Raw genomic sequence first — 114,688 nt, forward strand, 5'->3', positions numbered from 1 at the left:
GCAGGCGCGCAGCACTCCCATGACGAATCGGTCCGTGGGTTCGCGCCCGCTGATGGCCGAGCCGGAGGAGGGGTATTCGGGCCCGAGAGCGACCACTCCGTCGATGGAGGTGACGAAGTTCGCGTACACACATGGCAGGGCGAAACCCAGATCGCCGCCGTAGGCAGTGGCGAGCGCCGGGGGCAGATCGAAACGGGGCTGCCCGGCCTCCTCGTACAGCAGCTCCAGCGGCTCCAGGAAGGCTGTCTGTGTGCCTCCTACGGAGTGCCCGGTGCTGTCCTCAGCCATGGCCGGCCAGGCCCCGCTGGCCGCACAGCGTGAAGAATTCGCCTCGCAGTTGCGGGTCCTCGTCGTAGGTGCCCCGCCAGTGGGTGGTGCGGGTGCTGGACTCGATCTCCCGAACGCCGCGCATCTGCGTACACAGGTGCACCGCTTCCAAGTGGACCGCAACACCGTGGGGCTGCAGGATCTGCTGCAACGATTCGGCGAGCTGGCGGCCGATGCGCTCCTGCATCGAGAACCGGCGGGCGAACAGCCGCACCAGCCTCGTCAGCTTGGACAGGCCGAGGATGTGCTCGTGTGCGATGTAGCCGATGTACGCCTTTCCGGAGAACGGCAGAGCGTGGTGCTCGCAGAGGGCGAAGAACGGGATGGGTCCTTCGACGATCTGGCTGATCCGGCAGTCCGATCCTCCGTGGCATTCGGTCTCGAAGGCGGTGACCAGCTTCTCGTCGCCTTCGTACCCGCTGGTGGCGTCGAAGAGGGCACGCAGGAAGCGGCGGGGGGTGTCCGCGGTGGCCTCTGACCCAACGGCCAGGCCCAGCGCCCCGAAGATCTCACTCATGTAGCCCTCGAACCGCTGCCACTCTTCGGGGGCGATCTGCCGCGGAGACACGGCTGCCCACTCCGCCTCGTCGGTGAGGGGTACGAGCCGTTCGCCCACCATCCCCACGACGGGCGGGGGAGCATGCATCTGCGTGAATTGCTCGTTCATATGCGGCCTTAAGACGCGACGAACATGCCGTGGAGTGGGTTTGTTCCATTATCGCTCTGTATGTGCCGGAGCGCTGAGCGAGTTCAGGTAGGCGTCCTGTGTGCGGCACACCGAGTTGCCGGTCAGGGCCTGGGCCCACTGCCGGCTGGCCCGTACAGATCCAGCAGGCGTGTCCGGGTGGATTGGAGTCGGTTCCCGACCACGGTAGCTACACAGCGTGTGATCGCCAGCCCCAGCTCCGGATCCTCCTCGATCAGTGTGCGCACCGCCGCCGCGTCGAATTCCAGTGCATGGACCGGGCCATGTGCCTCTGCGCCCAGCTGCCAGGTGTGCGGTGGGACCAGCCACGACCAGCCGAGCAGTTCACCCTGGCCGATGGCGTCGACGGTGGCCGCCCGGCGGCCGGGGACACGCACGTCGAGAGCAACCAATCCGGTGAGGACGATCCAGAACCGGTCGGCTTTGCTGCCCTCCTCGAAGATGCGGGCGCCTGCGGGGAAGGACCGGTCGGCAGCGAACTTCAGCAAGCGGTCGCGGTCTGCGGGCGAGAGCAAGCTCAGCAAGTTCGTCGTGGTGGCCATTATTAGTCTCCAGTCCTCAGAGGCACTGTCTACGCGGAATTTCCTGCCGAGGAGCGGCGACAGGACCCCGCTGGGACTGGCCTGCCCTACGGGCCGATCCCGCCAGGGGCCCTCGGGTCCGTGGCGCTGTCCCGCCAACAGGTGCAGCTGTCGGCGCTGCGGCTGTGCGCGTGTCGTGTTGTTTCGCAGAGCCCCGTTCGGGGGCCTGCCGCGGGAGTGGAGCTCGCTTCCCGTGCTGTCAGCTCCGGAGCAGCTCGGCAAGCACCTCGGCTTTGCTGACCTCGGGATGCCTGGTTGCGGTGAGTAGTGTCAGGGTTCGGTCTTCGGCGAGGTCACGCAGGTGCGCCAGAGCGTCTGCGCGTTCGGGGTCTTGGAGCTCGGCCTGGTAACGGTGCCTGAATTCCGCGAAACGATCGGGGTTGCGGATGTACCACTTCCGCAGCTCCGCGGAGGGTGCGACCTGCTTGCACCACTCGTCGAGGTGGGCCTTCTCCTTGGTCATGCCCCGGGGCCAGATGCGGTCGACCAGCACTCTGGTGCCGTCGGTCTGCGCAGGTGTGTCGTAGACGCGGCGGACGTGCACCGTTCGCGTGTGTGCCATGGAGGGACCTCCTGGCGAGTACTGCGCGGCATCACACGTAGTAACGAGAGATGATCTCGAGCCGCGCTACTTCGTCCGGTCCCGGATACGCCACCAGGACCGGCAGGCCGCTGGGATCCCGGCCCTCGATGAGGGTGAAGCCCTCAGCTTCTCTGGTGTCGACGCGGTCGGAGCGGGCTCTGAGTACGCGCTCGCACCGCTGGAAGTCGTCGGGGCCGTCCGCCGTCCAGATCACGTAGTGCGCGCCGACGTGGCCCGTGGGGTGGATGGCGTGCGGGCCCACGGCCCGTAGGTATACCTGGAAGCCGTTGTGGCTCACGAGCAGCGCGGCAGTGGCGGTGCGTACGGTGACCTCCATGTTCAGCAGCTCCCCGTAGAAGTCCGCCGAGGCGTCGTGGTCGTGGACGAACACCACAACCGAGGCCAGCCGGGGGCCGCGCGCCTCCGGTCCGCTACCGGTCGGCTCCGAATCCGGTGAAAGCTGCGCAGGGTGCTGGCCAGGGGACGCCGTTTCATGTGGGAAGGCCATGCGGCCCCCTTCCGCCTTCGACCGCGATACGAGGGCTTCTTTGGGCGGTTTCCTGGTCCGGTTTCCACGCTACCCGGACCGTGTCCTGCCCGCTGGAAACGTGCAGCAGGCCCTGAAGCGTGCGGCCACGGGTTCTCAGCCTGGCCATGCAAGGAACCCGCCGACGATGGTGCCGTAGGCGAGGTGTGCGGTGAGCGTGACGGCGGGTGTGCCGGGCCCGTAGTTGAGCATGAGGAATCCGGGTGGTTCGAGCAGCGCGACATGGGGGGCACTGGTTTCGGGTTGGCCCATGCGCGGGTGGACGAGCGGCAGCAGGATGTTGACGAGCGCGGTGGTGGCGAACAGGCCGTGGACGAGGCCGAAGACGCATCCCAGCCACCAGCTGCTGTAGCCGATGGCGACGAAGACCGCGTAGTAGAGCAGGGCGAAGATCAGGCCGTTGATGAAGTGTGCGCCGTAGCCGAGGGCCTTGGCGCGGGTCCGGTTGCTGGTGAAGGCGGTCCCGAGCAGGAAGGGCAGATCGATGCGGGTGAGGCTGAGGGCATTGGCCGCGCGCAGGCCGGTGGTCAGGATCAGGGTGCCGACAAGCCCGCCCGCCAGTGCGGCCCAGATGCTCATCGTGTGGCCTGGCCGATTGCGCAGGCGGCGCTGATCAGGGCGAGGTGGGACAGGCCCTGGGGCAGGTTGCCGAGGAAGTCGCCGGTGGCGGGGTCGATCTCCTCGCTGTAGAGGCCGACGTCGTTGGCGAGAGGCACGAGCTGGTCCATGAGACGGGCGGCTTCGTCCGCGCGGCCAGTCCGGGCGAGGGCTTCGGCCAGCCAGAAGGAGCAGGCGAGGAAGGCGCCCTCGCCGCCGGGAACTCCGTCGGCGCCGAGGTAGCGGCTGACGTAGGGACCGTCCTGCAATGCCTGCTGGATGGCGGCGACGGTGCCGCGCATGCGCGGGTCGTCGGGCGACCGATAGCCGTGGAGTAGCCCGAGCAGGAGGCCGGCGTCCAGGTCGTCGCTGCTTGCGGAGCGCACATAGGTGTTCAGCCGCGGGCTGAAGCAGTGCTCGTCGACGAAGTCGGCGATGGCCTGCCGTTCGCGCCGCCAGCGAGGCGCGTGCCGGCCGGGGATCAGCCGCCGCTGTGCAAGGTCCAGGGCGCGCTCAAGGGCGACCCAGCACATCATCTTGGACTGGGTGAAGTGCTCGGGAGCGCTGCGGACCTCCCAGATGCCCGTGTCAGGCTGCCGCCAGACGGTGCAGACGAAGTCGGCGATCTGCGCGAGCCGGCGGGCGATGTCGGCGTCGAGCCGGTGGCCGGCCGCGGTGTACAGCCACGCGGTCTGCACCAGCTCCCCGTAGGTGTCCAGTTGGAGCTGGTCGGCGGCGGCGTTGCCGATGCGTACGGGCGTCGAACCGCGGTAGCCCGACAGGGGAAGAGTCTTCTCGGGCGTGCGGGCGCCGCCGTCGAGGCGGTACAGGACGTGCAGGCGGGGGTGAGTGAGCTGGGAGGCGTGCATCAGCCACCAGAAGTAGCCGGTCGCTTCCGGTGCGCAGCCCAGCTTGAGGAAGGCGTTCAGGGTGAAGGCGGAGTCGCGGATCCAGCTGAAGCGGTAGTCCCAGTTGCGTTCCCCGCCGAGGTCCTCGGGCAAGGAGCAGGTTGCCGCGGCGGCGACCGCGCCGGAGGGGGCGAAGACCAGCAGCTTGAGAGCGAGGGCGCTGCGCAGCACCGCCTCGTACCAGGGCCCCGTGTAGGTGCGGCCGTCTGTCCACTTCCTCCAGGTGGCGGACGTGTGGTCCAGCCGGGCCTCGCACTCGGCGCGCGTGGGGAGCACCAGCGGCTCCCGGTGGGCGTATGGCAGCGCGAGCATGGCCCGTGTACCCGCATCCGCACGGAAGCAGGATGCGACGGCATCGGAGGCGGGCTGCGGCTCTCCCGCGTCCCAGGCACAGATCGCAACCGCCTCGGGACCCGAGGTGACGACCGGGACGCCTGCACGATATGTCAGGTGCGGTGCGCTTGCGCCGTAGCCGAAGCGCGGCTGGACACTCCAGCGCATGGGGACGCTGCCCGCCAGGCCCTCGATCCGCCGGACCAGCTCCCGGCCAGGCGCCAGGGACCGGGCGTCAGGAATGGTCAGCGCGTCGGTCACCCGAACCGTGCCGCCTGTGGTGGTGAACGTCGTCTCCAGCACGTTGGTGCCAGGCAGGTAACGGCGGGAGGCGGTGTAGGGAGCCTCTGGCCGGAGGACGAACCGTCCTCCCTTGAGGTGGTCGAGCACGGCGGCGAACACGGTCGGCGAGTCAAGGTCCGGCCAGGCCAGCCAGTCCACCGAGCCGTCCCGGGCGACGAGCGCGACGCTGCGGCCGTCCCCGATCACCGCGTAGTTCCGCAGTTCCGTGTACCCGTCCATACGTGCCGGTGGGCCGGCCGGGACGTCTGACAGATCAGGCAGGTCCGTCTGCCGGCTCCAGGGCATGTCCGGCGTCGGCGAGGCAGAACCCGAACTGGACGGTGTAGGTGTCACCTGAAGGCACCCTTTCCGGTAATCCGCGTCCTCCTGGTCGAGGAGGAGGTCGGCCACGGGTGCGTCAGTGGCGGTGGAACGGCCGGTCGGCGGCTCCGGCCGCTGAGTGGCCTGGCTACGCCGTTCAAGCCACGTGGGAGCCGCGGTGCAGGTGGATCAGCTGGGCGTCCTGCACCGCCTGTTCATCGCTTTCCTGGAGGGGTGTGAGCCGGATGCCGACGTGGTAGTCCTGGACCAGCGTCCAGCCCAGGAAGCCGGCGCCGAGCGTGCAGGCGAGTCCTGCCGCGGACAGTGCCAGTCCGGGAGTGACGCCAGTCGCCGGGCCATCCCAATGGGTGGCGTAGATGGCAAGGCTCGCTCCGAAGAGGCCCAGCGCCGCGACATTGAGACCGCCGTGGGCAATGCCGACGGTCTTGGCCGCCGAACGGCGGGGAATGCCGAACGCCAGATCGGCGATGCCGGGCAGGGCTGCCAGCAGTGCCGTGCCAACCCCCGCGATGTTGAGGGCGATGGCCAGGTTGAGCCAGAACTGCTGCCCGTTGGCCGCGTAGACGGCGAAACCCACCAGCGTGCCGGTGTAGCAGGCGATGGGGAACCCGACGAGCATCGGGTGAATGGGATGGCCGGCGATGGTGATCTTGCTGTACATGGCACCTCCAGGCCGGTTGGTCCGTGCTGAGCCTTTCCAGCCTCTCCCTCGATGTACAGGAGCGCCAACGGGGCCGACCAGCGGTTCGGATCCTGGGCCTGACGAAGGGGCCCTGGCCTCACTTCGGCGGATTCGAAGGTGTCTCACCCGGAGTGTCAGAGCGGCACCGACAAAAGCCCGGTGGCCCCCGTCGCTGGCGCGGTACGGGGTGTCAGACGCCGACGGGGCACTGAGGGGGTTCGTTTCGTGCCTCTGGAGCCGGTCGGCGGGCGCACCGCCAGTGGTCTGCGCGGATGCCGCATGGGCAGGGGGAGCCCTCACTGGCAGGGGGATTTGCCAGCGAGCCGTCGTAGCCGCAACGTCGTCCTCCAGGCATTGACCGGCAAGAGGTCCGCGGTTCCCCGCGGCCGACCTCTGAACCTCTTGCAGTCCCCGGACACAGGCTCCTCGGCTCGCAGGTACCCGCTGAAGTGAGGCGCAGGTAGCACACGAGCGTCGTCGTTGTTGGCCACATGTCGGCGACGCGTGAATGTGACCCACTTCCGACGCTTGGATTGCTACCGGTCCACTTTTCAGCCGTCGCCGACAGCCGCATGGGTTCTGGAGGGCACCTCGCTACTGAGGTCGCCTACAGGCCGTGGTGTGGTCCCTCTACTGGAAGCGCCTGTTCAGAAGGCTCTGCGAACCACGAGCGCCGTGATGTCGTCCCGCTGTTCACCTGCGGTGTGTTGGCTCAAGTCTTTGGCCACATTGTCGGCGACTTCCCAGGGGGAGACGTCCGCCCAGGCCCGCAGACGCTCTTCGAGGGGATAGAAGTCGCCGGTGATGCTGCGTGCCTCGGTGACGCCGTCGCTGCAGGCAAGAAGTGTGGCCCCGGTCGGAAACGGGAACCACGCGACGGTCCGGGGTTTCGGAGCGAGGTCCGCAAGACCGAGGGGCACGCCGGGGTCGCCGAGCTGTACGGGGGCGACCGCTCCCGCGTTCAACAGGTAAGGCGGAGGGTGTCCGCAGTTGACCGCTTGCGCGTCCGCCGAGGCGTCTATGCCCAGGATGAGCGCGGTGACGAACCGTTCAGGTTCGCCGGTCTGCTGCGCGAAGACGTTGTGGCGGACGACGGCCCTCTCCAGGTCATCCACGAGCGCGGTGAGCGTCGGCTCGCGCAACGCGGCCTCGCGGAACGCTCCGAGCGCGGCGAAGGCGGCTCCGATCGCAGGCAGTCCCTTGCCCTGGACATCGCCGAAGAGCAGACGCGTGCCGTACGGCGAGGCCACCGCCTCGTAGATGTCTCCTCCTACCAGGCGGTCCTGTTCCACCGGCAGGTACAGGCCGTCAACGATCACCCGGTCGGTCAGGACGGGCAGCGGGCGCAGCACCTGCCGTTGCAGGGCGACAGCCGTGGACCGGACCCGGCGGAGATCGTGCTCGCGCCGGATCCGCAAGTGGCAGGTCAGGACGCACAGCACGCCGAGTGCTGCGGCCAGCACCATGACGATCACGTAGTCGTACCACGACGGGAGTGGCCGGTAGATCAGTACTCCGGTGATGACGATCAACACCCAGCCGACCGCGTAGACGGTCTGCCGCACCGTGCCGATCGCCGCCGGGAAGGCCGGCAGCAGGATCAAGAGGGGGGTGAGCCGCACGGTGCGGTCATCGATAGCCAGCTCCAGCGCCACGATCGGGATCGTCAGCGCGACCACATAGGCCATTGGAGCCCTGACCGCGCTTGTGGGAATTGCCGCGCTCTCGGCGCGTGACGTCAGTGGCTCGTCGGCTGCGCGAGATGGCAAACGCCTGCGGAACACACCACCAGCCTCCTTCAGTTGTTCCGACCCGGCAATGGCGGACGTCGCACCCGGTTGGTGTGATCACTCACCTGCGTTCTCGAGCCGTTCGTGTCTGCACCCGCAGGGTTACGGGTGCGGAGATGGGAGGGCTTGCTCGGTCCAGACGGTCTTGCCGTCCGGTGTATAGCGGGTGCCCCAGTTTCGGGAAAGTTGGGAGACGATGAAGAGGCCGCGGCCCCCTTCGTCGACTGTGCGTGCATGGCGCAAGCGCGGTGCGTTGGCACCGTCGTCCTGGACCTCGCAGGTGAGGGCGCGCTCCTTGATGATGCGCAGTTGCAGGGGTGGTGTGCCGTGGAGGAGGGCATTGGTGACCAGTTCGCTGACGATCAATTCTGTCGCGTAGGCGGTTTCGTCATCCACGCCCCACTCCGTGAGCTGGCGTCGGGCGTGGGCGCGCGCCGTACCGGCTGCCGTGGGGGCGTCGACCAGTCGCCAAGTCGCCACGTGATCGGAGGGGAAGGTGTGGGTGCGCCCGAGGAGGAGAACGGCGTCGCCAGGGCGGGTATCCCGGTACAGCCGGTACAGGGCGTCATCACACAGGTCCTGTAGCGGGCGGTCGGGATCGGTCAGCACCTGGCGCAGGGGGGACGGGTCGCCTGGGGGACGTGCCGCAGAGACGGGCAGGAGGGAGGTGGTGTAGAAGGCAAGGATGCTGCCGTCGGTGAGAGTGACCGTGGCCGTGTCGAAGGGCGGGCCCTCGGAGCTGCCCAGCAGGGGCCCGGCGGGAGAGTCGGGGATCTCGGTGGTGCCGTCGGGGCGGGCGATGACGGGCGCGGGGTGGCCGGCCCGGGCAAACGTGCACGTGCGGGTGAGGGGGTCGTAAACGGCATACACGCAGCTCGCATTGAGCGCCTGCCCGTGCATGGGGTCCCCGGGCGGGAGCGCCGCCCTCTCTTGGGCCAGGAGAATCGCGGTGTCGTTGAGGCGTGCGAGGAGCTCGTCGGCGTCCAGGTCCAGTGAGGCCAGGGAATGGATGACCGTTCGCAGCTGTCCCATGGTGGTGGCGGCGTGAATGCCCTGTCCGGTGACTTCACCGACCACCAGGGCGGTGCGGGCGCTGGACAGGGCGAAGGTGTCGAACCAGCCCCCTCCGCCCTCGTCGCCGGGCACGAGCAGGTGGGCGGATTCCACGGTGCTCTGCGAGGAAGGGCACGGAGGCAGCAGCCGACGTTGCAGGGTTGCGGCGATGGTGTGCTCGCGGGTGTAACGGCGGGCGTTGTCGATACACAAGGCTGTGTGGGCAGCCATTTCGAGGGTGAGAGCCACTTCTCTCTCGTCGAAGGTGCCGGCTTGTTCGGTCCGGTAGAGGCTTACCAGCCCCAGCACGGTGCCGCGCAGGGTCAAAGGTGCGGCGAGGAGAGTGCGGAGGCCGGAGGCGCGGATGGCTTCGGCGCGCGCGGGGTCGGCCGCCAGCCAGGGCGTGTCGGAATCCAGGAGGACGAGGCGGGGTTTGAGATCGGCCAGGGCCCGGGCGTAGGGGGTCGAGAACGGCAGGCTGCGCACGTCGCCTACCGGATGTGCCTGGGTCTGATGCTCGTTGCCGCTGTGGCGGAAGGCGGCACGGCGCAGCGGCACGTCCCGCCCGAGGGGGCCGAGCGGGGGTTCCTCGCCGCGCAGCACGGCATCCACCACTTCGACCACCGCGACGTCCGCGAAGCCAGGCACCACGGCCGCCACCAATTCCTGACAGCTGGCCACCACATTGAGGGTTCGGCCCACACCCTCCCGCACTCCGGCGAGGATCCGGAGCCGGGTGCGCGTCTTTTCGTATTCGGTGACATCGGCCACAGCCGCCGCAACCCCGAGGGTCGCCCCCAGCGAGTCCTGCAGACGGAAAGCCGAGACCAAGGCCGTGCAGCCTCGTCCCGGCGCGTCCTTGGGTTGCATGCTCACCACAAGCCCAGGCGCGGGGACTCCGCTCTGCAGCACCCCACGCAGCATGGCCTCCACCTCGTCAGGGGTGGACAGACCGTAAGCGTCAGTAAGGCGGCGCTGCGCGAGTCGTTCGCCGGGCGCGCCGCACATGACCTGCGCCGCATTGTTGGCCGACACGATCCGCAGCCTCTTGTCCAGGACGTGCATCCCTACCGGTGCATGGGCGAACAGCGCCTCCAGTGCCGCCGACCCCACACCTGCCGGTCCGGTGGCTTCCTTCGCCGGCGCTTGGAAGACGGCCCAAGCCACTGAGCCGTCACGGCGCAGCAGGGGCCGCACGCGCAGGTCGGCGTCGACCGCGTGACCGTCTCGGTGCTGCAATACCGCCTCACCAGGGCCTGTCTCCGTCCCGGGCTGAGAGCTTGCCGGCGTTCGGCTGACCAGGTGTGTCGCCGACCTCCCGATCGCTTCATCCGCCGCCCGCCCCAGCAATTCCTCCGCTTCGTGGCTCCAGCGCACCACCACCCCCTCGGCGTCCACGACCATGAGCGGAGCATCGCGTGCCACAGCAACCACCTCCACCACCTCCAGCCTGACCTGCCGGGGGTGCAGATGCGACCGCTCTCGCGACGGTGCGGCTTTCGGCGGTGGCCCAACTGGTCGGTGCCACGGCCCCGCCCTGGATTCGGTCATGGCCCGCGGGCCAGGGAGCAGCCGACGCCGGTACTCCTCTCAGCACGTGCCGTCTCGGCACGCCGTGCCAGGGTGCACGGTGCGGCAGCCGTGCCCGCCGCACTACAGTCCGCCCGTTCGATACCTGCCCGCTGCGTGGGTGACCCGCCTGGGGAGCACTCACGGTGTCGGACCGATGCGCAACGTTCGGTGGCGGCCGCCGCACGGAAAGTGCCTGCGCGCAGGCGGTGCTCAATGCAACCTCCAGGTGAACTTCCCGCCGCCCACCCACCGAACCACGCTTGGGTCATCGAGATCGTGGACCGTGATGCCTGTGGCATGAGCGGCGACGAGCACGTCCGTCATCGACGTTGCCTCACCGACCACTTCCCCGTCGATCTCCACAATGCGAAAGGGAGGATCACCGGGCTGTACTCCCAGCACGGTGATCCGCGGTGTCGAGATATAAGGGCTCGCACTCTCGGTCATGCAAAGACGGGTTCCACTTGGCGGCCGTCAATATGCCCGGCGGAAGGGTCTGTAAATCGGTGCCTGTCACCAGCACCCGCCCGGCTGCGCAAACATCCGCCACCCGTGGCTTCGGTCTTGACCGAAGCCACGGGTGGCGGGCGGGGTGCCCTGCTTACTGGAACGCGGCGTGGATTTCCTCCTCCGTCGCCGTGTGGGAGACCAGGAGGATTTCGTCGCCGGGCATCAGTTGTGTCTGTTCGGTGGGGACAGTGGGTTGACCGGCTCGGATGACGGTGGCGATGACGGTGCCTGTGGGGAGGCGGATGTCGGCGAGGGTGCGGCCGACGACGTGGGACTGCGCAGTGATCGCGGTTTCGATCACATTCACGCCTGCCTTGCTCAGCCGGAGAAGCGCCACGGTGTCGGTGGCGCCGGTTGCCTCCTCGATCAGGGAGATCAGGGGGCCCGTAGCGGGAACGGCCACGTCGACGCCCCAGCGGCGATCGAACAGCCAGGTGTTCTCCTCGTCGTTGACGCGGGCTGCTACACGGGGGACGGCGAATCTACGTTTCGCGAGCAGGCTGATGACGAGGTTGTCCTCGTCGCCTCCGGTGGCTGCGATGACGAGGTCGGTGGTGTGCGCCCCAGCGTGCTCGAGGAGGGGCGCCTCGCAGGCGTCTCCCGCGACGAGCCGCACGGGGAGATGGCCTTCGAGCTCGGCGATGCGGTCCTCGTCCAGGTCGACGAGGGTGACGTCGTTATGGGCTGCGGCGAGGACCTGGGCGATCTGGGCGCCGAGGCGGCCTGCACCGGCCACGAGCACTTTCATGTCCCGAGCTCCTTGTCCAGAAAGCCCCGTAGGCGGCCCAGAGCGGTGGCGGCAACAGCGAACGTGACCAGGTCGCCTGGAACCGCCAGTGTGCTGTGGGCGGGGACGAACGAATGGCCGGCGCGGGTGGCTTCCACGACGCGGATCTCGCCGTCCACATCCAGTTCGGCCAGCCGCCGCCCGGTGAAGTAGGCGGGCAGTTCGGAGCGGATCAGCAGGGTCTCACCGTTGCCGAAGCTGATCTCGGGGGTGAGATGTCGGTGCAGGAGCATCTGGTGGATCTGATGTACGGCCCAGCTCACGCTGGCGATGGTGGGGATGCCGAGATCGCGGTAGATGTCGGCGCGGCGGGGGTCGAAGATATGGGCGAGGACGATCGGTACTCGGTAGACCTCCTTCGCCGTCCGGGCGCTGACGACGTTGCTGCTGTCGCCCGAGGTGACGGCGACGAACGCGTCCGCGTGCTCGATTCCCACGGAGTCCAGCAGAGGGCGGCTGAACCCGTTGCCCTGGTGGAACTGGCCGCTGAAACCGGCGGACAGGCGTCTGCGGGCCTGGGGTCTGCGGTCGATGATGTGCACGTCATGGCCCTCGGTGGCGAGCCGGTCGGCAAGTGAGGAGCCCACCCGCCCACAGCCCACGATGATCACCCTCATCGCTGTCATCCCTTCCTGCCCAGTGGGCGGGAGCGTCGGCGCAGCCACCACTTGCGGGCTTCCTCCGCACCCAGCAGCACTGCGCCGAATCCGGCCAGAACCGCCCAGTCGGCTACGGCCAGCGGCGCGGTGTTGAACACGTCCTGCAGCGTGGGCACGTAACTGATCGCGGCCATCAGGGCCACCCCGACGAGTCCCGCGGCGAGCAGTCTCGGATTGGACAGCACTCCGATCCGGAAGACACTCTGCCGGTCCGTACGCACGGCCAGGGCCACGAAGAACTGACTGAGCACGATGCCCGCGTGGACCATCGTGACCGCCTCCCGGTACACGGGATTGTCTTCGGTGAAGTCGGCGTACGGAATCCCCGAGGCGCCGATGTGCCAGAAGAACACCACGCACACACCGAGCGCCTGGATGCCGCCCAGGAAGAGAATCCGTCGCACCACGGCCGCCGAGAACAAGGGCTCGCGCCGGGAACGGGGCGGGCGGTCCATGACATCGGGCTCGGGCGGCTCCGCGCCCAGTGCCAGTGCGGGCAGGACGTCCGAGCCGAGATCGATCGCAAGAATCTGCACCGCGCTGATCGGAACCAGCGGGAACCCTGTGAACGTCGCGGCCAGGACCGGCACGAGCTCGCCGATGTTGCTGGTGAAGACGTAGACGAGGAACTTGCGGATGTTCTGGTAGACGGATCGGCCCAGCTTCACTGCTGCGGCGATGGAGGCGAACGAGTCGTCCAGCAGCACCATCGCCGCGGCCTCGCGCGCGACGTCCGTGCCCGACGCGCCCATCGCAACGCCGATGTCCGCGTGTTTCAGCGCGGGGGCGTCATTCGCGCCGTCGCCCGTCACAGCGACCACCTCACCCCGGCGCTGCAGGGCAGCGACCACCCGCATCTTGTGCTCGGGGCTCACCCTGCACAGCAGCAGTTCCGTCGGCTCCCCGAGCAGCGCGTCAAGCGCGCCGTCGTCCAGCGCGTCGAGCCCGCTGCCGGTGACGACGGTGGGGGCGGGCTGCCGCACGATCCCCACACGGCGCGCCACGGCCTCCGCGGTCAGCGGGTGGTCTCCGGTGACCATCACGATGCGGATACCGGCGCGCCGTACCGCGCGGACCGACTCGCTGACCTCCGGCCGCGGCGGGTCGAGCATGCCGACCAGCCCCAAGAGCGTCAGCCCGGCCTCGGCTTCCTCCCGTGCGGGACGGGGATCGGGAAGTGTCCGGGAGGCGACCGCCAGTACGCGCAGCCCTTGGGAGGCCAGGTCGTCGTGCGCCGTGGTGACCGCAGCCCGCAACCGGGCTGTCAGGGCCTGTGGTCCGCCCTGCCAGTAGATGCCGGTGCAGCGGGTGAGCAGTTCCTGGGGAGCGCCCTTGACGTAGGCGAGCCACTCGCCGTCCGCACCGCGGTGGACGGTGCTCATCAGCTTGCGGGTGGAATCGAAGGGGAACTCGGTCACCCGCGGTGTGGCGGCCTCCTGCGCGGTCACGTCCAGGCCGGCCTTGGCCGCGACCACCAGCAGCGCTCCCTCGGTGGTGTCACCGAGCACCCGCCATCCCGCACGATCCGGCTGGCGGGACCTCGCCGCGTCAGCCAAGGGTGGTACCAGCCTGGCGTTGCAGCACAGGGCCGCCACCCGCAGCATTTCGTGTACCGGTCCCGGGTCCGCCACCTGGCCCGTCGGTTCGTATCCCACCCCGGAGACGGAGTGCGCGGTGCCGTCGGCCCACATCTGCACGACCGTCATTTCCGCCTGTGTCAGCGTCCCCGTCTTGTCCGTGCACACGACGGTGGTGGACCCGAGCGTCTCCACGGCCAGCAGCTTCTTGATCAGCGCATGCCGACGTGCCATGCGCCGTACGCCGATCGCCAGCGATACGGACAGCGTCGCGGGAAGGCCCTCCGGCACCAGCGCGACCATCACCCCGAGCGCGAACACGAAGGTTTCGACGAGGGGGTCCCCGGCGGGCAGTCGGACGGCGAACAGCACGGCCCCGATCGCCAACGCGGCCCCCGCCACGCGCCGGGCCATGGTGGCGACCTGGTGCTGAAGAGGGGTCTTCTGCCGCGGGGCGGCAGCGGTGAGCCGGAAGATGCGCCCGAACTCGGTCGCCGCGCCGGTGGCGAACACCACGGCTTTCCCGGAGCCGGTCACCACGTCGGTCCCCATGAACACGCAGTTGCGCGCCTGCAGCAGCGGACCGGATGCCACGGCTTCGTCGGTACGGCCCACTGCATCGCTCTCCCCCGTCAGAGCAGCATTGTTCACCGAGACGGCGTGTGCCTCGGTCAGGCGGCAATCGGCCGGCACGGCATCCCCCGCCTCAAGCACCACCACATCGCCGGGCACCAAGTCCTGCACGGGCAGTTCCCGCCGTTCACCCTGGCGCAGCACCCTGCAGGTGTGCGGCACCATCGCCTGGAGGGACTCGGCCGTGCGCTCGGCGGAGTACTCCTGTGCGAACCCGATCGCAGCGTTCAGCACCACCACGCCGAGGATCGCCACTGCCAGCTGCAGCGTGCCGGCGTCCCGGGGCTGTTGCAGTTCGTAGGCCAAAAGCGTGATCCCGGCGGCGACGAGCAGTACGACCGCGAAAAGATCGGTGAACTGCGCCGCGAACTGACGCCACAGCCCCTGTCGCCGCGGGCGCGGCAGTTCGTTGGCCCCGTACCGCTCGCGCCGTTCTGCCGCATCCGTCGGAGACAGCCCACGGGGCGAGGTGTCCAGCGCCGCGAAGACCTCCGTCGGCCCCATGTTCTGCACGGACCGGCCAGTCTGCTTCCGACCACCGCCGTCAGGTGTCAGTACGTCCGTGTCCGTACTCATCACTTCGGCCGGCGTCTCATATCGCGCTGCGATTCTGGGGGACGGCTGTCTGGCATCCAACCGGCAGCCGCCCGTCGTCCGTCCCCCACCTGAAGGGGGCTGCGGGCAAAGCGACGTCGGCGCGGCGGACGGCCTCGGTCAGGAAGAGTTCCCTGGGGGAACAACCGCGATGGGGCAGGCCGCATGGTGCACGGCCGCACGGAGCACGAGCCTGGCTTGCGACGCCGGGGCGCCCCGATGGCTGGGTCTGCCAACGACCAGCAGTCCCACTTTCTCCGCGTCGAGTGGGGCGGCGCTGAGCCGATCGTCTTGTGGTGGGAGGTGGTCAGCCATGCCACCACTATCCTGCCGCCCCGCGGGCGCCCGGCATGGCGGCGGGCGCCGGATACGGCCGTTCCGGTCCTGCCCGTCGTTGTCACTGGGACCTCCTGCGGTTACGCGAGCACCTGGCGACCAGCATGGCGTCACCTCCGGTGGAATTGCGGCATTCCTCCACTCGGGGGGTGTTATGTGTCCACGGATGTCTCCGGACACGCGGTGCTGACGCTCTCCGGGGTGCCCGTATGTCTTTGGTCAAGCTGGTCGGGTATTGCTTCGGAGCGTCTGGAACGATGTGTCCGTGCATGCCGGTGATCAGCTTGGCGAGGGTGTCCCCGCGCCGTGGTCCCTGGAACGACGATCGTCGTGCGCCTGGTCGCCGAGGATCCCGAAGGCGAGCAGCACCATGTCGACGTCGCCTTCCGTGGTGAAGATGTCCTTGATGAGCCGCTCGGCCATCCGTGGTGCCTTCGGCCGCTGCAGGGGTGACCAGCCTGTGTCGGCCTGCCTTGCGGATTTGGGCCGGTGACCCGAACTGTTCCAGGACCGTGAGGACGGTCGGTTGCTGAAACCGCAGCTCCAGGACCCGTTCCAGCGAGGGATGGATCTGGGTCAGCAGGCCGTGAAGCCGGCTTGCAATCCGTGCGTGCCTCGCCGTCGGCCCCGTAGGCACCGGCAGAGGTCGCTGGGGCCTCGGCCTCGAGCTTTAGTGCGGGAGCAGCAGTTGGCACGTTTCCCCCGGCTGGACGCACACCGCGCGGTCTGGCAGCCGGATATCGATGGGGGAACGGTTGGAGAGGGGCACCGTAATCTTGAGCTTTCCGTGCTCAAAACGCAGCCGCACGCCCCAATGGCCCTGGTAGCGGAGGGCGAATTCGTACGACGACAGCTCTGGCAGCGGCACGGGGTCGAGCCAGAGTGCTCGCTGGCGGGTCTCGAGCCCGGGCAGTCCGCGCTGTACGAAGTCGAGGGTGCCCGCCATGGCGCCGAGGTGGATGCCCTCCCCGGTGGTGCCGCCCTGTACATCGGCGATGTCGCTCCGCAGTGCCTCCTGGCAGAACATCCACGCTTCGGAGCGCCGGGCACGGGCGAGGACCCAGCCGTGGACCACGCTGCTGAGGGTGGACCCGTGGCTGGTGCGGGCCAGGTAGTAGTCGACGGTGCGCCGCCAGATGTCCTCATCGAGCCGGTGGCCCAGACGGTCGAAGAGGCCCTGGAGCTCGGACGGTGGGAAGAGGTACCCCAGCATCAGCACGTCGGCCTGCTTGGACGCCCGGTAGCGGTTGACGCTGTCGCCTTCCGCCTCCAGGATCCGGTCGAGACGCCGAATGTCGCCGTACCGCTTCCGGTAGCCGTCCCAGTCGAGTTCCGCGAGGTCGCCGTAGCCGGCGAACTGGCTGATGACATCGTCGTGGAAGGGCACATGAAGCGTGCGGGACACGTCCTCCCAGTGTTCGAGTTCACCGCCGTCCAGACCGGTGCGCTCGACGAGTTCCTGCCGGCGGGGTTCAGGAAGCGCGCGCAGTACCTCCAAGGTGCGAGTGAGCACCCACGCAGCGGTGACGTTCGTGTACGCGTTGTCATCGAGGCCGGGCTCGGGAGCGCCGGGATAGGCGTCGTGGTATTCGTCGGGGCCGACCACGCCGCGGATGTGGTGCCGCCCGAGGCTGTCGTCGAAGGTGGCCGAGTCCGCCCAGAAGCGGGCGACCTGCAGCAGCATCTCGGCGCCCTTGGTGTGCAGGAACTCGGTGTCGCCGCTCGCCTCGCAGTACTGCCACACGTTGTACGCCACGGCCGAGCCGACGTGCCGCTGGAGCCGGGAGTGGTCGGGCAGCCAGCGTCCGGAGTGCGGGTTGAGGTGCAGTTCTTGGGTCTCCTCGCGCCCGTCGCTGCCGCTCTGCCATGGGTACACGGCCCCCCGCCTGCCGATCGCGCGGGCTGCGGCTCGGGCGCGGTCCAGGCGTCGGTGGCGGTAGTGGAGCAGGGCTCGGGACACCTCGGGAAAGTGCAGGTTGAGGTACGGCAGGATGAACAGCTCGTCCCAGAAGACGTGTCCGCGGTATGCCTCGCCGTGCAGCCCGCGGGCGGGCACTCCCACGTCGAGGTCGGCGGTGTGCGGCGAGAGTGTCTGCAGGACGTGGAAGAGGTGCAGCCGCAGCACATGGCCGGCCTCCCCGGGGACGTCGAGTGCGGCCCGGCGCCAGAGCTGGTTCCAGGCCGTGCGGTGAGAGGTGAGTAGCTCGTCGAAGCCGGATGCGGCCTCGACTCGGTCGAGCGCGGCGTCCAGCGGATCGCTGATCGCGGGGTCGCGGGAGGTGTGCAGAGCGATGGTCTTGTCGACGGTGACGGTCCGGCCGGACGTCACGTGCAGGTGCACTCGCTGGACGGCACGGGGTGGCGTGTGCTGGGTGGCGACGGGTTCCCCGGCGGTCAGCCGGGCCGCCAGACCGATCCGGATGTCGGAGGTGCGGGTGCGGCAGCGCAGCCACACAGTGTCCGCGGCGGCGGTGCCGGTATGCACGTGGACCAGGTGGCCGCCGTCCAGGTCGCGGTAGCGGGGCACGCCTGCGTTGGTGACAGAGCCGTCGATTGCGGCCTCGACCTCCAACTCGCCGGCGAAGCCCTCGGCCGTGAGCTCGGTACGCAGGGCGGCGAGATGGGGGTCGGCCATGTGCACGATACGAAACTGGTGCACGGACAAGGCGCGTCCGTCGCCGAGCCCGTACCGGGTCCGGCGCTCGAGCAGGCCCGAGGACAGGTGCAGGACCTGGTCGTGGTCGAGCACGGTCGCCGTGTCCGGGGTGAGCCATTGCTGCCCGGCCAGGCGGAAACGCAGGGGAAGCCAGTTCGGGAGGTTGACCATGTCCTCGTTCTCGACCCGGCGCCCGGCCACTTCCGAGGTGAGCCGGTTGTAGCAGCCCGCCACATAGGTGCCCGGGTAGTGCACGTCATCCGCGACGCATTCGGATAGCGCCCCACGGGTGGCGAAGTAGCCGTTGCCCAGCGTGCACAGTGACTCCCGAAGACGCTCGTCCGCCGGGTCATAGCCCTCGTACCGCCAGGTCCAGCCGGTCACTGCGGCGTTCCTGCCACAAGCAGTTCTCCGAGGTCACGTACGACCATGTCCGCACCGTGCTGCACCAGTCTCGCCCCGGTATCCGGGCTGGCCGTGCGGTCCACGCCGACGACGAGGGCGAATCCACCGCGGCGGCCCGCCTCGACACCTGCCAGCGCGTCCTCGACGACGGCGGCGCGGTCGGCCGGGACGCCCAGTCGACGAGCCGCCTCGAGGAACAGATCGGGGTGCGGCTTGCCCTGCAGCCCCAACCGGGCCGCCTCACCACCATCGACGAGCACGTGGAACAAATCCAGCACCCCGGCCCGGATGAGGAGCTCACGAGCGTGGCGGGACGCGGAGGCAGCGGCAACGGACTTCCCCGCCCAGCGCAGGGCACGCACGAGCCGCACCGTGCCCGGATACACGTCGACGCCCTGCTCACGCAGCCGCGCTGTGAACAGCCGCTCCTTGTCCGCGGCGACAGCCCGCACCGTCTCGGCCGAGGGATCAAGGCCCCGTGAAGCGAGGAAAGCGGCCGCTCCGTCGAGCCGGGACCTCCCGTCCACGTAAAGGAGATAATCGGCGCGGACGTCGAAGGGGCGCCGCTGCGTGGGGTCCTCCGGCGGGTGCTCACCGAGAAAGGCGTCAAAGGCAACCTTCCAGGCGGCAGCGTGCACCCGAGCCGAGTCGGTGATCACTCCGTCGGTGTCGAAGACGACGGCACCGACGTCCCAAAGCACGGGTGCGAGCGTACTCCCGGACCGGACGGCCATGAGAACTCCTCTCGTCGGTGCGTGGGATCTTGTCTACCGGCGACGGCCCTCCGGCGGCACGTACGGCGGGACCTCGCGGCCCGGCTGCCAGCGCGAGCCCTGGTGCATACGCCGAAGGATCACGGCCATGCTGACGGTGACGACAAGCCACAGCACGCCGCACGCCACCGCCCAGCCGGGCCGCCCGACCACGGCGAACACGACCGTTCCGAAGGTCGCCCAGACCAGACCCCAGACACTCAGCCAGAAGCGCGCTCGCAGGGGACTCCGGGCTGTCATCGGTTCACTGCCCGTACGCATCAAAACCACTACTCCTCGACCCGTCCTGCGGGAGACGGGCTCAGCCGTGGGGCACAACGGCGATGGGACAGGCCGCATGGTGCACGGCCGCTTGGGCCACGGGCCCGAGCCGCGGCGCCAGGGCGCCCCGGTGCCTGCGTCTGCCAACGACCAGCAGTCCCGCCGTCTGCGTGTCGTGGACGACTACCTTGGCCGGGCTGTCAAGGGTAAGGACTTTGACCACCCGCACACCGCGGAACTTCTTGCGCCATGGACGGAGTTGCTTGCGGAGCTTCTTCTGCGCCTTGTCCGTGATCTCTGCGGCAACTTCAGGGTCCACGCCCCAGGGCATATGCGCCTGCACCGGTACCTCGTGGCCGTGGACAGCCCGCAGGGGCACTCCGCGTGCGGCGGCGGCAGAGAAGGCGAACTCGAACAGCTCATCGCATGGGTCCCGCAGGCTCAGGCCGACCACCACACAGTTGCCCACGGGAGAAGGCGCCATCTCCTCCAGGCTTGCACGTACGAGGACCACCGGCTGCTCGGCCCGTGACACGACGTCCATGCTGATGTTGCCAAGGAAGTAACTGCCAGCCGCCGCCAGTCCACGCGAGCCCAGCACGATCATCCGGGATTTCGCTGCCGCTGTCAGCAGGGCGGACCTGCCGTCGTCGGCTACAAGATCCGCAACGATGGACAGCACGGGGTAACGCTTGTGGAGCTCGACATGCGCGTCGTGAAGAATGCGCTGTGCCCAATGGTGCTGGTCACTCTCCGCGGAGCCTGTGCGGGGCCCCGGCGCCAGCGGGAGCCACGCGTGCAAAAGCCTCAAGGTAAGCCCTTGCCGGTCGGCTGTCGCCGCGCCCCAGCGGGCAGCGGCCAGGCTCTCGGGGGAGCCGTCCAGACCCACAGTGAGCACTGGCTTCATAACGACTGCCTTCGTCTCGATAGACGCTGGGTACCGAGAAGCGGGAAGCGTTCGTCCCTGTCCGTGGCCGTGAGGCCCCAGGCCGCCCGGCCAACGGGCTCCTGTACCAAATACACCCCAAACGAACTCCTACCGCACTGCGAGCGCCGCAGAGTGTTTTCGGTGACATTCATCCCGCTCCTCGGTTGCGCAGCCCAGCGACGGGCCAACGGCCGGGGCAGCTCACCCGACGACGGCCTCCTCGTCTCCGACCAGTCTCCGATGGCGCCCTGGTGGGCAACGGTTCTCGTGATACTGCGGGGCGGCTGATCAGTTCACAAGGATCATCAGCACAACGACGAACACGGCGAGGGCTGAGAGGAAGAGCCCCAGCAGCCGGACCTGCAGCGCGTGGTAGCGGCTGGAGTACTGGCACTGCAGCTCCAGTACCCGGTCGGTGACGCGCTGGAGGGCGGCGCGTGAGATCTGAAGCCGGTCGGTGGCATAGAGACGGACGACCTCCTCCCGTTGAGCGGTCGTCAGCCAGGGCATCTGCGCGGCGAACGCCTCGCCGCGACTGAGAGCGTCGGTCGCCTCGGCCTGAGCCAGTAGATAGCCCTCCAGCTCGTTCAGGCCGCGCGCGTACTCCTGGCTGTGCCGCTCGGCACGAACTCCGAGGCCGGAACGCTTCACCGTTCATCGCCCCCGCCCCGCCCCAGGGGTGCTTGTCCCCGAGAGCGGCTCTGCAGTTCTTCCATCGCGGCGATGTCGGGATGGTGCAGGTCGAACGCCGGTGACTCACTGCGGACGCGGGGAAGGGTGAGGAAGTTGTGCCGCGGGGGCGGGCACGACGTCGCCCATTCAAGAGAACGGCCGTATCCCCACGGATCGTCGACCTCGACCTTCTTGCCGTATTTGGCTGTCTTCCACACGTTGTAGAAGAACGGCAGCATCGACATGCCGAGGAGGAATGAGCTGATGGTGGAGATGGTGTTCAGCGCGGTGAACCCGTCCGTTGCCAGGTAATCCGCGTACCGGCGCGGCATGCCTTCCGCGCCCAGCCAGTGCTGGACGAGGAAGGTGCCGTGAAAGCCGGTGAACAGCGTCCAGAACGTGATCTTGCCCAGGCGTTCGTCGAGGATCTTGCCCGTCATCTTCGGCCACCAAAAGTGGAAGCCGGAGAACATGGCGAAGACGACCGTACCGAAGACGACGTAGTGGAAGTGAGCGACGACGAAGTAGGAGTCCGTGACGTGGAAATCCATCGGCGGCGAGGCCAGCAGGACACCGGTCAGACCACCGAAGAGAAAGGTGACCATGAAGCCCGTCGCCCACAGCATCGGGGTTTCGAAACTCAGCGACCCCTTCCACATGGTGCCGATCCAGTTGAAGAACTTCACGCCGGTCGGGACGGCGATGAGGTAGGACATGAAGGAGAAGAACGGCAGAAGGACGCCGCCGGTGGCGAACATGTGGTGTGCCCACACCGTCGCCGAGAGGCCGGCGATCGAGATGGTGGCGGCGATCAGGCCCATGTAACCGAAGATCGGTTTGCGGCTGAAGACCGGGATGACCTCGCTCACGATGCCGAAGAACGGCAGCGCGATGATGTAGACCTCCGGGTGCCCGAAGAACCAGAACAAGTGCTGCCACAGCAATGGTCCGCCGTTGGCGGCGTCGAAGACATGGGCACCGAATTTCCGGTCTGCCTCCAGACACAGCAGGGCGGCGGCCAGCACGGGGAACGCCAGGAGTACCAATACCGCGGTGAGCAGGACGTTCCAGGTGAAGATCGGCACACGGAACATCGTCATGCCCGGCGCGCGCATGCAGATGATCGTGGTGATGAAATTGACCGAGCCGAGGATCGTACCGAAGCCGGAGAAGGCCAGCCCCATGATCCACATGTCGCCGCCGATGCCCGGCGAGTGGACTGCGTCGTTCAGCGGTGCGTAGGCGAACCAGCCGAAGTCGGCCGCACCCTGCGGGGTAAGGAAGCCGCCGACCGCGATGAGCGACCCGAACAGGTACAGCCAGTACGCCAACATGTTCAGCCGTGGGAACGCCACGTCGGGGGCGCCGATCTGCAGCGGCATGATCCAGTTCGTGAAGCCGGCGAACAGCGGTGTCGCGAACATCAGCAGCATGATCGTGCCGTGCATCGTGAACGCCTGGTTGAACTGCTCGTTCGACAGGATCTGCATGCCGGGGCGGGCCAGTTCGGCACGCATGAGCAGCGCCATGACGCCGCCGATGATGAAGAACGCGAACGACGTGATCAGGTACAGCGAGCCGATCGTCTTGTGGTCGGTGGTGGTCAGCCACGCCACCACTATCTTGCCGCCCCGCATCCGCCGAGGATGAGCCTGGGCGCTGGGTACGGCTGTTCCGGCATTGTCCGTCGTGGTCACTGCGGCACACTACGGTCAACGGTCACACGTATGCCTGACAGCCACCGTGGCGTTGATCCATCGGGGCTGCGGGATTCCTCCAATCAGGTGTGTCGTGCGTCGTGTCCCGTGAGGACGAGGTCGGAGCCGATTCAGGCGGGGCAAACGGCGCTGGGTCGACCTGGCGGGTGATCGTGCCGTACCGGTGCGATGAACCAGCAGTATTTGGGGTGGTGCAAGCGATAGGGCAGCGGCCGCAGACCCTTGCCTGGGGCCCCGCGTAACGAACGCCGACACGTCGTTTGCGATCGCTGCGGGCACACTGGCGGGAGGGGTGGTCTCCGGTCGTGCGAGAGCCATGACGCGTTGGCGAAACGGTAGTGCGAATGTAGGAGGCGGGGCGCGTGGAGGAGGCCATTCCCCTCAGGCTGCTGGCGGATGTCACAAACGCGCTCAAAGCGGGTCGAGGCTGGGAGGGAAGCCTCCAGAGGCTTGCGGAACTCCTGGTCGAACGACTGGCTGACTGGTGTGTGATCGACCTGCTAGACGAAAGGGGCCGGGCTCGCCGGGCTGTGGTGACGGGGCGTGAGACAAGCCGCCCGAACAGCCCCCGTCCAGGAGAATCGTCTCAACTACTCCCGTCATGGCCGCAGGGCTCTGCCGCACCGCTGGCCCAAGCCCTGCGCCGAGGCACCGCCGTACTGATCCCCGACGTGCCGACGCCTGATCAAGCAGCGGATGCTTTGGAACGTGCACAACTGGAGTTGTTGACCCGGTTGGGCGCGACCACCGCGATCGCGTGCCCCCTGGAAGCTGGCGGGCGCCCCTTCGGGGTGATCATCGTCGCCCGCACGGAAGCACGTCGTCCCTTCACCGAAGCTCAGGTCCCGCTGATCGACAGCCTCGCGCATCAAGGCGCACTCGTGGTGGACAACGCCCGTCTGTACGGTCAGCAACGCGACATCGCCACGCACCTGCAGCGCTCGCTGCTGCCGAACAGCCTGCCTGACGTCCCCCCGTTTCGTCTCGTCGCCCGATACTCCCCGGCGCGCACGTACGCGGAGGTGGGAGGCGACTGGTACGACGCCATTGCACTTCAGGACGGGACCTTGGCGTTCACCGTCGGTGACGTGGCCGGCCATGACGTGCGGGCCACTGCCCGGATGAGCCAGTTGCGCCACATGCTCCGCGCCCTCGTCCTCGACCGTCCCGGCCCGCCGGACGAGGTGGTGCGCCGCCTGGACCAGGCGTTGGAGAAGCTGAACGAGCCCGACGTCACGGCCACGCTCATCTTCGGCGTGGCGCGTCCGTCGGCTGTCGGCCCCTCCTCGCTCGCCTGGGCCAACGCCGGGCATCCGCCTCCGCTACTCGTCCGCCCCCACGGCCGGGCACAGTTCCTGGCCGGTGGCGAGGGCCTTCCACTCGGAGTGGACACCGACGTGCCGCGGGAAGCGGCGGCCACGGCGCCGCTAACCGAAGGCAGCCTCCTCCTGCTCTATACCGACGGCCTCATAGAGCGGCGCGGTGAGGATCTGTCCATTGGTCTCGAGCGGCTCCGCGGCGAAGCTGGAAACCTGCGCGGCCTTTCGCCGGACCACTTCCTGGACGAGTTGGTGGAGAGGGTCGCCCCCGCACGCGGCGATGACACCGCGCTGCTGGCGTTGTGGAATGAGTCCGCGTCGCGGTGACCGCACCGTCCCCGGCAGCGGTGAACCGGCCTCGACCACCACGCGCTCAGAGGGTGACCACAGCCGGTTCGGGCACCGTCGTCGGCGTCACCGTCCCAGCTGGACGTCGCTGAAGGGGCCGGCGGGCGATGGAATGCGGCGGCCTCGCGCCCGCAGGTCGTTCAGCCCCATCGTTCGCCCCCAATGCCTCCGTGGTTCCGGGCCGTCCCGCAACCATGGAGGCAGTCGTCTGTGTGCCGGCGTGGATGGCGACCAGGTACTGGTGATAGCCCAGCGGCTAGACCTGGAACTTCACTGAAGATCAGGAGTCCGGAAGCCATGTTCAGCGCTCGGCGAGCCGTCCAGGCAGGCCACCATGCCGTCGGACCGGCGCTGGCTGCGGATTGCGGTCCGCTGGCCTTCTAGAGACGATGGAGCGACAGGCAAGCTCTGGTGCGGGCCGCGGACGAGCAGCAAGAAGACTTGAGCTGCTCACTCCGCCCGGCGCGCGGGAGGAGCGGCAGCGTCATGAATCCCTTGAACACACTGAGCGATGCCGGAGTGTCGATCTGGCTGGACGATCTCAGCCGGGAGCGGCTGGTGTCCGGGAGCCTGGCGGACCTGGTCGCGCGGGACCGCGTCGTGGGGGTGACCACCAATCCGACGATCTTCGCCAAGGCCATCACGAGCGGCGACGCGTACGACGCACAGATCCGTGATCTGACGGCCCGCGGAGTCGGGGTCGGTGAGGCGCTGCGGGCGCTGACCACAACGGACGTCCGGTGGGCGTGCGACGTGCTGCGCCCGGTCTACGATGCGACGGACGGTGTCGACGGGCGCGTCTCCATCGAGGTCGATCCCCGGCTCGCTCACGACACGGCGGCGACGATCGCGGAGGCGCGGGCGCTGTGGTGGCTGGTCGACCGGCCCAACCTGTTCGTGAAGATCCCGGCCGCCCGCCAGGGCCTGCCGGCGATCGCCGCGTGCCTGGCCGAGGGAATCAGCATCAATGTCACGTTGATCTTCTCCCTGGCCCGCTACGACGAGGTCATGAATGCCTTCCTCGACGGGATGGAACGCGCCCGCGATTCGGGGCGGGAGCTGTCCGGGATCGGCTCGGTGGCTTCGTTCTTCGTCTCCCGGGTCGACGCCGAAGCAGACGCACGCTTGCACAAGACCCACACTGCGCAGGCAGCCGCGCTGCGCGGCCATTTGGGGATCGCCAACGCACGGCTGGCCTACCAGCACTACGAGCGGGTTCTCTCCTCACCCCGCTGGCAAGCCCTTCGGGGGGCGGGGGCCCATCCGCAGCGTCCGCTGTGGGCTTCGACGTCCGTCAAGGACCCCAGCTACCCCGACACGCGGTACGTGACCGAACTGGTCGCACCCGGCGTGGTCAACACCATGCCTGAGGCCACCTTGCGCGCGGTCGCCGACCACGGCGAAGTGCCAGCCGACTCGGTCCGCGCCCACTACGACGACGCTCAGCAGGTTCTCGAGGGGTTGCGGACAGTGGGCGTGGACTACGTCGACCTCGTGCAGACACTCGAGGACGAAGGGGTGTCGAAGTTCGACGCCAGCTGGGAGCAGCTCTCTGGGCAGCTCGCCGACACTCTCAGCACCGTGCGGCCAGCGCGGACCAGGGGCTGATCATGACTGACAACAGAACGTATGTGATCGTCGGAGCCAGTCTGGCCGGTGCCAAGGCCGCGCAGGCGCTGCGTGAGGAGGGCTTCGACGGCCCGCTGATCCTGATCGGGGACGAGAGCGAGCGGCCCTACGAGCGGCCGCCGCTGTCGAAGGGCTACCTGATGGGCAAGGACGCTCGGGAGCAGATCTACGTCCACCCGCCCCAGTGGTATGCCGAGAACGACGTCGAGCTGCGCCTGGGGACGGCGGTCACCGCGCTCGACCCGGCCCCGCACGAGGTGACGCTTGCGGACGGCAGCCGCCTGGGGTACGCCGAGCTGCTGCTGGCCACGGGCTCCTCGCCGCGCCGCCTGCCGGTGCCGGGTGCGGACCTGGACGGGGTGCTGTACCTGCGCACGGTCCAGGACAGCGACCGGATCAAGGATGCCTTCTCCTCCGCCTCACGGGTGGCGGTCGTCGGGGCGGGCTGGATCGGCCTCGAGACCGCTGCCGCGGCCCGTGCCGCCGGTGTGGAGGTCACCGTGCTGGAGAGGGCCGAGCTGCCGCTGCTGCATGTTCTTGGCCGCGAGGTCGCCCAGGTCTTCGCGGACCTGCACCGTGACCACGGGGTGGACCTGCGTTTCGGCGTGCAGGTCACCGAGCTCACCGGCAGCGCGGGTACCGTCGACGGTGTGCGGCTGTCCGACGGTACCCGCATCGATGCGGACGCGGTCATCGTCGGCATCGGCATCATGCCCAACACCGGGCTCGCACAGGCCGCGGGTCTCCAGGTCGACAACGGCATTCTCACCGACGAGCGGCTGCGCACCTCCGTGCCCGGCATCTACGCCGCGGGCGATGTCGCCAACGCCTTTCATCCCCTGCTGGACCGGCGCATACGTGTGGAGCACTGGGCCAATGCGCTGCACCAGCCACAGACCGCCGCCAAGGCGATGCTCGGCCGTGAAGCGGCCTACGACCGGGTGCCGTACTTCTTCTCCGACCAGTACGACCTGGGCATGGAGTACGCCGGATACGCCGAGCCCGGCGGATACGACCAGGTCGTCTTCCGCGGCGATATCGGCGCACGCGAGTTCGTCGCGTTCTGGCTCGCACGCGGCCGCGTGCTGGCGGGCATGAATGTCAACATCTGGGACGTCACCGAACCGATCCAGGCCCTCGTACGCTCCGGCCAACAGGTTGACACCAGCAAACTCGCCGACCCACAGGTGCCCATCGAATCGCTTGCTGAGTAGCCCTCGACGAGCAGTAGTTCCGGATCGCGCAAGCCGCAACTTCAGAACATCCCCGATGGCAGGTCCGGCTGCCCCTCTCACGGGCCTGACGGTGCTGATGGGCCGTTGGAGGATTCCCGATGAACGACAGTCCCGTGCACGCTCCCGCTGGTCCGATCGTGGTCGGCACGGACGGCTCCCCGCACGCCCGGCACGCCGTGCTCTTCGCTCTGCGCGAGGCACAGTTGCGCGGCACCGGTCTGCGGGCGGTCTGTGCCTACGACTACACCCCTGCTCGTTACACGGGCTACGGATGGATGGCCGTGCCGGAGGGCGCCAGCACCCTGTATGAACAGCTCCACGATGTCGCCCGGCAGGCGGTGACGGACACGGTCGACGAACTACGGCAGCAGCTCGGCGGGCCCCACGTGGAGGTGGAGATCATCGCCGAGGCGGGCCGCCCGGCACAGGTTCTGCTGGACGCGAGCAAGGACGCCTCTCTGCTGGTGGTCGGCACCCGCGGTTCGGGGGTCTGGGGGCGCCTCACGCTCGGATCGACCAGCACCGAAGTCGTGCACCACGCTCACTTGCCCGTCGTCGTCGTTCCGGCCGACTCCCGCGGCGCCTCCTCCTGACGCATCCAAGGAACGACTACATCGCCTGTCTGCGGGGGCGACGAATGCTGTTCGGGCGTGGAATCACTCGTTGTGCCCCGCCCATCTGCGGCGGGCCGGACCACGGCTGGGAGGCTGCTGCGGTTCCGGCAGATCGGGGGCTGCGGGTAGCGGCCCGCTGCAAGGGGCGTCCTTGGTCACCGTCAACGGGCTGCCATGGTGGTGGATCTCAAGCTCCGTGCCCGCCAGCAAGGTGTAGGTGGCCTGCTGGTGGGAGATGTCCACGCGCACGCAGCGCTGGCGGAACTGCACGGCGAAAGCCAGCCGACTGATCTGCTCGGGCAGTCGGGGGGCGAAGAACAGGGCGTCTCCGTGGTGTCTCATCCCACCGAAGCCCGCTATGAGCGCGGTCCAGGTCCCGGCCAGCGAGGCGATGTGCAGGCCGTCGCGAGTGTTGCGCTCCAGGTTGGCCAGGTCCATCATCGCGGCTTCGCCGAGGTAGTCGTATGCCAGGCGCAGCTGGCCGACCTCGGCGGCCATCACGGCCTGACTGCCGGCGGACAGCGAGGAGTCCCGGACAGTGAGCGGTTCGTAGTAGGCGAAGTTGCGGGCTTTCTCCTCCTTGGTGAACGCGTCGCCGCGCAAGTGCATGGCCAGGATGAGGTCGGCCTGCTTGATCACCTGTTTGCGGTACAGGTCGAAATACGGGAAATGCAGCAGCAGTGGGTAGCGGTCCGCCGGGGTGCCGGCGAAGTCCCACACCTGGTGGGAGGTGAAGCCGGCGGACTGCTCGTGCACGCCGAGTTCCTTGTTGAACGGCAGCACGATCCGCCGGGCGGCATCGCGCCAGGCCGCGGTCTCCTCGTCGTCCACGCCGAGCGAGGCGGCCAGGTCGGGGTGGCGTTCGGCCGCGTCGGCGGCGGCGCGCAGGTTCTGCTGGGCCATCACATTGGTGTAGGCGTTGTCGTCGGCGATCGCGCTGTACTCGTCGGGCCCGGTGACGCCGTCCAGGTGGAACACTCCGTGCGGGTCGTGGTGGCCGAGCGAGAGCCACAGCCGGGCGGTGTGCACCAGCAGTTCCAGTCCTGCTTCCCGCTCGAAGACCAGATCGCCGGTGGCAGCGGTGTAGCGCACCACCGCATCCGCGATGTCGGCGTTGATGTGGAACGCGGCGGTGCCGGCGGGCCAGTAGGCGGAGCATTCGTCGCCGTCGATGGTCCGCCAGGGAAACGCGGCCCCCGCCAGGCCGAGCTGGCGGGCCCGTCTCCGCGCGGCGGGGAGTGTGGTGTGCCGCCAGCGCAGCGCTGGCCCCACCGCGTGGGGTGCGGTGTAGGTGAGCATCGGCAGCACGTACATCTCTGCGTCCCAGAAGCAATGGCCGTTGTAGCCGGGGCCGGTCAGGCCCTTGGCGGGGATGGCCCGCTCCTCGGCGCGAGCCGCTGCCTGCAGCACGTGGAACAGGGCGAACCGGACGGCTTGCTGTATCTCGGTATCGCCCTCCAGTTCGACATCCGCCCGTGCCCAGAAGGCGTCCAGGTATCCGCGCTGTTCGGCGAGCAGGCCCTCCCAGCCGGTGCTGGCCGCCCCGGCCAGCGCGGCGTCGACCTGGTCGCGGACGGCGGGCAGCGACCTGGCGCCCGACCAGCCGTAGGCGACTGTCTTCTCGATCCGCAGTCGCTGGCCCGGCCGCAACAGTGAGGTCACCGTCAGCCGGCTGAGATCCTGGCCGCTCTCCGCGGAGGCGGAGGTGCCCTGTGGGCCCGCGATCAGATGGTCGGCCGCCGTCGCCACGCGCAGCCCGCTGCGGGCCGTGCGGTGCACCAGCCGCAGCCTGCTGTCTTGTGCAAAGTCCTCCTCAGGCTGGAGAACCGCCCCCAAGGATGCGGAGACCCGAGGATCGCCCTCGTGCTTCGGAAGCTGTTCATTGGCGACCAGTTCGGACTGGAGCACGATCCGCACCTCTTCGTCCACCGCCTCGACCTCGTAGACGATCGCGGCGGTGGCCCGCTGGGTGAGCGAGACCAGCCGGGTCGAGCGGATGCGCACCGTGCGCCCCGACGGAGTCGTCCACTCGACCCTGCGGCGCAGTACCCCAGAGCGGAAGTCCAGCACCCGCTCGTGGCAGTGCAGCCGGCCGTAGCGCAGGTCGAACGGCTCGTCGTCGACCAGCAGCCGTATCACCTTGCCGTTGGTCACGTTGATGATCGTCTGTCCGGACTCCGGGTATCCGTAGCCGGCCTCCGCGTACGGCAGGGGACGGAACTCGAACACGCCGTTGAGGTAGGTCCCCGGTAGCCCGTGCGGCTCACCCTCGTCCAGGTTGCCGCGCCAGCCGATATGGCCGTTGGCCAGTGCGAACACCGACTCGCTCTGCTCCAGCACGTCCAGGTCGAGCTCGCTCTCGCGCAGGCACCACGGTTCGACGGTGAATGCAGGATGGGTGATCATGGCGGACCTCCGGCACTCGGTGACGGTCACGGACGATCCAGCCGTGGCCCTGACTGCCGCTGGACTGTTGCGGCGCGTCCGGGAGAGGCTGGCTGGTCAGCGCGGGCGGTGCAGAAGCCCGGGGCCGTGGTGGTCCGGGCCCTCGTGCTCCTCGCTGTGCTGGTGGTACCTGAACCCGGGGTGCGGGGATGCCGCAGGCGCACGGCCGGCGGGTGACGCAGGCCGGCGGCACAGGCGAGTCCGGGCGTGTGAGCGGGCAGCGTCATCATCGGCTACAGCACGATGCCCAGGGGGTGTTCGAGGAGTTTTTTGAGGTCGGCGAGGAAGGCGGCGGCGGTGGCGCCGTCCAGGACGCGGTGGTCGATGGACAAGGTCAGCGCCATGGTGGTGCCGACGGCGAGTTCGCCGTCGCGGATGACGGGCTGGGTTTGTGCGGCGCCGACGGCGAGGATCGCGGCCTGGGGCGGGTTGATGACGGCGGTGAAGTGGTCGACGCCGTAGGTGCCCAGGTTGCTGATGGTGAAGGTGCCGCCGCTGAGGTCTTCCAAGGTAAGGCGGCCGGCGCGGGCGTTGTCTGCCAGGGCGTGGGCGTCTCGGGCGATCTGGGTCAGGGTCTTGCGGTCGGCGTCGTGTACCACGGGGACGGTCAGTCCGTCGTCGAGGGCGACGGCGATGCCGATGTGGATGCGGCGGTGGCGCAGGATGCGGGTGCTGTCCCAGGAGGAGTTGGCCTGAGGGTGGGTGCGCAGCGTTGTCGCGCACGCTTTGACGAGCAGGTCGGTGAGGCTGATGCGGGGGCCGGGTTCGCCGAGTTGCGCGTTGATGTCGGCGCGGAAGGCGAGCAGCGGTTCGGCGTCGGTGACGGTGGTCAGGTAGAAGTGCGGGGCCTGCTGCGTGCTCTGGGTCAGGCGCTGTGCGGTGAGGCGGCGGATGGTGCTCAGCGGCACTTCCTCGTCGTCTTCGGCCTGTTCGGCGGGTGTCGGGTGCGCCGCTGCAGGTCCGGCGGGCGGCTCGGGTGCGGTGGGGGGCCGGATGGCGCCTGGTTGTCCGCCATGCCGGGTGATGGCGTCGTCCACGTCCGCGCGGATGATGCGCCCGCCGGGGCCGCTGCCGGTGAGCGTGGTGATGTCGATGCCGTGCTGGCGGGCCAATGCCCGGGCCAGCGGGGAGGTACGCACCTCCTGCTCGTCCCCCCGGGCGGGCGCGGAGGGCTCGGCGGTGGCGGGGATGGTCTGCGCGGGGCCTTCGGTCGGCCCGGCGGGCGGTGCCGGGGCATGTGCGGCCGTCTGCCGGGCTTGCTCAGGTCCGGCCCGATCCGGCGCGCCCTGGGGCTCGGTTCCGATGACGGCGAGAGGGGTTCCGATGGGCACGGTGGTGCCTTCGGCGACGAGGATGCGGGTCAGGGGCCCCTCGTCGAATGCCTCCAGTTCCATCACGGCCTTGTCGGTTTCGATCTCGGCGATGGCATCGCCCTTGCGGACCGGGGCGCCCTCGTGGGTGAGCCAGCGGCTCAGGGTGCCCTCCTCCATGGTGTCGGACAGGCGGGGCATGAGGACCTCGGGCATCGCAGCCTCCTAACCGCCTGCAGGCGTGGTCGGGCGGGCGGTGAAACCGGTGGAGTCGAGGGTTTCGTAGATCACCCGCGTCAGGGCTGCCGCGTCGGGCAGGGCGGCGGTCTCCAGCTGTTTGGCATACGGCAGGGGGACCTCGGCGGCGGCGACGCGGCGGACGGGCGCGTCGAGGCGGTCGAAGGCCCCCTCGGCGATGGTCGCCGCGATCTCGGCGCCGATGCCGTAGCTGAGCCAGTCGTCTTCGAGGACGACGGCGCGGGTGGTCTTGCGCACCGAGGCGCACACGGTCTGCCGGTCCAGCGGCCGCAGGCTGCGCAGGTCGACCACCTCCACCGAGACGCCGTCCGCCTCCAGGCGGCGCGCGACTTCGAGGGCGACCACGGTGCCCCGGGAGTAGGCGACGACGGTGACATCGCTGCCGGTCGCGGCGACCACCGCGGTGCCGATGGGCAGTGTGTGCTCGCCGTCGGGGACCTCGCCCTTGGTGTTGTACAGCGCGAGGTTCTCCAGCACGAGCACCGGGTCGTCGTCGCGGATGGCGGCGGTCAGCAGCCCTTTGGCGTCCGCCGGGCTGGCGGGGGCGACGACCTTGAGCCCGGGCACGTGGGCGTAGAAGACCTCCAGGTTCTGCGAGTGGGTGGCGGCCAGTTGCTGCCCGCCACCCCCGGGGGTGCGGATCACCATCGGCACCGAGACCTGGCCGCCGAACATGGCGTGCATCTTGGCGGCGTGGTTCACGATCTGGTCGATGGCCAGCAGGCTGAAGTTGATCGTCATGATCTCCACGACCGGCCGCAGGCCGAGCATGGCCGCTCCGACCGCGGCGCCGACGAAGCCCTCCTCGCAGATCGGCGTGTCGCGCACCCGACGGGGGCCGAACTCGTCCAGCAGCCCGGCGGTGATCTTGTAGGAGCCTTCGAAGACGCCGATCTCCTCACCGATCAGCAAGATGTTCTCGTCCCGCAGCATCTCCGCCCGCAGCGTGTCGTGCAGCGCCTGGCGGTAGGTGACAGCGGCCACGGCTACTCCTTTCCGGGGCGGTCGGCGAAGAGCCCGGGACCGGTCGGGCTGTCTCCGGGCAGGCCGAAGTGGGTGTTGGCGACCTCGGTGGCGTACACGTGGTCGAACAGGGTTTCGGTGGCCGGGGGCGGGCTGGCGTCGGCGAAGTCGACGGCGGCGGTGACCGCCTGCTCGCATTCCTCGTCGATGCGGTCCGCCGCCTCTTGATCGAGGATGCGGTCCTCGATCAGGCGGGCCCGGAAGGCCGGCAGCGGGTCCTGCTCACGCAGCCGCTCGGTCTCTTCCGCAGAGCGGTAGCGGGCCGGGTCGACCACGGAGTGGCCTCGCAGCCGGTGACTGACCGCCTCCAGAAGCCGGGGCCGGTGCTCGGTGCGCGCCTGCTCCAGAGCGGTCTGCGCGGCGTCGCGGACGGCGATCACGTCGTTGCCGTCCACCCGGGCGCCGGGGATCCGGTAGGCGCAGCCGCGCCGGTACAGCGCGGGTTCTCCTGAGGCGGCCTCGACCGGGGTGCCCATGCCGAGGTGGTTGTTGACGATGACGTAGACGATGGGCAGGTGCCATACGGCGGCGAGGTTGAGCGATTCATGGAAGGCGCCGATGTTGGTGGTGCCGTCACCCAGCAGGCACATCACGGCCTCACTGTCCGGTCCAGGCTCGCCGCGGTGGGCGATCGCGAGGGCCGCCCCGGTCGCCGGGGGCATCTGGCCGCCGACGATCCCGTAGCCGCCGAGCATCCGCAGCCCGGCGTCGAACAGGTGCATGGAGCCGCCTCGCCCGCCGGACAGGCCCGTGGCGCGGCCGAACAGTTCGGCCATCACCTGGCCGGGGTCAGCGCCGCGGGCAAGCGCATAGCCGTGATCGCGGTAGGTGGTGAACAGGTAGTCGGTCGGCCGCAGTGCGGCCATCAGGCCGACAACGGTGGCCTCCTCGCCCAGGTTGAGGTGGCAGTAGCCGCCGATCTTCGCCCGGGTGTACATCTCCGCGGCCCGCAGTTCGAAGTGCCGGATCAGGGCCATCTGCCGGTAGTACCCGCGCAGCGCCGCCGGGTCCTCACTCGCCGGGGATGCCTGTGGGTAGGGCTCGGTACGGTCCTGCGTCGGATCCATGGCCGGTATCTCCTGCGGTCGGGCCTGCTGTCTGCCGCGGCGCGTCAGCTGCCGGGAGGCGGTGCCTGCTGAGCGAACCGGTCCTTGTCGGCGTCGCAGGTGGGACAGCGCGGCGGCGGGTGCGGGCCGCGCTCGGTCTGTCCGCAGACCTGGCAGGCCCATTCGGCGGTGAGCAGCGCGATCACGTCGGACCGGCTGACGATGCCAGCCAGGCGCTGCCCGGCCGTTACCGGGACGCGGCGGATACGGCGTTCGACCAGCAGGTGGCGTACCTGCTCGACGTCGGTGTCCTCGGTGGCGGTGATGACCTCGCGGGTCATCACCTCGCGGGCGGTGGCTCCCTCGCGGGCAAGCAGGTCGTACTCGCTGACCAGGCCGACCACCGCGCCGGCGGTGTCCAGGACCGGCACCGCACTGATCCGGTGCCCGCGCAGCACCGCGGCGATGTCGGCCACCAGGGTGTCCTCGGCCACGGTCACAACCCGGGTGGTCATGATCTCTTTGACCTTCACCGTGTTCCTTCCCGGTGGGTGCAACGGCCGGCCCGCTCAGCTGCGTTGGGGCGCTTCTCACCGCGGTTGAGTGACGCCGAGCACGGAGAGCGCCTCGCGGACCATCTGGTGCGTGAAGCCCCACTCGTTGTCGTACCAGCTCATGATTTTGACCAGGGTGCCGTCCACGACCCGGGTCATCGCTGCGTCGACGATCGAGGCGCGGGAGTCGCCGATGATGTCGCTGGAGACGATCGGCTCGTCCGAGACGCCGAGGATGCCGCTGTAGCGGTCGGTGGTGGCCTCCGCACGGAAGTGGTCGTTCACTTCCTCGGGCGATGTCGGGCGGGCGGTGACGAGCACGATGTCGGCGATCGATCCGACCGGGATCGGGATCCGGACGGCCACGCCGTCGAAGCGGTCGGCGAGCTCCGGGAGTGCCTTGGTGGTTGCGAGCGCGGCGCCGGTGGAGGCGGGAAGCATGTTGGCGGCTCCGGCCCGGCCGCGCCGGAAGTCCTTGTGGGGGCCGTCGATGAGCTGCTGGGTGGAGGTGTAGGCATGGATGGTGGTCATCACGGCCCGCTCCACGCCGATTCTGCGGTTCATCACTTCCACCACGGGGGTGATGCAGTTGGTCGTGCAGCTTGCGCAGGAGATGACCTGCTGCCCGGCCGGGGCGATGTTCACGCCGTGGACGACGGTGGCCATCGTCTCGGTCCGGGCGGGCGCCGAGAGGATCACGAATCGTGCGCCCGCGGACAGGTGCCGGGTCAGTTCCTCCTCGCCCCGGAAGGCACCGGTGCACTCCAGGACGAGGTCGATTCCCAGTTCGTGCCACGGCAGCTCGGCCGGGTCGCGGCGGCTGTACAGCGGGACGGTGTGTCCGTCGACGACCAGCGCGTCACCGGCAGCGGTGACGGACTTCCCATAGCGTCCGTAGACAGTGTCGTGGGTGAGCAAGTAAGCCAGATTCTCGGCGGGGACCAGGTCGTTGACCGCAGCCACCTCAACCCCGTCGAGGTCGTGGAGAATCTTGAACGCGGCCCGCCCGATGCGTCCGAGACCGTTGATCGCGATCTTCGCCATCCGGAGTTCCCTTCCCATCGATTCCGGGCAATGCGGACGAGACCCTCGATCCGTCCTATCACCCCTCCGCTCGATACGCAGGCTGGATGCGCCAAGCCCGGAGCCCCGCGTCCCCTCCCCTGGGCTCCCGGATTCGCCCCATTTGCGGGCCGGATATGCGTGGTCGAGACTGGCCCTGGTTGGTTTCGCCCGTCTAGGCGGTGCTGCCCTGCAGGGCTGCGCCGGACCTGTCGACACGGCGGACCGGGGCCTGGGTGCAGGGTGGTGACCTGAGGTGACGGCGGGAGCGGTCGGCGAGCCGGCCGGCACGCGAGTCCCAGGGCGGACGGCCGATCCGGGCGCGGACCCTGCGCTGGGACGCGTTGGTGGGGCCCCGGCCCGTGCCGATCTCCGCCCGATCCGTACTGAGGAGGCACGCCCATGTCCCTGGACAGCTTCGCCGCCCACGGCACGCTCGACGCCGATGGCACCTCCTACTCGCTCTACCGGCTCGATGCCCTGCCCGACTCACAACGGCTGCCGTACAGCCTGAAGGTGCTGCTGGAGAACCTGCTGCGCAATGAGGACGGCGGCACCGTCACGGCCGACCAGATCGCGGCGCTGGCCGGGTGGGACCCGGCGGCGGAACCCGCGACCGAGGTGCAGTTCACCCCCGCGCGGGTGCTGATGCAGGACTTCACCGGGGTGCCGTGCATCGTGGACCTGGTGGCGATGCGTGAAGCGATGGCCGCGCTCGGCGGCGATCCGGCGCTGATCGACGCGCGGCGGCCCGTGGAGCTGGTGATCGACCACTCGGTGATCGCCGACCACTTCGGTTCCCCAGCGGCGTTCAGCCGCAACGTGGAGCTCGAGTACCGGCGCAATCGGGAGCGCTATCAGTTCCTGCGCTGGGGGCAGACCGCGCTGCGGAACCTGCGCGTCGTGCCCCCTGGCACCGGAATCTGCCACCAGGTCAACCTGGAGCACCTGGCCCGGGTGGTGTTCACCGAGGACGGCACGGCCTTCCCCGACACTCTGGTCGGGACCGATTCCCACACCCCCATGGTCAACGGGCTCGGCGTGCTCGGCTGGGGGGTAGGAGGCATCGAAGCGGAAGCAGCCATGCTCGGCCGTCCGGTGAGCATGCTCATCCCCAAGGTCGTCGGCGTGCGGCTCACCGGCACGCTGCCCGAAGGGAGCACCGCCACCGATCTGGTGCTGACCATCGCCGAGCGGCTGCGCCAGCACGGAGTCGTGGGCGCCTTCGTGGAGTTCTACGGGCCCGGCGTGGCCGAGGTGCCACTGGCCAACCGGGCCACCATCGGCAACATGAGCCCGGAGTACGGTGCCACGTGCGCGATCTTCCCCATCGACGCCGAGACCCTTTCCTACCTGCGGCTCACCGGACGGGGCCCTGGCCAGGTAGCGCTGGTGGAGGCGTATGCCAAAGAGCAGGGTCTGTGGCACGACCCTGGTCACACCCCTGACTACTCGCAGACCATCGAAGTGGACCTGTCGGCCATCGTCCCGTCGATCGCCGGGCCCAAACGGCCGCAGGACCGTATCGCCCTGGCGGACGCGTCGCGGGTCCTCACCGCTGTCCTGGACGGCGACGTGACCTGCGACGCGGCCCCGGTCGGGCTGGACCAGAGCGGCGCGGAGTCTTTCCCGGCTTCCGACCCGGTGGCCGTCACCGGCAGCCACCCCGGCGACCGGCCGGGGTGCCTCGATGCGACCGGAACGGGCAAGGCACGGCCGCCTGAACGCGTCCCCGTGACGTTGGCCGACGGCAGCTTCGAGATCGGGCACGGCGCCGTGGTGATCGCCGCGATCACCTCGTGCACCAACACTTCCAACCCACAGGTGATGGTCGCGGCCGCGCTAGTGGCCAAGAAGGCCGTCGAGCGCGGCCTGCGGTCCAAGCCCTGGGTGAAGACCAGCCTCGCGCCGGGGTCGAGGATCGTGATGGACTACTTCGAACGCGCGGGTCTGATCCCGTACCTGGACACGCTCGGCTTCGACCTGGTCGGCTACGGCTGCACCACCTGCATCGGCAACTCCGGCCCGCTGATCAGGGAGGTCTCCCGAGTGGTCGCCGACGCCGATCTTGTGGTGGCGTCCGTGCTCTCCGGCAACCGCAACTTCGAAGGCCGCATCCACCCCGAGACGCAACTGAACTACCTCGCCTCACCGCCGCTGGTCGTCGCCTACGCGCTGGCCGGCTCCATGGCCGTCGACCTCACCCGCGACCCGCTGGGCACCGGCAAAGACGGCCGGCCCGTCCACCTGCGCGACATCTGGCCCACCCAGGACGAAATCCAGCAGGTGATCTCCACCAGCCTGCGGCCGAGCATGTTCACCGACGGCTACGCGGACCTGTTCACCGGCGACGAGCAGTGGCGGGCCCTGCCCACACCCGAGGGCGACCTGTTCGCCTGGGATCCCACCTCGACCTATGTACGCAAGCCGCCCTACTTCGAGAACATGCCCCGCCGACCGCAGCCACCGGACGACATCACCGGCGCCCGGGTGCTGGCCCTGCTCGGCGACTCGGTCACCACCGACCACATCTCCCCGGCCGGCGCCATCAAACGGGACTCACCAGCGGGCGAGTACCTGCAGGCCCACGGCATCGCACCCGGGGATTTCAACTCCTACGGCTCCCGGCGCGGCAACCACGAGGTGATGATCCGCGGCACCTTCGCCAACATCCGGCTGCACAACCTGCTGGCGCCCGGAACCGAGGGCGGCTACACCCGGCACCTGCCCGACGGCGAGCAGACCACGATCTACCAGGCGGCGATGCGGTACGCCGCCGAGGACGTCCCCCTGCTCGTCATCGCCGGCAAGGAGTACGGCTCCGGATCGTCGCGGGACTGGGCCGCCAAGGGAACCGCGCTGCTGGGCGTCAGGGCCGTCCTCGCCGAGTCTTTCGAGCGGATCCACCGCTCCAACCTGATCGGGATGGGAGTCTTGCCGCTGCAGTTCGCCCCCGGCGACAGCGCCCGCTCTCTGGGCCTGATCGGTGAGGAGCAGTACACCATACACGGCCTGGCGGAGCTGCACCGCGAGGTCACCGTCGAGGCGGAAGGGGCCGGCGGCACCACGCGGTTCACCGCACGCGTGCGCGTGGACACCCCCACGGAAGCCGACTACTACCGCCACGGCGGCATCCTGCCCTACGCCCTGCGCACCCTGCTCCCCACATGACACCGCGCCGAGAACCGCACCGCTGGCTTCCGGAAGCATCGACGACACACCGACGCCCATGAACGGCATCCCCCGGCCGAATCCGCAGTCTCCGGTGGCGGAGGCTCGGTCCGCTTCCCCGATTCTCCCGGCCGACCCGGGGTGGGGCGGCAAGGATGCCGCCCGCCCCCGCCGCCGCCGGTGCAAGCGCGCGAAGCGATGGCCAAGCCCGTCCCGACCCCCACTTGCGCCAAGGGCGGGCCCTCACCCACAGCGGGCCCCGCCTCACTCGGCCTGTGTACCGGCGTCCGACACCTCGACGGTCCCACGAACGATGACGACCGGACACGTGGCGTGCATCGCACACTGCTGACTCACGGAGCCCAGCAGCGTTCGACGGAATCCGCCCATGCCCCGGCTGCCCACCACGAGGGCCTTGGCCCCTTCCGCCTCACTGAGCAGCACCTCGACGGGATTGCCCTTGACCAGACGCTTTCGCACCTGGGCGGCGCCCGACTCGCCGAGAACCTGGTGCACCTGGTTGACGAGGCCCTGCTCCGCGATCGTCCGGTCGAACGTGGGATCCACCGCGGGCGCGGACCACCCGTACGCCCAGGGCAGCTCCCAGGCAGCCACTGCCACCACATCACCGCCGACCAGCTCGGCATACTGGACCGCCCACCGCAGCGCGGCATGCGACGAAGGCGAGCCGTCGACACCCACCACGACGTTCACGGCCGAGTCCCGTCCACCCATGAAATTCACCCCTTCTGCTCTCACACACATCCACACTGTGTCAAATATGGGTAATACGCCATACGATCGCGGCCGACAGGAACACCCCACCGATCCGTCGAGTGGGTAGGAGCCGGTGCCCGTCGACGAGTCCAGCCATGCGGGACTATTCGAACGGCGCACCAGCGGATGGATGCCGCCCCACATACCTGGAGACCGCACACATGCAGAAGATCTCCCTAGACGCACAGGCTCGCGAGCAACTGGAACGCGCCGCCTCCACCTCCAGCGGGCGCAGCGCCACCACCGTCTACGGCGGCCATGAGCACACACTGCGCCAGACCGTCCTCGCCCTGACCGCCGGAACGTCGCTGGCCGAGCACGAGAACCCCGGAGAGGCAACCCTGCTCGTGTTGCGCGGACGCGTGCGGCTCACCAGTGGCGAGACCACCTGGGAGGGGCGCAGCGGCGACCTGATCGTCATCCCTCCGGCACGCCACGCCCTCCAGGCGATCGACGACGCAGCGGTGCTCCTCACCGTCGCCAAACCGGCTGACGTGTGAACCGCACAGACCAGAACCGCGGACAGCTGCTCACCTTCGGGCACAGCACCGCCACCAGAGAACAGATGGCCGCCCTCCTCGACGGCGCCGAAGTGCTGGCCGTGGTCGACGTCCGCACCGCTCCGGGAAGCCGCCACAACCCGGACACGAACCGAGACGCTCTGGAGCAGTGGATGCCGCGCCAGGGGATCGCCTACCGGTGGGAACCCCGACTCGGGGGCTTCCGCAGGACCGCGCCGGACTCACCCGACACGTTCTGGCAGAACGCCTCCTTCCGCGGATACGCCGGTTACACCCGGGACCCGCAGTTCGTGGCGGCAATGGACGAGCTGCTCATGCAGGCCGCGGCCGAACGCACCACGGTCATGTGCGCGGAGGCGGTGTGGTGGCGCTGCCACCGGCGGATCATCGCCGACTTCGCGGTACTCGCCCGCGGAACCCCGGTGCTGCACTTGTCCCATGACGGGCGGCTGACCGAACACCGGCCGACGGTTGGTGCCCGGCTGCGTGAGGACGGCCTCCTGGTGTATGACCAGCACTGAAGGGTGATACGTGGCGCCGCATCCGGTGACCGTATCGGTGCCCGCCGTTGGCCGATGGTCAAGCGGTTCATAGGACCCGAACTCACTGTGTTCTGCTGGGCTGCGGCTGCATGGTCCGTGCGCGCGTGCGGCGGCGGGTACGAGACCGCAGCACAGTCTTGACCAGCTCGCCGACCCACAGGATGGTCGAGCCGACGGCTGCGCACACGAGCCACTGGCTGGAGGTCAGGTTGGTCGTGGTAAAGAAGCCGTGCAGGGCGTCCATCTCGACCATGAGAACCAGCAGCACGATCACGGCAGCACCGGCGACGAACATCGAGGGGTTCTCCAGCGTCCGCCTGCTGAACACGCTGTGTGTGTCGTGCCGGACGTTGAGCAGGTTGTAGACCTGGAAGAAGACGAAGGTGACGAAGGCCATGGTGCCCGCGACGGTGGCCTGCCCCGGTTCCGCCTCCGGCCCTGGCCCCCAGGTCAGCACCGCGAGGGTGCCTGCCGCCATCACCGCGCTGGCCAGCAGGATCCGGGCAAGCCGCTTTCTGCTGAGGATGGGTTCGCCGGTCGGGCGTGGGGGTTTGCTCATCGCATCCGGGCTGACGGGGTCGACTCCGAGGGACATCGCCGGCGGGCCGTCCATCACCAGGTTGACGAACAGGATCTGCAGTGCCGTGAACGGTGCGCCCCCTGCCAGGCCGGTCAGTGAGCTGACCAGGAACGTGGCCACAAAGCCCAGTGCCGTCGAGACCTGGAAGCGGACGAACTTCACGATGTTGTCGTAGATGCCCCGTCCCTCGCGGACGGCGGCCACGATGGTCGCGAAGTTGTCGTCGGTCAGGACCATCGTCGAGGCTTCCTTGGTCACCTCCGTCCCGGTGACGCCCATCGCCACTCCGATGTCGGCCCTGCGCAGCGCGGGTGCGTCGTTGACTCCGTCGCCGGTCATGGCCACCACATCTCCACGGGCCTGCAGCGCCCGTACGATCCGGATCTTGTGCTCCGGCGACACCCGGGCGACCACCCCCACCTCGTCGAGCCGGCCGGGCAGGGCGTCGTCGTCGATCTGGTCCAGTTCTGCGCCGGTGATGGCCCGCCCCGGGATCCCGAGTTCACCGGCGATGGCCCCGGCGGTCATCGCGTGGTCACCGGTGATCATCCGGACCCGGATCCCGGCGTTGCGGCACTCGCCGATCGCCGCGCGCGCCTCCGTGCGCGGTGGGTCGACAATGCCGACCAGGGCCAGCAGCACCAGCCGGTCAAGCAGCTCCTTCGGGTCGGCGGGAGCCTGGAAGTCCTCGGCCGGGAAGTCTTCGGCCCCCAGGGCCAGCACCCGCATGCTCTGTCCGGCCAGGGCGCTGTTGGCCTGGCCGTAGCGCTGCCGGGCTTCCTCGTCGAACGGCAGGATCGTCTCGCCGCCGAGGTAGCGGTCCGCACGGTCGGCCAGCACATCCGGGGCACCCTTGACGAAACACCGGATCACCTCACGGCCGGTGTCATCGGTCCAGTCGTGAAAGGTCGCCATGAACTTGTAAGCGGAGTCAAAAGGGATCTCCACTCGCCGGGGCCGCTCCTGGCGCAGCCGGGCCACATCGATGCCGGCCTTCTCAGCCAGCACCACCAGCGCGCCCTCAGTCGGGTCCCCCACCACCTGCCCGTCCCGGATGACGGCATCGGAGCACAGGGCCATCGCGGTCACCGCATCGTCCATGGTGGCCGGCACCGGCGAGCCGTCGGTGGTGCGGATACGGCCGTCGAAGGAGTAGCCCTGCCCCGAGACCGTGAACCGGCGGCCGGCCAGCAGCAACTCCCGCGCCGTCATCTGATTCAAGGTCAGCGTGCCGGTCTTGTCGGTGCAGATCTGCGAGGTACTGCCCAGAGTCTCCACCGACGCCAGCCGTTTGACGATCGCGCCTCGCTTGGCCATCCGGCCGGTCCCCATGGCCAGCGTGAAGGCCACGACGGCCGGCAGTCCTTCAGGGATGGCCGCGACCGCCAAGGACACGGCACTGACGAACAGGTCACCGAAATCCTGCCCGCGCACCAGCCCCAGGACGAAGACAGCGACGATGACCACCCCGGACACCCAGGCCAGGGTGCGGCTCAGGGCGTCGATCTGCCGTCGCAGCGGTGTCGGTCCCGGCTGGGCCTTGTGGAGCATGTCGGCGATGCGGCCGGTCTCGCCGGCCATACCGGTGTCGGTGACCAGCACCTCCCCGCGACCGCGGGTGACCGCCGTGTTCATGTACACCGCGGTCACCCGGTCTGCCAGCGGCGCCTCGGCCCCGACGGTGGCATCCGCCGACTTCGCCACCGCCAGGGCCTCACCCGTCAGGACAGATTCCTGCACTTCCAGCGAGCTCGACGCAAACAGCCGGCCGTCGGCGGGCACCCGGTCGCCGGCCGCCAGGACCACCACGTCCCCGGGCACCAGTTCCTCGGCGTCCAGCCGTGCCAGTCGGCCGTCACGACGGACGGTGGCGGTCGTCACGGTCATCTGCCGCAGGGCATCCAGCGCCGCCTCGGCACGAGACTCCTGCACAAACCCGATCGTCGCGTTGAGCAACACCACGACGACAATCGCCACCGGCGTCTCCCACTCCCGGGACACCACCAGGCTGACCGCCGCTGCAACCAGCAGGATGACGATCAGCAAGTCCTGAAACTGCCGTAGGAACGCCCGCCATCCGGGCTCTGCCGGAGCCTGCTCGAGCCGGTTCGGCCCATATTCCGCAAGCCGCCGGGCCGCCTCAGCCGACGACAGCCCCGAGGCAGGATCCACATCGAGCCCGGCGGCCACTTCACCGGCAGACAGAGCGTGCCAGGAGGGCGGCAGTCCCGCGCTCGTCGAAGGAGGCATGCCCTCATTGTTTCCGCGACCGAGCGCTGACGCAGTGTGGCGCAGCGTTGCGGGACCACGCTCCTACGCCGAGCCGCTGGCCGTGGAAACCCGACGACTCCATCCGCCTGAAGCCGGCCGCCCCGATCGCAACGTGCCATCCGAACGGTTCGACGGTCCGGTGCGGAGCTGCTACTACCGGTGATCGGTGGGCAGCCTCCCCTCCCGGGTGGCGGACCAGCCCATGCGATGGCCTCTTGATCGTTTGGCAGCAGGAAGGCGTCGGAGTGAACCTGGAAGGTAGGGAAGCGGGAGGTGTGATGAGCGGTCTGGTTGTTGTGGGCGTGGACGGTTCGGCCTCGGGCTTGGCCGCAGTAGCGGCAGCGGCGCGGGAGGCAGGGTGGCGCGCCGCAGACTTGCGGCTGGTGCATGCGTTCATCTGGCCCGCGATGCACGTGCAACTGGGCCCGTCGCCGCTGGGCCCTCCTGAGGGTGGCTTGCGCAACATGGTGGAACGCCTGCTGACCGAGGCGGAGGAGCGCGCCAGGTCGGTGGCACCGGAGGTGGATATCTCCCGCGCTGTGGTGCCAGGGGAACCGCTGACGGTCCTGCAGGCGCAATCGCGTGCCGCGGACCTCGTGGTTGTCGGGTCGCGTGGTATGGGGAGCTTCGTCGGGCTGATGGTGGGATCGACGGCGGTGCATCTCGCAACTCATGGCCGGTGCCCGGTTCTCGTCGTCCGCGAACAGGGCGAGGTCACAGGGCCGATCGTGGTGGGGGTCGACGGGTCCTCGGCTGGTGCCGGAGCGATTGCTTTCGCCTTCACCGAGGCGGCACTACGCGGGGTCGGCATCGTTGCTCTGCACGCCTGGACCACCTGGAACGCACCGATGCCAGCGCCGCAGGACGAGGCGGCGCCGTACGCGAACGAGCCGGAAGCGCTGGCCGCGCGGGAGGAACGTCTACTGTCCGAGGCGCTCGCCGGCTACCAGGAGACGTACCCGAGCGTGAGCGTGAAGCACGAGGTTGTCCACGGCGGGACGCGGGAGGCGCTGATCGAGGCGAGCCGCACCGCCCAACTGCTGGTGGTCGGGGCGCGCGGACGCGGCGGTTTTGCCGGCCTGATGCTCGGATCGGTGAGCCAGGCCATGCTGCATCATGCACACTGCCCAGTGGCGGTCGTGCGCAGCCCCGACAACAGCCTCTGACCAGCGCCAAGACCTCTCGGCGCGGACGGAACTGCGGCGCGGCATCGCTGAGCGCCGGACAGACCCCAAAGGCGGTATGGCGGTAATACAGGACGTACTTGAGGCCCACTTCGTCCCCGCGACGAAGGTCGGGTCCTCAAAGTGCTCGAAGAACAGCACCCGGGATGAAGGCACCATCCGCCTGCCGCGCATCACGCTGAGCAGCCACGATGGCGGTCAGGACGCAGTAGCGACCGGCGCATCAAGGCCGCGGGCCGCAACCAGCTGCGCACTGCCATCAGCCAGCCGATAGCACAGGCCCACCACGGCGGCCTGGCCGGCGGCCACCTTCTGGGCGAGGACCCGGGAGCGGTCCAGCAGCAGGTCGACAGTGTGCCTTATATGCTCGGCGAGGATCTCCTCCGGCTCGACCCGTCCGGCGGCCCGCGCCGCCAGCACACTGGGTGTCACCCGCTCGACCACGTCCCGGACGTACCCGGCCGGCGCCATACCGTCCTCCAGCGCGGCGCACGCCGCACCCACGGCGCCACACGAGTCGTGACCGAGCACCACCACCAGCGGGCAGCCCAGCACGTCCACGCCGTACTCGATGCTGCCCAGCACCTCCGCACCCACGACGTGCCCCGCGGTGCGCACCACGAATAGGTCGCCCAAACCGCGATCGAAGATGATCTCGGCGGCCAGCCGGGAGTCGGAACACCCGAACAGCACGGCGAAGGGCTGCTGACCCGGCGCGATCTCGGCACGGCGAGTGGCGTCCTGGTTCGGGTGCTCGGGGGCGCCCGTGACGAAGCGCTGGTTACCGGCCAGCAGCAGCTCGAAGGCTTCGGAGGTCGTCGGAGTCTGGATCTCGCTCATGACCGCAGCCTACGAGCCGACACCAGCCGTCGCACCGACTGGCCCGCCGGAACTGTCCGGGCCTGGCCGCGCCGACGGCCTGGCCATCACCCCCAGGTGCCGGGCCAGAGCGGCCTCGATGCTAAACCGCAGAGCGCGCCGCAGCTGCCCCTCCCCGTATGGCGAGCCGACGGCGCGCGCTTGAAGCCGGGCCCGGCCACCGTGGACCACCACTGTCCGCTCGTCCTCCACGCCCGCACAACGAGCGAGGCGCCGCTCGCGCTGTCGGCCGAACGAGGGTTCGCCAGGCGGTCCTGGGGCTCAGCCGCCGAAGAACGCTTCTGCATCGGTGACGGTGTCAAAGACCCGCACGACGCGATCCGCTCCGGTCATCTCAAGGACCCGCCGCAACGGATTAGGCACAGAGGCCAGCACCACCACCGTGCCGACTTCGGCCGCCAGCGCAGAACGACACCCCGGACATCTCCAGCACGATGAAGCGATTGCCCTGGGCGATCAGCTCCTTGAACCGTGCACGGAACGCCGGATCGGTCAGGTAGTCCATTTCGCCGCTGACCCTCGCCACCACACAGCGGCCAGAGGCGGTGATCTCGACCGATGGACCAGCCACAACGTTCTCCCAACCGTCTCAGCAGCAGACAGCGCGGCGGAGTTCTTGTCCGGAGCCTATCGATCCACCAGCAGAATCACGGACAAACCGTATGACTAGCAGGCCACGTACACGGGCGCCGTCCCGCTGCGAACCAACAGCCGCAGTACCGCCAGGACCACGGAGTCACCTCACTGCACGGACGAGGTCGGCGTCGCGGTGGCCGGGGCCAGGTTTTTTCGCCGTTCCCAAGGCGCCGGGCACCCCTCGCAAGACCGCAGCATCCCGGCGCGAAGCAGGCTCGCGCGGACGGACCGAACCTATGACCGCCCGAAGTCACAGCCAGCCAGGCCCTTTCGGCGGCCACGCGCATCGTCCCACAGCAGCCTCCGGGGAACGCGAAAGCTCTGAACACATCAACTTGACAGGGAAACATGCAGTTGTCCGCACTGCCAGAAGCTCGGCGGCGGCCCGATGATGTGGTGGGCCGGCTTCGCCCCCGCGGATATCAGCTGGACCAACGGGATCGAGCCGACCTGGTTCGAGACGTTCGAGGGCCAGGCCCAGCGCGGCTTCTGCCCCAACTGCGGAAGCCGTCTCGCGGCGATCGACAGCGACATCCCGGAGATTGGCATCGTCGTTCCGGCCCTGGACGACACCACCGGTGACGATCTCGTCCCCGTCAACCAGTCCTTCCGCGACAGCTCCGTGCGCTGGCTGCCCCAGGTGCCGGACATCCAGAGCAGCTCCGTCAGCTGAAGCGCAGGCGATCCTGGGGCGGCTTGGGGAAGAGGGCAGTTCTTTGCCCTGACTCGCAGAGCCGGGGCGGAACAAGCCGCATCGGCCAGTGGCCGCCGATAGACTCACAGTGACCCTTGCCGCTATGTGACGGCGGCCAGCTACTTCAACCGGGGCGCCTTCGGCGGCCCTTAGATTGAGGCGTTCATGCAGGACGACCGACCCGTGGTCGGCGTGATCGACTACCGCACCGGAAACAGCCAGAGCGTGGTCCACGCGCTGAACTTCCTCGGTGTGCCGAACCGTCTGCTCACCTCGCCCGCGCAACTCGATGGCATCGACCGGATCATCCTTCCTGGTGTTGGATCAGCCGGGACCACGATGACCTACCTGTCCGAGGCCGGATGGCCCGAGGCGCTTCACGCCCGGGTTATCGAAGGCCGCACCCCGTTCCTGGGCATCTGCGTGGGCCTGCAGGTCCTCTTCGAGAGCAGTGAGGAACAGGACGCGACATGCCTGGGCTGGCTGCCCGGGACTGTACGGGCCTTCAACGGCGCCGACGTGCGGGTGCCGCAGATGGGCTGGAACCAGGTACACCGCACCTCGACGCATCCCTTCCTGGCCGGTCTGCCGGAAGCGGGGCATTTCTACTTCGTGAACAGCTACTACGCCGACCCCGCGGACGCCGGGGACGTCGCGGCCACTACGGAGTACGGCTTGCCGTTCACCTCTGCCGTCGCGCGTGGCAACATCATGGCCACGCAGTTCCACACCGAGAAGTCCGGCCCGCTGGGGCTGGATCTCCTCGAGCGGTTCGCCAAGACCCCGCAGGAGGAGCTGTGCCCGGCCTGAACGTCGCGACGGGGCTGACCACCCGGCTGATCGCCTGCTTCGACATCATCGACGGTCGGGTCACCAAGGCCCGCCGCTTCGAGGACAACATCGACGTCGGCGACGCCGCCGAGGTCGCCGCGTCGGTGTACGCGGACGGCATTGACGAGATCATCTTCTACGACATCCTCGCCAGCGCGCAGCGCCGCCAGGCTGACCTGTCCACGATCCGCAAGGTCGCCGAGACGGTGTTCGTGCCGCTGACGGTGGGCGGCGGGGTCCGGTCGCTGGAGGACATGCACGCGGTGCTGGCCGCCGGCGCGGAGAAGATCAGTCTGGACTCGATGGCGGTGCGCAATCCCTCGATCATCACCGAGGGGTCGGCCGAGTTCGGCCGCCAGTGCATCGTGCAGTCCATGCAGGTCAAGCGCGTCCCGGTCACGGGCGAGATTCCCAGCGGGTACGAGGTGTTCATCGACGGTGCCAGGCAGGCCACCGGCATGGACGCCATCGTGTGGGCGCGCCGGGGCGAGGAACTCGGCGCGGGGGAGATCTGCGTCAACTCCATCGACCAGGACGGCACGCACGAGGGCTACGACCTGGAGATCACCCGCCAGATCGCCGAGGCGGTCAACCTGCCGGTGATCGCCTCCGGCGGCGCCGGTTCCGCCGAGCACGCGGCGGCGGCCTTCACCGAAGCGGGCGCGTCGGCGGCGATCGTCAGCTCGCTGTTGTACTCGCCGCGTATGGAGCGCACCGTCCCGGTCGGGGAGATCAAGGCCGAGCTCGCCAAGCGGTACGGACTCCCGGTCCGCCTGGTCTGAGCACGCTCCCTCCCGGAAACGAAGCCGGGCCCGACCGCGTTCAGCGGCCGGGCCCGGTCTTGTTTTCCGGCGCCGCACGGCCGTCCCGGGCGTACGGCGGGTCAGGGGCGGTGTGCGGTGACCAGGTGGCGGCTGCTGTCGGCCGTGAGGGGGCGGGCGTCGTAGCCGCCGAACTGCTCGTCGACGACGAAGCCGGCCGAGTGCAGCAGCTCGGTCAGCTCGGTGGGGGTGTAGAGGCGGACCGAGCTGTGGCTGGTGTCGGTGGTGCCGTCGGCGTAGGCGGTGGTGGTGTGCCGGTTGAGTCTGCGCGTGACGGGGCCCCAGGTGACCTGCTGGGTGGTTTCGGCGTGATCGCCGCGGACGGTGCGGGTTCCCATGCCGGTGGTGTCGGGGTGCGGGGTGAAGTGGTCCATGGCCATGCGGCCGCCGGGGCGCAGGACACGGAAGGCTTCACGGAGAACGCCGAGGTCCTCGTCGGTGGTGTCGAGGAAGCCTTGAACAGGAGCAGCACGCTGTCGGCGCAGCCGTCGTCCAGGGGAAGGTTGCGGACGTCGGCGTGCAGCAGGTTGAGCCGCTCGCCGTCCGCCGCGGCGGTGGCGGCGGCGTGGTCGAGGAGCTCCTGGGACAGGTCGACGCCGGTGGTGTGGGTGTAGCCGCGGCGGGTCAGCTCGGCCGTGTGCCGGGCGAAGGCGCAGCACAGGTCGAGGATCGTGTGATGGGTCTGCAGGGCGAGGCGGGCGGTGAGGAAGGCGACGTCGCGTCGGGTGGTGGCGCCGTCGTGGCTGCCGTAGCGCTCCAGGTAGCCGGTGCCGCGGTAGTTGCTGATCCACCACGGGTCACCGTCGGGCGTCCGGGCGGGCGCGGGGGCGGGCTGGGTCATGTCCGGTTCTCCGTGGGCGGGGTTCGGTGAAGGCGGCCTTCGGCGTCAGGCAGGCCGCGGGGAGCGGTGAGGTAGGCGCGGCCGACGACGGTGCCCCAGCCGGTATGCCACAGGCGCGTCAGGTCGGCCCACCCGGACAGGCCGCCGGCGTACCACAGGGAGGCATGCGGGTGGCGGCCCGCGAGGCGGTCGAGGACCTGCCAGGGGGGCGGGGTGCGGTGGGTTGCCGCGCGGGCGTCGGTGATCAGGACGGGCTGGGTGCCGCCGGTGGCGTCGAGGAGGGCGTCCAGGGCGTCGGTGAGCGCCACGTTGGTGGTGCGGGTGAACCCGTCGGTGACGATCCGCCCGTCCACGGCGTCGAGGGACAGCATCAGGTGTCCGGCGTCCGCGAGGGTGGTGAAGTCCGGCCAGGCGTGCGGGTCGAGGCGTCCGTCGGGGAGCAGGCCGGTGGAGCCGAGCAGGACACCGGCGGCGCCCGCGTCCAGGAGGCGGCGGACGGCCGGGTCGCGCGGGGCCAGTCGGCCGCCGGCCCACAGCCGGCCGGGGTGGTGGCGCACGGCCGTCTCCAGCAGCGCGGTGCTGGTGCTGGTGCCGGTGGAGCGGTCGAGGTCGATGACAGCGGTGGGCACGTCGTCGTCGAGGAGGTCGGCGAGCAGCCGTCCCGGCGGCAGGCCGGGGAGGGAGGTGACCGTGCCGTGGCGGACGTCGACGTTCACCCGCCACGGGCCGCTCGGCCCGGCGTGAGCGGCAGCGGGCAGGGGGGTGGTCGCCGGGGTGGGGGTGGTGGGCATGTGGGCGCCTCCGGGTTCAGGCGGCGGCGAGCGCGGCCGGGCGGGGGCCGGGCGGTTCGTTCCAGGAGGCGGCGTGGGCGAGTTCGGCCCGCATGGCGGCCAGTTGGGCGGTGGTCCAGGTGCCGGTGCTCACTGCGAGGTCGAAGTTGGCGGCCATCTGCCGGTGCAGCGTGCCCGCCGTACGGTGGGCTCCGTCGCTCAGGTAGGCGCCGGTGTCACCGCGCAGCAGGTGTCCGGTCAGGCGGGTCTGGATGCTGTGGTGCAGGTTGGGGCGCAGGCTCGGCAGGTCGGCGGCGTCGGCGATGTCGTGCCGGCCGGAGCGGTGGTAGAGGGTCCAGGCGGATTCGACGCTGCGGGTGACGGCCCGACCGCCGAGTTGCTCGATCAGTTGGCGGCTGGCGCGCAGCGTGCTGCCGTAGCCCACGTTGTCGTCGATGACCAGCAGGGTGGTGTCGCGGGCCGCGGCGGTCAGGCGGTCGCGGTAGGCGCGGGGGGCTGTGGCGCGGTGGCGGACGGTGCCGCCGGCGCCGAGGTAGGCGACGTTGCCCTGGTCGTGGAACCCAAGGCGGACCAGGTGCACGTCGACCGGCCGGCCGAGCAGGGCGGGAAGGACGGTCCGGGCGGCCAGCGCGAGGGACAGCGACCCATACAGCGGGGCCAGGACGGCGGTGAGGTCGGGCCGGGGTGCCAGTACGTGCTCGGCGAGGAAGCGCAGCTCGTTGCCGATCTTGACCGGGTTGTCGAGCTCCCGGAAGGCCCGCCAGCCCGCCTCGTGGGCCTGCAGCAGTGCGAGGTCGCCGGGGTGCGGGGCAAACGGGCTGGCGGCGCGGTGGCCGTGCAGCGCGGCGGCGGTGGAGGTGGCGGTTTCCAGCAGGCGTTCCAGCGCGGCCGGGCGCGGATCGTCGGTGAGGCTGGGGCGGTCGGTGAGGCCGTGCCACAGGGTGTAGGCGCCGGCCGCGGCGAGGTTGTGGAGGTTGTCGAGCAGCGCGTGCCGCAGTGCTGGGGCCTGCCCCGGCGCCCGGTGGTCCAGGCGGCCGAGGGCTTCGCCCAGCGCCGCCCAGGACGGCAGCGCCGTACGGGGCTGGTAGTAGGCCGGGCCCCGGCTGAGCCGGATGGTGCGCGCGCCCGCCGCGGGCCGGGACCCGCCGGCGGCCGGGAGGAAGGTGTCCAGCAGGGCGGGGTCCAGGCCGGCGTTGGCCGCGAGGTGCAGCTCGGCGGCGGGAATGCGGACCAGGCCCAGCAGGTCGCAGGCGACGGCGCTCCCGGAGACGGGCGAGGCGGGGTGGGCCGTGTTCGCCCGGGGCGGGGGCGGGAGAGTGGTAGCCGTGGTGGTCACGTGGGCTCCGTTTCGCGGATCGGCCGGCGCGCGGCGTGGTCGCACAGCGCTCTCAGGCAGGAGGCGAGGCTGGTGAAGCGGGTGGTCGGCGGCGATCCGGGCGGGGGTTGCCCGGTGGGGGTGATCCAGACCGGGTGCAGTCCGGCGGCGCGGGCGCCGACGATGTCGGCGGTCCACTCGTCGCCGACGTACAGGCACTCCTCGGGCCGGACGGCCAGGTCCTCGCAGGCCCGGTGGAACGGTGCGGGATGCGGCTTGCGGTGGCCGTTGCCCAGCGCGCACACCACGGTCTCGAAGAACGGGTCGAGGCCGGCCTGTTCGAGCTTGGCGTGCTGCTGGTCGGCGTCGCCGTTGGTGACGACGCCGAGCTGGTAGACCGCCGCGAGGCGCCGGAAGGCGTCGACGGTGGCGGGGACGGTGCGGATCGCGCGCATCTGCCGGTGGGCGAAGTCGTCGACGTGGGTGGCCAGTTGCCGCTCGTCCAGTTCGATCCCGGCTTCGCGCAGGGCGGTTTCCCAGACGTGGCGGCGGGCGGCGGTGTGCGAGCCGAGCGGGGCCAGGGCGCGGTCGTAGTCGCCCCACAGCCGGTCGGAGGTGTGCACGTAGGTGGAGGCGATGACGGCCGCGCTCACGCCGGGGTGGGCGCCGGCGAGGCGAGCGGCGACGGCGTCCAGGGCGTGCTGCCAGATCACGCGGGTGGGGGTCAGGGTGTTGTCGATGTCGAACAGGACGGTGGTGACCGCGGGCATCGGCGGCACGAGCGGCTGGTGGGGGGTGGGGGTCACTGGGCTGCTCCGTGGCCGGTCATCCGAGCGGCCAGCGCGAGGGCGGCCAGGCCCTCGGCGGTGGCGGGGGCGTTCTCGTCGCGGGTGAGGCGGAAGTACAAGTCCGGCATGAGCAGGCCGAAGATCCGGGCCCGGTCCAGGGGCAAGCCGTCGAACCGGTCCAGCAGCCAGGTCGTTTCGAGGAGCTGTCCCCCCAACGGTTCGGCCAGCGGGCAGGTGACCTCCAGGACGCCGCGGTGTTCGCGGACCGCGGCGCCGGCGAGCAGGCCAGTGTGCTTCAGGCAGGAGCCGGCCAGCTTGGCCAGTGTCTGGTCGAGGTCGTGCATGCCGGCGAACTCGGCGTCGATCACCCACCAGCGCGGCTCGGTCGGGTGGACGAGGACGTTGCCCAGGTGGAGGTCGCCGGTGGCGTGGACGAGCCAGCCGTCCGGGGCGGCCGGGGTGAGGGAGCGGCGCGCGAGGTGGATGAGGGAGCGGCAACTGAGGTGGGTCGGTGCGCCGTTGAGGTGAAGGGTGTGGTCGGCCCAGGGCCGCAGCCGGTGGGCGAGGTCCTCCACCCAGCCGGAAAGCACCGCGGGGGTCTGGAGCGAGTGGTCGACGTCGTCCTCCCGGCGGGGGGTCAGCGTCGCGGTGGCGCCGTGGACCAGCCGGGCGGCCACCTCGCCCAGGACCGTCAGGAATCGCCCCGGGTCGGTGGCGGCCAGGTCCCGCAGGGGGACGCCGTCCACGGCCTGGGAGACCAGCGTCGCGTCCTCGCCGCGGTAGTGCAGCGCGGTGGCAGGCACGGGCAGATGCCGGGCGAGGGCCTGCAGACCGGTGTGTTCCCGTTCGGCGAAGGCCCGGCCGCGACCGGGCTTGACCACGACCGTGCCCGCGGTCGTGCGGGCGGCGAACACCGGCGTGCTGCTCGGCCGCAGCTGGGCCAGCGCCCCGTCGGGGGAGGCGTAGGCGGGCGTGGGGGCGTGGCAGTCCTCCGGGATCTCCCAGTACGGGGCGGGGACCTCGTCGCGGACGCGGTCGACGGCGGCTGCGATCTCGTCGGTCAGCGGCAGCGGAGCGGGACGCTCGGCCAGCAGCGCGGCGTCCAGCAGCCCGGCGTCCAGCACCGTCCAGCGCGCCTGCTCGTCCTCGCCCGCGTACAGCAGACGGATCCGGCCGGCTCTCTCGGGCAGCAGCGTGGGGTAGAAGGCGTAGCGGGAGTCCGGGCTGCCGGGGCCGCCGCGGTGCAGGACGGCGCCCAGCGGCCGCCAGGTCAGGCCGTCGCGGGAGTGCGCGGCGGACAGGGATCGGGAGGTACCGGCGCCGTAGACCATCAGCAGGCCCCCGTCCGGGGCGGGGGCGACGGCGGGGCAGTCGGCGGCGTACGCGTCCGGGGCTCCGGCCGGGCCGGTGGTGACGACGACGCCGTGACGCTGCCAGGTGAGGCCGTCGGTGGAGGTGGCCAGGTGGATGCGCCGGTGGTGGCCGTCGCGTCCGGCGTACCACATCCACCAGGCGCCGCCGCGGTGCAGCAGGGTCGGCAGCAGCACGTGCTCGCCGTCGGTCGCCCCGTCTTCGGCGGCGGGGGCGAGGGCAAGGTGGGGGGCGGCCCAGGTGGTTCCGCCGTCGCGGCTGACGGTGCGGTAGATCGACCAGGCCCCGCCGTCGGGCCGGGCGCTGAAGTAGGCGTGCAGCGCCTCCTGGTGGACGACCAGGCTCACGCCGGTGACGTCCTCACAGCCGTCCGGGACCGGCAGCGGCCGGGCACCGTCCAGGGACACCGGCCCGCAGGGCTCGGGCATGGCGGTGAGGACGATGCGGTTGCGTCCGCCGGTGTACCACGGCTCGGGGGCGCGGCCTGGCAGCTGCCGTGGGATGTAGGTACGGGCGTCGGCCGGGCCGGTGGTCACGGCCAGCAGGCGGCGGCCGCGGTGGCTGATGAGGGCCGGGGCGAAGGTGATGCGGCCGTCGGTGCCGGCCAGCACGCTCCGGTGGCGCCCGACGAGGTCCACCCGTCCCGCCGCCGGGCGACGCTTCGGGCGAGGGCGCGGCAGTCCGGCTGGTGCGGCGGACAGCAGGAAGTGATCGCCCGCCTCGAGGAGTTCGCTCACCTGGGTGGTCTCCCGCACTGCGCGGCTCAGCGCGGTGAACGCCGCTTGGTCGGCGGCGCACTGGTCGACGTAGGGGCGCATCCACGCCGCGACGCCCTCCAGCGAGTACCGGCCGGTGACCTCCAGTCCGGCCGCGGCCAGCAGGTCCTCGGCCTCGGTGAGGCGGTGGGTGCGGGTGGGCGGCATGTAGTCGTCGGCCGACACCGCAGGCAGCGGCTCGTAGCGGCCGTGGTCGAGGTATCCGCCGCCGGTCAGCGCGGTCATCTCCGTGAACCGGCCGCGCTTGAGCAGGTCCCGCAGGACCGAGGTGCGGGTCAGGAAGATCGCGTGGAGCTGGCCACCCGGCGCCAGCGCGGTCGCGGCCCGGCGCACCGCCTCAAGGGCATCCGCGTCGTCGAGCAGGTGGTAGAGCGGGCCGAACATCAGCACCGCGTCGAACTGGCCCGGCGGCGGCGTCAGGTGCTGCGCCGGGCCGTGCTGCGTGCCCAGCAGGTGCCCTTCCAGACCGGCCTGGCGGAAGCGGGCGCGGGCGCTATTTAGGCTGTTCGCGGACAGGTCGGACAGGGCGACCATGTGCCCGTGGCGGGCCAGCTGAAGGGCGTGGACGCCCGGGCCCGAGCCGATGTCGAGGATGCGGCTTCCCGGGCGCAGCCCGGCCAGGACCTGCTGGTGGATGACCTCCGTCTCCAGCCGGTGGTAGGGGCCGGAGCGGGTGCGCTGCCACTCCCGCTCGGGGTCCGCGTCGTAGAACGCGGCAACCCGCTCGGCGCCGCTGACGATCGCGGGATCAGCCGCCGTCCGGCCCGCCGGGAAGGCGCCAGAGCGCGCCGTCGCGGTGGAGCCGGTCGCGGGCGGCGAGATGGTCGAGATGGGACTCAAGGAGGTCGGGGTCGATGTCATGGCCGAGGTCACGCAGCCTCTCGTCGAGCTGGGCGGTGGTCAGGGGGCCGGCGGCCAGCAGGCACCCGGCGGTCTGGTCGGCGTCGCGCAGGACCCGCCAGGGCAGGACCAGTGCGGGCAGGTCGGACATGGACCAGGCGGTGAAGTGCGGTGCCGGGTCTGCGGTGTCCGAGGCCGCCAGGCACGCCAACTGCGGTTCGTACGGGGCGAGGTGGTCGAGGAAGAATCGGGCGGTGCGGCCGGAGTCGACGACCTCGTCCACCACGATCAGCGGCTGCCCCGGCGGGGGAGTACCGGGGGCAAAGAGCCCGTCGGCCGCGGCGAGCAGCTCCAGGCCGTCGGTGCGCTCGCTGCGGCGCCGGGCGGCGGCGGCCAGCACCGTCGAGGCGGGCAGGAGGTCGGCCAGGGACTGGGCGGTGATCCACCCGCCCTGCAAGATGCCCACCAGCGTCACCGCACCGGGGTGGGCGCGGCGGATCTGCCCCGCGACGTCGGCGGCCATCTGCTGGTAGGCCAGCCAGGACACCATGCGGGCCCGGCGGCCGGCCGGCGCGGTGAACACCAGTTCCTCTACCGGCACTTCGGCCGAGATGCGCGGGCTCGGGCGGTCAGGCATTGCGGACCTCCGGGGCGTAGCGGTCCCACAGCAGTGCCATCAGCCGGTCCGAGCCGCCCGCCACCCGCGCGAACGCCTCCTCCCACGAGCCTTCCTCCGGACCCCCGTCGGCGCCGAGGGGCGGGGTGGGTGTCTTGCGGCGCGCCCACAGGCTCGGCGCGGGCGGCAGCGTCCCGCCCACGGCGCGCACGGCGGTCTCGAGGTCGGCCAGGTGCTCGCCGACGCCGCGGCCGAGCGCGGTGATCTCCTCGGGGTGGTTGAAGGGCGTGCCCACGTCCAGCGTGAGCGGCACCAGGTACACCGCGGCCGGGACGCCGGTCAGGGCCCGGCGCAGTCCGGCGTGGGTGCGGCCGGTGAACACGCTGTCGTCCAGATGCACCACCACGTGCCCGCCGGCCTTCAGGCGCCCGGTGCGCCACGCGGTGCCCGAGACCCGGGCCATCTCCTCCTCGTGGACCGAACCGCGGGCGAGCGCGAGGCGGACCCGGCCGCGCTGGCCGGCCGGCAGCATCCCGGCGAGCACCGGGCCCGCGGCCATCGCGCCGAACGCCTCGCTGACCAGCAGCACCGGCGCATCCGGGTGCGCCGCGGCCAGCGCCGGCCAGCGGGTGTGGGCGACCGCGGCGATCTGCCACAGCACGTCGCCCTCGCGCACGGCGCGCACCGCGTCCGCCGCGACCTCCGGCCCCTGAAGCGCCCGCGCCAGCTCGCTCAGGACCTCCGGGATCCGGGCATCGGAGCTCAACGCGGCGGCCCGCTCCGCCCAGGTGGCCCGATCGCACGGACCGGCCGGGCAACCCTGCGGCTGCCACCGGTTCCAGGCTGCCTCGGCCAGCAGCACGCCGAGCCCCTGAAGGACCTCGTCCAGCACCCCGGCCGCCTTGTCGTGGCCGAGGACCGCGGCGCTCCACCGCGCGGTGCACACGTCCTGTACCGCCGATTCCAGGAACGCCAGCCACGCCAGCCACGCGTACCACCCAGCCGGTTCCCGCGCCGCGGGCTCCGCCAGCGGGCGGGCGAACTCCGCGTACCGGGGCCACCGCTGCTGGACGGCGGCGAACCTCCGGCCCGGCGCCGGAGCGCGGCCGGGCAGGTACATCTGCGCGTCGGCCGCGTAGTAGCCGAAGCCCCGCAGATACACCCAGCCCCCGCGCACCACCCGGTCGTCGAAGAACACGCGTGCCGCTGCCGGAAGTTGGTCCTCCCAGGCGACCGGAAGGCGGAACCCGCCGCCGTCCGCCAGATGGTGCGCCGCCGCGACACCCGGCGGCGGGCTGATCGCGTCGCCGGCCCGGAGCGCCGCCGTCCAGCAGCGCTCCAGCTCCCGGCGCTGCTCGGCCATCTCCCGCGACCAGCCGAACAGCCGCCGTCGCGCCGGAAGTGCCAGGCCCGCCCGGCCGGGCTCGGCGGGGACGGTGGGGACGGCGGGGACGGCGGCCCAGGCGGTCATGCCGCCACCGGCCGGGCCAGGGACTGCGACGCCTCGGCGTAGGCGGCGGCGTAGGCGTCGATCGTCTCCTCGGTGTCCTGGTCGGTGACGCTCACGCTGATCCGGCCCGCGTTGTAGGCGCTCTCGCCGGGGAAGGGCCCGCACCGCCGCGGCCGCCAGGTGCTGGCCGCCGCGTGCAGCGGGACCGGACGCGTGAACAGCGGCATGCCGGACAGCGAGCCGACCGACGGGTAGTGCGCCGGAACCCCGGCGTCCTGCAGCCGCCGCAGGTAGGCGTCGACGTCCACCCCCGGCTTCAGCTCGCCGGGCTGGATCTGCGGCCGGTAGGAGAACCAGCCCCCCATACCGGCGCCGGGCCGCACCACCGGCGGCCGCACCCCCGCCAGGCCCTCAAGGCCCCGGCTCAGCCGCTCCAGCAGCGCGCGGCGGGCCGCCAGGCGTTCCACCAGGTCCTCGGCGTTGGCCAGGCCCACCACTGCGGCCAGCGGATGCATCCGCATCTTCAGCCCCAGCCCGGTCTCCCCGAACGCCGCCAGCTCCGGGTCCTTCAGCAGAAGGGCGCGGCCGCGGTAGTGGCCGGCCAGCAGCGCCCGCTCGCGCCACTGCGGGCGCGCGGCGCTGAACAGGCCGCCCTCACCGGCGGGCCAGGACTTCCTGTCCTGCATGCTGCCGACGCAGATGTCGCCGAACGTCCCCACCCGCTGCCCGTGCAGCGTCGACAGGTAGGCGTGGCTGATGTCCTCGATCAGGTGCAGATCCCGTTCGCGGCAGATCCGGGTGATCTCCTCCATCGCGGCGGGATGCCCCAGGTAGTGCGTCACCGTCACGCACCGGGTCAGCGGGGTGATCGCCGCCTCCAGCGCCGCGGGACACAGGTTCCCGGTGTCCGCCTCGACGTCGATGAGTACCGCGTTGAGACCGGCGTGCAGCGCCGGGCTCAGCGAGGCGTGGAACGTGGTGACCGGTCCGATCACCTCCGAGCCAGGCGGCATGTCCAGCGCGAGGTAGGCCGCGTGCAGCCCGGCGGTGCCCGAGGAGAACGACAGCGGATCCGGCAGGCCCAGGACCTTCTCGATCCGCTGCTCCAGCTCCCCGATCACGCCGGAGCCGTCCGCCACCGACAGCGCCCCTCCCGCGCGAACGTAGTCCGCGAGCGCCGCCGCGATCCGCTCGCGCTGCGGACCCGGCTCGAAACGGTGCGGCATGGCGTCCTCCAACTCCCGCGCACCGGCCGCCGGTAGGCGGACGTACGCGTCGTGACAGGTGGCGGCGACGGCCCAGATGGTGGCCGGCCAAGCCGTCGGCGCGGTCGGCCGGCGGCGGGCTCACCAGCACACAGCGCCCGAAGAGGCTGCGGCAGGGGGGACCGGAGAGAACGTTGAGAATTTCGCGGCGAGAGCGAGAAAAGCCGAGAATTCGCGCCCCACGCAGGAGATCTGACGTAGCGTCCGGGCGTGATGACCCTCCGCGACGCGACGTCGGCGGACGCCGGGTCGGCGTCCGCGCCCCCCTCGAACCAGGCCCTGGCCGCCGCCCTCCGGGCAGCCCGGTGGACACCCCGTGATCTCGTCCGGGCCCTCAACCCCCGCCTGGAAGCCGCCGGCCAGCCCACCTTGCACCTGACCGCCGGCCGGGCCTGGCTCAACGGCACCCGGCCCCGCTCCGCGACCGTGCGCCGGCTCGCGGCCACCGTCCTCACCGAGGCCACCGGCGAACCCTTCAACGCCGCGGACCTCTGGGGAGAGCCCGCTACGGGCGGCGCGACGGCCGAGAAGACCGCCACCGACGACCTCGTCGGCCGCCGCTCGGTCGCCGACGTCCTGGCTACCGCCACCGCATGGACCGCTACCGACCCGCAAGAGCAGGCCATCCTCCACCCGGCAGGCGACAGCCAACTCCTGAGCGCCGTCTGGGACGCCACCCGGCAGAGCCCGCTGCGCACCGCTGCACCGGGCACCCAGGAGCAGGTCCTGCCCGCGTTCGTCGACGTCCTCGAAGGCCACCTCGGCCGCCTGCGGCGCCTGGACGACACCGCCGGAGGCGGAGCCCTGTCCCAGCGGTACGTGCGCATCGAACTCGCCGGCGTCCTCGACCTGGTCCGCAGCAGCAGTTACACCACCGACGTCGGCACCCGTCTCCTGGCCACCGCCAGCGGCATGGCCCAGCTCAGCGGGTGGATGGCCTTCGACGCCGACCTCAACGCGGCGGCCCAGCGCTACCAGCTCCTCGCGATCCGTCTCGCCCGAGCCGCCGGGGACACCACCACGGTCGCCAACGTCTTAGGCATGCTGGCCTACCAGCACGCCGCGACCGGCAAGCCCGCCGCCGCCCTGCGCTACGCCGAAGCCGCCGTCGACCACACCGCCCGCAGTAGCCCTGTCGTCCGCGCCCGCGCCTGGGGCCGCATGGCCACCGCCCACGCCGCGGCCGGCGACATCAGCGCCTTCCGGGACGCCACGGACCGCTGTCGAACCCTCCTGGAACACCGCCGCGACGACGACCCGCCCTCCCTGTACTACTTCACCCCCGAACAGGTCTCCGCCGAGGCTGGCCACGCCCTCGTCGAACTCGCCGCCACCAACGCCGCCCACACCAGGCGTCTGCTCGCCGAGGCGACCACGCTCCTGTCTCCCCTCACCGACCACGGCCCCACCAGCGGATTCCCCCGCTCCGCCCTTCTGCACGGCATCCACCTCGCGCACGCCCACCTCCTCGCCCGCGACCCCGACGCCACCGCAGCCACCCTCCTGCAACTTGCCGACCGGGTACCCGATGTGCAGTCCATCCGCTGCCGCAACCTCCTTCGCCGGATCCGCCGTTCAGCAGGCGCCCGTATGCGCGCGCCGGACGGCGCCCGTGCGCTCACCGCTGTCGACAGGGCACTATCGGCTTCATGACCTTCGTGCCCACCGCCTCCGACGCCCCGGCCGCGATACGCCTGACGCCCTCCGTGACCGCCGCGCCCTACGATCACCCGGACGCCCGGCGCCTGACCCAGGCCCTCCGCGCCGAACAGCACACGTTGTACGGCTTCGCCGACGACCCGGACGCCACCCCCGAGGCGGACTTCGACCCGCCCGCCGGCCTGTTCCTCATTGCCCACGTCGGCGACGAGGCGGTCGGGTGCGGAGGCGTACGCCTCCTCGATGAGCACACTGCGGAGATCAAACGGATGTACGTCTCCGGTGAAGCTCGCGGCCACGGAATCGGCCGGTACCTCCTCCTACGTCTCGAAGGGCATGCTGCCAGCCGCGGCGCGACGCGGATCATGCTGGAGACCGGACGGCGCAACACCGCCGCTCTCGCTCTCTACCATCGGGCCGGTTACCTGCCCTGCCCCTCTTACGTCGCTGGACGCGACGCCCGAGTCAACCGGGCCATGACCAAGCTCCTCGGCAGCAGCTCACGGTGACTGCTGGAGGACCGCCCCGCCCGGCGCCGGCTTCCTGCCGAGGAGGGTGAAGTACTCCGTCGCGATGATCGACTCCCGCTCGGCTGCGGGAAGCCGGGAGAGGATTCCGGGAAGGGGCCGCTCCCGCGCGGCTTCGCTGCGGTGTGCCAAGATCGCGGCCAGCTTCCGGTCCGTGCAGTCGCTCACGTCGACCCTCTCGGTGACGTGTCCGTCCGGCACGCTGAGCACCTTCTTGCCGACCCGCGTCAACAGCGCACCCAGTTCGCCCACCCCCGAATGTGGATGCGTCGCGGCGTACAGCGCGTCGGGCTGCCACGGAGCCCCGGCCTGCGGGTAGAGGTGTTCCAGGCCCGCGGCGTGGAACGCCAGCAGCGCCGCCTGGTGGGTGCGGAGGTGGTCCGGGTGACCGGTCAGCTGGCCCAGAGCGTCGTGCGTGACCACGATGTCGGGGCGGAACGAGCGGATCTGCTGGACCAGGGCGGTGACCACCTCGTCGAGCGGTGCGTCGATGAGCCGGGGACGGCCGGGAGCCGCCTGCGGGTTGCGGGCATCGCCGTATCCGAGCATGCGGGGTGGACTCGCGCCCAGCGTCCGCAAGGCGTCGGCGAGTTCGGGAGCCCGCGGGCTGTCGGGCGCCCACGTCATGGTGACGACGGCGGTGCGCGCGTGCGCGGCGGCGTGCTGGGCGAAGACACCGCCGGCGAGGAGGCTCTCGTCGTCGGGGTGCGCGAACACGCCGAGCAGGGACGGCATCGTGGAGGACGCCGCCGTCTCGGGAATCAGCTCGTCGGAGTCAGGCACGCTGTCCCCCTGCGGTCGAAAGGCTCAGTGCGCCGGCGGGGGTCCGGCCCGGCCACTGGAAGACAAGTCGTGCGCTGGGCTTGTCGAGCACGTCACCGGGCGGCAGCTGGTCGTCGGGCGTTGTGGCCGGGTGGATGGTCATAGGCGGATAGCCGCTCTCGCGCACCTCGCGGTCCCAGACGCGCACGCACTCCGCGAAGCGCTCCGCCACCCGTTCGGCTGCTGGGCCGTAGGCGTGGATGAAGAACTCGGTGAGACGGTCGGCCGGATCCGGGGCGTCCTTGACCTGGCGGTAGGTCAGGTAGGCGAGCGAACCGTCCGCCAGGATCGCGGCCGCGTCCTGCTGCGCCACGAGCGTGGACCCCTTCGGCGCGGACAGGCGGCAGAACCCCGGCAGGCTCGTCGCGGCATAGACCTGCAACGTCTCGAAGTTGAAGACTCCCCGGACGACCAGGCCCGTGGAGCGTTCGTGCCGGGGCCCGCGCAGAGCCTCGTCGAGACCGGCGGTGTCGCCGGGCGTCCCGTCCTCCCACCGCACCGTGACCTTGCCGTCCGCCAGAGGGACGGCGGGGGCGGTATGGGCGGCCGCGCCGCGGTCGCGTACGAAACCGCAGTACGTCCAGTGCTCGCAGTGCAGCACGTCGCCACGCCGGACCAGGGTGAGGGAACGGGTGTAGCCGCCCATCTCCAGCGGCACGACCAGCCGGGCCCCCTCGGCGAGCTGCTCCCGCCATGCCGGTGCGACATCGGACGCGTTGTGCGTGATCACGATCCCGTCGAAACCGCCGGCCGGGACGTGTTCGGGCGCGCCAAGCCGGCCGTCGCCGAGGACGGCGGTGACCCGGCCGCTGCCGGCCTCCGCGCACAGCCGTTGCGTTCGGTGCACCACGTACGGGTCGACGTCCACGGTCACCACCCGCCCGCGTTCCCCGAGGACGTGCGCCAGGAGTTCCGCGTTGTATCCGTCGGAGCCGACCTCCAGCACGGTCATCCCCGGCTCCAGCCGGAGTTGCTCGATCATGTCGGCCTGCAGCCAGGCCGCGGAGACGGAGCTCAGCGCCCTCTGGGGTGACTCCCGGACCGTCACCACGGCGAGGTCGTCGTGGTAGGCCGTCTCCAGCCGGGTCTCGGGGACGAACCGGTGCCGGGGCACCTCACGCAACGCGGCTTGGACCCGCAGCGAGGGTGCCCAGCCCTTGCTGATCACGATGTCCGCCATCCGCTCGCGCAGCCGGACCGCCTCGGCTGGCTCCCCGGGCACCGGCGGGGCGGCGGAGCACGCGTAGGAGTGGACCGGCGGGAGCCCCGGCAGCACCCCGGGCCACACCGCGGTCAGAGCCTGGGCACTGGGCGCGAAGATCTTCCCGAGGGTCGCCAAGGTGTTCAACTCGTGGAACTCCCAGCGTACGAAGCGGTGTGGCTCGGACAGAGCGAGTTCACCGTCCCAGCGGGAGACGCGGACCACGGCGGTCACGCGGCGTACATCCAGGCGGTCGTCGTGCAGCACCGTGATGACATGCGCGTCCTCCACGCGCGCCGTCAGCCCGGTCTCCTCGTTGAGCTCCCGCACGGCGCCCGCTGGCGCGGCCTCGCCGGTCTCGATGCGGCCGCCGGGCAGCTCCCACATGCCCCGGGTGGAGCGGCCCAGCAGAACCCGGCCGAACGTGTCGGTAACCACCACTGCGGCACCGAAGACGGCCTGCGGCTCGGGCCGCAGCTTCTCCTCCGCGCTGAATCCGGCCGGCCCGCGCAGGACCAGCACCGCCAGGCCCTCCGCGTCGAACTGCTCGACGTGCTCGAACCCGTCGGTGAGCGCGGCGAGTTCGTTCTCGTCCAGGGCGATGTGGCGCCGCTCTTCCGGGGTGTTCTCCACGATCGGCGTGATGATGACGAGCGCCCCGCCCTCGCGCAGCTGCGCGGCCAGAGCGCGAAGGACACGGGCGCGATCACGGATGAACGCGATGGACAGCCGCAGGACGATCAGGTCGTAGCCGTCCTCGGCGAGGGCGGCCAGGTCGTCGCGTTCGACATCCAGGCTCAGCCAGCGCACCCCCTCCACCCCGGCGTGCTCCGCGTGTGCCCGCTCGAGCGCGCCCTCGGCGAAGTCCGCTCCGTCGACGGTGTAGCCGAGCGAGGCGAGGTAGACGGACAACTCGCCCGTTCCGCAACCCACGTCGAGCGCGCGGCCGTCCTTCGGTGCCGGGGCACGCTCGACGAGCAGGCACTTCTCCTCGTCCCCGAGCCGCCGGAAGCCGCGCCCGTCGTTGTAGTGCTCGGACCAGTCAGTCCGGGTGTATCCCACAGGTCGCTCCTCGTTCGTGAAAGGCGGGGGTGGTGGTGCGGTGTCAGGGCAGTTCGACGGGGCCGTAGAGGGCGGACGGTTGCTGGGTCTGCAGTGCCCAGTACCGGTCGCCGAACGACCAGTGCCACCACTCGGTCCCGTAATTGATCAAGCCTGCGGTGGACAGGGCGCCGCCCAGGGTGGCCCGGTTCGTGCGGGCCCGGGCGCTCAGGTTGGGGGCGTCGGTGTAGCAGGCGCCGTCGGACTCCTCCGGGGAGACGTTGACGCGTGTGCCCATGTCCAGCTCACGGCCCTGGTGGTCGATCAGGGTCACGTCGACGGCCGCGCCGGCGGAGTGCGGCGCGATCTCCGGAGGCGACACGAAGCGGCTGGCGGCCTCCCGGAGCTCGGCAGCCTGCCAGTCCGGATGGGTGCGCGCGAGCTCGTCCGAGTACTCCTCGAAGTACCGGTGCTGCAGGGACGGGGGCCTGTAGCCCTCGATGAACAGCAGCCGCACACCGCCGGGTAGCAGCGCTTGCGCCTGCTGGAGCCGTGTGAGCACGCCCTGGCGGACGTGGGCCCAGGCGCCCGCCGCGTCCTGCTTGCGGTCGTCGACCTTCAGGCCGTGCGCGCGGGCGTCGAGGAGGGCCTCGCCGCGCTCCTGGACGGGGATCGCGGCGACCCGCCGGTCGGACATCAAGACGATGCTGCTGGTCATGCGTTCCCCCAGGTGTCGACGTATGCGGCCACGCCGGTGCGGCGGGCCTCCTCCACGGCGCGCAGCCGCACGAAATCGCGGGCCGGCATCAAGGCCTCCCACTCGGCCAGGGGCAGGACGCGGGCCTCGTCGTGCTCGCGCGGGTTGAGGGTGAGGCCCCGGATCTGCTCAGCGGTCAGGCGCCCGCCGTCGAAGATCAGCTGCAGCGTGCTGTACGGACGCCTCTCCCGGGGCAGTCCGAACACGGTGGCCAGTAGCCGGGGCGGGCCCACGGCGGTCATGCCGGTCTCTTCCCGGCACTCGCGCACCACCGCGTCCCAGGGCCGCTCGCCCAGATCCATCGCGCCGCCGATCATGTGCCAGGGGTGGCCGGGGGAGTAGACGGAGTGCAGCTGGAGCGGCCGGTCGTCCTCGTCGGTGACGTAGAGGCACACGTACGCGGCCGCCCGGGGCAGTGAGTCGACGTACTGCTGCGACGGCACCCACGTCGATTCCGGCTGCGTACCGGGCACGGCACCGGCCAGATGGTGGTGGCGGGTCATCCGCATGAGCGCCGGGTTGCCGCTGAAGCCGAACTCCCGGTACAGAGGCGCCGCCTCCGGGCTGGTGTGCAGCTCGAACAGCGTCACTTCCTCGACGTCGGCAAGGTGGTCCAGGAGTGCGGACACGACCGCCCGGGCGTAGCCGCGGCGGCGGAACTCGGGCTGGGTGGCGACGAGCTGCACGCGGGCGGCCCGGCCTCGGGGGTAGGCCGGGGCCGGGAGCACGGGGTGGATCAGGCCGAGGGCGCAGGCGGCCATCGTTCCGTCCGGGGCGTCGATGACGACGGCCCGGGCGTCTCCACCCGGCGTAAGCCGTGGCGCCAGCGCGTCCGTGCACCGCCGGACCCAGTCCTCGGTGAACGGTGCGGACAGGACACGTTCGGAGCGCATCCGGGTGATGGCCTCGGCGTCAGCGGCGGTTGCCGCGCGGACCGGCGGCCGTCCGGCGGCGTCGCGCGGACCGGCCGCGGCAGTGGGGGCCGTGTCGGCGTTCACGTCGCATCTCCTGTCGGTGAGAAGGCTGCACGGTGCGCGGCGCGCAGCCGGGCCAGCGTCCGCCGGCCTCGTTCGACGAGCTCGGGGTCACCGTGGGCGGTGCCGTAGGCGATCCCACTCACGGAATCGAGCGCTGCATCGATGACCAGCCGGGCCTCCTCGGCGGCGGTCAGGGTCCTGCCGTACCCGGCCAGAAACGCCTCGAACAGGTCGTCGCGGCCGGCCCAGGCGTCGGACAGACGGACCAGATCCCGTACTGCTGGCCCCGGCTCACTGCGCTCGAGGTCGATCACCGCCACGAAGACCTCACGGTCGTCCGTTTCGGCGGCGGCGTCGGAAGTGGCGAGGACGTTTCTGAGCTGGAAATCTCCATGGGTCTCCACCCACTCCAGTGGTGGCAGGGCCTCGGCCTGCCGGACGAGCTCGCGGACGAACTCCTCATCACCTGGAAGCAGATGAGACCGCGCCCCGGCCAGGTGCCGGTCGGCCTTGGCGAGGGCTGGGCCGCTGCCGACAGGAGCGGGCCGTGGGGGAGAGGCCTGGTGGATGCGGCGGGCCAGCGCGCCGATCCGTTGGAAGACCTCCCTCTCCCGCTCCGGGGCAAGGACGGTGCCGTGCAGCGGGCGGCCCGGCACCGCGGTGAGGACCACCGCTCGCAGGGTCTCGTCGGCGGCGACCAGCCGGGGGGCGGCCGCCCCCAGCTCCCGCGCCCACGTCCGTAGCCCCCGCACTTCCCGGCCGTGGAACCGCTCGTTCTGGTGCACCTTCACGTACCAGGTGCCGCCCTGGATGCCGTGGACCCGCCATACGCGGCTCTCCTCGCGCGCCCATGACGTATCCGTCCACTGCGTGATCCGGCCGACCGCCTGCTCCGCGAACTTCACGACCGCGGCGTCGGGACGGGCGGTAGACGCCTGGCCGGTCACGTCCGGCACGAGGCGTAGTCGGTCGGCGCCGGGGTCGAAGGCGATGCTGTCGCCGGGCAGTTGGAAGTGCACGGCCAGGCGCGGGCCGGCGGTGTAGGCGTCCAGGCCCGCACGGCAGTACGCCACCATCTGGGCGGGCAGGGCGTGAAGGGGTGCCCAGTCCATCGCGTCGCAGACGTCCGGCTCCGCGATCTCGGGCTCGCCCTTCCACTGCCGGACCTCGAAGAAGTGCCCGGTACGGGAGGCGCCTCCGGGGCTTCGGTGGTGCACGGTCACGGCGGCCCGCACATCGGCCGGGTCGATGACGACCCCGGTCTCCTCCCGCGCCTCGCGGATCAGGGCGGTGACCACGTCCTCGTGCGGACCGTCCAGATGCCCCGATGGCAGGTGCCACAGGCCGGCGGCGTACACCTGCCCAGCCCGCCGGGACAACAGAACCTGAGGCCCGTCGGCGGTCTCCCGGCGCAGGATCAGGTGGACGTCCACCGGCTCGGTGTGCCGCTGCTCGCCGCTCATCGCGCTCCCTCCGGACGTCGGGCGAGCAGAACCCTGAACGTCGTCTCCTCGACCAGAGCCCCGTCCACCGCGTGCGCGTGGAAAAGGGCGAGGGCCTCGTCCTCGAACGCCTGGTGCCGCTCTGCGAAGAGCTCAGGCCCGGCGAAGGACGTGGTGCGCAGGTAGCCGAGTACCTCCCGCGGCGCCCAGGTGCGGGTCACCGGGAACAGGTACTCGGTGACGTCGTTGAACGCCGAGGCGGCGAGGTCCTCCTCGTACGAACGGCGAGGCTCGGCGTAGGAACGCCGGGCGCCCGCCCGGCGCTCGGCGCCCAGGTAGCGCTGGATCAACTCGCGCAGCGCACGGGTCCAGTCGGCGTCGTGGGTCCACAGGCTCCCGTCGCCCATGATCGCCACTGCGGCACCCGGTGTGGCGACCCGGTCTGCCATCTCCAGGACCGCCTCACCGTTCATCCAGTGGTAGGACCGGCAGCAGGTGATCAGGTCCGGGCCGGAGTCCGGTTCGCCCGGCAGCGTCGCGAGCGGATCGTAGGCGTCGGCCGCCGCGTGGACCAGAGTGAGGGTGCAGTGGCCGAGCACAGGGGTGAGGGCTTGCCTGGCCTGGTGCAGCATCTGCGGGCTGACGTCGACCGCTTCGATGTGCGTCAGGTCGGCACCGGCGGACAGGAGCGCGAAGGGCACCTGCCCGGTTCCGGTGCCCAGGTCGAGCAGCACCGGGGACGGCCGGCCCCGCAGCGTGTCGCCGAGCAGGCGCACCGCCGTCTCCGGCAGGCCGGGGCGGTGGTGGGCGTAGCTCAACGCCGCGCCCTCGAACATGGTCTCCTGCTCCGGTGCAAGGCCCGAAAGGGGCCCGTCGGGGTAGGTCACGAGGTGGCTCCCTCATCAAGCGGGCGGGGGGCAGGGAGTTGCCAGGACAGGCGTCCGCACTCGGACGCGGCGCGCTGCCCGCCGTCCGCGTCGAAGTAGAGGCGGTAGCGGTCAGGGGAGCGTGCGGCCCGCCACCGGTCGGCGAGGTCCTGGATCTCTTTCCAGATATCCCGCGGGCCCCGGACAGTGACGCTCCAGCGCCGGTCCCCCACCGGCTCCGCGCGCATCCAGGATCCGCAGCCGGGTGCGCCGATCGCCAGGTGCTCAGACCCGAAGTCCCGCACCAGACCTCCGAGGAGGTGGTCGGCCGCCAGCCAGAAACTGCGGTCGCTCTCCGCGGGCGGCGCCAGCATGCTCCGCTGGGTCCACGCGCCGGGCTCGGTCGCCATGCGCTGCCGGAACTCCTTCGTGAGCCAGATCCGCGCCACGCCGTGTCCCGCCCGGTGGGCGAACTCCACGGCCCGCAGCTCCGCCGTGATCTGCCCGTCGGCGGTGCGCTCGACGACAGCGAGGCCGGGCCACGACGGGGACGCGCTGGTCACGTGCGCCAGCAGCTTGCCCTCGGGCGCGAGCTGTTCGACGAGGGCCGTGGTCACGCGCTCCACCGTGTACGACACGAAGATCCGGTCGAACTCCCGACCCGGCACACCCTGTTCGCCCGACCCGCACACCACCTGCAGCCGGAAGCCGAGGTCGGCCAGCCGAGCGGCGGCCGCGTCGGTGAGGTGCCGGTCCCGGTCGAGAGTGACCACCCCCTGGTCACCGCAGACCTTGCAGGCCACCGCGGCGGTCACCCCCGCGCCCGTCCCGACGTCCAGCACCCGCAGCCCCGGACGCAGATCCAGCTCCTCCAGCAGCGAGGCGGTCAGGCCCATCACCGTCGACATCGACGTGATCGACGCCCCCGACCGCGTCCCGCGCGCCCGGCCCAGCAACGGCTCCCCGTCATGCTGGACGAGCACACTGGCCCCGCCGTACAACAGCCCGAGCAGCTCGGGGCGGTCGTGCAGCGCCGACCACTCCAGCAGATCCCACCGCGGCGACTCCTCGCCCGGAGCGCTGCGCCGTACGTACGCCTGCGGCATCAGCACCTCGCGGGGCAGTGCGAGGAGGGCGTCGCGGACCGGGCCCGGCCCCAGAGACCCTTCCTCCTCAAGCCGGGCGACCATCGCCGCCCGCGCCGCTGCCGGATCCGCTGCCGCACCCGCCGGCGTGGCTCCCCCGACCGGGCCTGCGGCCTGCTCCGGTGCCTGGTCACCGGCGGCGGGACAGGCGTCCAGAGTGCTCATCGCTCGCCCCAGCCCTGCTCGGAGTACCGATGCCCCCGAAGAATCCCGTCGATCGCCATGCGGGTATACGGCACGACCGCTTCCGGCAGGTCCTGCGGCTTCCACCACCGCCACTCCACGCACCGGTCGGGCTCCAGGACCTCCGGGTCGCCGGTCCAGGAGCGAGCCTGGAAGACGAGCGCGATCCTCGGCCGGGCGTCGGGGGAGTCGACGTGGTGCACCGTGTGGACGAGATCGGCGTCCTCGGGCGCGATGGTGAGGCCCGCTTCCTCCTTGGCCTCCCGAACCAGGCAGTCGATCGCCGTTTCCCGCTCGCAGTGGCCGGCCAGGAAGTGCCAGGTGTCCGGCGCATACGTGGAGTCCGGGTGGCGCAGGCCGAGGAGGATCCGACCCTGGTCGTCCTGGAGATGGAGGTGAACGCCGACGATGTGCAACTCGGTCCCCCGCGGGGCCTCACCGGGCAGCGGATCGGTGTTGTCCGGCGGTCCCTCGGCCGCGGGGTGCTCGGCCGCGTGGCGCCGGATCAGCTCCCCGAGACCGGGGCTCAGGCGCAGCCGGTCGAGCATGTCCACGGTGCACCACGTCAGAAGGACACCTTCGCGGAGTTCCACCGCTGCGGCATCACCGCTCCAGTGCCCGGCGTAGACGCTGATGGGCACCGCAAGGCCGTCGGCGCTGGTCGCCTCCTCCACAGCGAACGGCACCAGTTCCGTGGGCTCCAGCCCCGGCACCTCCTCGGCGAGCTCGCGCCGCAGCGTCGCTTCAAGGCAGGAATCGTCCCTCGTGCGGCCGCCACCAAGGAGGGCCAGCACCCAGGGCTCCCAGATGCCCTCCCGGTCATCCCGGAGATGAAGGAGGTACCGGCCTGCCCCGTCGTGGATCAAGGCGCCGGCGTTTACGGGCTCCGGCCGCCCGGCGAGGCCGTCCGCCTCGGCGGCCAGGAGCTTGGCCCGCAGGGTGGGGGACTGGACGTCAGCGAGCGGCAGCCACTGAGCGCCAGCGACTTCCTCGTCCTGCAGAGCGAGCGCGGGCGGTTGCTCGGAGGTGAGGTAGAACGCGAAGCGGAAGTCGAAGTGCTGGTGAGCGGGCTCGCCCTTGGCCGGATTGGCGTCGATGTCATGGACGTCCACGTCGACCGGCTCGTCGAGGAACTGCGGAGTCAGACAGAGGTCGCCGGGGCGGATCCCGGCCTCTTCGCACACTTCCCGCACGGCCGCGGCGAGGAGCGTACGGTCACCCGTCTCCACATGGCCGCCTGGAGCGAGAAGCAGCCCAGTCACCCGATGGCCGATGTGGAGCACCCGACGGTCGCGGTCGATGATCACGGCACTGCAGGTGACGTGCGCAGGCAGCGTGGCGCGGCTGGACGGCTCGTCGGTGCCGTCGAGGACAGCCAACAGGCCTTCCAGGGCTTCCCGTTCCTCGGCATGCCGGCCGAGATAGGCCTCGACAGTCGCGCGGATGTGGGAGCGGGAGGGCGGCACGTGATCACCTCGGGAGTTGTGGGGCAGGGCGTAGGTGCTGGGCTGGAGGGTCGTGTCCGGCGCCGGACACGGCGGTGACGGCTCCGGGGCAGCGGCTGTGTTCAGGTCCGTGCTCATGGACCACCTCCCGCAGAGCGGTCCTGCCGTACATCCACGGCGGCCGCGGGATTGGGAACGGTCGGCTCCAACGGTGATGGCGTCGGTGGCGTGAGGGCATCCGCTGAAAGAGGAGCCGCAGTGGGCGAGCCGGGCATCTCCAGCAGGCTGCGCAGCGGGGACCGGTAGAGGACCAGGAGAGGGACGACGAGGAGGCAGGTGCCGACGATCAGCGTGGGGCGTACGCCGATCCAGGTGCCGAGTCCGCCGGCGAGGAGCGCGGCAACCGGCCGCGCACCGGAGGTGAGCCAGGTACTCACCGCCTGCATCCGGGCCTGCATGCCGTCGGCGGTGACGACCTGGCGAATGGTGCGCTGGGTCGTTCCCGCGGCCCCGGCACAGGCCAGCTGGAGGAACAGGGCGGCACCGATGGCGAACTGCCAGACCAGGCCCGGGGAGGCGAGGAGCAGAGGGACCTGGGTGAGCGGGGTGATCGCGAGCGCGGCGAGCATCATCGGCCCGGGCCCGTACCGCGCCGCGAGCGACGGGGCGGCCAGAGCACCCGCCGCCGCGCCCAGGGCTCCGATGCCCAGGACCACGCCGAACGCGGTCGGGCCCAGGGCGAGGGACCGGAGCAAGTACAGCGCCCACAAGGTGTTGAGGAGCGCCAGGGCGGCCGACGTGGTGGCGTTGACGAGGGTCAGGGTGCGCAGGCGGTGGTCGCCGTTCACGTAGCGCAGGCCCTCACCGATGTCGGTGTGCAGGCGGCGGTCTTCCGCTGCCGGCCGGGGGCTTTCGGGGGCTTGGATGCGGGCGGTGCACCAGGCGCTGATGAGGTAGGACAGGACGTCCCCGAGAAGGGCGCGGGCCGGTCCGAGGAGCGCGGTCAGGGCGGCGCCGAGGTTGCTGCCCGCGGTGGCGGCGACGGCGAAGAGGCTGCCGATGCGGCTGTTGCTCCGCTGGAGCAGGGACCGGTCGACGAGGCTGGGCAGGAGACTGATCGCGGCGGCATCGTGCAGCACGCCCGCCGCGCCCTGCACGGCCGCGACCACCATCAGCTGGGGCAGGGACAGCCGGTCCAGTGCGGCCGCCACCGGCACGCTGGCCAGCGCGGCGGCGCTGACCAGATCGCCGGTGATCATCTGCTTTCGCTTGGAATGGCGGTCGGCGAGGGCCCCGGCGTGCAACGCCAGCAGTGCGGGCGGCAGTTGGCCCAGGAACGTCAACCAAGCGACCTCGGCGGTGGTGGCGTCCAGTTCGAGTACCGCCAGCACGGGGATCACCATGCTGCTGATTGAGCTGCCGGTCACGCTGGCTGCCTGACCGGTCAGGTAGCGCCGGAAGCTGCGGTGTCGCCACAGCGACGGCCGGGCGCCGGGGGAGGGGTCAGTGGAGGAGGTCATGGAGCACCTCCTCGGCTTCCGTCAGGCGCTCCCACAGCACACACTGCGCCTGATGCCGGTCCCGCCCGTACGCCTCCAGCTGAGAGGTGACCGCGGACGGGTCGTCGAGCGGCTCGGACAGGGGATATGCCGAGCAGGCCAGATAGCCAGCCGCTACCCGTGGCACCGTCAGCAGGTCTTCGGTCGACATGGCCGGGTTGGCCTCCCGGTAGGCAGCGACGGCTGCGGCCAAGCCCTCGGGCCAGTTGGGGGCAGCGAGAACCGTGCGCGGGTCGAGCACGATGCGGCCCAGCTCCCACATCGGGCTGCGGTGCGACGGCGGCCGGAAGTCGATCACTGCGGCGACCTTCTCGCCTTTCAGCATCAAGTTCAGGGAGGAGAGGTCGCCGTGAACGATCTGCACGGCGAGGGTCGGCGGGAGCGCCTTGAGCATGGAAGCCGCGGCGGGGAGTCCCTCCAGCCGCTCCCGGGCGGCGTCCCTCGCCCACACCTCGAAGGGGCAGCTCGGGGGCTGCTTCGCATAGCGGGCGAGCAGCCGCTCCAAGCGCTGTCGGCCCCGCTTGACGTCGCACACCTCGCGGGCGGGGGCGCGGCGCGGCGGCCCGTCCGGATGGCGGGCGAGCGTGCGGTGCAGTCGGCCCACGGTCTCGCCGACGGCGGCCCACCGCGTGCCGGACAGACCGCCTTCCGCTGTCTCGGCACCTTCAACGAACGCGGCGACGGACACCGACATCCCGCCGCCCGCCGTGATGAGATCACCGTTGAGGGTGCGGCGCATCACCGGCACCGGGACCCCGCCGCGCGCGGCGAACTCGGCCAGCTCGAGGGCACGCTGCTCGGCCCCCAGATCAGCGCTCGCCGGATAGGCCTTCACGAACCATCGCCGGCCGTCGGCGTCCCGGGCCACGTAGTTGCAGGTGGCGGTCCCTGACGGCCCCTCGGAGACGTCGGTCGGGATGATGCGGTAGTACAGCGCCAGGACTCCCGCCACCACCATCACGGCGGACTCCGCGCTCACCGTGACACCACCGAGGACCCAGTGCGGCCCAGCAGCTCGCGCAGGCCCCGGGCGTCGGACTGCAACTGCTCCTCGTCCTGACGGCCGAGATCGAGGACGTCGAAGGGGAGCGGCCCGCCGGGCGCCGGATCCTGGCCGGCGCAGCGCCGGGGAGTGATGTGGAAATGGGCATGTGGCACGGCGTTACCGAGGAGCTGGTAGTTGAGTTTCAGCGGGCGGTAGTACTGCTCCACCGCGCGACCGGCGGCCAGCGCCTCGTTCCAGAAACCCGCGGCCTCAGCGGAGGTCATCGCGGTCGGCTCGGCGACGTGCCGCGCGGTGAAGATCACCACCACATAGCCGCGGACCTGACCGCTGCGCCACAGATAGGCGTTGGCGAACGGACCCTTGTTGATCAGCAGGCCCCACCCGATGTCCTCGGCGGTGAAGTCGTTGGTGCAGATCGGGCAGCCGGTCCCGGCCAGGTGGTCATCGAAGTGCTCCGGCCATTCAGTGCGTGGGGCGGGCGTGATCCGCCTGTCGGCGCCGCTCATCCGCTGTCCCCGTTCCTGCTCGGAGCCTCGGCCTGGTAGGCGGCGGCCTGGAGGGTGAACATCTGGTAGTACTCACCGCGTTGAGCCATCAGCGAAGCGTGATCACCGTTTTCGATGATCTGGCCGTCCTGGAACACGAAGATCCGATCGCACTCGATCACGCTGGCCAGCCGATGGGAGATCAGGATCGTGATGCGGTCCGCGCGACGGCGGCCGCGCAGCACAGCGGTGTAGGCGGCGTGCTCGGCACGCGGGTCCATGTTGGCGGTCGGCTCGTCGAGCAGGAGAACCGCGGCGTCCTTGTAGAGACCGCGGGCCACGGCGAACTTCGCCCAGTTCCCGCCGGAGAGCTCTTCGCCGTCCTTGAACCGCTTCGAGAGCGGGGTCGTCCACTGCTGGCGCAGCCCGGCGATGACCCGGTCGGCGCCGGACGCCGTCGCGGCCTCGTGTGCCCGCTCCGGATCGGCCTGCGTGATCGTCCCGGTAGAGATGGTGATGTTCGCGAGGGCCGAGAGCGGCCACTCCACCGGGTCCTGGAGGACCATGGCTACCTGGGCCTGCACGCTTTCGGCGTCCATCGTCAGCACGTCGGTGCCGTCCCAGGCGATGCTGCCGGCCGTCGGCTCGTACAACCCGGCGATCAGCTTGGACATCGTGGACTTGCCCGAGCCGTTCGCCCCCACGAATGCGACGGTGGAGCCTGCGGCCAGTTCCAGGGACACGCCGTTGAGCGCGGGCTTCTTCCCGTCGGGGTAGGTGTAGGCGACGTTCTCGATGCTGATCGTCTTGACCTGGCCGGGTGCGGCGAGCCCGGTGCGGCGTGGAAGCAACGTGCGGCACTTCTCCAGGAAGGTGTACAGGTCCGACACCCACAGGGCGTGCTCGTACACGTAATGCGTCGCGAGGACGATCCGGGTCAGGGTGCCCTGGCTGGCACGGATTGCCAGAACGGCGCCGCCCCCGGAGGCCAGCGGCAGCCAGCCCACGATCGTCATCCAGGCGAGCGCGGCGTAGGTCAGGCCGGTGGCCACACCGCCGACTGCTCGGCCGAACAGTGCCGTGCGGGCCTCGGCCCGCCCCAGCCGGGTGTCCTCCTCCTCGATCCGCCGGGCGATGCGCTCGTGCTCGCCCAGCAGCGCCGGCTGCGCGGTCGACGAGCGCAGCTCCGCGGCAGCGTCCCGGTCCAGCAGCAGCCAGGTGAACAGCCGCACGCGCCGCTGGAGGGTGCTGTAGCGGACCTGGCTGAGGAACCGCATGCGTGCAGAGCGCACCGAGGCGAGCCCCTGCGGAATCACCGAGGCGAGAAGCAGCGGCAGAAGAAGGGGGTGGAGCAGGGTCAGAACAGAGGCGGCACCGATGAGACCGAGGAGCGCGGACGCGAGTTCCATGATCTGGGTGATGGACTGGCGCGCGTAGTAGAGCCCCCGGTCGTTGGCGCGGTTGGAGTCATCCGCCCAGTTCGCGTCGTCGACGGCCTCAAGCCGCACGTGGGCCGCCAGGCGAAGGAAATCCATCTCGACAATGCGGCGGATCTTCGGTGTCAGCCGGGCCTGATACAAGGCGACCCCGGCATCGAGCACGGCCCGGAACATCAGCAGCCCGGCCACCAGAGCCAGGGACGGGAACGCGGCGCGGATCCGGTCCGGGGTGGCGCCCTGGGCGAAGAGGGCCTGCAGGACGCCGATCGAGGCCAGGAGCCCGAACGCCGCCATCGCCGCCGAACCCAGCTGCAGGACGATCACGGCCCAGGTGGCCCGTGCGTCGGCGCGCCACGCCATCCCCAGCACGCGGCGGATGATCGCGGGGAGCGTGGCGAAGATCTTCCACATGCTGGTGCGGGAGGCTTCACCGTCCCAGGTCGACCAGTAGGCATCCGTGAGTTCATCGCCGAGCTCCGCGCCTTCGGGCGAGGGCGGGGCAGATGCCGGAGGGAGCGGCAGGGGCTCGGTACGGGCGTGCGGTACGGATCGGGCGCTCGGTGCGGCCGGGCGCAGCGGATCGGTCATGATCGGCTCCCGGTGACCGCGTTCCGCGCTGCCGGGACAGGCCGGCCGACGGGCAGAATCCTGGAAAGCATCGCCTTGCGGCCACCGTCCTGAGCGGCGGGCGGCAACGCCGACGGGACATGCTGGTGCGTCGGTGTCTCACTGCTGGGGCTGGTCGCTGCATGTGTGGGCTCACTCATGCCGCCCACCTCGTATCCGGTTTCGCCCCGCGACGGATACGGACGTCAACACGCTGCACGACGGCGGCATCAAGCAGCTCGGCACGCCGCTGATGTTCGAATCCGAGGGGCCGGGGCGCGGTCGCGGGTACGGGATGCATGGTGTCCTCCATACGGGGGGGCGGTGTGGCACTGGTGCTCTAAAAACGCGCCAGATCCGGCGGCGTCACGGCTCTTTCGGGAGCAATTGGCGAACACATGTTCTGATCTGGCTGCTTGAGTACGGGGGCTTGGGCTGGCGCTCTTCAAACTCGTTCGAAAGGGGGTGTCTCACTCGGTTGAGGGATTGCCACGCCGTCTCGCCGGGCTCCCGTACGGCGACATGCCTGTGGAGTTGCGCCGTCGATGCCTCCGTCCTTCACGTTCCACTCAAGTTGGGTGAGCTCGATGCTGGTGTCGGCCGCGGTCATACGTTCTCTTTCCGGGTGGTTGGCGTGCGCGGAGGCCTGGGCTGCTGGTGTGGGGGAACAGGGGTCACTGGAGGGCGATCTCTCGCCGCCGTTCCTCGGGACTCACCACGACGCGATGGACTTCGACCTCGTGGTGAGCGGCCAGGGCGTAGTGCTCGACGACCTCGTCGGTGAAAAGCTGCCCGGGGAGTTCGCTGATCCGCATGAGCTGGAGTGCTTCGTCCAGCGATCGGGGGACGAAGGGCAGGTTGGTGTCGGTGACGGCGTTGCCGTCCACCCGTGGTGGAGGGCCGACCTTGTTGTCGAGGCCGTAGCCGGCCGCCGCCAGGACCGCGGCGAGCGCGCGATAGGGGTCTGCATCGGCCCCCGGCAGCCGGATCTCCAGATGACGCCGGGCACCGGAGGCGACGACACGGATCGCACAGGTGCGGTTGTCGAATCCCCAGCTGTAGTTCACTGGAGCACACGTACCGGGCGTGAGCCGTTTGTAGGAGTTGACCGTGGGGGCCCAGAACGGGGCGAGCACGGGCAGCGCGGTGAGGAGCCCCCCGATGACGTGCAGCGCCGCTTCGGGTAGATCCGTCCCGTCACTGCCGAAGAGCGGCCGTTGCTCTTCCGAGTCGTGGAGGGAGAGGTGGATGTGCAGGCCGCTGCCGACCCCGGTGTCGGGAGCGGCCATGAAAAGGGGCAGTACGCCGTGCGTCGCGCCGATTTCGACCGCGGCGTGGCGCAGCAGCGTGTGCTGGTCAGCGGCGTGCAGGGGTTCCCCGTGGGCGAAGGTGATCTCGATCTGCCCGGAAGCTCCTTCGCCCTTGTCCGCTTCCAACGGCAGATCGGTTCCGGTCAGCGCCGCGAGAAGGGCTGCGAGGTACTTGCGCAGCGCGGGAGACTGGTGGAGGCCGTAGTCCCGGCTTCCCTCGAACAGCGGCGTGAGGTCCTGGTATCCCGAGCGGGCCGCGCTCTTGCGGGTGCCGTGGTAGAGGACGAACTCGGCCTCCAGCCCGACGCTGGCGGCGATCCCGCGCCGTTCCCACTGCTCCAACTGCCGCTTGAGGATGTGGCGGGGAGCGACGGCCACCGGCTGCTCGTCACCGGTGACGGGATCCGCGAGCACCAGCGCCGTGCCCGGCATCCATGTCGGCGTGCGCAGCGTCGCCAGGTCGGGAACGAAGCGCATATCGCCGTAACCGGTGTCCCAGGAGGCGATGCCGAAGCCTTCCAGGGGACGCATGTCCGCGTCAGTGGCAAGCAGATAACCGCACCACGAAGTCCCGCGTTCGGCGACCTCGTTGAGGAAGTGCGCGGTGCCGTATGTCTTGCCCTTGAGACCGCCCTGCATGTTCGGCGTAGCGAGCATGACCGAGGTGATGGAGCCGTCCCGTACCAGAGCGGACAGCCGGTCTAGGCCGCTGGCGGAGCCGTTCGGCTGGCTGCCGGGCCCCGAGGCGGGTGTGCGGGGGTTCGCTTCGGTCATACGACGTCCTCCGCCATCTGGTCTCGCTCGCCAGGCGTCCCGTATTCAGGGGTGATGTCGTGGCGAGGGCCCCAGTGCCAGGTCACCCAGGCCAGGACGAGCACAGCGGCCAGAGCGACGGGGGCGTAGTTGAAGGTGTCGACGGTGATGGGGGAGACCGAGGGCAGGCAGAACAGGACGGTGACGAAGGGAACCCAGATCACGGCGATCCAGCCGATCGGTTTGCTCCACCGCCCCAGCTGCCACGGACCTGGCCTGAAGTTGCGGCCGGTGCGCAGCCGCAGATAGATCGGGATGACGTAGGCCGGAGTGATCCCGATGACGTTGATGGTGACGATGGCGGTGTAGGCGGTCGTGGAGTACAGGGAGGGCGCGGCCAGGACGAGAGGGACCGCGACGGCCAGCCACACGGCGTTGACCGGTGTCTTGGTACGGGGGTTGAGCCGTTTCCACGTCTGCGAGAAGGGGAGGGCGCCGTCCCGGGAGAAGGCGAAGACCATGCGGGAGGCGGAGGCCAAGCCTGCGTTGGCGCAGAAGATCTGGGCGATGATCACCATCAGCAGAAGGACCTCCGCAGCGGTCCGTCCGAGGGCGTCGAGGAAGATCTGGGCCGGCGGGACCCCCGTGGGACTGCTGATCGTCCCGTTGTAGTCCTGGATGGCGTAGAGCATGCCGGCGAGCAGCACGAAGCCGACGATCCAGGACCAGAGGATCGAGTGGACGATGCCGCGGGCGGCAGCGGTCTGGGCTCGCAGCGTTTCCTCCGACAGATGGGCGGAGGCGTCATAGCCACTGAAGGTGTACTGGGCCAGAAGCAGTCCGAGCAGGCCGACGTACCAGGGGTTGCTCCACCCGGTGTTGTTGGTGAACTCGCCGAAAACGAAACCGGCCGACTGGTGGTGGTCGGGTATGAAGACGAGAGCGAGGACGATGGCAGCGACTCCGGCCAGGTGCCACCAGACCGAGATCGAATTCAACAGGGAGACCAGGCGCACGCCGAAGAGGTTCATCACGGCGAGCAGGAGCAGGAGGCCGGCGAAGATGGCGAAGGTCTTCGCGGGGGTGGGGCTGAACCCGAAACTCAGGTTGAGCCAGGCGCCGATGAACAGGGCGCTCCCGTAGGGGCCGGCGGCCATCCCTCCCAGCAGGCCGAACAGGTTGAACCAGCCGGTGTAGTGGCCCCACCGGGGGCCACCGAGCCTGCTGGCCATGAAGTACAGGGCGCCGGAGACGGGGTAGGCGCTGGTGACTTCGGCGAGGGCAAGGCCGACGAAGAGCACCATCAGGCCGACGAAGGCCCAGCCCCACATCATGACGGCAGGTCCGCCCGTGTTGAGACCGAAGGCGAATAAGGTCATGCAGCCGGACAAGATCGAGATGACGGAGAAGCTCAGCGCGAAGTTCCCGAACCCGCCCATCCGGCGGGCGAGTTCCGGCGCGTACCCCAGTCGTGTCAGGACCTGTTCATCGGCGGGCGGCGGTGCGACAGTCACGGGTGTTACCTCCAAGCGGGGACGGATGGATGGACGTGGGGAAGCGGAACTGCCGGTGGGGCGCGGGAAGTGGGGTGTCGGGTCATAGGCGGCGCGGCCCGCCCTCGCGAAGTCGCAGGAGTCGGGCCTGGAGAAACTCTTCTTGCCAGCTGCGCCCGTCGGGAGCGACGTCCTGCCACGGGGACCGGGTGACGCAGGAGCCGATCGCTTCGAAAACGTCACGCGCACGATGGCCGCCGTGGTGAAGCGCCTGAGCAAGGTGGTTGAGGTCCAGAGGCGACCAGGACGTCCTGTCCGCATGGGGGAACCATTCGTCGACAGCCCGCAGCGTGTAGAAGGAGATTCCTGAATGGGTCCAGTGCAAGCGGGGTGTTTCTCCTTGCGTCTTCCGGCGTCGGAAGCGCTCCAGATGGGTGTACAGCGGCAGAAGATTGACTGCGGATCCGGGCGGAGCCTCCAGCGCCGCCCACCGGCTGAAGTCGACGGCGTCGTCCGCGCTGGTCTGGTAGGCGATCTGTGCCTGGAGGGCGCGGTGCCACGCTTCCCGGTTGAACGGGTCCCGCCGTTGCACTTCGTGCAGCAGGCCCCAGGGGCCTGGCGGGATGCCTGGCTCCCAGCACTGCTTCTGGTTCTCGGGAAGCCGCTCCCTCAGGTGTGGAGAGTCGAGCTGTGCCAGCGCAAGCCATGCCACCCACGGCACCGGATCGCGGGGCACAAACGTAGCTGCCAGCTCGCAGGCATGCCGAGCTGCCATGACGAGTCGGACGGCTTCGGCCCTCTGGCCGCGGCGGAATGCATGAAGGGCACGCTGGACGAGCACCCGGGCCCACATGATCCGGTACTGATGATCACGGCTCTCGCGCCCCCACGCCTCGACGGCGTCGCACTGTGCAGCCGCGGAAGCCAACACCTGACTCCGGGCCGTGCGCTGGGCCAACGACTGGGGGGCATCGAGAAGACCGCGCATGGAGCGCCACCTGCCGGCGCGGACATCGTCGAGCACTTTGCGTAACTCGGTGTCGAAGCCCGCCGGATGAAAGTCAGCGACCCGCATCAGCACCACCGGCTGGCCCGAAGCCGCGGCAGCAGCGGAGGTAACGCCCGTTGTCTGCCACAACGACACGGGAACGCGCCAGGATGCCCCTCGGCGGGCGGATTCTCGTCATCATGCCGCCCCCTCCGGCTCGACCTGGAGGTGTTCGGCGTCAACTGTGCTGCCTGTGCCGAGGAGACCCCAGGCATGGCAGAGGCCGACCAGGTGGGTGTCGTTGGCCGCTCCTGCCTTTGTCACGAGGATCTCGATCTGCTCGCGTACATCGGCTGGGGCGAGGCCCGAGGCCTGGGCGATTGCGTAAGTGGTCGACTGCTCAGCCAGCGCATCCAGCAGCTGTCGTTCAGTGGCGTCGTAATCGGGGGCGGGCGCGGTTGCGGACGGTGGTGGCACCTGGCCGCTGGTGAGGACGGCGTGCGCGCGGGCGGGGCGCGCGGCGACACGGAACTTGCGGCCGATGCTGCTGAGATGACCACTGAAAGAACTCGAGGTCATGTCCAGCCCACGAGCTCCCTCTTCGTTGGAGCAGCCAGCAACGAGGCGCTCGGCAACACGCTTCTCCGTCGGCGTCAGGCGAGTGCGCTCGGCGGCAGATCGGGGCGTGAAGATCGTTCCCTCGGTGAGCGGAAAATTAGCTTCCAGGAGCGTTGCACGGCGTTCGGCCAGAGGTATTGCGCCGGGTCGTATGGGGGAGGCGCGGCCGGCAAGAGCGTGGCGCAGTGCGGCCGGGACGGTCGTGCCCCGGCCGGGCAGGACGATCCAGCGGACGTCGCGGCCGTGGGTGACAAAGGCGGGTGGGATGCCCAGAAGGGTGCCCCGGCGCAGGAGCCGTGTTCCTGGCACGTTCCAGGCTGCAGCGACGATGGTGTTCGGGTCGAGCAGGAAATGCCAGGTCTGCGTGTAGGTACAGGCGAGGACTGGGCCGCTTACCGGGCCGAGGACTTGATGGGCCCGCCGGGCTTCGCCCGCAGGGACGCGTATCGCGTCGAACTGCTCGCCGCACGGGATCCGGATGGTCCGCACCAGAGGCACCCACGGCGGCAGAAGGTGCCGGGCGAGTGCATCGTGGGCCTGTGCGGCGGGGTCGTCGGACATCATGGTGTGCTCTCGTGAGGGACAGGTGAGGGGAAGAGGCAGGGAGTCAGGCGGCTGTGGCGGACCGGCGGGTACGACGGATGAATTCCTCGGACCATTCGGTGCGGTCGACCCCGAGCGCCTTCTCGGACAGCCGGTAGCGCTGGACATCGTCTGGGCCGGCCGGTGCGCCGACGAGCTGGATGTCGCGCATCAGTCGTGTGATCGGGTGGTCGGTGCGGGCGGCGTAACCGCCGTGGAGCGAGCTGGCGTCCCGCAAAGATTCTCCGGCCGCCTGGTTGTTGACCAGCTTGGACTGGACGAGCTCCGCGTCGCATGCTCGTCCCTTGTCCAGCAGGTGCACGGCCTCGTACGCCAGCCGTTCGGCGGTCATCAGACGGGACTTCATCTCCGCGAGGCGGTACTTGACGACGGGGTACTCGGAGAGCTTCCGAGTCTCGCGGTGGCGTTTTCCGATCTTGCGGCGACGTCTGTCGAGGAAGCCAAGGGTCTCGTCCATGACCCTGCGGTGGAGGCCGAGGGCAGTCGCGGCGAGGTTGGGGCGGCCGCACACGACCGAGGCGGTGTACGCGGCGGCGAGCCCGTCGCCGACCTCCCCCAGGAGGTGTGTGGCGGGTACGTGGACGTTGCGCAGATACACGTTTCCGCAGCTGAAGCCGTGCATGCCGACAAGATCCGGCTGGCTCACCTCGATGCCGTCCCGGTCGGCTTCGACGAGGAAGGCCGAAAGGCTTCGTGGATGGCCGGGTCTGCCGGTGCGTACCACGACGACGTGGAGTCCCGCGATGCCCGAGTTGCCGATGAAGCACTTACGGGCGTTGATGACCCACGTACCACCCTTGCGGCGGGCGGTGCCGTCCATGCCCAGGACGTGGCTGCCGCACTCGGGCTCGGTGACCGCGATGGTGGCCCACAGTCCGGCGGCGATCTGCGGCAGCCACAGCCGTTTCTGTTCCTCGCTGCCCAGGTAGAGGATCGCGACGGTCGGGATGAGGGAGGCTTGCAGGATGGCCCCGGCGGCGCCGCTGAAGTAGGCGGTCTCGGTGATCAGGATCGTCTTGGAGAGGTGATCCATGCCCATGCCGCCGTACTCCTCAGCATCGAGGATCACGCCGCACCAGCCCAACTCGCCCATCAGCCGAGGAAGTTCTCGGTCGGTGTGTGTTCCTGCTGCTTCCATGTGCGGGACGTAGGGGGCGATCACTGAGTGGCCGAATTCCTGCGCCTGGTCACGCAGGCGCAGGTGGTCGTCCGTCAGGTAGGTGTACGCGGTGGACATCGGTCCGTCCCCTCCCTCTGATATGGCGGGCCTTGGCTATGGCGGGCGGTCGCGCTAGTGCAGCGGGAGCGGCGGGGTGACGTCGGGCAGCGCTTCGATGTAGTCCAGGGCCTGGCTGGCGTAGCGCTTGATCATGTCGACGTCCTGGCGGCTCCAGTCCGTCGTCTCCTGGCCCACGAGGGCGAACGTGCCGAGGACGATGCCGGTGGGCCGGTGGATGAGCGGGGCGCCCAGGTAGGTGCGGGCGCCGAGCGTGTGGATGGCCTTGTTGAGCCAGCGCGGATAGTCCATGACGTTCTTGAGCGGCAGCGCCTTGAGGCGGTCGGCGGTGTGGACACACCAGCCGCTCGTGCGTTCCATGAACCGGTCCGTCGGCGGGATGGCGACCGCAGTCGCCTGGCTCTCACCGCCGCCGGGGCCCGAGGGCGCCCACATACCTGCGAAATACTGATAGCCGTCCTTCATCAGGTTGACGAAGCCGTAGAACCCGTGCGGGTTTCCGACCCGGTCGGCCGCCTCCAGCGCGGCCGCCTGCGCGAGGTCGTCGAACAGCGGAACGGGACGGTCCTCGATCAGCCCCTTACGCTGCAACAGCGCCAGGCGCTCGGCCACGTCGTGGTCCTCCGGGACCTGGGCGTGGCGGCCGGTCGCAACGTCAAAGGTGGGCATCGTGGGCTCCAAAGCCGAAAACGGGGGGACTAGGCGGAGGGGACGAGCTGGGCGCGGTGGAGCGCGTGAGAGACCAGGGCGGTCAGCACGTCGCGCGAGGAGGCCCTGTCACGTGCGTCGCACGAGACGACAGGTACCGAAGAACTCACACCGAGAGCGGCCCGTACCTTGTGTTCGGTGTACCGGCGCGCGTCGGGGAACTGGTTGAGGGCGACCAGAAATGGCAGTCGGCGATTCTCGAAGAACTCGATGGCCGCGAAGCAGTCCGCCAGCCGGCGGGTGTCGGCGAGGACGACCGCGCCGACCGCGCCCTTCGCGAGGTCGTCCCACATGAACCAGAAACGTTCCTGGCCGGGTGTGCCGAACAGTTGTAGCTGCACGTCATGGGCCAACTGCACCTCATGGCCGCTGCGCAGGGTGATGCGGCCGTAATCCATGGCTACGGTGGTGGCCGACTTCTGCGCGATGCCGGTCAAGTTGTCGGTGCCGATCCCGGCCTCGGTGAGGGTTTCCTCCGTCCGCAGGGGGGTGATCTCGCTGACCGCACCGACGAGCGTCGTCTTCCCGACGCCGAAACCGCCCGACACGACGATCTTCAGCGAGAGCGTCAGGTCAGAGTTTCTGTAGCCCAGCAAGGACTTCTCCCAAGATCCGTGGGTCGGTAGCTGCGTCGGCGCAGTTGTCGGGCATCGCATTCGTCAGGTAGTCGTCCACGATGAGGTCGGCCAGCCAGATCTTGACGATCTGCAAGGGCTGACCGAGTCTCGCTGCGATCTCCGCCACGGAGACCGCGCCGGCCCGGCACAGGTCAAACGCCTTCGCGTAGTGCGACTGCAAGGGGGTGGAAGGCGGAGAGGGCCCGGTTTTGACCAGGGACGCCCGGTCGAGTTCTTGCGAGGGAGTGACCCGCCCGCCGACCAATGCGTAGGGCCGTACCGCCCCGAGGCCGTCATCGAGCAGGCCGTCGTCACCGGCCATCGCGCTAGACCGTCGTGTCTGCCGCGGTCGGCACGGCACGCGGCGCGACGTACAGGTAGTTGGGAACGCGCTTGACCAGCAGAGTCATCTCGTACGAGACCTGTCCGACGTCCCCTTCGCCGTCGACGAGAACGGACAGCAGTGCGCCTTCGCCGGCCGCCATGACGAAGAGGTGGCCCTGGTCGAGTTCCACGACGACCTGCCGCACGCCACCCGCACCGCCCAGCAGCGGAACGGCGCCCAGGGCCAGGGAGTGCAGCCCGCTGGCGATGGCGCTCAGCGTGTCGGCCGTCCCGTCCTCGTCGAAGTTGAGGCTGCTGACCTGCATGCCGTCGCGGGAGGTCACCAGTGCGCTGCGCGCACCGGCCGTCCGCTCGATGAAATCGGTCAGCAGCCAGCTCAGGTCATGCGTCGTGGTCGCCACGGGGAACCTCCAAGGAGTGTGGGGGGGCAGTCGGTTCGGGTAAGGGGGAGGGGTTCAGCACGCGGCCCCGTTCTGCGCGGAGCCGTCCCTCGGCGACCCGGGACATCAGGCCGGCGCTGGGAGGAGCGGACGGCGCCGTAGACCCGCGGGCTTCTCGCGTGCTGTTTTGCAGGCCCGGCGCCAGGTAGGAGCGTGAGAGGTCGCGCTTCGGCAACTGATCGCCATCGCCGGACCCGTCCGGCACTTCGCTCCCGCTGTGCGTGGGCAGCGGCGGTATGCCGCTGGCCTCGCTGCCGGTGTTGGGCTCCACGCTGTGGGTCATCGCCGGTGGGGCGGCGGCCGGAGCCCCACCGGTCCTGTCGGCGGTGCGGGCAGCTGCCGTAGACGTCTTCGGAGCAAGGGCGTGCGCCGGTGAGGGAGACGGGCGGCCAGGCCGCGCAGCCGGTTCCTGCCGCTCCGGTGCCGCGGTGAAGAGGCCGTGCGGCACGCGGACTTCGGCCTGGTTGGAGCCGTAGAAGTTCCTCTGGAGCCGGACGTGGAGGCCGAGATGGCGGGCGTACTCAGCCACCACCCACATGCCTATGCGTCCGTCCCGCAGATAGTCACCGGACCGGTGGCGGGACGGCTCGGACAGGAGGCCGTTCAGCTGGGCCAGCGTCGCCTGCGGCATGGGCTTTCCGCGGTCGTCGATCTGGATGATCACTCCCGAGGCGGCCATTTCGACCCGGACCAGTACCTGCGTCTGGGGGTCGGAGAAATTGGCAGCGTTGTCGAGGAGTTCCGCCAGAAGATGGACGAGCCCGGTCGCTGCCCGCCCGTCGACCGTGCCGTCCACGGGAGACACCAGCCGGACGCGTTCGTACTGCTCGATCTCAGAGATCGCGTGGCTGATCACGTCGGACAGCAGCGTCGCTCTGCCAGAGCGCCGCGGAAGCGCACCGCCTGCCACCGTCAGGCTCTCCGCCAGCCGGCGCAGCCGGGTGACCATGTGGTCCAGCCGGAAGAGCGGGCTGAGGACCTCGGGGTCCTCCATCTCACGTTCCAGCGCATCGAACGCCTTCAACGTGTTGTTGATCAAGGTCAGGATGCGCCGGGCGATACTGAGGACGGCCGCTTTCTCCTGGCGGGCGGAGCTGTCGGTGAGCGCCGTCTGTACGCCGTGCACGAATTCGAGCAGTTCGTATTCGAGCGCGGTGAACGGATGCGGGGCCTCGGGCTCCGGCGGCAGTTCGCGCACTTGGGGCTGCTCGCCGCGCTGTAGCTGGTCCACCGTCGTCTGAACGGCTTTGAGGCCGTCTGCCATCACGGACCGCAGACGGGTGATCCACTGGGACACGGCTTGGCGTTCAGCCGCCTGCTGCTGCTGTACCGCCTCCACGTCGGCTACTCGGTGCCGGTGCACCGCGTCGGCCGTCGCTCGGGACATCCGCCAGGCCACAACGAGCACCCCAGTACAGCTCGCGGCGGCAACCGTCCACACCAGCAACCGCGTTCCGGACCATGGGGGCTCGGTCCGCAGGAGGTATTCCGGCAGCGCTATCAGCAGCAGCACGACGCACGGGGGGAGGACGGCGAGCTGCCCGAGCCGTGAGCGCAACCCCGCGGAGGTGTTCACCCTGCGCGCCCACGACTTGCCGTGCCGTCGGCGTTCGGAACGTGTGGCCGGTGGAGAATCAGACATCAAGGGACCTCAGTGACGTGGACGCGGGGCGTGAGCGCGGTCCGGTTGTGTGAAAGCGCGCAGGTGATGGGTCGCCGGGGCAGGGTGGCTGATGCGGGGGAACAACTGCCGCCCCCGCCCCGGCGACCGGCTATAGGGGAGGCCGGACGGCGAGGCTGCACGGAGGAGGCGATGGCCGACCCACGCTGGTACCTCCTCCTGGCTGAGTCGCCTCTGTAGCGCTCGGCAGGGGGACAGCACCCTCGACGATCGCAGTCGCAGTCACGGGTAAGGGTTCCTCGGGGAGTGAAACCGGAGCTTCGGAGACCAATGTCACCACGGGGTGCCTGACGTCCGAAGCCCCGGTGGCTAGGGGTGAACGGGGGACAGAGGTGACGCCCCGCACGTCGAACTGCCGGTATGTCTTGACCACTTGGGGCTGATCACCAGCCTGCCCTGCCGTCATCTGTCGGGCCAGATGCGCGGGGGCTCATATCGGGGGTCATTCAGATCCGCCCTCCACCACGCGGTAGGCAGCCTCAAATCTGGGCATTTCCAGGCGAATTTCTTGTAGGCCGGTCGTCTCTTCTTGGAAATGACCCCCGATATGAGCCGGTGGGCGGCTGGACTACCCGTTCGGACAAATGCGACGGTGAGCGCGGGGCGATGAGAGCCGCGCTCCGCCCCACTTCTCTCCAGATTCCCCGGGTCCGCTGCCTCGTTGCTGTGCGCACCACGGCGAGCCGAGCCGGCGCCCTGTCCTTCGCGATGAGAGCGAGCCCCGTCGTGACCGCTTCACACTTGCTCCGGCGACGCCTGGTCGCCGGATGGGACGAGCATCCTCTCGGCGTCGGCTGCCGGCCCATCGGGGGACCGGCAACCAACCTGGGCCACGCCGCAGGATGGGCCCCCGTCGACGACGACTGCGCAGTCGACGCCCTCCTGCGCGCCCGCGAAGAGGGAGCAACTGTCTTCGACACCTCGGACGTCTACGGTCTCGGGCACTCCCAGAGGCTATTGGGCCGCATGCTTGCCCAGGTACCCCGCGAAAGCGTCAGCATCACCAGCACGGTCGGGGCCTTCAGGGGCACCGGCGTCAACGCCTACAGCTCCCTGAACCTGCACGGGCAAGTGGAACAGAGCCTTGAGAACCTCGGCGTGGAGTCGCTGAATGTCCTGACGTTGCACCACACCGACTTCGGTCCACGCGATCAGTACCTCCAAGAGGCACGGGAGACACTGGAGGCCCTGCGTGACCTCGGCAGGGTCAAGGCGCTAGGGATGAGGGCGCCAAACCGGCTGACGGCAGGTACCGCGACATCAGGCGATCGCAACCAGGTAAGCGCGGCTCGGTTCGCTTTCCTCGTTCAACAGTTCGCCCCCAAGGTCATCACCACCCCCTTCAACCCACTCAGCCAGCCCCCCGAACCCGAGGTCGCCGACAGCGAAGGGGACGAGGACATCTTCAGCTTCGCCCGTCGCCACGGCGTCGCCACTATGATCACCGAACCTCTTGGCCTGGGACTGCTCACCGGCAAGTACCTTCCGGACACGGCCTTCGGCCCTGGCGACGTCCGCTCCCGCATCACCGCGCCGGTCCTGGCTGCCGTCCAGCGGGGCCTGCAGCCCTTGCGGGGCCGGTTCGGTTCCTCCCCGCACGACCTCGCCCGGGTCGCCCTCCAGTACTGCCTCAGGCGGTGCCCGGACTCGATTGTTCTGGCCGGGTTCACCAGTTCGCAACAGGTGGCCGTGAACTACCAGGGCTTCAAGACCGGGCTGAGCGATCTGGACTACGAGTTCGTCGATGCCGCGTACGCAGCCTTGCGAGCCGAGCTGGTGGGGGTCGGCCAGCTCCGCTCAAGGGAGGCAGCGTCCGTGACGTGTATCCCCGGACCGGGCCGGCCTGCCCACGTCCCCGAGGAGCGATGACGCCCCGTGCGTGCCGCGCAAGGTGAGGAATGAACGCCCACATGAGCCCAGACAGCACCCACTGGATGAAATACGCCATTGGCGAAGCACAAAGGGCGCCACAGCCAAGTCTGCGGGCCGGCGCTGCGCTCGTTTCTGAACACGGCCAGTTGATTTGCTCCGCCTTCGATGGCGAAGTGCACGGCGCATCCTGGTTCCGCACTCTGCGGCGCAGGGTTCAAGAACTTGGAATAGCCAGCGCGCACAGCGTCTATCTGACGATCAACACCCTGTCGGCGGCCGGGTCGTTCGAACTGGCCGAGCTCTTGAGCGACGTGCGGATCGACAAGGTGTACGTCGGTCTGCCGGACCCCGCGCTGACGAACTACCTCAGTGGCGATCCCGTCACCGAGCGAGGCCATGTACTCCGCTTCCCCGACGATCTTCAGCGTCAGATCCTTGACCAGAACCGAGACCTCTACGCGGCGAGCGAGCAGAGCATCGAGTGCAACCCCCACTACTCCACCCATCGCATCAGCGAAGCCGTCTCCACCAGGCTGATGTTGATGGGCTTCGCACTGACCAGGAGCGACGTCAACGCGCATCGGGGGAGGGCCGCGCTCGCGTCTCTCATCTGCAAGAGGTACGGGATCGAGTACAAAGAGGCGGACAGCGCCGTAGGCGACGCACTGGCCGCAGCGTTCGACGCGAAGTACGGCACCTACGACTACGCGTACGACGCTCGCGCCGCCAACGCGGGGTGGGCCGACGACTTCATGGCGGTTTACAGGAGGTCATCCACAAGGTCCCTGACTGCCGTCAGCATCCTCAACGTCGGCGTCGGTGCCGGCCATGAAGCGGCGGCCCTGTTCTCCGACTGCCCGCGGATCACCTTCGCCGATATCGCGGAAAGCGGACTCGCGAACATAAGCGGACGCATTCCCTTGTCGAGAACCGTCGTCTCCAGCGCCGAAAACTTGTCCGCCCTGCCGGACGACAGTTTCGATCTGTATGTCTCATTGAGGACGTACAACTCGTCATTCTTCGACACGTCCGCAGCGGCCTCGGAGGCGCACAGAGTAATGAAGCCCGGTGCGGTGATTATCGTCTCGGTGGCCAACGGATTTTTGTATACTCGGCGGAGCTGCGTCGTGCCGGGACTGATCATCCCCGGCACTGAATTCGTCGACCTCTATCGCGGGATGGACACCGCCAATCTAATTGGTGCGGAGCTCGACGGCGCTGGATTCAAAGATGGCCGAATGTTCCCAACAAGTACCGAGATTTACCTTTCGGCGGTCGCCGCCTAACGTTGCCACAGCCCTCCGGCCGGCCGCGGTCGCGACGTCCCACCAGTTCCGCGGGAAGGCTGAATCGCAGACAGCCGGGGCGACCGGTCGGTCTGGAGCGACCAGCATGAAGGAAGGACTTCTGCAATGAACGGGCGAACGACCGTTGCCGATCGGATCCTGCAGTTCAACGAGGAACTCGCGGAGACGACGCTTGAACTGCCGCCCGGATTCGCGGTCATCAACCCGTTCAGCGGCCCCCAGAAGGAGCGCGTCCGCGAGGTGACGACTGCGTTCTACCACAAGTACTACGACGACGACAGGCCGCGCCGTCTGGTACTGGGGAGTTCGCCCGCCCGACGGGGCACGGCCGTGACCGGGGTCCCGTTCGAAGACGCGAAGCTCCTGGAAAGCGACTCGGGAGTCGACATCGCCGACGGCTATGCGGTGAGCCGGCCCTCTGCCGGGTTCCTGCACGACGTCATCGCGCGCTACGGGGGCCGGACACGGTTCTACGCCGACTTCGTCATGAGCTTTGTGTGCCCGCTCGGCCTGGTGAGAACGAACCCCCAGGGAAGCGAGGTCAACTGCAATTACTACGAGAGCAAGAAGCTGATGGAGTTCCTGCGATCCTTCCTCGTGGAGGCCCTGGAGCGCCAGCTGGAATTCGGGACCGACACCTCGGTGTGCTACTGCATCGGGAGCGGCGAGAACTTCAAATTCCTCTCGGCGGTAAACGACGGCCAGGGCTACTTCGAGAAGATCGTGCCCTTGGAGCACCCGCGCTTCATCACGCAATACAACGGCGGGAGAAAAGAAGAATTCGCCGAGAAATACCTCAGTGCTCTGCGCGGAGAAAGCGATTAGCGGCGGCGCCCTCCGCAGTACCTTCCCCGGCCGAATCCCTGGCTGAGGGCTCCCACCGCGATGGCTCGAGAAGAAGGAGAACAGCACAGTGGTGTCAGACGGCAGGATCCTGGTCCACTTCGGCTCGGAACGCGTCAGCGTCTACCGCCACCAGAGCGGCGAGCTGAGGCTGCTCACGAGGGAGCGGCTTCCGTTCGGAGCCGGCCTCGTCGGCGAGGCGCTGGCGGACAGCGTCGGCGAGTTCTGCGCCGGGCTCAAGGAGTTCACCGAGGTCGTTGACAACAAGAGCACGCGGGTGCACGCCACCGGGGTCTTCCAGCAGCTCCCGCAGCCGGAAGCGGACGCGCTGGTCAACAGCGTCTACGTCGACACGGGCCTCTACTTCAACATCGTGGGGTCCGAGCTGGAGCAGTTCTACCTGGACACGGGCATGTCCGCATGCGGTTCGAACGACATGGTGGAAGGCCTGATCCGGAGGGAGTTCCGAACGGTAGTCGTCTGCGGCAGCTTCCAGCAGTCCCTGGGGGACATCGAGGGCACCATCACCCAGCTGCGCGAAACCGGCACCGAGGTGCTCAGCCCCCGCAGCACCAGGATCAAGCCGGAAACCGAGGGCACCGACTTCATCCTCTTCGACTACCAGGACTTGCTGAAGAACGAACGCGACACGTGGCGGCACAAGTACGTGCACATGGACGCGTTCCGGCAAGCCGACGCTGTCGTCGTGTGCAACCCGGGCGGTCGCGTCGGAAGCGGCACCGTCTTCGAGCTCGGCTTCATGTCCGCGCTGTCCAAGAGGGTCATCTTCACGAAGGAGCCCCTGGGCGTGTCTGTGTCCTTCCCCTGCGAGGTGGGCCTGGGCGCCTGACCCCAACCCGCTGAGGACTGCCGCACCCCAACCGGCTTCCGCATCCCCGCCCAGAACGCGTCTCGGTGAACGGCGCAGTCCCCGGCAGCAGGTCGCCTGGTCGTCCTCCCTATCCACCCTGATCCCGCTTCTCGCTTGCGAAGATACGGAAAGGACTCCCGCCGGTGGAACTCATCGACATAACGTGCGACAGGCTGCGAGAGATCGTGGCGTCTGTCCTTGAGGTGGAAAAGGAAGCCATCGAGCCTGGTGCCCAGTTCTATGAGGAACTCGGCATGAGCTCCTTGGAGAAGGTCGAGGTCGTGGTCGCGGTCGAGCGCGAGTTCGGAGCCCTGTCCGCGCAGGAAGCGGCCGCTTTCACCAGCCTGGACGCCGCGATGGCCGTGCTCGGCGAGCGGGCGAGGAGCCTCCAGGGTGTCGACCTGATCGACCGCCTGGTGGCGGGCCATGTCGCCGCCGGCCGGGGTGACCGGGCCAGCTACCTTGACCCCCAGGTCGGGGAGATCACCTACGCGGGCCTCCTGGAGGCAGCACGCGGGTATGCGGGCGCCCTGCAGGCCGCAGAAGTACCCGAGGGCGCCCGCGGGCTCCTGGTCGCCGACGACTCCGTGGCGACCGTGGTCGCTGCCCTCGGCTTGTGGTGGCACGGCTGCGTCCCCGTGGTGATCAGTCCGATGCTCACGGACGACGAAGTCCGCTACGTCGCCGCCGACTGCGCCGCCGCGATGGTGCACCTGGACGCGGCCTCCGCGCGGCAACGCGCCCTGGAGGAGCTGTTCGCCACGACCACCCGGTTCGCCGGCGCTGACGTCCGCGCTGCTCTGGCGACGGCCGAGGCCAGCCCCGCGCACCGCCCGCAGGAGGCCGGGCTCCCCGCCGCGTGGAGCGCGGGCCGTGAGGCGCTCGTGCAGTACACCTCCGGAAGCACTGGCATGCCCAAGGGAGTGCGGCACTCGGCGGGTGCGATCGCGGCCATGGCCGACGGTATCGGCACGGTACTGGCGCTGACGCCCGAGGACACCGTGCTGTCCAGCGCCCGGATGTCCTTCGGCTACGGCTTCGGCAGCTCCGTCCTGTGCCCTCTGGCGGCCGGCTCCCGCGTCGCGCTCATCAGTGGCACGGTCGACGTTCACTCGCTCGCCACCGCGATGCAGCGCCACCGACCCACCGTGCTGTTCTCCGTCCCGCGGCTGTACGCGGCGCTGCTGAACGCCTCCGGGACAGTGCTCGTCTCCGACTGCGTCGACTCCGTGCGGCTGTGCGTGGCGGCGGGCGAGAATCTGCCGGGTCCGCTCAGCGAGCGGATCCGCGCCGCCTTCCAGGCCGAGCTGCTCAACGGCCTCGGCGCTACCGAGGTGCTCTACATCGTCGTCGGCACCCCGCCAGGGGCAAACAGTCCGGGGACCTTCGGGGTCCCGGTGCCGGGGATCACCGCGACCGTTCGCGCCGCGGACGGCACGCCCGTCGCCGACGGGGTCGACGGCCGGCTGCACATCGCCGGCCCGACCGTCGCCCTCGGCTACATCGGTCGGCCGGAGGCAGCAGAGGTCACCTTCGCCGACGGCGGTGCCTACACCGGCGATGTGGTGCGCCGTGCGCCGGATGGCACGTTCACCCATCTGTGCCGCGCCGATGACGTGCTCAATCTGGGCGGCTACAAGGTCGTTCCCAGTGAGATCGAGAGCGTCGTCCGCGGTGTCGACGGGGTCCAGGACTGCGTGGTGGTCGGCGGCCGCGATGCCGATGGCCTGGAGCAGGCCGTGGCGTATCTGGTGGCCCGGCCGGGATCTGACGAGGCCGTGGTGCGGCGCGCGGTGATCGCCGCGATCCGTGGCGGTCTCGCCGCCTTCAAGCGGCCCGCCCGTCTGGAGTTCCTGGACGAGCTGCCGACCACGTCGACCGGCAAGGTCGCCGCCTTCGAGCTGAGGAAGGCGGCTGCCCAACCGTGACCTGGGACATCACGGGCATGGCGGCCGTCGCCAACATCGGCGCCACCCCCGGGGAGATCTTCGCCGCGCTGTGCGCAGGCCAGGAGAGCCGCAAGCCCCTGAAGGCGTTCGACCCGGACAAGTACCGGGCGGCCTACGCCTACGAGATCGACGACCGGCCCGAGGGCGGCGACATACCGCGGCGCGCCACCCGCTGGCTGACCACCGTCGTCCGCCAGGCGGCCTCCGACGCGGGCCTGGGCGAGGACCTGGCCCAGGTACCCGTGCTGGTCGGCACGACCATGCGCGAGCAGCGCAGCCTCGAACTACGCTGGCGCCACGACGCGGAAGTCGCTCTCGAAGACCTGCACTTCGGCACCGCCCTGAAGGCGGCCTTCGGGGCGTCCACCACGTACACCTTCGCCAACGCCTGCTCCGCCTCGCTGTACGCGCTCGGCCTGGCCACCGACATGATCGAGCTCGGCATGGCCGACACGGTCGTCGTCGCGGGCACCGACGCCGCAACCGAGAGCGGCTTCGGCACGCTCGACCGGGTGCAGAGCGACATCCCCGACGCGCTGCGCCCCTTCGACACCACGCACAAGGGCATGCTGATGGGTGAGGGCGCGGCGGCCGTCGTCGTCCAGCGCGCCGGCACCGGGAACGGGCGCGTGCACGCCCGGGTGCGCGGTGTGTCCATGAACTGCGACGCTCACCACGCCACCGCGCCCGACCCCGACGGCATCACCCGCGCCGTACGAGACGCCTACAGCAGGGCCGGGGTGCGGGCGCAGGACATCGACCTGGTGATGCTGCACGGCAGCGGCACCCCCCGCAACGACCTGACGGAGTCGAGCGTCCTGCGCCGCATTTTCCAGGGCGCGGGATCCGGTCCGCGGATGACGGCCATCAAGGCGATGACCGGCCACACCCTGGGTGGTTCGGGACTGCTCAGCCTCGTGATGGCGGTGCTCGCCACGAAGAACGGGACGGTACCCCCAGTCCTGGGCCTCGCTGATCCGATCCCCGAGGCCGCAGGACTGGGCCTGGTGCAGGGTTCCCCCGCGGCCGGCGTCGTGACCGTCGCTCAGGTCGACGCGTTCGGCTTCGGAGGGATCAACGCCGTCGCGATCGTGGAGGCAGCCCGATGAACGCGATGAGCACCACGCACACGAGGAAGGGTCCGAACGCCCGGGAGGTCGTCGTCACGGGCATCGGCTTGGCGCTGCCCGGAGTCGCGACGTACGGCGACCTCCTCGGACCGCTACCGGGGGAGGGCGGCTTCGACCCGGCCACCGGACTCATCGGACGCGAGCTGCGCCACAAGGACCGTGCCTCGCGGCTCGCCCTGCGCGCCGCTGAGTTCGCCCTCCACGACGCCGGTCTGACCGACGCCGCCAGCATGTTCAAGGGCGCGGCCGAGGCGACCGCCGTCGTGGTCAGCACCAACCTGGGCAACGCGGACAGCGTCTGCGAAGCCACCGACACCATCGCCAGAGAAGGTGTCAGGGGTCTCAGCCCCTTGGGCCTGCCCCAGACCTCAAGCAACGTCATCGCCGGCTGGGTGGCCATCCGCTACCGTCTGCGCGGCCCCAACCTCACCGTCTGCAACGGCGCCACGAGCGGTCTGGATGCCGTGGGCTGGGCCCGGAACCTCATCGTGGCCGGGCGCGCCGACGCAGCCGTCGTTGTCGGAGTCGAACCCGCCAACGACGTGGTGACGAAGGTCCTCGGCGAGCAGTCCACCGACGCGGCGGTTGCGGTCGTACTGGAACCCGCGGATGCAGCCGTCTCCCGCGGCGCACGGCCACGCGCCACGATCACCGGCTACGCACGGGCCCGGAACCTCGCCGCGGCGCTGGCCTCCACCGGCGTGACCGAGGAGGGGCCCGTCGGACTGTGGCTCGCGGACGAGGCGGGTGCCGCGGGGGACGGGGCGGGACATCTGCTCGCAGCCCCGCGCCGGATCGACCTGGAATCCCAGCTGGGCCCGCTGTCCGGGGCGCTCGGCGTTCTGCAGTGCGCTGCTGCGGCTGCCCACCTGGAGAGCGGCGCCACCGGCAACGTCCTCGCCACGGCCGGAGGCCCACGCCACGACGCGACGGCCGCCCTGCTGCTGACCCCGTCGTCGGCCACTCGCCCATCCACGCAGGAACGAGGACAACACCCATGACCAAGTCGAGCGTGACCATCGAGGAGCTCCGCGCACTGATAGCCGGCGTACTGGAGACCGAGCCCGAGGAGGTCACCGACGATGCGCACTTCGCCCACGAGCTTGACATCGACTCGCTGCTGATGCTGGAGATCTCGACCCGCGTTGAGACCGCGTACGGCGTTCCGGAGAACGCCGTGGCCGCCAGCGGCGCCACCACGCTCACGGAACTGCACGCCTTCCTCGCCTCGAAGCTCACCCGCGAGACACCGGCTTCCCCGCTCATCCGGCCCAGGCCGCTGAGCGAACCAGCGGCGCGCCTGTTCCTGCTCCACCACGCCGGCGGCTCACACCTGCTCTACCGGGGCTGGACGGAGCACTTCCCCGAGGACTGGGAACTCTGCCTCCTAGAGGCCCCCGGCCGTGGCAACCTCCAGGCTCTGCCGCTGATCGACGAATGCGACCGGCTGGTCGACTACTTCCACACCGCCATCGCACCACTGCTCGACCGGCCCTTCGGGTTCTTCGGCCACAGCATGGGCGCTCTGATCGCCTACCAGCTCACCCGCCGACTCCTTCGCGAGGGGGATCCCCTCCCCACCTGGCTGGGGGTGTCCGCCTACGGCGCCCCGCGAGGCGAAGCCAGCGCCGACAGCGGCCCTCACCTGATGGCCGACGACGAACTGCGCGGCTGGCTGCGGAGCGGCGGCGGCAGCCCACCGCAGCTCCTCGACAACGACGACGTCTGGCACAAGTTCGCCCCGGTGTTCCGCAGCGACTTCAAACTTGTGGACACCTGGACTCCTCCCCGCAGCCCCGAGCCGCTGCCCGTTCCGCTGTCGGTATTCGCGGGCGTGCACGACAAGCTGATCGGCGGGGATCGGCTCCTTGCCTGGCGAGCACTCACGACGAACTTCCGCGGACTCGAGAGGTACGACGGCGACCATTTCTACCTGACGACCTACCAGCAGCAGCTCGCCGCCGCCATCACGGCCGCGATGCGCTCCGCAACTCCTTGAGCCCGCTCTCACCACCACGCCACCCCACCAGACGACCAACTCCCACGGGCCGCTGGCGGAGGGCGCGGGGGCGAGTCCTCAGCTCAGGCGTCGGGGTCGACTTCGGGGTGCGTGAACCGCACGGGCCTGCCCAACGACCGGGCGTAGGCGATCTCGGACCGGGTGCTGTCTCCGATGTAGTCACCGACCACGAGCACCTCATCAGAGAGAAGGATCTTCGACCGGTGCAGCTCGTCGAGCTGAATCTTCAGCGCCTCGGCCTCGACAGGATCGGACCAGAACTCATGCGGCGACTTCAGGTCGCAGCCCGGCTTGACGACAATCCTCCCGGCCTTGGTCTCCCGCACATCGGCCTCGGCCATCTCGGCCATGAAACGGGTGGAGCCGCAGATTGCGACGATGCGCGGGAAGTTCAGCTGCTTCTTCGCCTCGGCGAGCTTGTCCGCGGGGGTGATCACTTGCGGGGACGACACTGTTCCTCCTGGTGGTGCTGCCCAAGGGATGCTTGGGGAGGCGAGAACGAAGGCGTCCAAGATCGCCTCACGGCGAACCCCGTGCACGCCTGCGCGCCCGCACTCTATTCGAAGAGCGTCCCCACCCGGTGCCGTGGCGCCCGCCGGTCGGCCCTACGCCCCGCTTGTGCGATGCCGAACCGGTCACCCTCGCCACAAAGAGCCCACTTCGCTTATCGCGTTCACCGCCCCGACCAGGCGATTCACGCGGCATCCTGCGCGGTGCCGGCCTGCTCGGCCGATCCCCTGCCGACAGCTGGGGGCGGTGCCGGGTCGGGCTCCGATACCGACCCAACCCGAACGAGGGAAGGGAAATGCAGAGTCAGATGACCGCATTGACGCAGGGTTGTCCGCCGGCGATCTCCTCTGCGGCGTGCCTGCAGCTGCCGGCCGAGCGCGGCCAGTTCCCCGGCCCGTCCGGCCGACGCGTCGAGGTCGCGGCTGAACTCGTGGTGGATGCGGGCAGCAGTCGAGGGCGCGGCCTGGGAACAGGACCCCAGAAGTCCAACGTCGTAGCCGAACGGGAGCTCGCCCCATTTTTCCCAACGCTCACCCCGCAGATCGCTCGCCAGGGCGAACGCCTCACTGACACCCCGCGCCTGCGCCTTGGTCGACCTGACCATCTGCCGCCCGCTCACTGACCACGATCGCTCTGCGCTTCGACGAGGAGACCATGTCCACCGCATCTCACCAGCCCGGCCTCGGCAGCCCCACCGGGACGGTCGCCGCGCCTTCCACCCCCGGCGAGCAGGAGCAGATCACGGCGCTCGCCGACACGCTGGTGCTCGGGTACGGACTGCACCCGGCAGAAATCACGCGGATCCCGGAGGGCACCGCGACGGACAACTTCTGCATCGTCGACCAGACGGGCCGACGGCACTTCGGCAAGGTCTATCGCACTCGAAGGAGCTTGAATCGGGACCTGGCGTCGGTCGAACTGTCCGAGTACGCCGCCGACGGGGGCGTCGCCACCGCGCGGGCCACCCGCACGCGCGAGCACGAACTCATCGCGACCCACGGCCCCCTGCCGATGTCCCTATGGTCGTACGTGCCGCACACCGAGACTGCCGAGGGCACACTGACCGGTGCACGGTGGGCAGCGGTCGGCGCAGCGATGGGCCGTCTCCACAGCCGGCTCGCCACTCACCCCGCCGTCGCACCCACCCTGAAACCTGGTGCCGCGGTCTGCGACGTAGCCACCGCCCGCAGCCGCTTCGACAGGTTAATTCTCGCGTACCACCACAGGCCCACGCTGAGCGAGTTCGAGACGTGGGCACTGCGGGCGGCGCGTGAGCGACACGCCGTCCTGGGGGACGTCGAGCGCATCGTTGCTTCACTTCCACCGCTGACGGTCCAGGTCATGCACGGCGACCTCGCCGGCCCCAACGTACTGTTGAAGAACAACGACGTCGCCGCGCTCGTGGACTTCGGACCACCCACACCCGATTACGTCGCCTGGGAGCTCATGCGCCTTGGCTGTGACCCCGCGAGCTTCCAGTCCAACGGCGTCGAGAGCTGGCTCAAGGGATACACCGCCCTCGCCCTCGCCTATCGAGACGCCAACCCCACGGCGCCCGCAGACGACCTCCTGTCCTCGCTTCGCGTCGGCTGTGCAGCCATGCTTTGCTCGACGTTTCCGCTGTCGGCACCCGTGGAACGACCCCACCTCGTCGACGCCGCACTCGAGCTCTACGCACGGGCACGGCACGAGGCCGCTCTGACGCTGTTGGAGCAGCTACCTGTCCTGGAGGAGGCCCTGCGCGACAGCCTTCGCTGAGTCCGTGACCTTCAAGGCCGGCGTCACGCACGCAAGCCGCAGGCCCGGACAACGAACTCCACTGTCCGAGCCTGCTGCAGCAGCAGAGCGGCTCAGGGCCGGCCGGGGGCGCGACCGCCGAGCCCGGAGAGCGGAGATGGAGGCGGTAGGGTCAGGAGGGCGGGGCGGCGGTCATCTGGTGAGCCGCTCCACCTGAAGCAGCTCGTCGGAGCCGACGTGGATCGCGCCGATGTCGGCGAGCCACTGCATCCACACCGGCTCGATGCCGGGCGCAGCCTCGAACTCGGCGTCCGTCACGCGTCCCTGCGCGTAGGCGACCGTGCGGTCTGCCAACTCCTGTAGGGCGTCGGGAGCGATCCAGCGGACGTTCTTGGTCTCGCGGGTGCTCGGGGTGAGGTCGCCGGTGACGGTGGCCTGGTAGATGGTCCAGTCGTGGCCGGTGCCGCGGGCGCCGGGACGGCGGCGGCATGGGTTGTCCCGCCAGCAGCCGGTGACGCGGGTGAGGCCGGTGACGGTGAGGCCGAGTTCTTCCTCGACCTCGGCGCGGCCTGCGTCCTCGGCACTCCCGTGGGCGTCGATGTGGCCGGCGGCCGGTGCCGCGCCGGCAGGGAAGGTGGCGCGATCGAACATCAGGTAGCGGCCCTGGTGGTTGGTGATGACGACGCCGACCGAGGTGTTGTCGCAGGCCTTCATGGTCTCGCTCCTGGTGGGTGCTGAACGCCCAACGCCACCGGCGCACGGTGGCACGCCCGGCTTCACGGAGATCCTGGCCGTTCCGGGCGGCGTCACAGGGGCCCGGCCTCGGGGCGCGGGGCGAAGGACAGGGTCGGGACGGCGTGCGGTCCGCACAGCGGTCGCAGCATCCGGGGGGAGAGGACCTCCTGGAGGAACATCTCCTGGATGAACTGCACCTCCGCCCGTAGCAGATGAGACACGCTCCCCGCGGCGGCGAGGTCCTTGCGCCCGACCGCGACATGGATGTGCGGGGCGAGGATGTCGTACTCCGGGCTCCAGGCGAGGGTGGCGGAGCCGACGGCCTCCACCGTGTGCAGGACCGTCTCCTCCCATACGGGAGCTTCCGGGTCCTCCAGCGGGCCGTTCGTCCCCACCAGCGTCACCTGCCGGAACCCGCCGAGGAACATCGGGATGATCGCCTGCCGGATCCCCATTTGCGCGCAGAAGCCGGTCAGCTCCGCGACGAAGTCGTCGCCGTCATCGAAGGCCAGCGCGAAGCTGCGCCCCGTCGTCAGTTCTGCGTGCCGCATCAGCCACGTCCCTCCGGGGTCGTCCCGGCGGAAGCGAAGCTGGCGAGGATCGTGCCGCGGTCGGCGCCGCTGCGCAGCAGGACCGTCAGCAGAAGACGGGCCTTGTACGGGTCAAGGTGTCCGGCCCCGATCAGACCCCGGGACAGCAGGTCCTTCTCCGAGCCGTCGAATCCGTACGCGTGCGTGAGGGTGGTGCCGCCGCCGGTGCGGGAGGCGAGAACGATCGGGATCCGCTCAGCGGCGTCCTGGAGGATGGGGACCCAGGTCGCCGACACGTGACCGACTCCGAAGGCGGCGATGACCAGTCCGTCGACCTGTTCGAGGAGCTGCGCCAGCAGCGTGCCGTCGTCACCGAGGGACGCGGAGTACACGCCGACGCGGGCCGGGCGCGTCATCGCTGCAGAGAGGGGGAGGGGCTTGTGCGCGGGGATCGCCAGTAGCCGCAGCCGGCCTTCGGCCACGGTGCCCAGGGGGCCGGTGTCGGGTGCGGTGAACGCGTTCGTGCTGGTGCTGTGGGTCTTGCGGACCCGCGCGGCGTCGAAGACCTGGTCGTTGAAGACGACCAGGACGCCCAGACCGCGGGCCTGGGGGCTCGCCGCGACGGTGACGGAGGCGAGCAGGTTCGCCGGCCCGTCGGCTCCGGCCAGGTAGGGGGCGCGCATCGCGCCCGTGACGATCAGAGGCGTCTCGCCCGCATACAGCAGGCTCAGCAGGTAGGACGTCTCCTCCAGGGTGTCGGTCCCCTGGGCCATGACGAAGCCGTCGAAGGTGCCCTGATCGTCCATGGCCCGCAGCTGGCCGGCGAGGTCCTCGATCTCGTCGAGCGTCAGGGAGGCGCCCGGCTTGGTCGTGAAGGACAGCGTCTTGACGACGATGCCGGTGGCGGACAGTTGCGGCACTGCCGCGAGCAGGTCCTCCGCGCTCAGCGTGGGCTTCGCCGCGCCCTCCGCGGTGGTGGGGGTCATCGTGATGGTGCCACCGAGGCTGATCACGAGCACCGTGGGAGGCGGGGAGCTTGGCTTCGTCAACGCGCAGTCCTCGGATCGTGGGTGGAGCAGGGCGAGTTGAGCCTATCGGCCGCCAGAGGGGCTGCCCAGTCTGCCGATGAAGCGCAGGGTCTGGTCGAGTGCCTTGAGCGTGAGGAGGCGGCTGCGGGGACGCAGCATGCTGGTGATCCCCTCCTCGGCGAGGCCCTGGCACCGGCCGGTCAGCCAGGCCCAGTCCAGGTCGAGGTAGTCGGCCACGGCCGCCAGCCGTGCCGCCGGGGTCGGCCCGTCGACCAGGCTGTGGGCCCGTACGTGGCCGATCACCTCCTGGTAGGGAGCCACCTCCCGTCGCGCGCTAGTGGTAGCGACCCGCCAGACGGATTCCCCGCGTACCCAGTTCGCCAGGATGGCCTGGTTGCGTGCCAGGACGAACCCCTCGACCTCCTGGTACGCCTGTTCCGCGGTCAGCCACACCTTGACCCCGTACATCTCCATCATGGCGAGCGTGAGGAACAGGAGAATTCGCTCATAAGTCTCGCTTGATCGAATGACAGGCTCGGGGACGCAGAACGCGCGACCGAGCGCGCTCCCTGGTCCCGCGAAGCGATCGGCGACGTTCTGCAGGTAGTCGTGCTTGTGCCTGAAGAGCAGCCAGGGTGCGCATTCCTCCCCGGTGGCTTCGCGGGTCCAGAACGCCGGCACCTCGTGAAGGTCACCGAGATGGCGGACGATGTACTGGGCGCAGAGGCTGGAGCCCAGCCACGCGGCGCCGATGGGGGAGAGTTCGGGCATCTCGGATCGAGGCGGCGCCGAGTTGCTGATCCTGACGTAGTGCCGGAGCTGCTCGGCGCGGTCGGAGAGCGGGTTGTCGTCCGCCAGCAGGCCGTCGTCCATGACGTGCAGCGCCCAGATGATGGCGTAGACCAGGTCGTCCAGTTGGTAGGCGAGCGGTACACGTGGGTCCTGGCCCACAAAGAGGTTCTGGCGGGCGAGCGCGGCGTCCATCACATACAGGCCGGACCCGCCGGCGGCACCGGGGGAGGCCAGGATCACGCCCCTGCGCGAGGAGCGGACGAAGGTCTCCAGGTGGGGGAGGTCTGCGGAACCGATCTCCATGACGTCGCCGCGGGGCTCAGCTTCATAGATCTGCACACCGATCGAGGTGCCATCGAAGTGCCGTCCGCCGGCGAGCTCCCAGTTGCCGAAGATTCCAGCGTCCGGTTCGCCGGGGACGTGCCGGGACGTGGGCCAGGTGTAGTCCAGGGTTCGTGCCGCGGTGCGCGTCCTTCGGTCCAGCGGGCGGGGGCGGACGATGTCGCGTACGGGGACGAGTTGGAAGAGGGCCTCGACCTTCTTGCCGAAATAGGCCTCGAGGATGGTGCGCAGGTCTCCGCGGGGGATGTGGGTGCCGGCCAGCCACCGTTTGTAGGTAGCTGAGGAGGGCCGGACCCTGGCGAGTCGCGGCTCTTGTAACGCTTTCGCGGCGTCTTCGGCCATGATCGGCCAGAGGACCCGGAACTTGTTCGGTGAAGCGCAGTTGAGCTCCGGAGCATCCAGCAGGTGGTAAAGGAGCGGTACGACAGTCCGGGCCCGTGACTCCTCCGGTTGAGTCATGTCGTCCTCCTTGATGTCCCCAGAGCCGCAAGGTTGCTCGCGGGGTGTTCGTTCGCTGCTTCGGTGTGCCCGCGGTGTGGCTCACCAGCCGGACTGGGCCGGAAGGATGATCGGAGTCCCCCTCGATGTGGGGGTCGGGAGGTCATCACAGCGCTGGCGCGGGACGAGGAGATGATGCCGTGCGCGCGGCCTCCGGGGATCGCGCGCCCCGACAGCACATGGCACGCGGCGGCTGCGAGATCGCCGCCGGGAGTCGCACCCTTGCACCACCGCGAGACGGTACTCGGAGCCACCCTGTAGGGCAGATGGAACGCCTCGCATCGTGCGGCGATCCGGCGTGCGAAGCCACTGATCGACCAGCCCAGAGCTTCCAGGTGCTTGATCAACATTTCGTTGCGCTCTGCATTCGTTGATCTTGGACTCATCATCATGCCGCCCATCGCGGTGGGGTCTGGGGAAGCCGTGGAGTGGCTGTTGCGGGACCTTGTGTGCCGTGGGTCTTTGCGTTCTGCGGCCCACACCGCACCACGCAAAGACCCACGCCTTGTCGGAGAAGAGGCCGTCAGCGTCGCGACGTCGCGTCCGTCTCGGTGACCCTCACCAGGTGTGGTGGACAGGTTGCCGTGGCCAGAGAAGACGGTGCCGTGCTCGACCAATCACCCCGATGAGCTGGAGGCCGACACCGTCAGTGCCTCGGCCAAGAGGTCGCCGTCGAGGCTGAGCCGCAAGATGTGGTGATCGGATAGATCTTCATTGACTTCGATCACCTCGAATCCGGCCAGCGTCGGCAACAACTCGGGAGTGAGATAGGCCCGATCGACGCGGCTGTCCGGTCCGTGGGTCTCGCAGGCGTTGACCGTCCGGGCGAGCGCCTTGTGGTTGCCGTGCGTGGTCGCACAGAACCGCGCAGCGTCCTCAAGGCCGGCCGTGCGGAACGCAACGTCCGGTCGGATGTCCGGGACCCGCTCACCCGACGGTACGGCGTAGGAGCGGTGCAATCGGTGCGGCTTGTTCTTGACCGAGGCGAGGTCTGGCGGCGCCAGGTCGCCCGGCGTCCCCGGCTGCGTGTAGGAGTTGTTGTCGCCGACGAAGATCGCGGGGAGGGTGCGGCGGCGCCCGTCGGGCGTGGCCCAGCCCTTGTCGGCCCAGGTGGTCAACCACTCGGCTTCCAACAGCCGTTGCTCGGCGCTGGCGTAGTTGAGGTGGTACGAGACCGCGATGAAGGGCAGGGCCTCGGGTCCGGCGTCGTCGTAGCGGAGCGTGAGGGCGGTGGGCAGCATGACGTACTGGGGCGCCCGGCTCTTCGTCCAGTCCCGGACGACGGCGAACTTCGCCGGGTTGTAGAAGAGGGCCGTGCACGATCCCTCACCGAGAACACCGTGCAGTCCGAGGGTGTGGACCTGCTCGTTGAAGATCGTGCTGCCGTTGGTGCCGGCGTCCCAGAGTTCCTGGCGGAACACGATGTCGGGGTTCAGCGACCGGAGCAGCTCGTCGCCGGCGCGTCGACGCTGCGGGTCGCTCTTTCCGTTGTTCTCGAAGTTCCAACAGACCAAGGTAAGGGGGGCACTCATGCGCGGGTTACTCCTTCGTGGTCGGTGCGGTCGTCGGTGGGGTGGTACATCGCGGGGGTGGCGTGGAGGACTTCGCGCAGGCGCGCGAGGCCGAAGGCGGCGTGGAGGGGGAGGTGGTCGGACAGGCGGCGCAGCTGCGGGGTGTCGCAGACGACGTAGCGGGTCAGGACGGGGGCGAGTTCGGCGCTGAGGTAGCCCCGGTCGATGGTGTGCCGGGGCCCGGAGGGCCGGCCGGGGTGGTCGCGGTAGCCAGAGCTGGGGGCCAGGGCCTCGGGTTGGCCGAGGTGCTCGGCGGCGTGGCGGGCCATCTCGACGTACCCGGCTGCCAGCAGTTCACGGTCGGGACCGACGTCGGTGTGCCAACGGCCGTCGTGCTCGTAGGTGCGGTTGGCGACGAAGGCGTGGTCGGTGTAGGCATCCCAGCGGATGTCCGTGCCGACGCGGTAGCTGTTCCAGTCGCCGAAGATCATGGCCAGCCATCCGGGTTTGGCGAGCGTGGTGCACCAGCGGGCCTCGGTCAGGCGGTGTTCGGGCGACCAGTAGCAGGTGTGCATGCTGACGGCGCTGATCTGCCGCGGGCTGAGGGAACCGTCGGCGTCGCGGAGCCGGACGGCGATGTTCGCCGGCGCATGCCAGGGCGCCCATGCCTGCGGGTACTCCTCCGTACACACCAGCGGTCCGCCGGGGCGGACGAAGATGGCGTTGTCGTTGGAGCTGCCCGGCCGTGGCACAGCGATGTGGCCGTCCATCTCCAGCAGTTCCGACAGCCGGGCAAGCTGGTCGGGCTGCACTTCCTGCTGGAAAAAGAGGTCCGGGCGCTGCTCGCGGACCCAGCGGGCGCCCGCTTCCAGGTTGATGCCCTTCTCCAGGTTCCAGTTCACGACGGTGATCGTGTCGGTCATGCCGCAGGCCTTTCGCTGGTGACCGGTGCCGGGCCGATGGACGCGGTCGCCGCCAGGTCGGGGTCGGCGAGGTGGTGCCGCTCCAGCAGGGCGGCCTGCTTGCGCTGGGGCGGCAGTCCGACGTCGGCCCGCCGCTTGTCGAGGCCGCCGGGGTCGGCGACGGGGTGCAGTTCGATCCGTCCGTCGCGCAGCCAGTACTGCGTGCCGTACTCCTGCGGGCGGCTGGGGACGAGGCACCGGTCGTGAAGGTGAGCCCACTGAGCGGTCGTGGCATCCCCGCGGCGGACGGCCTCGGCGAGCATCGCCAGCAAGGTTTTCTGGAAGGCCGGGTCGTGATCGGCCTGCAGCGCGATGGCGAGAGCCGCCTCGCAGCCCTCGTCGCCCACCAGAGAGCGGCCGGGCCAGCCGCACTTGGTGACGAGCCGCCGCAGGGCCTGGGTGTCCGCGAGCGCAGCATGGTGGGCGGCCTGGACATCGTCCGCCATGACTGCCTCGCGGACGTGAGCCGGTGCCCGCCACGTCCGGCGAGCGGCCTCGACCCGGCCGATGAGGTCCTGGGCGATATCCGTGCGGGCGGGGACTGCAGTCTGGCCGGTCACGAGACGTCCGCCGCACTGGCCGACGCCTTGCGCTGATAGCCCTTAGGGCGCATGGTGACGCCGCTGGTCGTCAGCAGGCGGTGGATCGCCCCGTAGGAGCGGCCCGTCTCCTCGCAGATACGACGAATGGACTTGGTCTTGTAGGCCTTGATGACGTCCGTGGCGAACCGTGCGGCGGCCTCGCCCGTCAGCCGCCGACCCTTAGGGATCCGGCTCAGGCCGAGGTCGGCGCCCGTCGACGGGACCGTTGATGGGCCCGGCGATGGGGCCGCGGTGGTGGCGGTGCTCATGGGTAACTCCCCCCGGAGTGGTGTCAGATGCTGGTCTCGCTGCGGGCCAGGGCGAGGAAGCCGCGCCGGGCCCGGAGAACGGCGAGAGTATGGGCGTAGATGTCGTGGTAGGGGCTGATGTCGACCTGGGAGACTGCGACGATGCCGTGGATCTCGCCGGCGTCCAGCGCGGCGAAGAGCCGGGCCATCTGCGGACGGAGCGCCGGGCCGCCCGCTCCGGTGATGTCGAAGGTGGTTATGGAGTCCGTCCACCGGCGGCGATGGACCACGGCCTGGGTCTCGGCGAGGCGGTCAGCGGGGTCCTGACGCGGTCCGACCAGGCTGTACCGGCCGACCCGCACGGCCGTGCCGGTGTCGGCGAGCCGGGCGAGGGCGCGGTGCAAATCGGCCTCCCGCCTCGCGCGCAGTTCGGCCGCACCGGCCCGGACCCTGGGCTGTACAGGGGCCTCGCCCGTGAGCGCGGGCGGCTGACTGACCGTGGTCCGGGTGCCAAGTCGTGCCGGCGGGCGCAGGACGGTTGGTGCGAGCAGGGTCTTCACAGGGCTTCCTTGGAGGTGGGCACCGGACGGGAAGCCCTCCGGTCGGCGATCAGGCGGAGGGCCTCGACCATGCGGGGACGGGAGAGCACGACCTCGACCGCGTGGTGGTCGCTGACGCCGGTGGTGTCGAGGACGGTGACGTCCACGACGGCCTCGACGAGCCACGGGTCCAGGTAGATCCGGTCGATGCGGCAGGGACCGCCCTGTCTGGGCTTCGCGTGGCCAGCGGTGGCGCCGAGGGCGCCCGGCTGGTTCAGCGAGCGGGCGGCGTGCCGGGCCGCGTCGCACAGGCCGGCGGCCGTAAGGGTGTCGTCGAGGTAGGTGCAGGCGACGCGCCGTCCGGTGGCCGGGTCGTGATTGGTGCGGTGGGCCATGTGCAGCCGGTCGGTCACCTTGTCCCAGTCGATCGGCGGTTCGGTCTCCCCCTTCGGGTTGGGGGCCTCGTTGCAGTCGCCGCCGCCGACGAAGGCCGCTCCCTGGTTGATCTTGTCGGCGAAGGCGAGGATCTCGTCGGTCTCCCGCTCCCTGCTGCGGGGGCTGTTGAAGGCCAGATGCCAGCTGACCGCGATGATGTCCACCCCGGGGACGTCACGCAGGCGCAGCACGGTATGGGTGGGCGGGGTGCGCCACGGATGGACCTGGTGGGTGACGTGCTGGTGCACTTCGAAGGTCTCCTCGCGCACCAACATGCCGGTGGGGTTGCGTCCGAGGCCGGCTGTGCCGAGGAACCCCCGCATGCCCAAGGCGCGTTCGGCCGCGTGGAGGCGCCGGTAGTGGCTGTCGCGGCTGTGAGTCATCTCCTGTCGCAGGATGAGGTCCGGGCGTCGCGAGCTGATCAGCTCGTTCGCCTGGTGCCACAGCCGGGGCGGACGCCCGCCGACGTCAGGGCCGCCGTCGTGCTCCAAGTTCATCGTAAGCAAGCGAACGACCGCCTCGTCTTGCGGCGTTGTGGTCATGTGGACTCCGTGAGAAGAAAGGGGGAGAGACGGATCGGGATGTTGCACGGGAGTGCCTCAGCTGGCCGTCATCCGCTGACTCCGATGGCGGCATTGAGGCGCAAGGCCGTGTCAATGAGCGGGACGTGGCTGAATGCCTGCGGGAAGTTGCCGACCTGCCGCTTCCGGACCGGATCCCACTCCTCGGCAAGGAGGCCCAGGTCGTTGCGGATGGCGAGGAGCTTCTCGAACAGTCGGCGGGCCTCGTCGACTCGGCCGATCATCGCGAGGTCGTCGGCCATCCAGAACGAGCAGGCGAGGAAAGCGCCCTCGTCGCCCGGGAGGCCGTCGACGCCCGCCTGTTCGCCGTCGGTGGGGTAGCGCAGGATAAAGCCGTCCGGGGTGGACAGCTCCCGCTGGATCGCCTCGATGGTGCCGATGACCTGCTTGTCGTCCGGCGGCAGAAAGCCCATCTGTGGGATCAGCAGCAGGGACGCGTCTAGCTCCTGGGAGCCGTAGGACTGGGTGAAGGTGTTGCGCTCCTTGTCGTAGCCCTTCTCGCACACGTCCCGGTGGATGTCGTCACGCAGCTGCCGCCAGCGTTCCAATGGGCCGGTCACCACGCCGGATTCGATGAGCTTGACGGTGCGGTCCACCGCCACCCAGGCCATGACCTTGGAATGGACGAAGTGCCGGCGCGGACCGCGCACCTCCCAGATGCCCTCGTCCGGTTCCTGCCAGTGGTCCTCCAGGTAGTGGATGAACTTGAGCTGGAGCAGCGAGGCGTAGTCGTTGCGGGATAGGCCGGTCATGTGGGCCACGTGCAGGGCCTCGGTGACCTCGCCGTAGACGTCGAGCTGGAGCTGGTGCGCCGCGCCGTTGCCCACCCTCACGGGCGAGGAGTTCTCGTAGCCCGGGAGCCAGTCCAGCTCGGCCTCGCCGAGCTCACGCTCGCCGGCGATGCCGTACATGATCTGGAGGTTCTCCGGGTCACCGGCCGCCGCGCGCAGCAGCCAGTCCCTCCAGGCGCGGGCCTCCTCACGGTAGCCGGTGCGCAGCATCGACGTCAGGGTGATCGCCGCGTCTCGCAACCAGGTGTAGCGGTAGTCCCAGTTGCGGACGCCGCCGATGTCCTCCGGCAGGGACGTGGTGGGAGCGGCGACGATGCCGCCGGTCGGGCCGTACGTCAGCGCCTTGAGCGTGATCAGGGAGCGGATCACGGCCTCGCGGTAGGGACCGTGGTACGTACAGTGCTCGACCCACTCGCGCCAGAACTCCTCGGTCGCCGCCAGGGACTGCTCCGGCTCCGGCAGCGGGGGCGGCTCCTTGTGCGACGGCTCCCACGAGATCGTGAACGCGATCCGGTCACCGGGCGCGACCGTGAAGTCCGCGTACGTGGTCAGCGACTTGCCGTAGGTCTCGCAGTCGGTGTCGAACCACACGGAGTCCGGGCCCGCCACGGCCACCGTGCGGCCCTCGTGCTTGTGCACCCACGGCACCACCCGGCCGTAGGAGAACCGCATGCGCAGGGTCGAGCGCATCGGCACCCGGCCCGAGACGCCCTCGACGATCCGGATCAGCTGGGGCGCGCCGTCGCGGGGAGGCATGAAATCGGTCACCCGGACCGTGCCGCGCGGGGTGTCCCACTCGGACTCCAGGATCAGCGAGTCGCCGCGGTAGGTGCGCCGGGCGGCACGCGGCGGCGGAGCGTCGGAGGCGTGCGCCGGACCGAGGCGCCAGAACCCGTGTTCCTCCGTGCCGAGCAGACCGGCGAAGATCGCGTGCGAGTCGAAGCGGGGCAGGCACAGCCAGTCCACTGTGCCGTCCCGGCAGACCAGGGCCGCGGTCTGCGTGTCCCCGATGAGCGCGTAGTCCTCGATGCAGTGAGACATAAGTGGAAAATCCGTCCCTTGTGGGCATAGTGCGGCTCGTGTGCGGTGCTCGGGTAGTTCAGGAAGCCGGCCTTCGGCGCGGTCGGGTGCTCGCCAGTGCGGCGGCGCGGGCCAGGCGCCAAGCGGTGCCGTCGACGGGTTCGCCGGCGAGGTGGAGGTGCGCGGAGACCAGCGCCCGCAGCACGGCGTTCACGTCTGTGTGCGGGGCGGCGTCGAGTGCCGCGCGATGCTTGCCCAAAGCGGCATGCCGGTCCGCCCACGGGCCGTCAACCAGGTCTTCGCCGAGCGGAGTTGTCCGGAAAGCGGCCCAGCTGCCGTCCGGGACGGCGAGCACGCGGGCCTGCTCCAGCAGCTCCTTGGGGAGTCGTTCGGCGCCGGGCGGCTTCGGCTGAGCGGACAGCCAGTGCAACCCGTCCGCAGGAGAATGGTGGAGGCCGGCTGCGATGGCCACGACGTTCGCTGCCGCGAGCACTGGAGGAGGAGGCAGGTGGTGCTGGTGGGCGTGCTGGTAGGCAACGACTGCCGAGTCGGCCGCCAGGACTTCTTCCGCAGCCGTCAGCGTTGCACGGTTGCCCCACAGGCCGGTGTGCGGCTGGTACGCAGTGAAAGCGGCATCGCCGACGACGCCGGCGCCGATCAGGCGGTCGGCCCATGCGCCGAGCGTTCCCAGAGCATCGGCAGCCTGTGTAGCCTCGGCCAGCCGGACGGTCAGCATGATGTGCGGGAGTTCGTCCTCGTCCCGGGGCGTCAGCCACCAGATCGAGCGGGGAAGTTCCGCGAAGAGATCCGGCAGATGATCGACGAGCAGGGCGTGCCGGGTCGGACCCTGGCAGTACAGACGGGTGGACACGTACGGGGAGGCGCCGGGCAGTTGAGTCTGGCCGCGTGCCGCGATCGGCGCGCCCCGCAGGGGCGGCGCTGGCTGGCGCGGTGCTGCGGAGGCGAGGCAGGTGACGATCTCGTGGGGCCGGCCGTCGCACCATCCGAAGGCGTCATCAGGCTCGGCCTCGATGAGGGTGAGCTGTCCCAGCGACCGGCGCCGGTCCAGGTGCGTGCGCAGCAGCGCGCGGTGAGACGGGTGGTCCAGGTCCAGGGGCAGCCGCTCGTCCCAGTGCTCGAGGTGGACGTGCCGGGGCAGGCGCCACCGCTCGCGCAGCGCGGCGAACTCTTCCTCCCACTCGTCGACGGGCGCGCCCGAGCCGGGCAGCCCGGTGTGCACCAGGCGCCAGGTAGTCGGGCTGAGGACGCTGCGGCCGACCCGCACCCGAGGCTGGACGGCCAGGTGCCGGGCAGCGCCCCAGTCCCAGGCGGACAGGTTGCCGATGCTACCGACGAGCCGGCTGCCCTGGCCGCGCTGCATCTCGTCGAGGAACCGGGCGACGCCCGGGGTCTGACATTCGATCTGGAGCGGGTGCGGTATCGATGCCTCCAGCACTTGGAGGCGCGAGAGGGAAACCAGGTGCAGCCGTTCCTGGTGGCAGATCACCGCGAGGTCATCGGGCGCGAAGACGCCGGGATCCGGCTCGCGGAACTCGGACAGGGAGATCAGCGGGGCGAGCAGGCGAGGCGTGTGCGTGATGTGCAGGGCCCTGGGCAGCAGCGAGGGGAACGCCAGCTGCACGGGCAGGGCGCCGTGCACGATGGTCGGGCGGCGGGCCAGGGAGCCCAGCAGGTCGCTGGGACGGGCCTGGTGGGCGAGCAAGGCGGCGAACCGCCCGCCGCTGAAGTGCCCCCACCCGCGACCGACCCGGCGAACGGCAAGCGTGAACTCCCCGGCGTTCAGCTGCTGGACATCGGCCGCGTGCACTGAGACGACCAGCTCCACGTGGGCGGGCGCGTCCGCGGCGCTGGCTGGTTGGGGCTCGGCAAGCTGCTCGATGAGGTCCTCGTCCAGGACGAGGTCCCGCCCATCGGCGGCGGCGCGCTGCGCGAGAGTCACCAGCAGGCGGTCACGCCGCACGGTGTTCGGCCGCGGGGCACGCGCGGTGCCGTGGTAGTCCTCGGGCAGCCCGAGCCCGGTGTGCGGGTCGATCAGATCCATCAGCGGCACGAGAACGCCCTCGCCGTACCGGTCGCAAAACCGTGCGCGGTAGCGGCTCCACGCCACGGTCCCGTGCGGCTCCGGCGTGACGCGGGCCAGCACACCGGCTGCCGCCTGCGTCTCCCAGGCCACCGCGCGGGGCACGGTGAGGTCCGCGTCCATGCGTACGTCCACGGAGAGGGGCGTGGGCCGGTCGACGATCTGACGCATCTGCCTGGTGGCCGCGAGCCGATGCCGCTCCGGGTCTTGGCCGTACCGGCGGTCGAGCGAGCCGATCCGCGCGTGGATCTCCAGCACCGCCGCGACCAGGCCGGCTGCGGGAGAGGACGCGAGCACGGAGGTCTTCTTCAGCTCTTGCGCCACGTGTCCGAGGGCATTGCTCTCGGTGCTTGCGGGCTGGAGGCTGGTGAGGAACATACGCTTGGAGATCAGCAGATCCAGCAGCTCCTCGGAGCCGGTGACGCCGAGCTCGGGGTGGGCAGTGGCGAGCTTGTCAGCCACCTCGCGGTAGGGCACCGGGAAGGTTGCCAACCGAACGGCGGCCTCGACGGCCGCGGTGCGCCGGATGGCCACTTCGTGGACGGCGGTGCCGGTTGCCTCCAGGGCCCGCTGCTGCCAGGGAAGAACCAGCCGTTCACCGCGCGTGCGCAGCGAGTTGTTTGCCATGACCCGAAGGTTCCGCCGGATCTCCGGGACGGCTTCGAGTTGCTGCACGACGGCGGCCACCCACTCGCCGTCGGCCCGGGTGAGCAACTGGTGATCTCGACCCCACCGAACGACGGTCTCCGAGCCGAACTCGCCTTCCGTGATGCCGGCGAACAGGCCGAACGGCGTTGGGCGCGACAGGCGCAGGACGTAGCTGAGCAGCGAGAGCGCCAGGCGCCGTACGGCCTCGGGGTCGCCGGGCCGCTCGGCCAGGTCGTCGACTTCGCGGGCGAGGTCGGGGCTCGCGTGGCGGACGGCGGTCGCGATCTGCGGGATGTTCCAGACCCGCAGGACCCACTGGTGCCAGGACGACGACGCGACGGCAGCGTGCTGGGAAAGGTCCGGCAGCGGCGGGATCGGCAGGTCGTGCAGGAGTACGGAGCGCACCAGAATGCCGCGTTGGGCGCGGAAAGCGGGTTGGGAGCTCATCGCCGTGGCCTTCTTGCTGAGGGTGGTCGGGGGATCGGTGCGAGAGGTCAGACGTCGCCGAAGAAGTGGTCCAGGGCGTCGGCGGTGTGGGGTACTTCGGCCTCCTGGAGGTCGAGAACCTCGGCCAGGGTGGGACCTTCGTGGCCCCGCTCACCCCGGTCGCCCCGGCTCCTTGGGTAGGCGGGCGCGGGGGCAGCGGCGTGGGCCGGCGCAGGGGTGAGGCAGGCGGTGGGCATGGTCAGGCCTTCCGGTTCGGGGGAGGCGGAACAGGTGACGTCGGTGGCGAGGAGGCTGACGATTGGGTGGAGGAGCAGAGGACGGCTGAGCGGGCCGCCGTCCTGACTCACCCACCCGGAAGTGCCGTCGCACTCAGCGAATCCCCAGGTGAAGGGCGGCAGCGTGACGTGCGTGCCAGCCTTGAGGTACGTGGTGCCGGGTGGCCAGGCGGGGTCGTCGGACCGCTCGGGCAGGAAGACGCCCCACTGCCCGGCATGCGTGAAGACCCAGCCCACGGCGGATGCCGCTGCGGATCGCGTGATCGTGTCGGTGACGAGCCGGGCGAGCGGTTCGGGCATGAGTAGGACCTCCCAGCCCGGCCCGACCTCCCGCGTCCGCGGGCCCGCAGCGGGCCTGGGCGAGAGGTCAAGTCGTACGGCCAACACGAGAGTTGCGAGGGTCATGACGAGGTCCTTGCTGGCGTGCCTCCAGCGTGTCAGCGCCGGAAGCAGAGGTGCGGGGGGACAGCTCGACGGCGATCGCGGCCTGGCTGTAGCCGCGCAGGAGGTTGTTGAGGGCGCGAACGGGCTCCCCGTCAAGCGTCAGGTGCGTGCAGCGCGCGGCCAGGGCCCGCAGGGCGGACCGGGCCTGGAGGACGGCGAGCGGGATGCCGGCGCACAGATGCGGGCCGCCGCCGAAGGCCAGGCGCTGGTCGCTGCGCGGTCTATGGGGGCCATGGGTCCTTGGACGAAGTGGTGGATGGGCAAAGCGGAAGGCGTGGACTGGCTACCGTGGTTGTGCTCTGGGAGCCAAGGCAGCCGGGAGAACGGCAATACGGGGGGGTGCTGCCTCGCTCGCGGCTTCCGGGACCGGACGGCGGTGCGTCCGAGCGGTCCCCCAGAGTCGGAAGCCGAAGCCCAAGAGCGAGCGCCGACGGCCGACGGCGACTAGGGCGCCGCACGTGCCGGGCTCCGGTCTACGTGGGAGGCCCACAGCCGCCGGGGGAGCCCGCCGCGGCGCTGGCCAACTCGGCTGTCGGAACGGCTCGATGTTGCAGGGCGTCTGCTCGAGCCGCCTCCGGCACCGTCGTGAGATCCGGCCCGGGAGCCGGGGGGTGCCCGGCCGCGTCGAGAACGGCCCCGGCATTCGCCGGAACTGAGTTGATCAGGGCCTGCGCGACCTCTGCGAGCCGGATGGTGAGGATCACCAGCTGCATGTAGCCCTCCGGTAGTGGCGCTTTGCGGATGCGGCGCGCCTGGCGGGCCAGGTCAGGGTCCGCCTCAGCGACGATCCGCTCCAGACGGGGGAGATGCTGGCGCAGGGCCGCGAGGAGCAGCATGACTTCGTTGTCGCGACGGGGCAGTGGTGACGTTCCCAGCACCCGCTCCACCAGGTCTTCGACGACGTGCAGGGTGCTGAGGGGACGAAGGCGCCGTCGTGCGAGGTAGGTGCGGGATGCGTGGCGCCCGCGCCAACCGAGCGCCGGACGCAATGCCGATAACACGTTGTCTCCAATCAGGGGACGAGAGGCGGCCAGCGCCCGATGCTGCCGCGGGCCCAGGTCCGTGCTGCGCCTGGCTCGATCACTGGCGCCGAGGCGCTGCGGGAGTGTCGGGCTCTGCGGGCGTGTGTTGATCACGGTGCATCTCCCGCGAGATCGAGGATCACCGAGACAGCGTGAGCCAGACGTCGAAGCCGCCCCAAGCTCGCCGTGGCCGTCTGCACTTCTTGGAGGACGGCGAAGCCGTGCCGGATGACTTCCTTCGCGTCCAGACCCTGGAGCCGGACGAATCGCCCTGAGTTTTCGCACAGGGTTCGCAGGACGGCTTCCAGACTTGGTGTCCAGGCGTCGATCTGCTCGCGGTTCGGCGCGGCT

General features: G+C 70.0%; 99 protein-coding genes and 2 pseudogenes (2 of these 101 only partly in view). 23 read left to right on the top strand and 78 right to left on the bottom strand.

Going from position 1 to position 114,688, the window contains the following annotated elements:
* From IF28_RS36875 to ctaD, 21 genes and pseudogenes are all read right to left on the bottom strand, one after another.
* A protein-coding gene (locus IF28_RS36875; RefSeq protein ID WP_051713594.1) for a RibD family protein crosses the window boundary here: on the bottom strand, positions 1 to 288 show its 5' end (the start). Its footprint begins 609 nt before the window's first position; only the first 288 of its 897 coding nucleotides appear in the window; it begins with the start codon at positions 286 to 288; its stop codon lies off the left edge, out of view.
* On the bottom strand, positions 281 to 994 hold the full coding sequence (gene folE, locus IF28_RS36010) for a GTP cyclohydrolase I (protein WP_078620823.1): 714 nt from the start codon (positions 992 to 994) through the stop codon (positions 281 to 283). The genes IF28_RS36875 and folE overlap by 8 nt, the downstream gene beginning before the upstream one ends.
* 122 nt (positions 995 to 1,116) lie before the next feature.
* Complete coding sequence (locus IF28_RS0102945; protein WP_030213392.1) at positions 1,117 to 1,575, bottom strand: Crp/Fnr family transcriptional regulator; 459 nt, start codon at positions 1,573 to 1,575, stop codon at positions 1,117 to 1,119.
* A 238-nt stretch (positions 1,576 to 1,813) separates the two neighbouring features.
* Entirely contained in the window at positions 1,814 to 2,176 is a 363-nt protein-coding gene (locus IF28_RS0102950; RefSeq protein WP_030213397.1) for a DUF488 domain-containing protein, read from the bottom strand.
* A 31-nt stretch (positions 2,177 to 2,207) separates the two neighbouring features.
* Positions 2,208 to 2,705 carry a VOC family protein gene (locus IF28_RS0102955; RefSeq protein ID WP_324616045.1) on the bottom strand — a complete coding sequence of 166 codons (498 nt, stop codon included), beginning with the start codon at positions 2,703 to 2,705 and terminating at the stop codon, positions 2,208 to 2,210.
* Positions 2,706 to 2,840: 135 nt separating this feature from the next.
* Positions 2,841 to 3,323, bottom strand: a complete 483-nt coding sequence (locus IF28_RS0102960; RefSeq protein ID WP_030213400.1) for a hypothetical protein — start codon at positions 3,321 to 3,323, stop codon at positions 2,841 to 2,843.
* Positions 3,320 to 5,104, bottom strand: a complete 1,785-nt coding sequence (locus IF28_RS0102965; RefSeq protein WP_037892461.1) for a glycoside hydrolase family 15 protein — start codon at positions 5,102 to 5,104, stop codon at positions 3,320 to 3,322. Before IF28_RS0102965 ends, IF28_RS0102960 begins: the two co-directional genes overlap by 4 nt.
* A 238-nt stretch (positions 5,105 to 5,342) precedes the next feature.
* On the bottom strand, positions 5,343 to 5,867 hold the full coding sequence (locus tag IF28_RS36880) for a DUF2231 domain-containing protein (protein WP_051713597.1): 525 nt from the start codon (positions 5,865 to 5,867) through the stop codon (positions 5,343 to 5,345).
* Between the two features lie 668 nt (positions 5,868 to 6,535).
* Positions 6,536 to 7,576, bottom strand: coding sequence for a PP2C family protein-serine/threonine phosphatase (locus IF28_RS0102975; protein WP_078620824.1), 1,041 nt, complete (start codon positions 7,574 to 7,576; stop codon positions 6,536 to 6,538).
* A 204-nt stretch (positions 7,577 to 7,780) separates the two neighbouring features.
* Positions 7,781 to 10,135 carry a SpoIIE family protein phosphatase gene (locus IF28_RS0102980; RefSeq protein WP_037892463.1) on the bottom strand — a complete coding sequence of 785 codons (2,355 nt, stop codon included), beginning with the start codon at positions 10,133 to 10,135 and terminating at the stop codon, positions 7,781 to 7,783.
* Positions 10,136 to 10,513: 378 nt separating this feature from the next.
* Complete coding sequence (locus IF28_RS0102985) at positions 10,514 to 10,750, bottom strand: hypothetical protein (protein WP_030213411.1); 237 nt, start codon at positions 10,748 to 10,750, stop codon at positions 10,514 to 10,516.
* A gap of 154 nt (positions 10,751 to 10,904) precedes the next feature.
* Positions 10,905 to 11,561 carry a potassium channel family protein gene (locus tag IF28_RS0102990; RefSeq protein ID WP_030213417.1) on the bottom strand — a complete coding sequence of 219 codons (657 nt, stop codon included), beginning with the start codon at positions 11,559 to 11,561 and terminating at the stop codon, positions 10,905 to 10,907.
* Positions 11,558 to 12,217 carry a potassium channel family protein gene (locus IF28_RS0102995; protein WP_030213418.1) on the bottom strand — a complete coding sequence of 220 codons (660 nt, stop codon included), beginning with the start codon at positions 12,215 to 12,217 and terminating at the stop codon, positions 11,558 to 11,560. Before IF28_RS0102995 ends, IF28_RS0102990 begins: the two co-directional genes overlap by 4 nt.
* A gap of 5 nt (positions 12,218 to 12,222) precedes the next feature.
* Positions 12,223 to 14,973, bottom strand: a complete 2,751-nt coding sequence (locus tag IF28_RS0103000; RefSeq protein ID WP_078620825.1) for a cation-translocating P-type ATPase — start codon at positions 14,971 to 14,973, stop codon at positions 12,223 to 12,225.
* Between the two features lie 750 nt (positions 14,974 to 15,723).
* Positions 15,724 to 15,819 (bottom strand): annotated as a pseudogene (locus IF28_RS39380) (decaprenylphospho-beta-D-erythro-pentofuranosid-2-ulose 2-reductase); the annotation flags it as partial.
* Positions 15,820 to 16,069: 250 nt separating this feature from the next.
* Positions 16,070 to 18,439, bottom strand: a complete 2,370-nt coding sequence (locus IF28_RS0103010) for a glycoside hydrolase family 65 protein (RefSeq protein WP_030213420.1) — start codon at positions 18,437 to 18,439, stop codon at positions 16,070 to 16,072.
* Positions 18,436 to 19,194 carry an HAD family hydrolase gene (locus tag IF28_RS0103015; protein ID WP_030213421.1) on the bottom strand — a complete coding sequence of 253 codons (759 nt, stop codon included), beginning with the start codon at positions 19,192 to 19,194 and terminating at the stop codon, positions 18,436 to 18,438. Before IF28_RS0103015 ends, IF28_RS0103010 begins: the two co-directional genes overlap by 4 nt.
* A gap of 33 nt (positions 19,195 to 19,227) precedes the next feature.
* Positions 19,228 to 19,494, bottom strand: coding sequence for a DUF6343 family protein (locus IF28_RS0103020; protein WP_030213433.1), 267 nt, complete (start codon positions 19,492 to 19,494; stop codon positions 19,228 to 19,230).
* Between the two features lie 40 nt (positions 19,495 to 19,534).
* Positions 19,535 to 20,401, bottom strand: coding sequence for a universal stress protein (locus tag IF28_RS0103025; RefSeq protein ID WP_030213434.1), 867 nt, complete (start codon positions 20,399 to 20,401; stop codon positions 19,535 to 19,537).
* Between the two features lie 309 nt (positions 20,402 to 20,710).
* Positions 20,711 to 21,073 (bottom strand): hypothetical protein, encoded by a 363-nt coding sequence (locus IF28_RS0103030; protein WP_051713598.1) that lies wholly within the window; start codon positions 21,071 to 21,073, stop codon positions 20,711 to 20,713.
* The gene (ctaD, locus tag IF28_RS0103035) at positions 21,070 to 22,731 is read right to left on the bottom strand and encodes a cytochrome c oxidase subunit I (protein WP_234324848.1); all 1,662 of its coding nucleotides are present in this window, start codon (positions 22,729 to 22,731) and stop codon (positions 21,070 to 21,072) included. Before ctaD ends, IF28_RS0103030 begins: the two co-directional genes overlap by 4 nt.
* Positions 22,732 to 23,174: 443 nt before the next feature.
* On the opposite strand from ctaD, the gene IF28_RS0103040 reads away from it, so the two are divergent.
* The 4 genes from IF28_RS0103040 to IF28_RS0103055 all read left to right on the top strand — a co-directional run bounded on the left by IF28_RS0103040 (position 23,175) and on the right by IF28_RS0103055 (position 27,936).
* Positions 23,175 to 24,458: a PP2C family protein-serine/threonine phosphatase gene (locus IF28_RS0103040; RefSeq protein ID WP_030213438.1), complete on the top strand. Its 1,284-nt coding sequence runs from the start codon at positions 23,175 to 23,177 to the stop codon at positions 24,456 to 24,458.
* Positions 24,459 to 24,965: 507 nt separating this feature from the next.
* Positions 24,966 to 26,087, top strand: a complete 1,122-nt coding sequence (gene tal, locus IF28_RS0103045; RefSeq protein WP_030213441.1) for a transaldolase — start codon at positions 24,966 to 24,968, stop codon at positions 26,085 to 26,087.
* 2 nt (positions 26,088 to 26,089) lie between these two features.
* On the top strand, positions 26,090 to 27,322 hold the full coding sequence (locus IF28_RS0103050) for an NAD(P)/FAD-dependent oxidoreductase (protein ID WP_030213444.1): 1,233 nt from the start codon (positions 26,090 to 26,092) through the stop codon (positions 27,320 to 27,322).
* A 119-nt stretch (positions 27,323 to 27,441) separates the two neighbouring features.
* Entirely contained in the window at positions 27,442 to 27,936 is a 495-nt protein-coding gene (locus tag IF28_RS0103055; protein WP_051713601.1) for a universal stress protein, read from the top strand.
* A 63-nt stretch (positions 27,937 to 27,999) separates the two neighbouring features.
* On the opposite strand, the gene IF28_RS0103060 is transcribed toward IF28_RS0103055, so the two are convergent.
* The 6 genes from IF28_RS0103060 to gap all read right to left on the bottom strand — a co-directional run bounded on the left by IF28_RS0103060 (position 28,000) and on the right by gap (position 35,637).
* Positions 28,000 to 30,363, bottom strand: coding sequence for a glycoside hydrolase family 65 protein (locus IF28_RS0103060; protein ID WP_030213450.1), 2,364 nt, complete (start codon positions 30,361 to 30,363; stop codon positions 28,000 to 28,002).
* Positions 30,364 to 30,635: 272 nt separating this feature from the next.
* Complete coding sequence (locus IF28_RS0103065; RefSeq protein WP_030213453.1) at positions 30,636 to 31,928, bottom strand: dihydrolipoamide acetyltransferase family protein; 1,293 nt, start codon at positions 31,926 to 31,928, stop codon at positions 30,636 to 30,638.
* 9 nt (positions 31,929 to 31,937) lie between these two features.
* Positions 31,938 to 32,954, bottom strand: coding sequence for an alpha-ketoacid dehydrogenase subunit beta (locus IF28_RS0103070; protein ID WP_030213456.1), 1,017 nt, complete (start codon positions 32,952 to 32,954; stop codon positions 31,938 to 31,940).
* Positions 32,955 to 32,956: 2 nt separating this feature from the next.
* Positions 32,957 to 34,060, bottom strand: coding sequence for a pyruvate dehydrogenase (acetyl-transferring) E1 component subunit alpha (gene pdhA / locus IF28_RS0103075; protein ID WP_030213459.1), 1,104 nt, complete (start codon positions 34,058 to 34,060; stop codon positions 32,957 to 32,959).
* Positions 34,061 to 34,104: 44 nt separating this feature from the next.
* The gene (locus IF28_RS0103080) at positions 34,105 to 34,554 is read right to left on the bottom strand and encodes a CBS domain-containing protein (protein WP_199808949.1); all 450 of its coding nucleotides are present in this window, start codon (positions 34,552 to 34,554) and stop codon (positions 34,105 to 34,107) included.
* Between the two features lie 75 nt (positions 34,555 to 34,629).
* Positions 34,630 to 35,637 (bottom strand): type I glyceraldehyde-3-phosphate dehydrogenase, encoded by a 1,008-nt coding sequence (gene gap / locus IF28_RS0103085; RefSeq protein ID WP_030213466.1) that lies wholly within the window; start codon positions 35,635 to 35,637, stop codon positions 34,630 to 34,632.
* A gap of 420 nt (positions 35,638 to 36,057) precedes the next feature.
* Here gap and IF28_RS0103090 point away from each other — a divergent pair, with 420 nt between their 5' ends.
* Entirely contained in the window at positions 36,058 to 38,826 is a 2,769-nt protein-coding gene (locus IF28_RS0103090) for an aconitate hydratase (protein ID WP_030213470.1), read from the top strand.
* 264 nt (positions 38,827 to 39,090) lie between these two features.
* Here IF28_RS0103090 and IF28_RS0103095 read toward each other — a convergent pair whose 3' ends face one another.
* Positions 39,091 to 39,561 (bottom strand): universal stress protein, encoded by a 471-nt coding sequence (locus IF28_RS0103095; protein ID WP_030213473.1) that lies wholly within the window; start codon positions 39,559 to 39,561, stop codon positions 39,091 to 39,093.
* A 203-nt stretch (positions 39,562 to 39,764) separates the two neighbouring features.
* Here IF28_RS0103095 and IF28_RS0103100 point away from each other — a divergent pair, with 203 nt between their 5' ends.
* Complete coding sequence (locus IF28_RS0103100; RefSeq protein ID WP_030213477.1) at positions 39,765 to 40,103, top strand: cupin domain-containing protein; 339 nt, start codon at positions 39,765 to 39,767, stop codon at positions 40,101 to 40,103.
* A 65-nt stretch (positions 40,104 to 40,168) separates the two neighbouring features.
* A complete protein-coding gene (locus IF28_RS0103105; RefSeq protein WP_078620861.1) occupies positions 40,169 to 40,645 on the top strand; it encodes a DUF488 family protein in 477 nt (158 codons plus the stop codon).
* Between the two features lie 82 nt (positions 40,646 to 40,727).
* On the opposite strand, the gene IF28_RS0103110 is transcribed toward IF28_RS0103105, so the two are convergent.
* On the bottom strand, positions 40,728 to 43,496 hold the full coding sequence (locus tag IF28_RS0103110) for a cation-translocating P-type ATPase (RefSeq protein ID WP_051713602.1): 2,769 nt from the start codon (positions 43,494 to 43,496) through the stop codon (positions 40,728 to 40,730).
* Positions 43,497 to 43,795: 299 nt separating this feature from the next.
* Between IF28_RS0103110 and IF28_RS0103115 the strand changes: the two genes are divergently transcribed.
* Positions 43,796 to 44,683, top strand: coding sequence for a universal stress protein (locus IF28_RS0103115; protein WP_030213484.1), 888 nt, complete (start codon positions 43,796 to 43,798; stop codon positions 44,681 to 44,683).
* Positions 44,684 to 44,899: 216 nt separating this feature from the next.
* Here the strand turns inward: IF28_RS0103115 and IF28_RS0103120 are convergent, their stop codons facing one another.
* Entirely contained in the window at positions 44,900 to 45,541 is a 642-nt protein-coding gene (locus IF28_RS0103120) for a carbonic anhydrase (protein ID WP_030213487.1), read from the bottom strand.
* Between the two features lie 394 nt (positions 45,542 to 45,935).
* Entirely contained in the window at positions 45,936 to 46,151 is a 216-nt protein-coding gene (locus IF28_RS38460) for an STAS domain-containing protein (RefSeq protein WP_106981978.1), read from the bottom strand.
* Positions 46,152 to 46,574: 423 nt separating this feature from the next.
* Here IF28_RS38460 and IF28_RS0103130 point away from each other — a divergent pair.
* The 3 genes and pseudogenes from IF28_RS0103130 to hisF all read left to right on the top strand — a co-directional run.
* Positions 46,575 to 46,889 (top strand): annotated as a pseudogene (locus tag IF28_RS0103130) (GFA family protein); the annotation flags it as partial.
* Between the two features lie 186 nt (positions 46,890 to 47,075).
* Positions 47,076 to 47,720 (top strand): imidazole glycerol phosphate synthase subunit HisH, encoded by a 645-nt coding sequence (gene hisH / locus IF28_RS0103135; protein ID WP_051713603.1) that lies wholly within the window; start codon positions 47,076 to 47,078, stop codon positions 47,718 to 47,720.
* Positions 47,708 to 48,523, top strand: coding sequence for an imidazole glycerol phosphate synthase subunit HisF (gene hisF, locus IF28_RS0103140; RefSeq protein ID WP_030213495.1), 816 nt, complete (start codon positions 47,708 to 47,710; stop codon positions 48,521 to 48,523). The genes hisH and hisF overlap by 13 nt, the downstream gene beginning before the upstream one ends.
* Positions 48,524 to 48,737: 214 nt before the next feature.
* Here the strand turns inward: hisF and IF28_RS40335 are convergent, their stop codons facing one another.
* A complete protein-coding gene (locus IF28_RS40335; RefSeq protein ID WP_420713772.1) occupies positions 48,738 to 49,190 on the bottom strand; it encodes a class I SAM-dependent methyltransferase in 453 nt (150 codons plus the stop codon).
* Here IF28_RS40335 and IF28_RS39700 point away from each other — a divergent pair.
* Complete coding sequence (locus IF28_RS39700; RefSeq protein WP_234324851.1) at positions 49,080 to 49,433, top strand: hypothetical protein; 354 nt, start codon at positions 49,080 to 49,082, stop codon at positions 49,431 to 49,433. The two genes, IF28_RS40335 and IF28_RS39700, sit on opposite strands and share 111 nt — an antisense overlap.
* Here the strand turns inward: IF28_RS39700 and IF28_RS0103155 are convergent.
* From IF28_RS0103155 to IF28_RS36895, 7 genes are read right to left on the bottom strand one after another with little or no spacing between them, the layout of a single operon-like run.
* Positions 49,400 to 50,194, bottom strand: coding sequence for a HisA/HisF-related TIM barrel protein (locus IF28_RS0103155; RefSeq protein WP_030213501.1), 795 nt, complete (start codon positions 50,192 to 50,194; stop codon positions 49,400 to 49,402). The genes IF28_RS39700 and IF28_RS0103155 overlap by 34 nt on opposite strands.
* Positions 50,195 to 50,210: 16 nt before the next feature.
* A complete protein-coding gene (locus IF28_RS0103160) occupies positions 50,211 to 51,530 on the bottom strand; it encodes a phosphoribosyltransferase (protein WP_030213502.1) in 1,320 nt (439 codons plus the stop codon).
* Positions 51,527 to 52,315, bottom strand: coding sequence for an HAD family hydrolase (locus tag IF28_RS36885; protein ID WP_051713604.1), 789 nt, complete (start codon positions 52,313 to 52,315; stop codon positions 51,527 to 51,529). Before IF28_RS36885 ends, IF28_RS0103160 begins: the two co-directional genes overlap by 4 nt.
* A complete protein-coding gene (locus IF28_RS36890; RefSeq protein WP_030213504.1) occupies positions 52,312 to 55,284 on the bottom strand; it encodes a methyltransferase domain-containing protein in 2,973 nt (990 codons plus the stop codon). The genes IF28_RS36885 and IF28_RS36890 overlap by 4 nt, the downstream gene beginning before the upstream one ends.
* Positions 55,193 to 55,921, bottom strand: a complete 729-nt coding sequence (locus IF28_RS0103175) for a phosphoribosyltransferase family protein (protein WP_030213507.1) — start codon at positions 55,919 to 55,921, stop codon at positions 55,193 to 55,195. Before IF28_RS0103175 ends, IF28_RS36890 begins: the two co-directional genes overlap by 92 nt.
* Positions 55,914 to 57,371 carry a hypothetical protein gene (locus IF28_RS0103180; protein WP_030213509.1) on the bottom strand — a complete coding sequence of 486 codons (1,458 nt, stop codon included), beginning with the start codon at positions 57,369 to 57,371 and terminating at the stop codon, positions 55,914 to 55,916. The genes IF28_RS0103175 and IF28_RS0103180 overlap by 8 nt, the downstream gene beginning before the upstream one ends.
* On the bottom strand, positions 57,368 to 58,576 hold the full coding sequence (locus IF28_RS36895) for a DegT/DnrJ/EryC1/StrS family aminotransferase (RefSeq protein ID WP_051713605.1): 1,209 nt from the start codon (positions 58,574 to 58,576) through the stop codon (positions 57,368 to 57,370). The genes IF28_RS0103180 and IF28_RS36895 overlap by 4 nt, the downstream gene beginning before the upstream one ends.
* A gap of 252 nt (positions 58,577 to 58,828) precedes the next feature.
* Between IF28_RS36895 and IF28_RS0103190 the strand changes: the two genes are divergently transcribed.
* A complete protein-coding gene (locus tag IF28_RS0103190) occupies positions 58,829 to 60,268 on the top strand; it encodes a hypothetical protein (RefSeq protein WP_030213515.1) in 1,440 nt (479 codons plus the stop codon).
* The gene (locus IF28_RS0103195; RefSeq protein ID WP_051713606.1) at positions 60,265 to 60,783 is read left to right on the top strand and encodes a GNAT family N-acetyltransferase; all 519 of its coding nucleotides are present in this window, start codon (positions 60,265 to 60,267) and stop codon (positions 60,781 to 60,783) included. Before IF28_RS0103190 ends, IF28_RS0103195 begins: the two co-directional genes overlap by 4 nt.
* On the opposite strand, the gene IF28_RS0103200 is transcribed toward IF28_RS0103195, so the two are convergent.
* The 22 genes from IF28_RS0103200 to IF28_RS36905 form a co-directional block, all read right to left on the bottom strand.
* On the bottom strand, positions 60,775 to 61,536 hold the full coding sequence (locus IF28_RS0103200; RefSeq protein ID WP_030213522.1) for a PIG-L deacetylase family protein: 762 nt from the start codon (positions 61,534 to 61,536) through the stop codon (positions 60,775 to 60,777). The genes IF28_RS0103195 and IF28_RS0103200 overlap by 9 nt on opposite strands.
* Before the next feature lie 40 nt (positions 61,537 to 61,576).
* Complete coding sequence (fxlM, locus tag IF28_RS0103205; protein ID WP_030213531.1) at positions 61,577 to 63,886, bottom strand: methyltransferase, FxLD system; 2,310 nt, start codon at positions 63,884 to 63,886, stop codon at positions 61,577 to 61,579.
* 43 nt (positions 63,887 to 63,929) lie between these two features.
* Positions 63,930 to 64,583, bottom strand: a complete 654-nt coding sequence (locus IF28_RS0103210; protein ID WP_030213533.1) for a M15 family metallopeptidase — start codon at positions 64,581 to 64,583, stop codon at positions 63,930 to 63,932.
* Positions 64,580 to 65,620: a GNAT family N-acetyltransferase gene (locus tag IF28_RS37430; RefSeq protein WP_030213535.1), complete on the bottom strand. Its 1,041-nt coding sequence runs from the start codon at positions 65,618 to 65,620 to the stop codon at positions 64,580 to 64,582. The genes IF28_RS0103210 and IF28_RS37430 overlap by 4 nt, the downstream gene beginning before the upstream one ends.
* Positions 65,617 to 67,062 carry a phosphotransferase gene (locus tag IF28_RS0103220; protein ID WP_030213538.1) on the bottom strand — a complete coding sequence of 482 codons (1,446 nt, stop codon included), beginning with the start codon at positions 67,060 to 67,062 and terminating at the stop codon, positions 65,617 to 65,619. The genes IF28_RS37430 and IF28_RS0103220 overlap by 4 nt, the downstream gene beginning before the upstream one ends.
* Positions 67,059 to 67,928, bottom strand: a complete 870-nt coding sequence (locus IF28_RS0103225) for a class I SAM-dependent methyltransferase (RefSeq protein ID WP_030213543.1) — start codon at positions 67,926 to 67,928, stop codon at positions 67,059 to 67,061. Before IF28_RS0103225 ends, IF28_RS0103220 begins: the two co-directional genes overlap by 4 nt.
* On the bottom strand, positions 67,925 to 69,217 hold the full coding sequence (locus IF28_RS0103230) for a protein-L-isoaspartate O-methyltransferase family protein (protein ID WP_234324852.1): 1,293 nt from the start codon (positions 69,215 to 69,217) through the stop codon (positions 67,925 to 67,927). The genes IF28_RS0103225 and IF28_RS0103230 overlap by 4 nt, the downstream gene beginning before the upstream one ends.
* The gene (locus IF28_RS0103235; protein ID WP_234324853.1) at positions 69,214 to 70,818 is read right to left on the bottom strand and encodes an NUDIX domain-containing protein; all 1,605 of its coding nucleotides are present in this window, start codon (positions 70,816 to 70,818) and stop codon (positions 69,214 to 69,216) included. Before IF28_RS0103235 ends, IF28_RS0103230 begins: the two co-directional genes overlap by 4 nt.
* Positions 70,815 to 72,200, bottom strand: a complete 1,386-nt coding sequence (locus IF28_RS0103240; RefSeq protein ID WP_030213552.1) for an MFS transporter — start codon at positions 72,198 to 72,200, stop codon at positions 70,815 to 70,817. Before IF28_RS0103240 ends, IF28_RS0103235 begins: the two co-directional genes overlap by 4 nt.
* Positions 72,184 to 73,218, bottom strand: a complete 1,035-nt coding sequence (locus tag IF28_RS0103245) for a phosphotransferase enzyme family protein (protein WP_051713608.1) — start codon at positions 73,216 to 73,218, stop codon at positions 72,184 to 72,186. Before IF28_RS0103245 ends, IF28_RS0103240 begins: the two co-directional genes overlap by 17 nt.
* On the bottom strand, positions 73,215 to 73,751 hold the full coding sequence (locus IF28_RS0103250) for an HIT family protein (RefSeq protein ID WP_234324855.1): 537 nt from the start codon (positions 73,749 to 73,751) through the stop codon (positions 73,215 to 73,217). Before IF28_RS0103250 ends, IF28_RS0103245 begins: the two co-directional genes overlap by 4 nt.
* Entirely contained in the window at positions 73,748 to 75,757 is a 2,010-nt protein-coding gene (locus tag IF28_RS0103255) for an ATP-binding cassette domain-containing protein (protein WP_051713609.1), read from the bottom strand. The genes IF28_RS0103250 and IF28_RS0103255 overlap by 4 nt, the downstream gene beginning before the upstream one ends.
* Positions 75,758 to 76,449: 692 nt before the next feature.
* Positions 76,450 to 77,859 (bottom strand): glutamine synthetase family protein, encoded by a 1,410-nt coding sequence (locus IF28_RS0103260; protein WP_030213564.1) that lies wholly within the window; start codon positions 77,857 to 77,859, stop codon positions 76,450 to 76,452.
* Positions 77,856 to 79,277, bottom strand: coding sequence for an amino acid permease (locus tag IF28_RS0103265; RefSeq protein ID WP_106981981.1), 1,422 nt, complete (start codon positions 79,275 to 79,277; stop codon positions 77,856 to 77,858). Before IF28_RS0103265 ends, IF28_RS0103260 begins: the two co-directional genes overlap by 4 nt.
* A gap of 157 nt (positions 79,278 to 79,434) precedes the next feature.
* Complete coding sequence (locus IF28_RS38465; protein WP_158713638.1) at positions 79,435 to 80,415, bottom strand: hypothetical protein; 981 nt, start codon at positions 80,413 to 80,415, stop codon at positions 79,435 to 79,437.
* Positions 80,416 to 80,517: 102 nt separating this feature from the next.
* A complete protein-coding gene (locus IF28_RS36900; RefSeq protein ID WP_051713611.1) occupies positions 80,518 to 81,501 on the bottom strand; it encodes a hypothetical protein in 984 nt (327 codons plus the stop codon).
* A 43-nt stretch (positions 81,502 to 81,544) separates the two neighbouring features.
* Positions 81,545 to 82,777, bottom strand: a complete 1,233-nt coding sequence (locus IF28_RS0103280; protein ID WP_030213579.1) for an acyl-CoA dehydrogenase family protein — start codon at positions 82,775 to 82,777, stop codon at positions 81,545 to 81,547.
* 54 nt (positions 82,778 to 82,831) lie between these two features.
* The gene (locus IF28_RS0103285; RefSeq protein ID WP_051713612.1) at positions 82,832 to 83,446 is read right to left on the bottom strand and encodes a GAF domain-containing protein; all 615 of its coding nucleotides are present in this window, start codon (positions 83,444 to 83,446) and stop codon (positions 82,832 to 82,834) included.
* A gap of 29 nt (positions 83,447 to 83,475) precedes the next feature.
* Positions 83,476 to 84,081 (bottom strand): GTP-binding protein, encoded by a 606-nt coding sequence (locus IF28_RS0103290; RefSeq protein WP_030213585.1) that lies wholly within the window; start codon positions 84,079 to 84,081, stop codon positions 83,476 to 83,478.
* Positions 84,059 to 84,424 carry a DUF742 domain-containing protein gene (locus IF28_RS0103295; protein WP_037892470.1) on the bottom strand — a complete coding sequence of 122 codons (366 nt, stop codon included), beginning with the start codon at positions 84,422 to 84,424 and terminating at the stop codon, positions 84,059 to 84,061. Before IF28_RS0103295 ends, IF28_RS0103290 begins: the two co-directional genes overlap by 23 nt.
* Positions 84,425 to 84,428: 4 nt before the next feature.
* Complete coding sequence (locus tag IF28_RS0103300) at positions 84,429 to 84,848, bottom strand: roadblock/LC7 domain-containing protein (RefSeq protein ID WP_030213591.1); 420 nt, start codon at positions 84,846 to 84,848, stop codon at positions 84,429 to 84,431.
* Positions 84,829 to 86,400 (bottom strand): ATP-binding protein, encoded by a 1,572-nt coding sequence (locus tag IF28_RS36905; RefSeq protein WP_158713639.1) that lies wholly within the window; start codon positions 86,398 to 86,400, stop codon positions 84,829 to 84,831. Before IF28_RS36905 ends, IF28_RS0103300 begins: the two co-directional genes overlap by 20 nt.
* 894 nt (positions 86,401 to 87,294) lie before the next feature.
* On the opposite strand from IF28_RS36905, the gene IF28_RS0103310 reads away from it, so the two are divergent.
* The 8 genes from IF28_RS0103310 (at position 87,295) to IF28_RS0103345 (ending at position 96,539) form a co-directional block, all read left to right on the top strand.
* Positions 87,295 to 88,437 (top strand): aldo/keto reductase, encoded by a 1,143-nt coding sequence (locus IF28_RS0103310; protein WP_063829300.1) that lies wholly within the window; start codon positions 87,295 to 87,297, stop codon positions 88,435 to 88,437.
* A 41-nt stretch (positions 88,438 to 88,478) separates the two neighbouring features.
* Positions 88,479 to 89,726, top strand: coding sequence for a class I SAM-dependent methyltransferase (locus IF28_RS0103315; RefSeq protein WP_030213601.1), 1,248 nt, complete (start codon positions 88,479 to 88,481; stop codon positions 89,724 to 89,726).
* A gap of 126 nt (positions 89,727 to 89,852) precedes the next feature.
* The gene (locus IF28_RS0103320) at positions 89,853 to 90,572 is read left to right on the top strand and encodes a uracil-DNA glycosylase family protein (protein WP_030213602.1); all 720 of its coding nucleotides are present in this window, start codon (positions 89,853 to 89,855) and stop codon (positions 90,570 to 90,572) included.
* Between the two features lie 91 nt (positions 90,573 to 90,663).
* The gene (locus tag IF28_RS0103325; protein ID WP_158713640.1) at positions 90,664 to 91,440 is read left to right on the top strand and encodes a nucleoside 2-deoxyribosyltransferase; all 777 of its coding nucleotides are present in this window, start codon (positions 90,664 to 90,666) and stop codon (positions 91,438 to 91,440) included.
* Positions 91,441 to 91,604: 164 nt separating this feature from the next.
* Positions 91,605 to 93,389 (top strand): AMP-binding protein, encoded by a 1,785-nt coding sequence (locus IF28_RS0103330; RefSeq protein WP_267883045.1) that lies wholly within the window; start codon positions 91,605 to 91,607, stop codon positions 93,387 to 93,389.
* Positions 93,386 to 94,519, top strand: a complete 1,134-nt coding sequence (locus IF28_RS0103335) for a beta-ketoacyl-[acyl-carrier-protein] synthase family protein (protein ID WP_030213605.1) — start codon at positions 93,386 to 93,388, stop codon at positions 94,517 to 94,519. The genes IF28_RS0103330 and IF28_RS0103335 overlap by 4 nt, the downstream gene beginning before the upstream one ends.
* Before the next feature lie 5 nt (positions 94,520 to 94,524).
* The gene (locus IF28_RS0103340) at positions 94,525 to 95,541 is read left to right on the top strand and encodes a beta-ketoacyl synthase N-terminal-like domain-containing protein (RefSeq protein WP_063829302.1); all 1,017 of its coding nucleotides are present in this window, start codon (positions 94,525 to 94,527) and stop codon (positions 95,539 to 95,541) included.
* Positions 95,538 to 96,539 carry an alpha/beta fold hydrolase gene (locus tag IF28_RS0103345; protein WP_030213609.1) on the top strand — a complete coding sequence of 334 codons (1,002 nt, stop codon included), beginning with the start codon at positions 95,538 to 95,540 and terminating at the stop codon, positions 96,537 to 96,539. The genes IF28_RS0103340 and IF28_RS0103345 overlap by 4 nt, the downstream gene beginning before the upstream one ends.
* Before the next feature lie 83 nt (positions 96,540 to 96,622).
* Here the strand turns inward: IF28_RS0103345 and IF28_RS0103350 are convergent, their stop codons facing one another.
* Complete coding sequence (locus IF28_RS0103350) at positions 96,623 to 97,012, bottom strand: hypothetical protein (RefSeq protein ID WP_030213614.1); 390 nt, start codon at positions 97,010 to 97,012, stop codon at positions 96,623 to 96,625.
* Between the two features lie 242 nt (positions 97,013 to 97,254).
* Positions 97,255 to 97,674, bottom strand: a complete 420-nt coding sequence (locus tag IF28_RS39055) for a hypothetical protein (protein WP_158713641.1) — start codon at positions 97,672 to 97,674, stop codon at positions 97,255 to 97,257.
* A 50-nt stretch (positions 97,675 to 97,724) separates the two neighbouring features.
* Here IF28_RS39055 and IF28_RS0103355 point away from each other — a divergent pair, with 50 nt between their 5' ends.
* Positions 97,725 to 98,828, top strand: a complete 1,104-nt coding sequence (locus IF28_RS0103355) for a phosphotransferase enzyme family protein (RefSeq protein WP_078620831.1) — start codon at positions 97,725 to 97,727, stop codon at positions 98,826 to 98,828.
* Positions 98,829 to 98,999: 171 nt separating this feature from the next.
* Here the strand turns inward: IF28_RS0103355 and IF28_RS0103360 are convergent, their stop codons facing one another.
* The 15 genes from IF28_RS0103360 to IF28_RS0103435 form a co-directional block, all read right to left on the bottom strand.
* Entirely contained in the window at positions 99,000 to 99,521 is a 522-nt protein-coding gene (locus IF28_RS0103360; RefSeq protein WP_030213619.1) for an NUDIX hydrolase, read from the bottom strand.
* A gap of 92 nt (positions 99,522 to 99,613) precedes the next feature.
* Positions 99,614 to 100,093, bottom strand: a complete 480-nt coding sequence (locus IF28_RS0103365) for a PPC domain-containing DNA-binding protein (protein ID WP_030213622.1) — start codon at positions 100,091 to 100,093, stop codon at positions 99,614 to 99,616.
* Positions 100,093 to 101,121, bottom strand: a complete 1,029-nt coding sequence (locus IF28_RS0103370; RefSeq protein ID WP_030213624.1) for an asparaginase — start codon at positions 101,119 to 101,121, stop codon at positions 100,093 to 100,095. The genes IF28_RS0103365 and IF28_RS0103370 overlap by 1 nt, the downstream gene beginning before the upstream one ends.
* Positions 101,122 to 101,163: 42 nt before the next feature.
* Positions 101,164 to 102,693, bottom strand: coding sequence for a hypothetical protein (locus IF28_RS36030; protein ID WP_051713616.1), 1,530 nt, complete (start codon positions 102,691 to 102,693; stop codon positions 101,164 to 101,166).
* A gap of 656 nt (positions 102,694 to 103,349) precedes the next feature.
* Positions 103,350 to 104,264 carry an endonuclease/exonuclease/phosphatase family protein gene (locus IF28_RS0103380; RefSeq protein ID WP_030213630.1) on the bottom strand — a complete coding sequence of 305 codons (915 nt, stop codon included), beginning with the start codon at positions 104,262 to 104,264 and terminating at the stop codon, positions 103,350 to 103,352.
* Positions 104,261 to 105,166, bottom strand: a complete 906-nt coding sequence (locus IF28_RS0103385) for an endonuclease/exonuclease/phosphatase family protein (RefSeq protein ID WP_030213633.1) — start codon at positions 105,164 to 105,166, stop codon at positions 104,261 to 104,263. Before IF28_RS0103385 ends, IF28_RS0103380 begins: the two co-directional genes overlap by 4 nt.
* Positions 105,163 to 105,765, bottom strand: a complete 603-nt coding sequence (locus tag IF28_RS0103390; RefSeq protein ID WP_158713642.1) for a DUF6624 domain-containing protein — start codon at positions 105,763 to 105,765, stop codon at positions 105,163 to 105,165. Before IF28_RS0103390 ends, IF28_RS0103385 begins: the two co-directional genes overlap by 4 nt.
* Positions 105,762 to 106,055: a helix-turn-helix domain-containing protein gene (locus tag IF28_RS0103395; protein WP_319125732.1), complete on the bottom strand. Its 294-nt coding sequence runs from the start codon at positions 106,053 to 106,055 to the stop codon at positions 105,762 to 105,764. Before IF28_RS0103395 ends, IF28_RS0103390 begins: the two co-directional genes overlap by 4 nt.
* 23 nt (positions 106,056 to 106,078) lie before the next feature.
* Entirely contained in the window at positions 106,079 to 106,594 is a 516-nt protein-coding gene (locus IF28_RS36910) for a hypothetical protein (protein ID WP_030213644.1), read from the bottom strand.
* Entirely contained in the window at positions 106,591 to 107,505 is a 915-nt protein-coding gene (locus tag IF28_RS0103405) for an endonuclease/exonuclease/phosphatase family protein (protein WP_234324857.1), read from the bottom strand. The genes IF28_RS36910 and IF28_RS0103405 overlap by 4 nt, the downstream gene beginning before the upstream one ends.
* A 113-nt stretch (positions 107,506 to 107,618) precedes the next feature.
* Positions 107,619 to 109,421, bottom strand: a complete 1,803-nt coding sequence (locus IF28_RS0103410) for a glycoside hydrolase family 15 protein (RefSeq protein ID WP_030213650.1) — start codon at positions 109,419 to 109,421, stop codon at positions 107,619 to 107,621.
* A 58-nt stretch (positions 109,422 to 109,479) separates the two neighbouring features.
* A complete protein-coding gene (locus IF28_RS0103415; protein ID WP_030213654.1) occupies positions 109,480 to 112,596 on the bottom strand; it encodes a lantibiotic dehydratase in 3,117 nt (1,038 codons plus the stop codon).
* A 47-nt stretch (positions 112,597 to 112,643) separates the two neighbouring features.
* Positions 112,644 to 113,171: a hypothetical protein gene (locus tag IF28_RS36915; protein ID WP_158713643.1), complete on the bottom strand. Its 528-nt coding sequence runs from the start codon at positions 113,169 to 113,171 to the stop codon at positions 112,644 to 112,646.
* 617 nt (positions 113,172 to 113,788) lie between these two features.
* The gene (locus IF28_RS39060) at positions 113,789 to 114,451 is read right to left on the bottom strand and encodes a hypothetical protein (RefSeq protein WP_158713644.1); all 663 of its coding nucleotides are present in this window, start codon (positions 114,449 to 114,451) and stop codon (positions 113,789 to 113,791) included.
* On the bottom strand, positions 114,448 to 114,688 hold the final stretch of the coding sequence (locus tag IF28_RS0103435) for a hypothetical protein (RefSeq protein WP_030213668.1). 260 nt of this gene lie beyond the right edge of the window; the window shows 241 of its 501 coding nt (coding positions 261–501); the start codon falls outside the window, past its right edge; the stop codon is at positions 114,448 to 114,450. The genes IF28_RS39060 and IF28_RS0103435 overlap by 4 nt, the downstream gene beginning before the upstream one ends.

It is taken from the genome of Streptomyces sp. NRRL WC-3626 (assembly GCF_000718785.1).
Classification (GTDB): domain Bacteria; phylum Actinomycetota; class Actinomycetes; order Streptomycetales; family Streptomycetaceae; genus Streptomyces; species Streptomyces edwardsiae.

Excerpts from the sequence above, each read along its gene's own strand:
- folE (WP_078620823.1), bottom strand. The coding sequence starts at position 994 with ATGAACGAGCAATTCACGCAGATGCATGCTCCCCCGCCCGTCGTGGGG.
- IF28_RS0102945 (WP_030213392.1), bottom strand. The coding sequence starts at position 1,575 with ATGGCCACCACGACGAACTTGCTGAGCTTGCTCTCGCCCGCAGACCGC.
- IF28_RS0102950 (WP_030213397.1), bottom strand. The coding sequence starts at position 2,176 with ATGGCACACACGCGAACGGTGCACGTCCGCCGCGTCTACGACACACCT.
- IF28_RS0102955 (WP_324616045.1), bottom strand. The coding sequence starts at position 2,705 with ATGGCCTTCCCACATGAAACGGCGTCCCCTGGCCAGCACCCTGCGCAG.
- IF28_RS0102960 (WP_030213400.1), bottom strand. The coding sequence starts at position 3,323 with ATGAGCATCTGGGCCGCACTGGCGGGCGGGCTTGTCGGCACCCTGATC.
- IF28_RS0102965 (WP_037892461.1), bottom strand. The coding sequence starts at position 5,104 with ATGGACGGGTACACGGAACTGCGGAACTACGCGGTGATCGGGGACGGC.
- IF28_RS36880 (WP_051713597.1), bottom strand. The coding sequence starts at position 5,867 with ATGTACAGCAAGATCACCATCGCCGGCCATCCCATTCACCCGATGCTC.
- IF28_RS0102975 (WP_078620824.1), bottom strand. The coding sequence starts at position 7,576 with ATGGCCTATGTGGTCGCGCTGACGATCCCGATCGTGGCGCTGGAGCTG.
- IF28_RS0102980 (WP_037892463.1), bottom strand. The coding sequence starts at position 10,135 with ATGGTCGTGGACGCCGAGGGGGTGGTGGTGCGCTGGAGCCACGAAGCG.
- IF28_RS0102985 (WP_030213411.1), bottom strand. The coding sequence starts at position 10,750 with ATGACCGAGAGTGCGAGCCCTTATATCTCGACACCGCGGATCACCGTG.
- IF28_RS0102990 (WP_030213417.1), bottom strand. The coding sequence starts at position 11,561 with ATGAAAGTGCTCGTGGCCGGTGCAGGCCGCCTCGGCGCCCAGATCGCC.
- IF28_RS0102995 (WP_030213418.1), bottom strand. The coding sequence starts at position 12,217 with ATGAGGGTGATCATCGTGGGCTGTGGGCGGGTGGGCTCCTCACTTGCC.
- IF28_RS0103000 (WP_078620825.1), bottom strand. The coding sequence starts at position 14,973 with ATGGGGCCGACGGAGGTCTTCGCGGCGCTGGACACCTCGCCCCGTGGG.
- IF28_RS0103015 (WP_030213421.1), bottom strand. The coding sequence starts at position 19,194 with ATGGCCGTCCGGTCCGGGAGTACGCTCGCACCCGTGCTTTGGGACGTC.
- IF28_RS0103020 (WP_030213433.1), bottom strand. The coding sequence starts at position 19,494 with ATGCGTACGGGCAGTGAACCGATGACAGCCCGGAGTCCCCTGCGAGCG.
- IF28_RS0103025 (WP_030213434.1), bottom strand. The coding sequence starts at position 20,401 with ATGAAGCCAGTGCTCACTGTGGGTCTGGACGGCTCCCCCGAGAGCCTG.
- ctaD (WP_234324848.1), bottom strand. The coding sequence starts at position 22,731 with ATGCGGGGCGGCAAGATAGTGGTGGCGTGGCTGACCACCACCGACCAC.
- tal (WP_030213441.1), top strand. The coding sequence starts at position 24,966 with ATGAATCCCTTGAACACACTGAGCGATGCCGGAGTGTCGATCTGGCTG.
- IF28_RS0103050 (WP_030213444.1), top strand. The coding sequence starts at position 26,090 with ATGACTGACAACAGAACGTATGTGATCGTCGGAGCCAGTCTGGCCGGT.
- IF28_RS0103055 (WP_051713601.1), top strand. The coding sequence starts at position 27,442 with ATGAACGACAGTCCCGTGCACGCTCCCGCTGGTCCGATCGTGGTCGGC.
- IF28_RS0103060 (WP_030213450.1), bottom strand. The coding sequence starts at position 30,363 with ATGATCACCCATCCTGCATTCACCGTCGAACCGTGGTGCCTGCGCGAG.
- IF28_RS0103065 (WP_030213453.1), bottom strand. The coding sequence starts at position 31,928 with ATGCCCGAGGTCCTCATGCCCCGCCTGTCCGACACCATGGAGGAGGGC.
- pdhA (WP_030213459.1), bottom strand. The coding sequence starts at position 34,060 with ATGGATCCGACGCAGGACCGTACCGAGCCCTACCCACAGGCATCCCCG.
- IF28_RS0103080 (WP_199808949.1), bottom strand. The coding sequence starts at position 34,554 with ATGACCACCCGGGTTGTGACCGTGGCCGAGGACACCCTGGTGGCCGAC.
- gap (WP_030213466.1), bottom strand. The coding sequence starts at position 35,637 with ATGGCGAAGATCGCGATCAACGGTCTCGGACGCATCGGGCGGGCCGCG.
- IF28_RS0103090 (WP_030213470.1), top strand. The coding sequence starts at position 36,058 with ATGTCCCTGGACAGCTTCGCCGCCCACGGCACGCTCGACGCCGATGGC.
- IF28_RS0103095 (WP_030213473.1), bottom strand. The coding sequence starts at position 39,561 with ATGGGTGGACGGGACTCGGCCGTGAACGTCGTGGTGGGTGTCGACGGC.
- IF28_RS0103100 (WP_030213477.1), top strand. The coding sequence starts at position 39,765 with ATGCAGAAGATCTCCCTAGACGCACAGGCTCGCGAGCAACTGGAACGC.
- IF28_RS0103105 (WP_078620861.1), top strand. The coding sequence starts at position 40,169 with ATGGCCGCCCTCCTCGACGGCGCCGAAGTGCTGGCCGTGGTCGACGTC.
- IF28_RS0103110 (WP_051713602.1), bottom strand. The coding sequence starts at position 43,496 with ATGCCTCCTTCGACGAGCGCGGGACTGCCGCCCTCCTGGCACGCTCTG.
- IF28_RS0103115 (WP_030213484.1), top strand. The coding sequence starts at position 43,796 with ATGAGCGGTCTGGTTGTTGTGGGCGTGGACGGTTCGGCCTCGGGCTTG.
- IF28_RS0103120 (WP_030213487.1), bottom strand. The coding sequence starts at position 45,541 with ATGAGCGAGATCCAGACTCCGACGACCTCCGAAGCCTTCGAGCTGCTG.
- hisH (WP_051713603.1), top strand. The coding sequence starts at position 47,076 with ATGCAGGACGACCGACCCGTGGTCGGCGTGATCGACTACCGCACCGGA.
- IF28_RS0103155 (WP_030213501.1), bottom strand. The coding sequence starts at position 50,194 with ATGCCCACCACCCCCACCCCGGCGACCACCCCCCTGCCCGCTGCCGCT.
- IF28_RS0103175 (WP_030213507.1), bottom strand. The coding sequence starts at position 55,921 with ATGCCTGACCGCCCGAGCCCGCGCATCTCGGCCGAAGTGCCGGTAGAG.
- IF28_RS0103180 (WP_030213509.1), bottom strand. The coding sequence starts at position 57,371 with ATGACCGCCTGGGCCGCCGTCCCCGCCGTCCCCACCGTCCCCGCCGAG.
- IF28_RS36895 (WP_051713605.1), bottom strand. The coding sequence starts at position 58,576 with ATGCCGCACCGTTTCGAGCCGGGTCCGCAGCGCGAGCGGATCGCGGCG.
- IF28_RS0103190 (WP_030213515.1), top strand. The coding sequence starts at position 58,829 with ATGACCCTCCGCGACGCGACGTCGGCGGACGCCGGGTCGGCGTCCGCG.
- IF28_RS0103195 (WP_051713606.1), top strand. The coding sequence starts at position 60,265 with ATGACCTTCGTGCCCACCGCCTCCGACGCCCCGGCCGCGATACGCCTG.
- IF28_RS0103200 (WP_030213522.1), bottom strand. The coding sequence starts at position 61,536 with ATGCCGTCCCTGCTCGGCGTGTTCGCGCACCCCGACGACGAGAGCCTC.
- IF28_RS0103210 (WP_030213533.1), bottom strand. The coding sequence starts at position 64,583 with ATGACCAGCAGCATCGTCTTGATGTCCGACCGGCGGGTCGCCGCGATC.
- IF28_RS0103220 (WP_030213538.1), bottom strand. The coding sequence starts at position 67,062 with ATGAGCGGCGAGCAGCGGCACACCGAGCCGGTGGACGTCCACCTGATC.
- IF28_RS0103230 (WP_234324852.1), bottom strand. The coding sequence starts at position 69,217 with ATGAGCACTCTGGACGCCTGTCCCGCCGCCGGTGACCAGGCACCGGAG.
- IF28_RS0103235 (WP_234324853.1), bottom strand. The coding sequence starts at position 70,818 with ATGAGCACGGACCTGAACACAGCCGCTGCCCCGGAGCCGTCACCGCCG.
- IF28_RS0103240 (WP_030213552.1), bottom strand. The coding sequence starts at position 72,200 with ATGACCTCCTCCACTGACCCCTCCCCCGGCGCCCGGCCGTCGCTGTGG.
- IF28_RS0103250 (WP_234324855.1), bottom strand. The coding sequence starts at position 73,751 with ATGAGCGGCGCCGACAGGCGGATCACGCCCGCCCCACGCACTGAATGG.
- IF28_RS0103255 (WP_051713609.1), bottom strand. The coding sequence starts at position 75,757 with ATGACCGATCCGCTGCGCCCGGCCGCACCGAGCGCCCGATCCGTACCG.
- IF28_RS0103260 (WP_030213564.1), bottom strand. The coding sequence starts at position 77,859 with ATGACCGAAGCGAACCCCCGCACACCCGCCTCGGGGCCCGGCAGCCAG.
- IF28_RS0103265 (WP_106981981.1), bottom strand. The coding sequence starts at position 79,277 with ATGGGCGGGTTCGGGAACTTCGCGCTGAGCTTCTCCGTCATCTCGATC.
- IF28_RS36900 (WP_051713611.1), bottom strand. The coding sequence starts at position 81,501 with ATGATGTCCGACGACCCCGCCGCACAGGCCCACGATGCACTCGCCCGG.
- IF28_RS0103280 (WP_030213579.1), bottom strand. The coding sequence starts at position 82,777 with ATGTCCACCGCGTACACCTACCTGACGGACGACCACCTGCGCCTGCGT.
- IF28_RS0103285 (WP_051713612.1), bottom strand. The coding sequence starts at position 83,446 with ATGCCCACCTTTGACGTTGCGACCGGCCGCCACGCCCAGGTCCCGGAG.
- IF28_RS0103295 (WP_037892470.1), bottom strand. The coding sequence starts at position 84,424 with ATGGCCGGTGACGACGGCCTGCTCGATGACGGCCTCGGGGCGGTACGG.
- IF28_RS0103315 (WP_030213601.1), top strand. The coding sequence starts at position 88,479 with ATGAGCCCAGACAGCACCCACTGGATGAAATACGCCATTGGCGAAGCA.
- IF28_RS0103320 (WP_030213602.1), top strand. The coding sequence starts at position 89,853 with ATGAACGGGCGAACGACCGTTGCCGATCGGATCCTGCAGTTCAACGAG.
- IF28_RS0103340 (WP_063829302.1), top strand. The coding sequence starts at position 94,525 with ATGAGCACCACGCACACGAGGAAGGGTCCGAACGCCCGGGAGGTCGTC.
- IF28_RS0103345 (WP_030213609.1), top strand. The coding sequence starts at position 95,538 with ATGACCAAGTCGAGCGTGACCATCGAGGAGCTCCGCGCACTGATAGCC.
- IF28_RS39055 (WP_158713641.1), bottom strand. The coding sequence starts at position 97,674 with ATGGTCAGGTCGACCAAGGCGCAGGCGCGGGGTGTCAGTGAGGCGTTC.
- IF28_RS0103355 (WP_078620831.1), top strand. The coding sequence starts at position 97,725 with ATGTCCACCGCATCTCACCAGCCCGGCCTCGGCAGCCCCACCGGGACG.
- IF28_RS0103360 (WP_030213619.1), bottom strand. The coding sequence starts at position 99,521 with ATGAAGGCCTGCGACAACACCTCGGTCGGCGTCGTCATCACCAACCAC.
- IF28_RS0103365 (WP_030213622.1), bottom strand. The coding sequence starts at position 100,093 with ATGCGGCACGCAGAACTGACGACGGGGCGCAGCTTCGCGCTGGCCTTC.
- IF28_RS36030 (WP_051713616.1), bottom strand. The coding sequence starts at position 102,693 with ATGACTCAACCGGAGGAGTCACGGGCCCGGACTGTCGTACCGCTCCTT.
- IF28_RS0103380 (WP_030213630.1), bottom strand. The coding sequence starts at position 104,264 with ATGAGTGCCCCCCTTACCTTGGTCTGTTGGAACTTCGAGAACAACGGA.
- IF28_RS0103385 (WP_030213633.1), bottom strand. The coding sequence starts at position 105,166 with ATGACCGACACGATCACCGTCGTGAACTGGAACCTGGAGAAGGGCATC.
- IF28_RS0103395 (WP_319125732.1), bottom strand. The coding sequence starts at position 106,055 with ATGAGCACCGCCACCACCGCGGCCCCATCGCCGGGCCCATCAACGGTC.
- IF28_RS0103405 (WP_234324857.1), bottom strand. The coding sequence starts at position 107,505 with ATGAACTTGGAGCACGACGGCGGCCCTGACGTCGGCGGGCGTCCGCCC.
- IF28_RS0103410 (WP_030213650.1), bottom strand. The coding sequence starts at position 109,421 with ATGTCTCACTGCATCGAGGACTACGCGCTCATCGGGGACACGCAGACC.
- IF28_RS0103415 (WP_030213654.1), bottom strand. The coding sequence starts at position 112,596 with ATGAGCTCCCAACCCGCTTTCCGCGCCCAACGCGGCATTCTGGTGCGC.
- IF28_RS36915 (WP_158713643.1), bottom strand. The coding sequence starts at position 113,171 with ATGCCCGAACCGCTCGCCCGGCTCGTCACCGACACGATCACGCGATCC.